The sequence below is a fragment of the Thalassospira sp. ER-Se-21-Dark genome (assembly GCF_017922435.1).
GTDB lineage: Bacteria > Pseudomonadota > Alphaproteobacteria > Rhodospirillales > Thalassospiraceae > Thalassospira.
Genome location: NZ_VDEZ01000002.1, coordinates 628,556 through 743,898, shown reverse-complemented (window position 1 = coordinate 743,898; position 115,343 = coordinate 628,556). Strand labels below are relative to the sequence as shown.

At 53.6% G+C, this 115,343-nt stretch carries 107 protein-coding genes, 4 tRNA genes and 1 riboswitch (2 of these 112 running past the window's edge); of the genes, 34 read left to right on the top strand and 77 right to left on the bottom strand.

The annotated features are described in order from the left end of the window. From FHI25_RS11110 to FHI25_RS11095, 4 genes are all read left to right on the top strand, one after another. Positions 1-480, top strand: partial view of a sugar ABC transporter ATP-binding protein gene (locus FHI25_RS11110; protein ID WP_210517835.1) — the end only. 1,086 nt of this gene lie to the left of the window's left edge; 480 of the gene's 1,566 nt are visible here — the last part of the coding sequence; its start codon lies beyond the left edge, outside the window; it ends in the stop codon at positions 478-480. Beyond that, a complete protein-coding gene (locus tag FHI25_RS11105; protein WP_083952776.1) occupies positions 477-1,502 on the top strand; it encodes an ABC transporter permease in 1,026 nt (341 codons plus the stop codon). Before FHI25_RS11110 ends, FHI25_RS11105 begins: the two co-directional genes overlap by 4 nt. Positions 1,503-1,511: 9 nt before the next feature. After that, a complete protein-coding gene (locus tag FHI25_RS11100; RefSeq protein ID WP_210517833.1) occupies positions 1,512-2,513 on the top strand; it encodes an ABC transporter permease in 1,002 nt (333 codons plus the stop codon). Between the two features lie 63 nt (positions 2,514-2,576). Further along, positions 2,577-3,524 carry an SMP-30/gluconolactonase/LRE family protein gene (locus FHI25_RS11095; RefSeq protein WP_246879040.1) on the top strand — a complete coding sequence of 316 codons (948 nt, stop codon included), beginning with the start codon at positions 2,577-2,579 and terminating at the stop codon, positions 3,522-3,524. A gap of 38 nt (positions 3,525-3,562) precedes the next feature. Here the strand turns inward: FHI25_RS11095 and FHI25_RS11090 are convergent, their stop codons facing one another. The 17 genes from FHI25_RS11090 to FHI25_RS11010 form a co-directional block, all read right to left on the bottom strand. Beyond that, complete coding sequence (locus FHI25_RS11090) at positions 3,563-4,798, bottom strand: beta-ketoacyl-ACP synthase (RefSeq protein ID WP_210517831.1); 1,236 nt, start codon at positions 4,796-4,798, stop codon at positions 3,563-3,565. After that, complete coding sequence (fabG, locus tag FHI25_RS11085; protein ID WP_210517828.1) at positions 4,795-5,520, bottom strand: 3-oxoacyl-ACP reductase FabG; 726 nt, start codon at positions 5,518-5,520, stop codon at positions 4,795-4,797. Before fabG ends, FHI25_RS11090 begins: the two co-directional genes overlap by 4 nt. Next, the gene (locus FHI25_RS11080) at positions 5,517-6,038 is read right to left on the bottom strand and encodes a hypothetical protein (protein ID WP_210517826.1); all 522 of its coding nucleotides are present in this window, start codon (positions 6,036-6,038) and stop codon (positions 5,517-5,519) included. The genes fabG and FHI25_RS11080 overlap by 4 nt, the downstream gene beginning before the upstream one ends. After that, positions 6,023-7,228 carry a beta-ketoacyl-[acyl-carrier-protein] synthase family protein gene (locus tag FHI25_RS11075; protein WP_210517824.1) on the bottom strand — a complete coding sequence of 402 codons (1,206 nt, stop codon included), beginning with the start codon at positions 7,226-7,228 and terminating at the stop codon, positions 6,023-6,025. Before FHI25_RS11075 ends, FHI25_RS11080 begins: the two co-directional genes overlap by 16 nt. A gap of 2 nt (positions 7,229-7,230) precedes the next feature. Further along, a complete protein-coding gene (locus FHI25_RS11070; protein ID WP_210517822.1) occupies positions 7,231-7,800 on the bottom strand; it encodes a DUF3261 domain-containing protein in 570 nt (189 codons plus the stop codon). A 50-nt stretch (positions 7,801-7,850) separates the two neighbouring features. Next, positions 7,851-9,089 carry an NAD(P)/FAD-dependent oxidoreductase gene (locus FHI25_RS11065; RefSeq protein WP_210517819.1) on the bottom strand — a complete coding sequence of 413 codons (1,239 nt, stop codon included), beginning with the start codon at positions 9,087-9,089 and terminating at the stop codon, positions 7,851-7,853. After that, positions 9,086-11,389 (bottom strand): MMPL family transporter, encoded by a 2,304-nt coding sequence (locus FHI25_RS11060; protein WP_210517817.1) that lies wholly within the window; start codon positions 11,387-11,389, stop codon positions 9,086-9,088. The genes FHI25_RS11065 and FHI25_RS11060 overlap by 4 nt, the downstream gene beginning before the upstream one ends. Then, the gene (locus FHI25_RS11055; protein WP_210517814.1) at positions 11,389-12,027 is read right to left on the bottom strand and encodes an outer membrane lipoprotein carrier protein LolA; all 639 of its coding nucleotides are present in this window, start codon (positions 12,025-12,027) and stop codon (positions 11,389-11,391) included. Before FHI25_RS11055 ends, FHI25_RS11060 begins: the two co-directional genes overlap by 1 nt. Next, a complete protein-coding gene (locus FHI25_RS11050; RefSeq protein WP_210517812.1) occupies positions 12,024-12,431 on the bottom strand; it encodes a thioesterase family protein in 408 nt (135 codons plus the stop codon). The genes FHI25_RS11055 and FHI25_RS11050 overlap by 4 nt, the downstream gene beginning before the upstream one ends. A gap of 39 nt (positions 12,432-12,470) precedes the next feature. Beyond that, on the bottom strand, positions 12,471-14,156 hold the full coding sequence (locus tag FHI25_RS11045) for a glycosyltransferase family 2 protein (RefSeq protein WP_210517810.1): 1,686 nt from the start codon (positions 14,154-14,156) through the stop codon (positions 12,471-12,473). After that, positions 14,153-15,742: an AMP-binding protein gene (locus FHI25_RS11040; RefSeq protein WP_210517808.1), complete on the bottom strand. Its 1,590-nt coding sequence runs from the start codon at positions 15,740-15,742 to the stop codon at positions 14,153-14,155. Before FHI25_RS11040 ends, FHI25_RS11045 begins: the two co-directional genes overlap by 4 nt. An 89-nt stretch (positions 15,743-15,831) precedes the next feature. Then, positions 15,832-16,398 (bottom strand): hypothetical protein, encoded by a 567-nt coding sequence (locus FHI25_RS11035; protein WP_210517806.1) that lies wholly within the window; start codon positions 16,396-16,398, stop codon positions 15,832-15,834. Between the two features lie 7 nt (positions 16,399-16,405). Continuing rightward, a complete protein-coding gene (locus FHI25_RS11030) occupies positions 16,406-16,654 on the bottom strand; it encodes an acyl carrier protein (protein WP_210517804.1) in 249 nt (82 codons plus the stop codon). Positions 16,655-16,656: 2 nt separating this feature from the next. Continuing rightward, entirely contained in the window at positions 16,657-16,920 is a 264-nt protein-coding gene (locus tag FHI25_RS11025; RefSeq protein ID WP_210517801.1) for a phosphopantetheine-binding protein, read from the bottom strand. Next, entirely contained in the window at positions 16,895-17,737 is an 843-nt protein-coding gene (locus FHI25_RS11020) for a lysophospholipid acyltransferase family protein (RefSeq protein ID WP_210517798.1), read from the bottom strand. The genes FHI25_RS11025 and FHI25_RS11020 overlap by 26 nt, the downstream gene beginning before the upstream one ends. Next, positions 17,730-18,473: a beta-ketoacyl synthase chain length factor gene (locus tag FHI25_RS11015; protein ID WP_210517796.1), complete on the bottom strand. Its 744-nt coding sequence runs from the start codon at positions 18,471-18,473 to the stop codon at positions 17,730-17,732. Before FHI25_RS11015 ends, FHI25_RS11020 begins: the two co-directional genes overlap by 8 nt. 11 nt (positions 18,474-18,484) lie before the next feature. Then, on the bottom strand, positions 18,485-18,886 hold the full coding sequence (locus FHI25_RS11010; protein ID WP_210517793.1) for a hypothetical protein: 402 nt from the start codon (positions 18,884-18,886) through the stop codon (positions 18,485-18,487). 93 nt (positions 18,887-18,979) lie between these two features. Here FHI25_RS11010 and FHI25_RS11005 point away from each other — a divergent pair, with 93 nt between their 5' ends. Continuing rightward, a complete protein-coding gene (locus FHI25_RS11005) occupies positions 18,980-19,573 on the top strand; it encodes a hypothetical protein (protein WP_210517791.1) in 594 nt (197 codons plus the stop codon). A gap of 106 nt (positions 19,574-19,679) precedes the next feature. Here FHI25_RS11005 and FHI25_RS11000 read toward each other — a convergent pair whose 3' ends face one another. The 9 genes from FHI25_RS11000 to FHI25_RS20795 form a co-directional block, all read right to left on the bottom strand. Then, on the bottom strand, positions 19,680-20,453 hold the full coding sequence (locus FHI25_RS11000; protein ID WP_210517788.1) for an MBL fold metallo-hydrolase: 774 nt from the start codon (positions 20,451-20,453) through the stop codon (positions 19,680-19,682). A 2-nt stretch (positions 20,454-20,455) separates the two neighbouring features. Next, positions 20,456-21,268 carry a TatD family hydrolase gene (locus FHI25_RS10995; RefSeq protein ID WP_210517786.1) on the bottom strand — a complete coding sequence of 271 codons (813 nt, stop codon included), beginning with the start codon at positions 21,266-21,268 and terminating at the stop codon, positions 20,456-20,458. Next, positions 21,265-22,830, bottom strand: coding sequence for a methionine--tRNA ligase (gene metG / locus FHI25_RS10990; protein WP_210517784.1), 1,566 nt, complete (start codon positions 22,828-22,830; stop codon positions 21,265-21,267). The genes FHI25_RS10995 and metG overlap by 4 nt, the downstream gene beginning before the upstream one ends. 86 nt (positions 22,831-22,916) lie before the next feature. After that, positions 22,917-24,026 (bottom strand): DNA polymerase III subunit delta', encoded by a 1,110-nt coding sequence (locus tag FHI25_RS10985; protein ID WP_210517782.1) that lies wholly within the window; start codon positions 24,024-24,026, stop codon positions 22,917-22,919. Positions 24,027-24,028: 2 nt separating this feature from the next. Next, positions 24,029-24,685 carry a dTMP kinase gene (gene tmk / locus FHI25_RS10980; protein WP_210517780.1) on the bottom strand — a complete coding sequence of 219 codons (657 nt, stop codon included), beginning with the start codon at positions 24,683-24,685 and terminating at the stop codon, positions 24,029-24,031. Further along, positions 24,682-25,860, bottom strand: a complete 1,179-nt coding sequence (locus FHI25_RS10975) for a D-alanyl-D-alanine carboxypeptidase family protein (protein WP_210517778.1) — start codon at positions 25,858-25,860, stop codon at positions 24,682-24,684. The genes tmk and FHI25_RS10975 overlap by 4 nt, the downstream gene beginning before the upstream one ends. Before the next feature lie 143 nt (positions 25,861-26,003). Then, complete coding sequence (locus tag FHI25_RS20735; protein ID WP_210517776.1) at positions 26,004-27,050, bottom strand: septal ring lytic transglycosylase RlpA family protein; 1,047 nt, start codon at positions 27,048-27,050, stop codon at positions 26,004-26,006. Between the two features lie 72 nt (positions 27,051-27,122). Further along, positions 27,123-28,127, bottom strand: coding sequence for a lytic murein transglycosylase (locus tag FHI25_RS10965; protein WP_210517775.1), 1,005 nt, complete (start codon positions 28,125-28,127; stop codon positions 27,123-27,125). Between the two features lie 23 nt (positions 28,128-28,150). Continuing rightward, complete coding sequence (locus FHI25_RS20795) at positions 28,151-28,975, bottom strand: YdcF family protein (protein ID WP_210517773.1); 825 nt, start codon at positions 28,973-28,975, stop codon at positions 28,151-28,153. A 161-nt stretch (positions 28,976-29,136) separates the two neighbouring features. On the opposite strand from FHI25_RS20795, the gene FHI25_RS10955 reads away from it, so the two are divergent. After that, positions 29,137-29,226 (top strand) — tRNA-Ser (locus FHI25_RS10955). Positions 29,227-29,335: 109 nt separating this feature from the next. After that, complete coding sequence (locus FHI25_RS10950) at positions 29,336-29,674, top strand: zinc ribbon domain-containing protein YjdM (protein WP_064789224.1); 339 nt, start codon at positions 29,336-29,338, stop codon at positions 29,672-29,674. A gap of 87 nt (positions 29,675-29,761) precedes the next feature. Here the strand turns inward: FHI25_RS10950 and FHI25_RS10945 are convergent, their stop codons facing one another. After that, a complete protein-coding gene (locus tag FHI25_RS10945; protein ID WP_210517771.1) occupies positions 29,762-32,002 on the bottom strand; it encodes a TRAP transporter fused permease subunit in 2,241 nt (746 codons plus the stop codon). Between the two features lie 113 nt (positions 32,003-32,115). Then, entirely contained in the window at positions 32,116-33,090 is a 975-nt protein-coding gene (locus FHI25_RS10940) for a TAXI family TRAP transporter solute-binding subunit (RefSeq protein WP_063089580.1), read from the bottom strand. Between the two features lie 291 nt (positions 33,091-33,381). On the opposite strand from FHI25_RS10940, the gene FHI25_RS10935 reads away from it, so the two are divergent. The 9 genes from FHI25_RS10935 (at position 33,382) to FHI25_RS10895 (ending at position 43,142) form a co-directional block, all read left to right on the top strand. Beyond that, positions 33,382-35,328 (top strand): methyl-accepting chemotaxis protein, encoded by a 1,947-nt coding sequence (locus tag FHI25_RS10935; protein WP_210517769.1) that lies wholly within the window; start codon positions 33,382-33,384, stop codon positions 35,326-35,328. A gap of 363 nt (positions 35,329-35,691) precedes the next feature. Further along, positions 35,692-36,453 carry an ATP-binding cassette domain-containing protein gene (locus tag FHI25_RS10930; protein WP_343834339.1) on the top strand — a complete coding sequence of 254 codons (762 nt, stop codon included), beginning with the start codon at positions 35,692-35,694 and terminating at the stop codon, positions 36,451-36,453. A gap of 88 nt (positions 36,454-36,541) precedes the next feature. Then, positions 36,542-37,339 carry a transporter substrate-binding domain-containing protein gene (locus FHI25_RS10925; RefSeq protein ID WP_210517767.1) on the top strand — a complete coding sequence of 266 codons (798 nt, stop codon included), beginning with the start codon at positions 36,542-36,544 and terminating at the stop codon, positions 37,337-37,339. A 114-nt stretch (positions 37,340-37,453) separates the two neighbouring features. Beyond that, positions 37,454-38,146, top strand: a complete 693-nt coding sequence (locus FHI25_RS10920) for an ABC transporter permease (RefSeq protein ID WP_008891030.1) — start codon at positions 37,454-37,456, stop codon at positions 38,144-38,146. 3 nt (positions 38,147-38,149) lie between these two features. Further along, positions 38,150-38,896, top strand: a complete 747-nt coding sequence (locus tag FHI25_RS10915; protein WP_008891029.1) for an ABC transporter permease subunit — start codon at positions 38,150-38,152, stop codon at positions 38,894-38,896. Positions 38,897-39,011: 115 nt separating this feature from the next. Next, entirely contained in the window at positions 39,012-40,151 is a 1,140-nt protein-coding gene (locus tag FHI25_RS10910; protein ID WP_210517765.1) for a succinylglutamate desuccinylase/aspartoacylase family protein, read from the top strand. A 181-nt stretch (positions 40,152-40,332) separates the two neighbouring features. Then, on the top strand, positions 40,333-41,166 hold the full coding sequence (gene deoC, locus FHI25_RS10905) for a deoxyribose-phosphate aldolase (RefSeq protein WP_246879039.1): 834 nt from the start codon (positions 40,333-40,335) through the stop codon (positions 41,164-41,166). Between the two features lie 59 nt (positions 41,167-41,225). Then, the gene (locus FHI25_RS10900; RefSeq protein ID WP_210517754.1) at positions 41,226-42,449 is read left to right on the top strand and encodes a phosphopentomutase; all 1,224 of its coding nucleotides are present in this window, start codon (positions 41,226-41,228) and stop codon (positions 42,447-42,449) included. Positions 42,450-42,455: 6 nt separating this feature from the next. Then, positions 42,456-43,142 (top strand): DsbA family oxidoreductase, encoded by a 687-nt coding sequence (locus FHI25_RS10895; RefSeq protein ID WP_210517752.1) that lies wholly within the window; start codon positions 42,456-42,458, stop codon positions 43,140-43,142. A 58-nt stretch (positions 43,143-43,200) separates the two neighbouring features. Here the strand turns inward: FHI25_RS10895 and mfd are convergent, their stop codons facing one another. Together mfd and FHI25_RS10885 are read right to left on the bottom strand one after the other, a co-directional pair. Further along, positions 43,201-46,698 (bottom strand): transcription-repair coupling factor, encoded by a 3,498-nt coding sequence (gene mfd, locus FHI25_RS10890; protein ID WP_210517750.1) that lies wholly within the window; start codon positions 46,696-46,698, stop codon positions 43,201-43,203. Positions 46,699-46,705: 7 nt separating this feature from the next. Next, complete coding sequence (locus FHI25_RS10885; RefSeq protein WP_210517748.1) at positions 46,706-46,978, bottom strand: succinate dehydrogenase assembly factor 2; 273 nt, start codon at positions 46,976-46,978, stop codon at positions 46,706-46,708. A 226-nt stretch (positions 46,979-47,204) separates the two neighbouring features. Between FHI25_RS10885 and recG the strand changes: the two genes are divergently transcribed. Next, complete coding sequence (recG, locus tag FHI25_RS10880; protein WP_210517746.1) at positions 47,205-49,292, top strand: ATP-dependent DNA helicase RecG; 2,088 nt, start codon at positions 47,205-47,207, stop codon at positions 49,290-49,292. Positions 49,293-49,358: 66 nt separating this feature from the next. Here the strand turns inward: recG and FHI25_RS10875 are convergent, their stop codons facing one another. After that, on the bottom strand, positions 49,359-50,231 hold the full coding sequence (locus tag FHI25_RS10875; protein ID WP_008891021.1) for a DUF502 domain-containing protein: 873 nt from the start codon (positions 50,229-50,231) through the stop codon (positions 49,359-49,361). A 201-nt stretch (positions 50,232-50,432) separates the two neighbouring features. Between FHI25_RS10875 and FHI25_RS10870 the strand changes: the two genes are divergently transcribed. Both FHI25_RS10870 and FHI25_RS10865 read left to right on the top strand, forming a co-directional pair. Next, positions 50,433-50,702: a hypothetical protein gene (locus FHI25_RS10870; RefSeq protein WP_210517744.1), complete on the top strand. Its 270-nt coding sequence runs from the start codon at positions 50,433-50,435 to the stop codon at positions 50,700-50,702. Next, positions 50,689-51,141 (top strand): NUDIX hydrolase, encoded by a 453-nt coding sequence (locus FHI25_RS10865; protein WP_210517742.1) that lies wholly within the window; start codon positions 50,689-50,691, stop codon positions 51,139-51,141. Before FHI25_RS10870 ends, FHI25_RS10865 begins: the two co-directional genes overlap by 14 nt. Before the next feature lie 90 nt (positions 51,142-51,231). On the opposite strand, the gene rpoH is transcribed toward FHI25_RS10865, so the two are convergent. Then, positions 51,232-52,101, bottom strand: coding sequence for an RNA polymerase sigma factor RpoH (gene rpoH, locus FHI25_RS10860; RefSeq protein ID WP_008891018.1), 870 nt, complete (start codon positions 52,099-52,101; stop codon positions 51,232-51,234). Positions 52,102-52,682: 581 nt separating this feature from the next. Here rpoH and FHI25_RS10855 point away from each other — a divergent pair. Then, a complete protein-coding gene (locus FHI25_RS10855; protein WP_210517740.1) occupies positions 52,683-53,180 on the top strand; it encodes a YchJ family protein in 498 nt (165 codons plus the stop codon). Here the strand turns inward: FHI25_RS10855 and FHI25_RS10850 are convergent. From FHI25_RS10850 to FHI25_RS10820, 7 genes are all read right to left on the bottom strand, one after another. After that, positions 53,177-53,605 (bottom strand): NUDIX domain-containing protein, encoded by a 429-nt coding sequence (locus FHI25_RS10850; protein WP_210517738.1) that lies wholly within the window; start codon positions 53,603-53,605, stop codon positions 53,177-53,179. The two genes, FHI25_RS10855 and FHI25_RS10850, sit on opposite strands and share 4 nt — an antisense overlap. A gap of 202 nt (positions 53,606-53,807) precedes the next feature. Further along, on the bottom strand, positions 53,808-54,335 hold the full coding sequence (gene ssb / locus FHI25_RS10845) for a single-stranded DNA-binding protein (RefSeq protein WP_008891015.1): 528 nt from the start codon (positions 54,333-54,335) through the stop codon (positions 53,808-53,810). Positions 54,336-54,394: 59 nt separating this feature from the next. Then, positions 54,395-54,868 (bottom strand): GAF domain-containing protein, encoded by a 474-nt coding sequence (locus FHI25_RS10840; protein ID WP_008891014.1) that lies wholly within the window; start codon positions 54,866-54,868, stop codon positions 54,395-54,397. Positions 54,869-55,012: 144 nt separating this feature from the next. Next, entirely contained in the window at positions 55,013-56,083 is a 1,071-nt protein-coding gene (locus FHI25_RS10835) for a sn-glycerol-3-phosphate import ATP-binding protein UgpC (RefSeq protein WP_210517736.1), read from the bottom strand. A gap of 58 nt (positions 56,084-56,141) precedes the next feature. Beyond that, complete coding sequence (ugpE, locus tag FHI25_RS10830) at positions 56,142-56,996, bottom strand: sn-glycerol-3-phosphate ABC transporter permease UgpE (RefSeq protein ID WP_210517734.1); 855 nt, start codon at positions 56,994-56,996, stop codon at positions 56,142-56,144. 13 nt (positions 56,997-57,009) lie between these two features. Continuing rightward, complete coding sequence (locus FHI25_RS10825) at positions 57,010-57,888, bottom strand: ABC transporter permease subunit (protein ID WP_210517732.1); 879 nt, start codon at positions 57,886-57,888, stop codon at positions 57,010-57,012. Positions 57,889-57,972: 84 nt separating this feature from the next. After that, positions 57,973-59,271, bottom strand: a complete 1,299-nt coding sequence (locus FHI25_RS10820; protein ID WP_210517730.1) for an extracellular solute-binding protein — start codon at positions 59,269-59,271, stop codon at positions 57,973-57,975. Positions 59,272-59,845: 574 nt separating this feature from the next. On the opposite strand from FHI25_RS10820, the gene nagA reads away from it, so the two are divergent. The 3 genes from nagA to uvrA all read left to right on the top strand — a co-directional run bounded on the left by nagA (position 59,846) and on the right by uvrA (position 65,270). Then, the gene (gene nagA, locus FHI25_RS10815; protein WP_210517728.1) at positions 59,846-60,994 is read left to right on the top strand and encodes an N-acetylglucosamine-6-phosphate deacetylase; all 1,149 of its coding nucleotides are present in this window, start codon (positions 59,846-59,848) and stop codon (positions 60,992-60,994) included. A 156-nt stretch (positions 60,995-61,150) separates the two neighbouring features. Continuing rightward, the gene (gene fbaA, locus FHI25_RS10810; protein ID WP_064781343.1) at positions 61,151-62,230 is read left to right on the top strand and encodes a class II fructose-bisphosphate aldolase; all 1,080 of its coding nucleotides are present in this window, start codon (positions 61,151-61,153) and stop codon (positions 62,228-62,230) included. A gap of 211 nt (positions 62,231-62,441) precedes the next feature. Then, positions 62,442-65,270, top strand: coding sequence for an excinuclease ABC subunit UvrA (gene uvrA / locus FHI25_RS10805; RefSeq protein ID WP_210517725.1), 2,829 nt, complete (start codon positions 62,442-62,444; stop codon positions 65,268-65,270). Between the two features lie 39 nt (positions 65,271-65,309). Here uvrA and FHI25_RS10800 read toward each other — a convergent pair whose 3' ends face one another. Then, positions 65,310-66,290 (bottom strand): hypothetical protein, encoded by a 981-nt coding sequence (locus FHI25_RS10800; protein ID WP_210517723.1) that lies wholly within the window; start codon positions 66,288-66,290, stop codon positions 65,310-65,312. A 203-nt stretch (positions 66,291-66,493) separates the two neighbouring features. Between FHI25_RS10800 and trmFO the strand changes: the two genes are divergently transcribed. Then, positions 66,494-67,840 (top strand): methylenetetrahydrofolate--tRNA-(uracil(54)-C(5))-methyltransferase (FADH(2)-oxidizing) TrmFO, encoded by a 1,347-nt coding sequence (gene trmFO / locus FHI25_RS10795; RefSeq protein WP_210517721.1) that lies wholly within the window; start codon positions 66,494-66,496, stop codon positions 67,838-67,840. Positions 67,841-67,900: 60 nt separating this feature from the next. On the opposite strand, the gene FHI25_RS10790 is transcribed toward trmFO, so the two are convergent. The 3 genes from FHI25_RS10790 to FHI25_RS10780 all read right to left on the bottom strand — a co-directional run bounded on the left by FHI25_RS10790 (position 67,901) and on the right by FHI25_RS10780 (position 70,652). Next, the gene (locus FHI25_RS10790) at positions 67,901-68,482 is read right to left on the bottom strand and encodes a hypothetical protein (RefSeq protein ID WP_246879038.1); all 582 of its coding nucleotides are present in this window, start codon (positions 68,480-68,482) and stop codon (positions 67,901-67,903) included. 146 nt (positions 68,483-68,628) lie between these two features. Continuing rightward, complete coding sequence (locus FHI25_RS10785; RefSeq protein WP_210517716.1) at positions 68,629-69,474, bottom strand: phytoene/squalene synthase family protein; 846 nt, start codon at positions 69,472-69,474, stop codon at positions 68,629-68,631. A gap of 5 nt (positions 69,475-69,479) precedes the next feature. Continuing rightward, complete coding sequence (locus tag FHI25_RS10780; protein WP_210517713.1) at positions 69,480-70,652, bottom strand: mechanosensitive ion channel family protein; 1,173 nt, start codon at positions 70,650-70,652, stop codon at positions 69,480-69,482. Between the two features lie 108 nt (positions 70,653-70,760). Here FHI25_RS10780 and FHI25_RS10775 point away from each other — a divergent pair, with 108 nt between their 5' ends. Continuing rightward, positions 70,761-72,110: an NAD(P)-binding protein gene (locus FHI25_RS10775; RefSeq protein WP_210517710.1), complete on the top strand. Its 1,350-nt coding sequence runs from the start codon at positions 70,761-70,763 to the stop codon at positions 72,108-72,110. Positions 72,111-72,121: 11 nt separating this feature from the next. Here the strand turns inward: FHI25_RS10775 and FHI25_RS10770 are convergent, their stop codons facing one another. The 5 genes from FHI25_RS10770 to yajC all read right to left on the bottom strand — a co-directional run bounded on the left by FHI25_RS10770 (position 72,122) and on the right by yajC (position 76,654). Continuing rightward, positions 72,122-72,502 carry an Mth938-like domain-containing protein gene (locus FHI25_RS10770; protein ID WP_210517707.1) on the bottom strand — a complete coding sequence of 127 codons (381 nt, stop codon included), beginning with the start codon at positions 72,500-72,502 and terminating at the stop codon, positions 72,122-72,124. Positions 72,503-72,555: 53 nt separating this feature from the next. After that, the gene (locus FHI25_RS10765; protein WP_210517703.1) at positions 72,556-73,467 is read right to left on the bottom strand and encodes a DMT family transporter; all 912 of its coding nucleotides are present in this window, start codon (positions 73,465-73,467) and stop codon (positions 72,556-72,558) included. Between the two features lie 152 nt (positions 73,468-73,619). Further along, on the bottom strand, positions 73,620-74,549 hold the full coding sequence (gene secF / locus FHI25_RS10760; RefSeq protein WP_210517700.1) for a protein translocase subunit SecF: 930 nt from the start codon (positions 74,547-74,549) through the stop codon (positions 73,620-73,622). 19 nt (positions 74,550-74,568) lie between these two features. Further along, complete coding sequence (gene secD, locus FHI25_RS10755) at positions 74,569-76,134, bottom strand: protein translocase subunit SecD (RefSeq protein WP_210517697.1); 1,566 nt, start codon at positions 76,132-76,134, stop codon at positions 74,569-74,571. A gap of 142 nt (positions 76,135-76,276) precedes the next feature. Then, on the bottom strand, positions 76,277-76,654 hold the full coding sequence (gene yajC / locus FHI25_RS10750) for a preprotein translocase subunit YajC (protein WP_008890996.1): 378 nt from the start codon (positions 76,652-76,654) through the stop codon (positions 76,277-76,279). Between the two features lie 235 nt (positions 76,655-76,889). Here yajC and FHI25_RS10745 point away from each other — a divergent pair, with 235 nt between their 5' ends. After that, on the top strand, positions 76,890-77,753 hold the full coding sequence (locus FHI25_RS10745; protein ID WP_210517694.1) for an ATP-binding protein: 864 nt from the start codon (positions 76,890-76,892) through the stop codon (positions 77,751-77,753). Positions 77,754-77,812: 59 nt separating this feature from the next. On the opposite strand, the gene FHI25_RS10740 is transcribed toward FHI25_RS10745, so the two are convergent. The 14 genes from FHI25_RS10740 to argS all read right to left on the bottom strand — a co-directional run bounded on the left by FHI25_RS10740 (position 77,813) and on the right by argS (position 90,884). Beyond that, on the bottom strand, positions 77,813-78,868 hold the full coding sequence (locus FHI25_RS10740) for a peptidoglycan DD-metalloendopeptidase family protein (protein WP_246879037.1): 1,056 nt from the start codon (positions 78,866-78,868) through the stop codon (positions 77,813-77,815). Positions 78,869-78,949: 81 nt separating this feature from the next. Continuing rightward, on the bottom strand, positions 78,950-79,603 hold the full coding sequence (locus FHI25_RS10735) for a protein-L-isoaspartate(D-aspartate) O-methyltransferase (RefSeq protein WP_008890993.1): 654 nt from the start codon (positions 79,601-79,603) through the stop codon (positions 78,950-78,952). Further along, complete coding sequence (gene surE / locus FHI25_RS10730) at positions 79,600-80,367, bottom strand: 5'/3'-nucleotidase SurE (protein WP_210517691.1); 768 nt, start codon at positions 80,365-80,367, stop codon at positions 79,600-79,602. Before surE ends, FHI25_RS10735 begins: the two co-directional genes overlap by 4 nt. Positions 80,368-80,379: 12 nt before the next feature. Next, the gene (gene serS / locus FHI25_RS10725; RefSeq protein ID WP_120224752.1) at positions 80,380-81,654 is read right to left on the bottom strand and encodes a serine--tRNA ligase; all 1,275 of its coding nucleotides are present in this window, start codon (positions 81,652-81,654) and stop codon (positions 80,380-80,382) included. Between the two features lie 100 nt (positions 81,655-81,754). Further along, positions 81,755-82,753, bottom strand: a complete 999-nt coding sequence (gene tatC, locus FHI25_RS10720) for a twin-arginine translocase subunit TatC (protein ID WP_246879082.1) — start codon at positions 82,751-82,753, stop codon at positions 81,755-81,757. Between the two features lie 2 nt (positions 82,754-82,755). Further along, positions 82,756-83,154: a Sec-independent protein translocase protein TatB gene (gene tatB, locus FHI25_RS10715; protein ID WP_210517685.1), complete on the bottom strand. Its 399-nt coding sequence runs from the start codon at positions 83,152-83,154 to the stop codon at positions 82,756-82,758. Positions 83,155-83,189: 35 nt separating this feature from the next. Further along, positions 83,190-83,426, bottom strand: coding sequence for a twin-arginine translocase TatA/TatE family subunit (gene tatA, locus FHI25_RS10710; protein WP_044829067.1), 237 nt, complete (start codon positions 83,424-83,426; stop codon positions 83,190-83,192). Positions 83,427-83,600: 174 nt separating this feature from the next. Beyond that, positions 83,601-84,644, bottom strand: a complete 1,044-nt coding sequence (locus tag FHI25_RS10705; protein ID WP_210517682.1) for an ABC transporter ATP-binding protein — start codon at positions 84,642-84,644, stop codon at positions 83,601-83,603. Between the two features lie 105 nt (positions 84,645-84,749). Beyond that, positions 84,750-85,586 (bottom strand): SMC-Scp complex subunit ScpB, encoded by an 837-nt coding sequence (gene scpB, locus FHI25_RS10700; protein WP_210517679.1) that lies wholly within the window; start codon positions 85,584-85,586, stop codon positions 84,750-84,752. An 18-nt stretch (positions 85,587-85,604) separates the two neighbouring features. Continuing rightward, positions 85,605-86,474 carry a ScpA family protein gene (locus tag FHI25_RS10695; RefSeq protein WP_120224757.1) on the bottom strand — a complete coding sequence of 290 codons (870 nt, stop codon included), beginning with the start codon at positions 86,472-86,474 and terminating at the stop codon, positions 85,605-85,607. 33 nt (positions 86,475-86,507) lie between these two features. Continuing rightward, the gene (locus FHI25_RS10690; RefSeq protein ID WP_008890984.1) at positions 86,508-87,191 is read right to left on the bottom strand and encodes a site-2 protease family protein; all 684 of its coding nucleotides are present in this window, start codon (positions 87,189-87,191) and stop codon (positions 86,508-86,510) included. Then, complete coding sequence (gene nagZ, locus FHI25_RS10685; protein ID WP_246879036.1) at positions 87,188-88,258, bottom strand: beta-N-acetylhexosaminidase; 1,071 nt, start codon at positions 88,256-88,258, stop codon at positions 87,188-87,190. The genes FHI25_RS10690 and nagZ overlap by 4 nt, the downstream gene beginning before the upstream one ends. Further along, entirely contained in the window at positions 88,245-89,129 is an 885-nt protein-coding gene (locus FHI25_RS10680) for an SPOR domain-containing protein (RefSeq protein WP_210517674.1), read from the bottom strand. Before FHI25_RS10680 ends, nagZ begins: the two co-directional genes overlap by 14 nt. A 3-nt stretch (positions 89,130-89,132) precedes the next feature. After that, entirely contained in the window at positions 89,133-90,884 is a 1,752-nt protein-coding gene (gene argS, locus FHI25_RS10675; protein ID WP_210517671.1) for an arginine--tRNA ligase, read from the bottom strand. Between the two features lie 233 nt (positions 90,885-91,117). On the opposite strand from argS, the gene erpA reads away from it, so the two are divergent. Both erpA and xth read left to right on the top strand, forming a co-directional pair. After that, on the top strand, positions 91,118-91,459 hold the full coding sequence (erpA, locus tag FHI25_RS10670; protein ID WP_008890980.1) for an iron-sulfur cluster insertion protein ErpA: 342 nt from the start codon (positions 91,118-91,120) through the stop codon (positions 91,457-91,459). Between the two features lie 89 nt (positions 91,460-91,548). Next, the gene (gene xth / locus FHI25_RS10665; RefSeq protein WP_210517668.1) at positions 91,549-92,328 is read left to right on the top strand and encodes an exodeoxyribonuclease III; all 780 of its coding nucleotides are present in this window, start codon (positions 91,549-91,551) and stop codon (positions 92,326-92,328) included. Positions 92,329-92,411: 83 nt separating this feature from the next. Here the strand turns inward: xth and ribB are convergent, their stop codons facing one another. The 10 genes from ribB to FHI25_RS10615 all read right to left on the bottom strand — a co-directional run bounded on the left by ribB (position 92,412) and on the right by FHI25_RS10615 (position 103,840). Beyond that, the gene (gene ribB, locus FHI25_RS10660) at positions 92,412-93,080 is read right to left on the bottom strand and encodes a 3,4-dihydroxy-2-butanone-4-phosphate synthase (RefSeq protein ID WP_210517666.1); all 669 of its coding nucleotides are present in this window, start codon (positions 93,078-93,080) and stop codon (positions 92,412-92,414) included. A 132-nt stretch (positions 93,081-93,212) separates the two neighbouring features. Beyond that, positions 93,213-93,363: riboswitch (FMN riboswitch) on the bottom strand. Positions 93,364-93,467: 104 nt separating this feature from the next. Next, complete coding sequence (locus FHI25_RS10655; RefSeq protein ID WP_210517662.1) at positions 93,468-94,745, bottom strand: EAL domain-containing protein; 1,278 nt, start codon at positions 94,743-94,745, stop codon at positions 93,468-93,470. 56 nt (positions 94,746-94,801) lie between these two features. Then, positions 94,802-95,659, bottom strand: coding sequence for an aminotransferase class IV (locus tag FHI25_RS10650; RefSeq protein ID WP_210517659.1), 858 nt, complete (start codon positions 95,657-95,659; stop codon positions 94,802-94,804). A gap of 13 nt (positions 95,660-95,672) precedes the next feature. Further along, the gene (locus FHI25_RS10645; protein WP_210517656.1) at positions 95,673-96,260 is read right to left on the bottom strand and encodes an aminodeoxychorismate/anthranilate synthase component II; all 588 of its coding nucleotides are present in this window, start codon (positions 96,258-96,260) and stop codon (positions 95,673-95,675) included. Then, positions 96,257-97,657: an aminodeoxychorismate synthase component I gene (pabB, locus tag FHI25_RS10640; RefSeq protein ID WP_210517653.1), complete on the bottom strand. Its 1,401-nt coding sequence runs from the start codon at positions 97,655-97,657 to the stop codon at positions 96,257-96,259. The genes FHI25_RS10645 and pabB overlap by 4 nt, the downstream gene beginning before the upstream one ends. 207 nt (positions 97,658-97,864) lie before the next feature. Then, positions 97,865-100,531 (bottom strand): valine--tRNA ligase, encoded by a 2,667-nt coding sequence (locus FHI25_RS10635; RefSeq protein ID WP_210517650.1) that lies wholly within the window; start codon positions 100,529-100,531, stop codon positions 97,865-97,867. Between the two features lie 90 nt (positions 100,532-100,621). Continuing rightward, positions 100,622-101,236, bottom strand: coding sequence for a DUF2497 domain-containing protein (locus FHI25_RS10630; protein WP_063089660.1), 615 nt, complete (start codon positions 101,234-101,236; stop codon positions 100,622-100,624). 119 nt (positions 101,237-101,355) lie between these two features. Further along, positions 101,356-102,708 (bottom strand): TolC family outer membrane protein, encoded by a 1,353-nt coding sequence (locus tag FHI25_RS10625; RefSeq protein ID WP_210517636.1) that lies wholly within the window; start codon positions 102,706-102,708, stop codon positions 101,356-101,358. Between the two features lie 144 nt (positions 102,709-102,852). Continuing rightward, positions 102,853-103,173 carry a rhodanese-like domain-containing protein gene (locus FHI25_RS10620; protein ID WP_349238003.1) on the bottom strand — a complete coding sequence of 107 codons (321 nt, stop codon included), beginning with the start codon at positions 103,171-103,173 and terminating at the stop codon, positions 102,853-102,855. A gap of 13 nt (positions 103,174-103,186) precedes the next feature. Further along, the gene (locus FHI25_RS10615; RefSeq protein WP_210517632.1) at positions 103,187-103,840 is read right to left on the bottom strand and encodes a protein-L-isoaspartate O-methyltransferase; all 654 of its coding nucleotides are present in this window, start codon (positions 103,838-103,840) and stop codon (positions 103,187-103,189) included. A 396-nt stretch (positions 103,841-104,236) separates the two neighbouring features. Here FHI25_RS10615 and FHI25_RS10610 point away from each other — a divergent pair, with 396 nt between their 5' ends. From FHI25_RS10610 to FHI25_RS10585, 6 genes are all read left to right on the top strand, one after another. Next, positions 104,237-106,678, top strand: a complete 2,442-nt coding sequence (locus FHI25_RS10610) for a methyl-accepting chemotaxis protein (RefSeq protein WP_064789271.1) — start codon at positions 104,237-104,239, stop codon at positions 106,676-106,678. Positions 106,679-106,854: 176 nt separating this feature from the next. Then, a tRNA-Cys gene (locus FHI25_RS10605) sits at positions 106,855-106,928 on the top strand. 4 nt (positions 106,929-106,932) lie between these two features. Further along, a tRNA-Asn gene (locus tag FHI25_RS10600) sits at positions 106,933-107,008 on the top strand. A gap of 292 nt (positions 107,009-107,300) precedes the next feature. Next, positions 107,301-107,376, top strand: a tRNA-Asn gene (locus tag FHI25_RS10595). A 70-nt stretch (positions 107,377-107,446) separates the two neighbouring features. Next, the gene (locus FHI25_RS10590) at positions 107,447-107,761 is read left to right on the top strand and encodes a hypothetical protein (RefSeq protein WP_210517629.1); all 315 of its coding nucleotides are present in this window, start codon (positions 107,447-107,449) and stop codon (positions 107,759-107,761) included. A 235-nt stretch (positions 107,762-107,996) separates the two neighbouring features. Continuing rightward, the gene (locus tag FHI25_RS10585) at positions 107,997-110,687 is read left to right on the top strand and encodes a bifunctional acetate--CoA ligase family protein/GNAT family N-acetyltransferase (RefSeq protein WP_210517627.1); all 2,691 of its coding nucleotides are present in this window, start codon (positions 107,997-107,999) and stop codon (positions 110,685-110,687) included. Positions 110,688-110,765: 78 nt separating this feature from the next. On the opposite strand, the gene FHI25_RS10580 is transcribed toward FHI25_RS10585, so the two are convergent. From FHI25_RS10580 to cbiQ, 5 genes are all read right to left on the bottom strand, one after another. Beyond that, positions 110,766-111,203, bottom strand: coding sequence for a MerR family DNA-binding transcriptional regulator (locus FHI25_RS10580; RefSeq protein ID WP_210517624.1), 438 nt, complete (start codon positions 111,201-111,203; stop codon positions 110,766-110,768). Positions 111,204-111,323: 120 nt separating this feature from the next. After that, positions 111,324-112,817, bottom strand: a complete 1,494-nt coding sequence (locus FHI25_RS10575; RefSeq protein ID WP_210517621.1) for a hypothetical protein — start codon at positions 112,815-112,817, stop codon at positions 111,324-111,326. Between the two features lie 183 nt (positions 112,818-113,000). Further along, positions 113,001-114,416: an MFS transporter gene (locus FHI25_RS10570; protein WP_210517619.1), complete on the bottom strand. Its 1,416-nt coding sequence runs from the start codon at positions 114,414-114,416 to the stop codon at positions 113,001-113,003. Positions 114,417-114,452: 36 nt separating this feature from the next. Continuing rightward, positions 114,453-115,160, bottom strand: a complete 708-nt coding sequence (locus FHI25_RS10565; RefSeq protein ID WP_210517616.1) for an ABC transporter ATP-binding protein — start codon at positions 115,158-115,160, stop codon at positions 114,453-114,455. After that, positions 115,144-115,343: the end of a cobalt ECF transporter T component CbiQ gene (cbiQ, locus tag FHI25_RS10560; RefSeq protein WP_246879035.1), read on the bottom strand. 598 nt of this gene lie beyond the right edge of the window; the window shows 200 of its 798 coding nt (coding positions 599-798); its start codon lies beyond the right edge, outside the window; its stop codon occupies positions 115,144-115,146. Before cbiQ ends, FHI25_RS10565 begins: the two co-directional genes overlap by 17 nt.

Sequence of the window (115,343 nt, the reverse complement as noted above, 5' to 3'; positions counted from 1 at the left end):
TTTGCCGCGGTCGAAAAAATGAGCCGGATGGGCGTTGTTGATAAGCGCGCAGAAGAGGCCGCGATTGACGAGATGATCGCGCTACTCAAGATCAAGGCAGATGGCATTGATGGCCCGGTCGGGGCGCTATCCGGCGGCAACCAGCAGAAGGTCGTTATCGGCAAGTGGTTGATGACCAAGCCACGCATCATTCTGTTGAACGATCCGACGCGTGGAATTGATGTCGGCACCAAGCAGGAAATCTATCAACTGTTGCAAAAATTGGCGGCAGAGGGATGTGCAATCCTTTTGTATTCCACCGATTACGACGAACTGATTGGCTGCTGTGACCGTGTGCTGGTGATGTATGACGGCAGGATCGTTCGAACGCTTGCCGGCGATGATCTTAATGAAACAAATCTGGTGTCAGCTGCGCTTAACCTGCCGGAACAGGCAGCGAACCGACCTGAACCAAAAAAGCTACAGGGAGCGTCGCTATGACTGTGAGCTCAGAACCAGCAGATCTGGTTTCACGCCAAAAATACTTCGGCTGGGTGGGCCGCCTGTCGGCAGCACAGCGCGGTATTCTGATCGCAATGCTTATCTTTGCCACCATGTTCATCGTTTATGGCTGGAAGCAGGCAGCGGGCCTGACGCCCAACATGATAAATACCGCGGCCAACAAGGGCGCATTGCTCGCACTTGTCGCCATGGCGCAAACACTGCCGGTTATTACCCGCGGGCTTGACCTGTCGGTGGGGGCGACCTTTGTTCTGGCCAACTGCCTTGCTTCGACAATTGTCGTTGATGGGCCGATTGCAACCACGTTCGGCATTTTTGGTGTGCTGTTGCTTGGGCTGGCTTGCGGGGCCGTAAATGGCTTGATTATCGTCTATGGACGGTTGCAGCCGCTGATCGCGACACTGGCCACCAGTGCGGTTTATTTCGGTATTGCGCTTGCCGTTCGACCCCAGCCGGGCGGATCGGTCAATTTTGAACTTGCCGACTTCATGACGCGATCATCTTTTGCCGTTCCGCATAGCGTTTTGCTGTTGCTGGCGGTCGTTGTGTTCATCTGGATACCGTATCGCCGATCAGTTTTGGGTAGAGCCGCCTTTGCCATCGGCTCATCCGAACAGGCAGCGTATATGTCCGGAATTCCGATCAATCGCGCAAAGATGCTGGCCTACACCCTAAGCGGTTTGTTGGCATCTATTGGCGGGATCCTTTTGACAGCATTGACCTATTCCGGCGCAGCGAAGATGTCGATTGCCAATGAGTACACGCTTAATTCCATCGGCGCAGTTGTCATTGGCGGCACGTCTTTGTTTGGCGGTGTCGGCAGCGCGGTTGGCTCGATTTTCGGGGCCTTCGTCATGCGGACTGTTGGTGATCTGTTGATCGTGTTTGACATCAACCCAGTCTTGCAGCCGCTTTTTGTGGGCGTCGTACTGCTTGTTGCGGTCAGCCTCGGGTCGCTGCGTGTGCTCCGAATCAAGAACAGACTAGATATTTATCGGTAAGGCGGAAAAATGAGTGTTTCAGGCGTAATCGCAAGGCAATTTGATCGGGCAACCCTTATTGCATTTGCATGTGTGATTGTTCTGCTTCTGATCGGAGCAATGGTTGAACCTGCCTTTCTGTCACCGAAATATTTGATCCAGCAGCTCCATACCGCATCCTTCCTGGGTGTGGTGGCAAGCGGGGTGATGCTTGTCATTCTGCTGGGGCATATTGATCTGTCCATTCCCTGGACAATCGGCGTCGGCGGCATGATGGCAACTGGTGCCACAGGTTTTCTGGGACCGGAGTGGGGCGTTACACTTGCCGTTCCATTCGGTGTTCTATGTGGTGCATTGATCGGGACGGTAAATGGACTTGGCGTGGCATATTTGCGTGCGCCAGCCATGATCTTCACGCTCGGTATGAATGCCGTGGCGCAAGGCCTTATGGTTTATCACACCGGCGGTTTTGCCCCGCAGGATCGGGCGACCGAATTCATGCGCGAATTGGCGGTCGGGCATTTCATTCCGGGCATTCCCAATCCGCTTCTGATCTGGATCATTTTGGGGGCAGCGATCGTCTTCATGCTGAACCGATCCGTTCTTGGTCGACGGATCTATGCCGTCGGAAATCAGGAACGCTCGGTTTTTCTGAGTGGTGTTGATACACGCAAGGTCATTTTGGCTTGTTTTATCTTTTCCGGCGCGTGTGCGTCGTTGACGGGCGTTTTGTTGGCGGGGTGGGCCAATAGGTCTTATCAGGCGATGGGTGATCCATACCTGTTGCCGACGATTGCGGCGATTATTCTTGGCGGGACAAATGTGCTGGGTGGTCGCGGTAAGTATGTTGGGACGGTTGCCGGCGTGATTTTGATTACCATCCTGCAATCGATGCTCTCGGTGGTTCAGCCGCAGCGGTATTTTGCCCAACTTGGTGTCGATATTCCTGCTGATACCTTCCGACAGGTGGTGTTCGGGGTCGTGATCATCGGGATGTTGCTGATTTATGGGCGGCAACAGTTGGTGCGTTAACGGCCTTTGCGCCTAGGCGCGTAAGCTTTCGGACATCAGATACATTTAGCAAAGGACGTTCAATTGGCTAACTGTGCCGCAGACAAGCATCAAGATGCATTCGGTATGGCGGAACCCTATCAGGTTCTGGACCGTCGGTTCCGCGACCTTGTGTTGCCAAATGTCAGACTAAGAAAAATTTCTGGCGGGCATTTGTGGACAGAGGGACCTGTTTGGTTTCCAGCGCATCAGTGCCTGTTGTTTTCTGACATTCCAAATCAGAAGATTTTCCGTTGGATGTGTGACGGTTCGGTCAACGTGTTCCGCGATCATTCCGACTTTGCCAACGGCAATACGATCGATGTTAACGGTCGGCTGATTACTTGTCAGCACGGCACGCGAGCGGTGACACGAACCGAACATAACGGCGCAATCACGACGCTTGCTGATGGATTTGAGGGCAGGCGGCTTAATTCGCCAAACGACGTTGTCGTCAAATCCGATGGGTCCATCTGGTTTACGGACCCGACCTACGGAATATTGTCGAACTATGAGGGCTACAAAGCCACACCGGAACAGACATACAACAATGTATTTCGTCTTGATCCTGAAACGGGCACTTTAGCCAGCGTGACGCCCGAATTTCATAAGCCAAACGGACTGGCATTCTCGAACGATGAGACGCTGCTTTATATCGCGGAATCAGGCAGCAGCCACAACGAGGAAGTTCCCTCCGTCATTCGGGTTTACAACGTTGTTGACGGAAATAGACTTGAGAACGGTCGTGACTTTGCCGAGATCGATAACGGTTTGCCTGACGGGATCAGAGTTGATTGCTATGGCAATGTCTGGAGTTCTGCAGCCGACGGCGTGCACTGCTTTGATCCGACAGGTGTGTTGCTCGGCAAGATACTGGTGCCCGAAACGGTATCGAATTTAACCTTCGGTGGTGTACGGGCGAACGAGCTTTTGATTACGGCAACGACAAGCGTCTACGCCATACATGTCAACAGCGAAGCATTGGTTCGATAGGCTAAGTTGTTGGCGGATTTTAGATCCGGCGCAGTTGCTTAGTAGCCGTCGAACCTGAAAATAAGCGAGGTGTTAATCCCGCCAAATGCGAAATTGTTGCTCATCAAATGTTCGGCTTGGATGTTTCTGGAACTGCCTGAGATGTAGTCCAGCTCGGCGCAGGCGGGATCGACCTCTGAAAGGTTTGCAGTCGCCACGAAATTGCTTTCACGCATCATTTCCAGCCCCAGCCAGGCTTCAATCGCGCCGCACGCACCAAGGCTGTGGCCAAAGTGCCCCTTGAGGGTGTGGATCGGGACCGCACGACCAAAAACAGCACGAGTAGCTTCACTTTCGGCAATGTCTCCGTGGTCAGTTGCCGTGCCATGTCCACTGACAATGTCGATATCGTTGCCACATAGACCAGCATCATCAAGAGCCCCCTGAAGGGTGCGGGCCATTGTTTTGCTTGCTGGGTGCGTTATGTGGGAGCCATCCGAGTTGGTCGCAAACCCGACAATCTCGCCCAGAATTTTTGCTCCGCGTGCCTTGGCATGCTCATATTCTTCAAGGATCAGAGTGCCGGCACCTTCGCCGATCACCAAGCCATCGCGTTTGACGTCATAGGGACGGGGTGTTGCTTCTGGCGCATCATTGCTGACGCTGGTTGCAAACAGCGTATCAAACACTGCCACCATTGTCGGGCATAGTTCTTCAGCACCACCGGCGATCATGACATCTTGCTTGCCATATTTGATTGTCTCATACGCATATCCGATCCCCATGCTGCCAGATGTGCAGGCGGTCGAGGTGGGAATGATCCGCCCGGTGATCCCGTAAAGAACACCGATATTTACCGCTGCTGTATGGCTCATCATCTGAATGTAGCTGGTCGCGGTGATGGCGTTGCTATCGCCGTGTTCCATCAGGCGGGTAAAGCCAAGGACAGGCGGTGTGCTGCCAAATGACGATCCATATGCGATGCCAAGCCGCCCGCCTTCGAACAATGCGGTATCATTCCGCAAACCCGCCATTTCAAGCGCGTCGTCGGTTGCCGCGACAGCCATCTTCGCGACGCGCCCCATACTGCGTAACTGTTTCCGGTTAAACCGAGTTTTGAGCGAAAAGTCCGGCACAGGTGCGGCAAGACGGGTACGCAGATCGTATTTGTCATCCCACTCCGACATTCGAGCGATGCCTGTCTCGCCTGCTTGCATGCGGGCTTTGATGGTTGGCCAATCGTTTCCAAGTGCTGTAATGCCGGACATTCCGGTGACGACAACGCGGCGGGTCATAGCATGCCCCCATTCACACTAATGACCTGACGGGTAACATATGATGCATCGTCACTGCACAAGAATGAAATGGTCGCAGCGACTTCGTCGGCTGTTCCATAACGGCGCATCGGGATCATGGCCTTGACCTCATCTTCGGGGAGGTCTTTGGTCATCTGTGTTTCGATGATCCCGGGGGCCACCGCATTGACAGTGATTTTACGTTTCGCGAGTTCAAGGGCGAGGGACTTGACCGCGCCGATGATTCCGGCCTTGGACGCCGAATAGTTCACCTGGCCGCGGTTGCCAGCAATTCCTGCAATTGATGTCAGGGCAACGATGCGCCCACCTTTGCGCTGCTGAATAATCGGCATCAATAGCGGCTTGATAACGTTGTAAAACCCGTCAAGGTTGGTGTGAATGACGCTGTCCCAGTCGTCGTCTTCAAGGGCGGGAAATGGACCATCCCGTGTGACACCTGCATTCAGAATGATGCCATATGGTGCGCCATGTTCGGCGATATCGTTTTCCAAGGCTTCGCGTGTCGCGTCCCGATCGGATATATCAAACTGAACCAGCCGGGCCTGAACCCCGGATGCCAGAACATCTTTTGCGACAGATTCAGCGCCATCACGATCAGAGTTATAATGAAGAACGATGTCAAAGCCATCCCGTGCAAGACGTCGTGCTGCTGCGGCCCCTATGCCCTTGCTGGCGCCTGTTACCAATATGGTCCTGGTCATTGGTCTGTTGTTTCTTGGTTGTTGTCCGAAGGTGATGTCAAAGAAGTTTCATTGTCTTTGGGCTGATATACATTGATGCGTGCGGCGACAAGTATTTCCTCGCCCAAACGGATCTCCCCGTCAAACACACCCATTTCGCCATCTTCAAAGACGTTGCTTATGTGAACCGACAGGGTGCGGCCAATCGGGAGCCAATTGGCTGACAACGTGACCTTGCGCGATCCCAAAAGGTATCCGACACGTGGTGTCGCGTCAGGATCAGTGTTTTTTGCGCGCCAGCCGCTATAGGCGGCAACAGTCTGCGCTATATATTCAATGCCCACGTAGCTTGGTACACCTTTCGTGGGAATGCAGAACATGCTGTTGGCCGTGATGTCGACTTGAGCGGTCAGTGAGGTTTCGTCAGCGGACATGACCCGATCAATCAACAGCATCGGCTTGGCATGCATGACCAGTTCACTGATCGGGGGCAGGGCATGATTATGGCGCTGTGACATGTTGGTCATGAGGTCGTCCATCCTTTTCCAAGGATGACAGAGACATTGCTGCCGCCAAAGGCAAATGAGTTGCTCATCATTGCCAAGCGATCAGCCGGCGCCAGGGATTGCTGTGCAGCAACAAGGTTCAACTCCGGAATGTCATCATCCCGTTCGCCATCCCAGCGATGCTGCGGGAGCGGTGCACCAGTCTTGTTTTCGCTCAGAGAAAGCCAAAGAATTGCAGCTTCGATTGCGCCAGCTGCCCCCAAGCTATGCCCGGTCAGGGGTTTGGTCGAACTGGCCGGTACGTTTGAACCCAGAACTTCTGTAACGGCCTTGGCCTCCATAACATCATTAAGTGGCGTTGCCGTGCCATGAAGGTTGATATAGGCGATGTCGTGTGCTGTCAGGCCTGCATGCGCCAAGGCGGTGCGCATGGCACGCGCCGCGCCAACACCTTCCGGGTGCGGGGCATTGGGGTGATAGGCGTCCGAGCTTTCACCAACACCAAGCAATTCGATATCGCCTGCATCCTTGCGCAGAATAAAGAGGGCGGCACCTTCACCGATATTGATGCCATCGCGGTTCCGGCTCATCGGGTTGCAAATCGACATGGACAGCGATTGCAACGTATCAAACCCGCCAACGGTCAACCGACACAGACTGTCAACGCCCCCAACAAGAACGGCATCGCAAATATCCGCCTTTAACAATCGCATACCCGACGCAAAAGCCTTTGCACTTGATGAGCAGGCCGTAGAAACGGAGTAGGCAGGGCCCCCAAGCTTAAAGGCATCCCTTAAAAATGCCGATGGGGATCCTATTTCCTGATGTTCATAGCAGAAGGTATCAGGAAATTCGCCGGCTTCGATGCGATGCTGATAGTAATTGGTGCCTTCTTCAATCCCGGAGGTGCTGGTCCCGATCAGAACGCCAATCCGTTGCTGGCCATAGGTTCCAACCAAATCTTCAATCTCATCACTGATCTGGCTTGCTGCAGCCCAAAGTAGACGGTTATTGCGGGTATTATGTCTTGATAATTGCGGCGGCAGTGCAGGCAGGTCTGCCGTGACGGAGCCAAGAATTGCGTCACGGTCCGGTAAAAAAACGCTGCGCCGTATCATGTCTGCCGGTCTGCGTCCGGCAAGTGTCTCCGCGGTCTCTGCCTTACCACTTCCCAACGCGGAAATGATGCCGAGCGATGACAGATAAAATGGATGCCGGGTCATACTTAATTCCCGGTCCGTATTGAATTGATCTTGATACGATAGTTCAATTGTTGGTTTTGGAGAATGGCCTGACCTTGCCAGACGTCTTTGATCGGGTGTTCGATGGTGGCGTATTTACGGCCCGTATCGTCAAGCCGAATGGTTCGTTCACCAAATCCCTCATGAACCGACATATTATCGGGCAGGGCATCTTCAACAGCATCAAGTGGCCAATAGGTCATGACAATGTCAGCAAGAAGTCTTTTGGTATCAAATTCTTGCGGTAGCCAGTTGGCATTCTGGATTATGATTTCCTGAGCGGTCCATTCGATTTCAACAGCACGACGGCCAAGATCATCAATCAGGACAATTCGCGCGCGATCGGGCTGAATATTGATGCGCCCCTGAAAGGTTGCGGTTCCCGAATGGGCTTGATTGTTCCAGGTTGCTTCAACCTGTTGGACAACATCAATTGTCTCGTCTTCATCCCAAGGGGCAGCAGGCAGCGTAAATTCAAGCCCGTCAGCCAAGGCAACCTTATGCCCGGCATTGCCTGAAAACACTTCCGGCAGGGTTACCTGAGGCAGGTTCATTGTCTCGCACGCCGACAGGCCGACCATGCAGGCTAAGATCATTGCGGATTTCAGGATGCGGGAGTGCATAGGTCGTGCAACATCTCAAGATAACGGTCGGTTTTGGCAACCAGCGGATTTTCCATGTTCCATGCATAACCTGCCAGGATGGAAACGACCATACGTTTCAGTTGGGAATCATCATCTGGTTGTTCAAAAATAATTGTCTGCAAGCGGCCGTCATACCATGCATCGACATACGATCTGAAGGTTTCCACGCCTTTGATCAATGGCGTGGCAAAGCCCGTTTCCCAGTCGATGTCCGTGCGTCCCTGATGGCGCGCGATCAACATATCCGCGGCCAATTCAGCGGAATGAAGGGCAATTGTAACACCTGACGAGAATACCGGATCAAGGAAACCGGCAGCATTGCCAAGCAATACATACCCATCGCCGCACAGCTTTTCAGATTCCGCACTGTAGCCGGCGATTGATTGCAATTGTCGGGTTTGTTTCGCATTGGCCAGCAAATGACCAAGACGGGTTTCAGATATCAACCGGTCAAAGATATCCTGTTCACCCATACCGGCAAATTGAGGGTCACCATCCGGATAAATAACCCCAACGGATGCGGTGCCATCTGAAAACGGAATCAGCCAATACCAGATATCGCGACGATCGGGATGAACAGTGATCAGGATTTTGTCACGGTCATAGCCAGGGTTGTCAATGCGGTCGTTTACATGTGTAAACAATGCACGCCGGGCAATTGATTGCGGTGCACGGGCAAGTCCCAGAAGCTTTGGTAAAACACGGCCATAGCCGCTGGCGTCGACAATAAAACCAGCCCGCAATTGGGATGTTGCGCCCGCTTTATCCTGATAGGTGATGAGACAATCGCCATCTGACGTCTGTACTGCTGTGACCGTATGACCAAATCGAAGGTCAACACCGGCGCGTGCGGCCTCGTTGGCAAGGATATGATCAAATTCGGCACGCTTTACCTGATAGGTTGTCCCCCATCCAGTGGTCTCGAAATTCTGGCGGAAATCAATAGTGTGATGTTTTTTGCCGCACTCAAAGACAGCGCCGTTTTTGTGCTGGAAACCTGCTTTTTCAAGGGCGGGCACGAAACCGGCACGTTCAAGCACATTCATGCAATTGGGCAGCAGACTCTCGCCGATGACGAAGCGTGGAAATTCCTGTGCCTCAAGCACTGTGACATGAAGTCCTGCATCGTGAAGCAGTTTGGCCACTGTACTGCCAGCGGGACCGGCGCCAATGACGGCGATATCGCAATCCTGTCTCAATTTGCCCGTCCTGTTGTTGTCGTGAACTTGGTTGGTGCTGTCATCCAGAAGGCAAGGAACCAGGCGCCAACCAATCCGATTGCTATCACAGTGCCGATATCGCTAACCAACGGGACTGAACTGGTCGCCAAAAGGCCGAATGCAAGAACGCTGCTAATCAGCGACAGAAAGACCGCAAGCTGGGTATTTGATGTGTATTCTCCGTCACTTCCTTCACTGAGGAAAAGCACGTAATCCGCGCCAATCGCAAAGACGAGGAACATCGCCATTGTTGTAAAGAAACTGATCGAAACACCCAACACAGTCCCGCCAAGGAGCGCAAACAAGATCGCGCCGGCAGGGGCGGAAAAAATACGGATACCTTTTTGAACGCCATAGCGCAGCGAGGCAAGAAACAGCGCAATCAGCAGAACCGAGCCAAGTGCGACATAGGCCCAATAGCGGTAGTCCGCGAATTGAGCGCTGATCGTTTCCGTCGGGCTGATCAGGCGGGATTCCTCAAAAGGCTCAAGAACCGTGGCGACTGCAGCGCCATCTGAAACACCTCGGAGCCGGATGATATCGGATGCGCCAGCTTGAAGACTTGTCACCTCAGGCAAGGTCTTGCCTACCTTATCCGGACTAAGGTACGGCGTGTCCAAATCCGGGGTGTTGATGGAAATTTGCAGAACTTCAGTCAATGCCGGGGCGAATGGCAGGTATAGGTTGTCCCGAACCAGTTCTCGGTTGGCTTTCTGGCGCGCAATGGAGGGGACAACATCTGATAATGCGATAGCGCCCTGAATTTTCCCTTCGGCGATCAACGGCGAGATGATTTGGCGAACTGCCTCGGATGTCTCAAGACGTTTCTGCGCGTTGTCACCGTCAATCCGGATAAAGGCCGGACTTCCGCCCAAGCCAAGGGTTTCTGATATGGTCCGGGCGTCTGAAACCAGGGTCGGATTGCTTTGGCCAAGTGCGCGTATGTCATCATGTCCGGGAACGAGATAGGCCGTAACTGGGAGGGCGGCGATCAGGAGGACGGCCACAATCAATCTCAGCCGTGCTGAAACAACAAGGTAGGACAATGCGACCATAAGGTTGTTGTGTATGACCGTTATCGGCGAGTTAGTCCGAACTTCACGAGCCGGGAAAAGCGGCAGAAGGAATTTCACTGAACAATAGGCCGAAAGCAGTCCGGCAATCGAATAGATGGCGATTTGCAGCAACAAACTGGTGGGGCTCAGTGCCAGCGCGATAAAGCCGATCACCGAGGTTAAAAGCCCCAAACCAAGGCCGCCTCGGATTGCGTTAAAACGATCATCGGACCCCGCTTTACCCGTCGGCACCACGAGAAAATGCAGGGCATAGTCAATTGAGATTCCGATCATTGTCGCGCCGAAGACCAAGGCAATTGCATGAATGGTGCCGAAAAATGCCGTCAGGGCTGTGGCACCCGCAATCAGGCCACTTCCGACAACCACAATCGCGCCGATAAGCGGTAACGGCGAAAAGAAGGTCAAGCCGATCATGATTGCGATCCCAAGTGTCGCAATCAAAGCAATGGTTTGAACGTCACTTTTGGCCGTGGCGGCTTCGTTCACGGCGAAGAATATCTGACCGGTTTTAACGATCGTAAGTTCGGGGGCGTTTCGGTGCGCGTCGCTGATAATCCGATTGATCTCATCAACCCATTTTTGAGCGTGGCTGCCAGACTGGTCACTTTGCAGCGAGACCATCAACGGAAGATGAACGCGATCATTTTTGGTGACGATATCATTCCCGGGGCCGAGTTTTGTCGCCAACCCAGTCAGAAATTCCGGCATCAGCAGGAACGGATCCTGTTTTAGTGTCGTGCTGGTAAAGGATGATGCAGGCGAATAGAGCTGTTGAAGTGTACGTTGATACAGCAGATCTGCTTGCCCGTTGGCAAGTGCAGTCCGGTCGTTGTCAGACAGCAACCCGCTGGCATAGGGGCCATAGAGGCTGCGCACGTCTTCAAGGCGTCCGGTGTTTTGTCCGGGCAGCGTGACGTTTTCGGTTCCCTCGATTTGCGAGATTTCTGTTTTGAGCTTTTCGGCAAGGGATGTCAGCTGATCCCGGTCAGTGTGCGACAGCATCAAAATCGCCTGTCGACCATTTTCCCTTAGCAGGGCGCGTACCACATCAATATCGCTGATGCCATCCTGATTGCGTTCCTGTTCCTGACCAATCAATGACAGAAAGTCAGCATCCAATTGGGTCCGGTCTGTCGCAAGCTGCCAGACAGTGAAGCTGGCCATCACGACGAGACAAATGATCCAAATGAATGCGCTGCGCATTATTCGGGTATCCCGTCTGTAAAGAGTTTGGCGAATTCAGGGGGAAGAGGAAGCATTCCGACCACCTGATCATCAAACGTAATGACATCCTGATCTGACGATGGTTTTTCGATCGTCACCGTTTTCACAAAGATATCGCCTGACGCCGCGATCCGGTTCACCTGGGTCGCGACAGCACCGTTAGTTTTCGGCGTTAGGATGGCTTCCCATGTATTTGATTTTTTGGTGTTTTCGGCAATATTAAACTGGCTTTGCAAGGTTTCCCAATTACCTGACAAAACCGAAGATATCATGCTGACGAACTGTCTTGTCTCTGACCCGCTTGCCATGGCATTTCGATCACCATTTGGGGTAATCGTAAAAATTCCATCACCCTCAAGGACGGTTATTCCGGGAAACGGGAAAGTTGTTTTCCAGATCAAACCATTTTGAGGCGATATAACAAATTCACCACGCGAAAGCAGTGGTTTTTCAAATCCGTCCAGATGACGGGCAAGCTCAAACTTGCCGTGAAGGTACTCGTTCTCATCAAGTGGGGTGGGCTTGGCTGTCTCCGCGTGCAATGCCCGCTGTCCTGCCGACAGACCGACAATGACGATTGCACACAGTTTGATCAGAACAAGAAAACGGCGGGTCACAGGAGGGTCTCCATCTTTTCGATGAAGAAATCCGGGCTGCGATACAGCATTTCGCCGCTGTCTTTTTCAACCGCGACCTGAATGGTAAATCCCTTGGTTAGTTTTTGGCCCGTTTTCGCATCCGTAACCAGATAGTCGATCTTCAGGCGGTTTTCGTATTCCCGTAGGGTTGCCGTGATCGTGATTTCCTGACCAAAGCGACAGGGGGCAACATATTTGACGCGCATATCGACGATTGGCCAGACAAAGCCGGACTCATCCATCTGCGGGTAATTATAGTCAATCTTATCGAGCAGGGCACAACGGGCATTCTCGAAGAACTGAACGTAGTTGCCGTGCCAGACCACATTCATCGGGTCGAGATGATAAAACTGTACGATTTCTGTGACTGATGCGCTGATCATCAAACGCCCTCATTGCAACATCTGGCGTTTTCCTGGTGGTTATTCATTTTTATCCTTCTTGTCTGCCCAGAAATCGTAAAAATTGAACCATTGCAGCGGTTGTTTCACAACAAGCTTTTCCAGCCAGCTTGCATAAGTTTTTGCATATTTCGTGATTGTGGCTGTGCGTGTCTTGCGCGGCAAGTCTATGCGCTCAGCCAGTTTTTCCCAAGAAATGTTGAAACGTTTGCCATCTCGCCAGGCCGCGACCATGTAGACCGGGCACTGCAGAAGGTGGGCAAGGATAAATGGCCCCTGCGGAAATGGGGCATTCTGGCCGATAAAGGGTACAGAAACCGTTTTATCCCGGGCGCCGATAGCCACACGGTCAGCAGCAATCACAATCCATTCACCACGTTCCGCCTTTTCACGAAGAAGCATCGCGGTATCCGGGCCGATATCGGTAACCTCGATCAGGTCGACCTGACTTTCCGGGGCAAGCTGTTGAAGCACGCGGCCGAACCGGGCAGCGTTTTTCTGATGAAGCAGCACATTGACCCGAAAGTTACGATCGCGGCTGGCGATGGCACGAACGAGCTCGATATTGCCAAAGTGCGAGACAAAGAGGATTACCGCCTGATCCCGGGGAATATAGGAAAACAAACTGTCCGCATCTTCGGGCAGGTCAAGATCATCGATGTTCATTTCGCCGCACCAGGCAGCGATTTTATCAAGGGCAGATTCCCCGAACTTCATGAAATGGCCAAAGCTGTCACGCCAAGTCGGCTTGGGATCGCCATTATGCTTTGCTACGCGTTCTAGGAAGTCTTGCGATGCGGCCCGTGCCGTGCGCCCAGTCACGAAGAAATAGGCAATAATCGGCGACATCACTGCCAGACAGAGCTTTCGCCCACCAAAACGATAAACCTGTCCCAGAAAACGCATGCCCCAATAAATGCCGCGTTCATCGATTTCAGACCAATGGCTCCCACTGTCTGCGTTTGTGGATGACGCAAACTTTCCGCCCTTGGCAACGAAGCATGGAAGCCGTGCAAGCATGCCGCACACCAGTCGGGTATGCATCCAACTGATCAGAACGTTATCGCGCCACATGCGAAAGTTCGACGTATTTCCAACCGGGTAGGTGACCTTGATGGGCATATGGATTACGGGTACGCCCTGCCAGAAAAGGCGAACCATGATCTCAGTGTCGAAGTCCATCCTGTGGCCGATGCCATGGTGTTTCCAGATATCAAGGCTAGGGCCAATGGGATAGATGCGAAACCCGCACATGCTGTCGCGGATCTGAAGCGACAGTGTTTCAATCCACACCCAGACATGGGTCACCCAGCGGCCGATCTTGCGCCCGGTGGGGATGCTATCATCATATATCGGAAGTCCGGTAACAAGGGCTCCGGGCGATTGTTGCGCAAGTTTGACCATATCATCGATGCGATCAAGGTCATGCTGACCATCAGCATCAATCTGAAAGGCATGGCTGAAACCATGACGCTTGGCCGCGGCCATGCCCGTCATCACGGCAACGCCTTTACCGGCATTTTCATCAAGCCGTTGGCAGAAAATACCGCTATCAGGTGCATGTAACCTGCTTACGGTGTTGCGGGTTTCGGTGTCTGAACCATCATCGATGATAAAGACCGGGATATCGTGGTCACGAATGCGCGTTACGACACTTTCCAGCGTGGCACTATGGTTATGGGTGGGGACGATGGCACAAAGTTTCATGCAGCGTCACCATACTTCAATATGCCTGAACTCAGATTGCCATCACTGTCCGAGAAGTAACGGAATTTTACTTTCTGACGATTTGCGTCAAGGCGCATTTCCAAGTTCACAACATGACCCGGGAGGATCGGTTTTCGGAACTTAAGCTGTGAAACTTCAGAGGTTGTTTCAGGCGTTCCGAACATGGATGACGCATAGGACGTTGCCCAATGCAGTTGGGTAACGCCAGGTAAAATTGGCATGTCCGGGAAATGACCGGCAAAGTAAATCAGGTCTTCACGCAGTCTCAATTTGAGGGCGACCTGATCATCGGTTTGAACAGTGTCGAGAATATCGGGTTCTGTTGGCCTTTGCGTGAAAACAGCGCGCAACAGATGAAGCGGGCGCTTGCCCTGGCTGTCTGTCGGGATCTGGTCAACAAACCGCCAGCGCTGCGGCAGGGCGGCGTCTTCTTCAAATTCGGCGATCTGCCGGCGTAACAAACGCCCCATCCGAAAAGTGCCCAATTCTTTGTGCCGGGCATCGCCCGCATCGCTAAGGACAACAACCGCACCAAGTCGGCGATCATTCTCGTCGGGAACTAAAACAACCGCCTCTGAAACCAGATCAGAGGCCATCAAATGTTGTTCCACCGAACTCAGTGAAACACGTTTTCCTTCAACCTTTACAATCCGGTCGGCACGCCCCAGCAAGCGAAACTTCCCGGAAGTTTGGTCAATATCTGCTTTGTCTTCGGTTTGATACCAGTCTGCCTTGGCAATATGCGGTGCCTGCACCACAAGGCATCCCTTATCATTCAGACGCGGTGTTACGCCGGGCAGGGGCGTCCAGTCGGTTTCAGTAGATGTTTGGCGTCGATAAGCAATGCCGCCGGTTTCCGTGCTGCCGTATATTTCGATAGGGCAAGTCCCGAACATGTCCCGCGTCGCTTGTGCATGTTCGTAATCAAGCGGTCCGCCGGACGAGAAAATCAGAGATGGTCGCGCTATATCGGCCAGACCCGGATACAGGTTCTTGAGATGTGCGGGACTGGTGATCAGGACATCCCCCTGTTTAAGGTCACCTTGCATCATTTCCCAGAATGGCGCAGGGTCAGCGGTGAATATCCGGCCAGACATAACCGGCCAGATCACACGAAAGATCAGGCCGTAAATATGCTGGTGTGAAACCAGCCCGACAACCCGCGCGCTTGCTGAAATCATCGGCGACCATAACGGGTCCTGAATGGTGACTTCTTGCTCAATCTGTTCAAGTGTTTTCGTGATGGGCTTCGGAAGGCCTGTGCTGCCGGATGTAAAAAACACGGCAAAACAACGTGCTGGGTCCGGTGTTTGGTCTGGTTTCTGAGGACAGGTTGCTTGACCAGCTTTCACCAGATCTTCGATTGCTTCGTCATCAAGGAAAAGATCAAACTGATCTTCGAGTGTACCGAGATAGGCAGGTTTGTCGGTCGCAGGCAGGATTACCGTTGAGCCACGCTGCCATATTGCCATCAGGGCAATCGTGAACAGATGTGCAGATTGACAGTGAACTGCGATGCGTTTTTCACCCGGAAGGCTTGCCGCAAGTGTGATGGCATCCTTCATCAACTCTTCGCGCGTAATTAGCCGTTCACCAACAATGCATTGGGGCCTATTGCGGCTTTCTGTCTGGTAAAGGGCTGTCAAAAATCCGGTCATACTCGATGATCATTGATGTGATGTTGGTGGCGGGCTTTGATGATGCGACGAACAGGCCATTCCCCGACGAACAAAACCGCAATCAAAATATATGAAATAAACCCGTTATATAGGGTCCACATTTCAAGTGTTGCGTAAAGTGCGGTCCACAAGGCAACCAGACCATTCGCAATAAAAAACGCGATCCATACTTTGGTCAATCTGCGGGTGTAAATCACCCCGAATGTATCCAATTCCGGTGTTTTCAGGCGGGCGAACCGCTCAATAATCGGCATTCCAGAGAACAGCGACAGCGTAAACACCAGGGCAAGCGTCGCGCTGATAATGACCGGGTAGAAACGCAAAGCCAAGATCTCGCTGGCAAAACCTGCTGCGCCGAGGATGACAGCAACAATGCCGACAATCAGTCCCGCACCATATTTGTTGGCGATGAAGAACATAACAGCGCGTGCAATGACAAAGATGATGGCCGCGATCAGGATAATACGTGGGGAAACCGCGCCCAAACCGAAATAGACGATAACCGGATAGGCAATACCCAACAGGGCAATAACGATGGTCAAAATCCGTTTAGGAACTGACCAGGTCATGAATTTTCTCTACCACATCATTGACCGTGCGCACCGACCGGAATTCCATCGCAGGGATTTTCTTGCCGGTAATTTCCTGAAACTTCACAATAAGATCAACCGCGTCAATACTGTCGAGATCAAGGTCCTCCATCAAGCGGGCATCAGGCTGGATGTCCTCGGCCGGGACTTCGAACATATCGACAAGATAATCGTGGAGCTGCTGATAAACGTCTTCACGGCTATGCATGATTACCCCTCCTTGCCGGACTGTTCGATGAAGAGCGCAAGGTTGCGGACCGAAGCGAAGTGGGTTTTGACATCTTCGTTCTTGGCATCAATACGGACGTCGTATTTCTTCTGAATGGCGACCCCGAGTTCGAGCGCATCAATGGAATCAAGTCCAAGCCCCTCGACAAAAAGCGGTTCTTCGCTGTCAATTTCTTCGACTGTGACGTCTTCAAGGTTAAGCGTCTCGATAATAAAGGCTTTAAGTTCGTTTTCCAGCGCGGTCATTCTTCAGTCTGTCCACAAAATAATCCCTGATGAACCGGGTAACATACCGGGCCTGTTTGGCACGGCTGAGCTCCGGATCATGCAAATCCCCAAATGCAAGCGGCTTATCCACCACGATACGATAGCGTATTTTCGATGGTGCGATCCTATACCACCGTACCCCTTTTTTCAGAGTATCGTGATTACAGTGCACAACCACCGGAATCAAGTCGGCTTGTGTTTCTATCGCGATGTTGGCAACGCCACGTTGGAATTTCCCCAATGTTTGGTTGCTTGGCGTGCGCGTTCCCTCCGGAAAAATCAGGATGCACGCACCATCACTCAGATGATGTTTCGCCTGTTTAATCAAATGTTCCGGGTTATCATCATTGCGAATAAAGCCGGCAGCCCGCACAACACCGAACAAAAATGGATTCCGAAACAGCTGGTGCTTTACGACACATTGGCACTTATCAAGCTGTGCCAGGATCATCACAACATCAAGCAGAGTAGGGTGGTTGGCGATGATGATCGACCCGTTTGCTGTACGAAGCTGAGCCATATTCTCGGTTTCGACTGAGGCGACGCCAATTACATCAAGCATTCCGGCAAAAAGTCGGAAACCGCGACAAATTACGAGCTGCGCATAGCGCCTACGTTTTTCGCGGTCCTGAAGTACCAGCATCATGGCGGGAAAAATCGTAAGCGCCATAAAAAGCCCGCCGAGCCCGAAACTGGCAAAGGCAAAGCCCGTGGCGAAAAGGCGCCAGTACCAGTTAAAGCCTTTTTGGGTGCCTTTGCGCGGAGGTATTGGCCGCTGAGCTATCTTGTCAGGCATTTTTGCTAACGGTCCAACAACCGTTGGTACCGAAAAGCGTGTGTTTGCCTAGGCCGCTTTCCAAAAATTTGGCAAACCGTTCTGCCTCGAGAGGTGCAGATATCCTGGTCGTTTCCGAAGTCGTACCGAATTCGACCGCGTAGCTGTTGGATTGGCTGGCATGCGATAAAGGTTCGAACCGCACGGCTAGTGCGGTTCCAGTTTGGTCACCTTGTTCAAGATGTCTGTAAACAGCAGGCAGCGGCAGGTCGATATAGCACAATATGACGGGCAGGTTGGTGTCATTGATCTGACAAATGGCCTCTGTCATACCAGCGATAAGGCTATCTGGCCCGGCGGCAACGGCAGTATGGCTTTCAGTTATTGACCAATTAATCGATGCGATGCCGACAAATGCATTGTGAACCGACATGCCAAAGTCGGCCGGGGAGAGTGCTTCGTTCGTTATGACCTGGTGCAGAAGCTTTACGGTGCGTTCGATATTTCCATGTCGTGATGCAAACACGATGTATGGATTGTCGTCTGTGCGCAAGGTTGTGGCCAAAACCTCTGCTGCGGCACGGCCATACAAATCCAGTCGGCGTTTCCATGCCGGTTTCAATCCGCCAGCCAAGTCAGCCTTGCCGATTCCGGTTTTGCTGGATTGAAGCAGCCCGGGCGTTCCGTATTTCAGATCTGCGTGATCGTTAGACCCGCACCAGAACGCCCAGTTTGTAACGCCGACTTGCACTGCCATAAGTGGCGCGGTCAGTTGGCAAGTGCGGCTTTGGCCGACACTTCACGCAAGATATCCTGACGCAGATTATTGACCCAACGATTGTAATTGTAATGGATCGAGGTGCCGTCATAGTTCAGGTTTGTGCTATCGGCATAGACGATGGAGAATTCGGTTTTGTCAAAGCCGATTCTAACTTTTGCCATGTGCGAGCGTGGCGAGTAGGTGGCGAACAATACGCCGTCCGCCTGACGGGTGATGATCCAGTCACGGTCAGACGCGGCTTTGATGATGCTCTCTTCAATTTGCGCAAGGCTCAGCTTTTCAGTACCGGCCGGGAATGCATGATGAGTGACATTTTCGACAGGTGCCGTACGGCAGGCCGCGACAAGAAGTGTCAATAAACCGACGACGGCAAACTTAAAAGGGCGCATATCCAACCTACCAATTTTCGATATTATGTTGTGCATCCGGTGCGGATGATTGTTGCATGTTACAACAATACTTAATTGTGTAATGAAACCATGATGAACCATTCAACCAAAACTTGGCCTTCAGACGAAAATTTCCCATCAGTTCCTGTTCATGTTGCGGGAAATGGAAGTGTTTTATGGTCCATTTTGCGACTGGAGCATGGCGCGAACGAAAGCCGTCGCGCACAGCGCCTGCGGTCATCAAACACCGCTCAATCAATGCTCCGTAACCTCGCGCAGGTGCATTTAGGACCGTCGCAGGCATTTGAGGTTTCAAAAGAGCCGTCGGGCAGGCCGGTAGTCAGGCTTTCAGATAAAGCCTTGATGGCAAGTATCAGCCATAGCCGATATCTGGTCTGCGTTGCGCTCGGATGCGATGAACAAATCGCGGTTGGCATCGATGTTGAGTTTCACGAACCCGGCAGAAATATTGAGAGCATGATCCAGTCGCTTGGTTGGGCCGATGTGGGGCTGTCGCCAGAGGCATTTTATAATGCGTGGTGTCTCTATGAGGCACGGTTTAAAGCGACCGGCATTGTTGCTCGAAACGAGCAGCCTGAGATGTGCATTTCTGCCTTGGCGGTAGCGGCGCAATATAGCGGAATGTTGGTGTGGGCGTCAAAAACCATTGATAGTTTAATCAGTTAGCTTGCCTAGATACACAATCAATAATTTGTCATAATATATATTATAGAACTATTCGGTGCTGTGTCGCGTTAGGACATTTCGACCTCACCTCTGAAGTCTTTGGTGCCTAGTTCACCTCAATAACCAAGCCATCATAAGCTGGTTCAACATGGTTTGGCGTGTCTGCCATCGCCTGTGCGTAGTCAAACTGGATGCTCATGTGCGTCATATAGACTTGCTTGGGTTTGAACTCTTCCACCCAGCCAAGAAGTTTCTCTAGATGTGCGTGCGTGTTGTGCGGACGATGCCGCAAGCAATCCACGACCCAGACATCAAGATCATAGAGATGTTCTTTGGATTCTTCGGGGAATTCAACCACATCCGTGGAATAAGCAAACTTGCCTACTTTGAAGCCAAGGGTCTCGCCATAGCCGTGGTCTTGGCTGAAAACCGTGATTGGGACCCCTGCTGGCTTGATTGGCCCTGTGATGACATGCGGGATCAATACCGGCTTGAAATAGAACTCAACGCCTTCTGGCAGCGGCGTGAAGACATAATTGAAGCGATGATCAATGTCCGAGATTGTCTGTGCATTCGCATAGATATCAATCGGACTTTCCATGGCGACATTCAGCCAGCGAACATCATCAATGCCATGCACATGATCGGCATGTGAATGGGTGAACAGGATGGCATCGACGTGGTCGATCCCGTGCGTCAGCGCCTGCTGGCGAAAATCCGGTGTCACGTCGACAAGGATCTTTTTCCCGGCTTCCTCGATCAGGATCGAGCTGCGTAAACGTTGGTTTTTCGGATTGTTCGGGTCGCACTTTCCCCATCCAAGGCCAACCGATGGCACACCATTTGAGGAGCCGCAGCCAAGGATGGTTACCTTCGTCACTGTTATTCGGCTCCCAGCGCAAGCAGGTTGTTCCGATCCGCTTTTGTGAACAGTTTGAAGAAGTTATCCGTCGTTATTCGCGTGATTTCTTCGATGTCAACACCCTTGATTTCGGCCAGCTTCGCCGCTGTATGGGCAACGTAGCTCGGCTCGTTCGGTTTGCCGCGCTTGGGGACTGGTGCCAGATACGGCGCATCGGTTTCCACCAGCAGCCGATCAAGCGGCACATCTTCAACAGCGGCACGAATTTCCTTGGCGGAATTAAAGGTGATGATACCCGAACAAGAAATATAAAACCCGATCTTCAACGCACGCTGCGCCAGAGTGGCGGAGCTCGAAAAGCAGTGAATAACGCCGGTAAACGGCCCCTTCTGATACTCTTCTTCCAGAATATCCATCGTGTCATCGTCCGCATCGCGTGTATGCACGATCAAGGGCAAGCCGGTTTCACGGCAGGCCGCGATATGGGCGCGGAAGCTTTGTTGTTGCGCATCGCGCGGGGCATTGTCATAGAAGTAATCCAGACCGCTTTCGCCGATCCCGATGACTTTCGGGTCGGATGCCTTTTCGATCAGGGCATCGGGGCTTGAAAGCCCCTCCTCGCCAGCTTCATGTGGATGAACGCCAATCGTGCAATAGATATGATCGGATTGTTCGGCAACCGCGCGGACCTTGTCAAAGGTTGTCAGTTTCACGCCGATGCTGACCATCATGCCAACGCCGGCATTTTTGGCACGTGCAAGGGTTCCGCTCAGATCATCGGAAAATTGCGGGTAGTCCAGATGGCAGTGGCTGTCGACAAGGGCGACATTCATGCCTTCTCTCCTTCATCCTCGGTCTCGACATAGCGTGGGAAAACGCCCGCCGGTTTCGGAATTTCCGATCCCGGTTTCAGGGCGTTGTCCGGTCCAAGCGCATCAAACCCACGCTGATCATCGGCCAGCACCAGCTGGTCAAGGATTTTGGCGGCGGAGTCCGGCATGATTGGTTGGACAAGGATGCCGACGTGGCGAATGACCTCGGCCAGGACATACAAAACCGTCTCCATACGCGCAGGATCAGTCTTTTTCAGGCCCCAAGGCGCCATTTCATCGACATAACGGTTGGCATCACCCACAAGGCTCCAGATCGCTTCCAGTCCCTTGTTGAACGCCTGCTCGTCAAACAGCGGGCGCATGGTATCAAGCATGCCGTGTGCCTTTGTGAAGATTTCCTTGTCCGCGTCGGTGAACTCGCCCGGGGTCGGGATCGCGGCGTTGCAGTTCTTGTGGATCATCGACAGAACGCGCTGGCACATATTGCCAAGATCGTTGGCCAGTTCGCTGTTCATGCGGTTGACCATGGAACGATGAGAAAAGTCGCCATCATTGCCAAACGGAACTTCACGCATAAGGAAATATCGCGTCTGATCCAGACCGTATTTATCGGTCAGGTCATACGGATCAATCACATTACCGATCGATTTCGAGATCTTCTGGCCTTCGTTGGTCCACCAGCCATGGGCAAAGACGCGCTTCGGCGGTGTGATCCCCGCAGCCAGAAGGAATGCCGGCCAGTAAACAGCATGGAATCGCAGGATATCCTTGCCGACCATATGCAGGTCAGCAGGCCAATATTTTTCAAGTTTGGCCGTATCTGCATCCGGGTAACCGATCGCGGTCAGATAGTTGGTCAGTGCATCGAGCCAGACATACATGACGTGGTCTTCGTCACCTGGCACCGGAACGCCCCATTTGAAGCTGGTACGCGATACGGAAAGATCATGCATGCCACCCTTCACAAAGCTGATCACTTCGTTGCGGCGTGATTGCGGTGCGATGAAGTCCGGATTCTGTTCGTAGAATTCCAGCAGGCGATCACCCCAAACAGACAGCTTGAAGAAATAACTTGGTTCAGACACCCACTCTACCGGTGCGCCGGTTGGCGCGAGTTTTTCGCCGTCTTTTTCGATCAGTTCCTTCTCGCCGTAGAACGCCTCGTCACGGACCGAATACCAGCCATCATAGGAGCCAAGATAGATCTCGCCCTTTTCAAGCAACGTATTCCAAAGCGCCTGACAGGCCTTTTTGTGACGTTCTTCCGTGGTGCGGATGAAGTCATCGTTGGAATAGTTCATGTGAACGGCAAGATCGCGGAAGTTTTGCGAAACCTGGTCCGTAAACACCTGCGGGGCAATGCCCTTGGCCGCGGCCGATTTATCGACCTTTTGACCGTGTTCATCGGTTCCGGTCAGGAACATCACGTCATAACCGTCCAGGCGCTTGAAGCGGGCCAGAACGTCACAGGCAAGCGTGGTATAGGCATGGCCGATATGGGGCTTGTCGTTGACGTAATAGATCGGTGTCGTGATGTAGTAGGGCTGTTTGTGCCCGGTCATGGTCGCAAATCCTTCGCGCAAGTCGTGAAACAAAACGGCCCGAAATGGGCCGTGATGGTCAAAATTTCGGTATGTGGGCAGTGATGTCAGGTTCGCATGGTTTCTTCAAGCATGAAGAATGCATTCAGCAAGGCCTGCTTGCGATCAAGATGCAAACCGCGGGTCGCGCCCATCAATTCGTTGATCTTTTCCCATACCTCCAGCCATTGATCAAGCGGTTGCGCGGCTGCCATGCGCTGCATGGCGGGCAATTCACCGTCTACGACTTCGCGGGGTGCCTGCCCCGTGGCGGCAAACCGGATCATTCGCGCCAGCCACCAATGCATCAATTCGGTGATTGTTGCAAAGGCCGCGTCCTTGTCTGCGGGTGAAAATCGCTCTGCAAACTTGTGTTGGGCTGCGACATCGGCATTGGGGAGTGCGGCAATGATATCGACAAGTTCTGTATAAAGCTCAAGCCCGCCCACTTCATGGAGTTGAAGTGCCCGACCGATGCTGCCTTCCGCGAGACCCGATAGTGCGTCACGTGCGCCAATATCCATATCCGGGCAATAGCGCCCCAGAAGATCGACAACCTGATGATCTTGCAGCGGGCCAAGATTAAGGCGTCGACAGCGCGACCGAATTGTCGGCAACAACCGTCCCGGATGATGGGCAACCAGGATCATCATGGCGTTGGCTGGCGGTTCTTCGAGAACCTTGAGGATCGCGTTGGCAGCGTTGCGGTTCAGCTCATCGGCGGCATCAACAATAACGATCCGCCATCCGCCCTCTGCCGATGTCTTCGACATGAAATTGCCAACCGTCCGCACGCTGGCAACGGTGATTTCGCCCTGAAGGCGCTTCTTCTTGTCGTCGTACTGACGCTCGATAACCTTCAGATCACCATGACCGCCGCCAGCAATCCGTCGTGCTACCGGGTCTTCCGGATCGACATAAAGACCACCGTCATTCTGGTCGCCAAACAGCCCTGCACCGGCATTGTTTCCGCCACCGGATAGGATGAAACGTGCCATACGATAGGCAAGCGTGGCCTTGCCGACGCCCTTGGGGCCACAGAGCAGCCAAGCGTGATGCATGCGTTTGCTGTTCCAGGCATCAAGAATGACTTTCTCGGCCTCTTCGTGGCCAAGAAGGGCATCATTGCGTCGCGGCTCAAAGGGGTTTTCTTCTTCGGGAAGATCGTCCTTGGCCATGTTCAGGTCCCCTGCCCGGCAATGCGCCCCTGAACAGCGGCGATGACACGTTCACCTACGCTTTCGATGTCTCCACTGGCGTCAATGACGACACAACGGTCTTTTTCAGTTGCTGCAATTTCGCGGTAACCGTCACGTATGCGCTCGTGAAATGCAAGTCCCATGCGTTCATAGCGGTCCTCAGCGGCACTGACATTGGCAAAGCGTGCTCCAGCTCGGTCAAGACCAACTTCAAGCGGCAGATCAAAAATTACGGTCAGATCAGGTTTGAAGTCTCCGATCGCCAGTTTCCAAAGATTGCGGATATAGTCTGCACCAAGGCCATGGCCGTAGCCCTGATAGACAACCGATGAGTCCGCGAACCGGTCACAAAGAACGACTTTTCCCTCGGCAAGGGCCGGGCGAATAGTGCGTTCAACATGATCACGACGCGACGCAAACATCAGAAGGGCTTCGGTTACGGCGTCCCAGCGACCGGGATCGCCTGTCAGAATAAGGTTGCGGATTTCCTCGGCACCCGGCGAGCCGCCAGGTTCGCGCGTGACAACAACTTCTTGGCCCTGCTCACGGAACCAGGCTGCCAAATGGTGGATCTGGGTGGACTTTCCGCTGCCTTCACCGCCTTCGAAACTGATGAACAAACCGGGCTTCGACTTCACCCGTTTGCCCCCCAGAGAAGATATTTGAAGGCTGCTCCAATACGGCCTACAAATCCCAGGCGTCCGACATCATGGGCAGCATAAAGCGGGAACTCGATGGTGTCCCGGTCCGGGACTTCGACCTTAAGTGTTGCGATCTGATCGCCCTGGCTGATCGGGGCCGGCACCGGACCATCATAGACGACGGTGACCTTCATATCGCGGCTCGCACTGCGCGGCAGTGTCAAAAGGATTTCCTTGTCAGCGACGAGATCAACCTTGGTTTCCGAACCCAACCAAACATTGGCGGAACTCACGGTTTCGCCCTCTGCGAACAGATCGTAGTTGTCAAACTCGCGGAAGCCCCAATCCAGAAGCTTCTGGGACTCCGTGCGACGTTCACGTACAGAATCCAGACCGTTAACCACAAGGATCAACCGACGTCCGTCACGCTCGGCCGAGGCCGTAAGACCGTATCCCGCCGCTTCTGTGTGACCGGTTTTGAGGCCGTCAACACCGGCACTCGTTCCCAGCAGCGGGTTACGGTTGGGCTGACGGATACCGTTATAGGTGAATTCCTTGACGGAATAGAGCTCGTAAAGATCCGGGAAATTGCGAATGGTGTCGCGCGCAAGGATGGCAAGATCATGAACCGTGACAAGGTGGCCGTCCGCCGGCCAGCCTGTGGCGTTCTTAAAGACCGACTTGGTCATGCCGATCGCGCGGGCTTCTTCGGTCATTGCCTCGGCAAAGGCTTCTTCGGACCCGCCAATGCCTTCTGCGACGACGATTGCCGCGTCATTTCCCGACTGAACGATAATGCCATGCAGCAGATCCGAGACCGAAACGTTGGAGTTTACCTCGACAAACATTTTCGATCCGCCCTTACGCCAGGCTTTCTCGCTGACGTGGAAGGTGTCGTCCATCGAAACGCGACCGTCCTTGATATACTTGAACAGCATATGAACGGTCATCATCTTGGTCATCGATGCCGGCTCAGTCAGGGTGTCCCCTTCTTTATCAAGCAGCACAGCGCCGGTATCGAAGTCCATAATGAAAGCTTCACGTGCGCTGGTCTCTATTGCCTGCGCACTTGCAAAGCTCATCGACATTGCCATGACTGAGCCAAAAATAAAGGCTCCGGCCACTACCCGGTTCAGAGTGTTTTTGAACGGAACTGGCGGCATCAAAGTCATGGCATTCTAACCCTGTAAAATAATTTCTCTATGCACCGGGAAACGGTGTATCCGCTGATTTGCTTATGTCGCAAATTCGGCAGAATTGTGCAACACCAACAAACCCGGCATTTTAAAGCGGTAGCATATCCGGCTTTTTTCAATCAACAGACTGATGTCGCCGAGCCGCCATCAGCACACTCAACGACAACTTTTGCCCCGTTTTGGCCGGTTGCAATCACCCGTTCAAGCAGGATGTCCGCTTCCGGGACTGTTTCCAACGGACCAAGCCGCACTCGGTAAAAGGTCGTCCCCTTGACGTCGATCGACTCAATCTTGCTGGGGGCCAGATCATAAAGGCGATTGCGCAGGTTTAAGGCATTGTCATATATGGAAAAGGCACCTGCCTGGACATAGATCGAAGAAGATGCGACAGGCGCAACTTCAACCACAGCGGCCTCTTCGACCACGCCATCAAGCGGCGCAGATTGAACACTGGCGCTGGAAGACGGTGGTGTCAGTTTGATACTCGAAGTGGTCGGTTCGCCTGCATCCGTTATTGGCCCGTCATCAAGACGGACTGTTTCAACAACATCGCGCGGTGCCGCTGTAACGGTGCTTTGTTCGGCCGAGGTAACTTGCGGGGCGGCTTTACCTTGCGCGATTGCTGCGATCTGACGGCTTTCGGCTTCAACCACTTCGACGAGAACCTTCGCCGTACCTTTTCGCTCGAACCCAAGAAGCTGGGCTGCGCGGCGCGACATATCGATGATCCGCCCATGCGCGAATGGTCCACGATCATTGACCCGTACCTTGATCGACTTGCCGTTTTCAAGGTTTGTCACTCGAACGATGCTCGGCAGTGGCAAAGTCCGATGGGCGGCCGAAACTTCATACTGATCAAAAATCTCGCCGTTGGCGGTCTTCTTGCCGTGGAACTTGGGGCCATACCAGGATGCAATGCCGGTTTCGGTGTATTCATAATCTACGGCCGGATAATACCACTGGCCGGCAATCTCATATGGATTACCGATCTTGTAGTTTCCAATTTGGGCAGGTTGTTGTGACTGACCGCCAAGCCGTTTGACGCCATGGACGGCCAGTTGCGTTTCAGCACAGCCCGACAGCAATACGCCGAATGCTGCAACCGCAAGGGTGATGCGGCATTTGGCTCGCAGGTGTGCGAAGGCACTTTTTCGTGGTTTGGGCATCAAGGTGTCCCCGCTTGTAGATGCTCTGTCCATGCTCGTTCAGACAAGATGTCCGTTTCCCGGACGTTGTTTTTAACGACCGGCAATCGCATCGGCCAATGTGCCAACCGCAATCGCAAAGTAAGTCGAACGGTTCCAATGCATGATGGTATGGAAGTTGTTATAAACCATATATGCGGGACCTTCACCGTCATTTACGATGACAATTGATGCTTCCATATCCGCCGCAGGCAAATCTGCACCGGTTGGCATGCGAACGCCAAGTTCTTGCCATTCAGAAATTGGTTTGCGGATATCGCGACCTTCAAACTCGGTATTGAAGTCTTCCGGCAGCGAAATCTTGCGGCCCCAGCGCTCGTCTGCATGCCATCCGACCGAGGAAAGATAGTTTGCAGCAGAGGCAAAGACGTCTTCCTTGGCCCCCCAAAGATCAATCTTGCCATCACCGTTGCCGTCGCGTGCGTAATTCAGGAAGGTAGATGGCATAAACTGCGCCTGCCCCATGGCCCCTGCCCAGGAACCCGACATCTTTTCCGGCGCGATATGACCAGCATCAATGATGGTCAGCGCGTTCATCAATTCCTTGCGGAAATATTCGGCGCGTCGTCCCTCAAATGCTAGGGTCGCAAGTGAATCAACAACCGAATAACCGCCGGTGAAACGACCAAATCCGGTTTCAATGCCCCAGAAGGCTGTCAGGTAATGACCCGGAACACCGTATTTCTTGGCCGCGGCGTCAATGATTTCACGGTTTTCGGCGTACTTCTTACGACCTTCATTGATGCGGGATTGCGGCACAACCCGATCAAGATATTGTTCAAAGGTCAGTTTGAATTCCGGCTGGCTGCGATCATATTCGATCACTTTGGGGATCGGTTTGGTATTGGCAAAGGCAACGTCGAGTGTGGCATCGGAAATGCCTTTGCTTGCGGCTTCCTTTTTGAATTCAACGAGCCATTCGTCAAATCCTTCGGTGGTGAATTCTGGAAGTTTCTCATCGGTCTGTGCAAAGGCCGGTGCATTTGCCGCCATCACAGCAACGACGGAGGCGGCAGTCAGTAGTTTCCAGAATTTCATCTAAGCCTCATCCAATCATGTAATCAGTTTTCCGCCCCAGGATTTTGTGGCCCGGGGAACCATGCATCTGTGCGGCCGGTCCAGTAGTAGGCGGTCAAACCAACCCATTCCCGCAAAGCACGGCCCAACGATTTGATACCGTCAGAGACGTTAAGACTTGCTAAATGGATGTCATTTGAGGTGGATCTGTCGACCGGATACGGGATCACATTCCAGCCGGCCTGACGGAATACACCTACCGCCCTTGGCATATGCTGCGCCGAAGTGATTAGTACCCAAGGCTTTTTGGCAAGTTCAGGCCACTCGCGATAGACCATCTCCAGAGATTTCGTCGCGTTCTCGTGCGTGTTCCGCGATTTTTTTTCAAAATACATGTTCGACGTCTTCAGGCCCGATTCGTCCAACCAGTTTTCAAGGACGACTGCTTCACTAAATCCGCGCTCTGTCAGATTGCCATCCCCACCAGTGAACAAGACAGGTTTATCAGGATACAGGCTGGCAACTCGCAGCATCGCGAATATCCGGTCGGCTGACTGTCCTACATTCATTTCGCCGCGCTCTAGGTAACTGTCAGGGTCAAGGCTCCCAGCCAATGTGACGGTACCAGCAAACTCGATCTGTGAGAGTTTTGGTTTCTCGAAACGGGTTTCAAGAGGATGCGAGAGCGCGTCTCCAACCGGGATAACCGTGATTAGCAACGACGCTCCGCTCACAATAATCAATCCAACAACTGCAAATTTGCGAGTTCTCCTGAGGAACATGAACACCAACAGAACCGTGAGGAGGAAACCGTGCATGAATACAGCGTCGCTCAGGATGCTTATCGTTTTGGACAGGAAGTAGAACACGTGCGAAAATTCCGAAAAGAATTGGTTTGTATAACGTTATTACCATACTGAAATCAGGATAAATCACCAGCATTCGCTGCAATATTGGATTGCCCTATTGACAGGTCATTCTCCCCAATTTATTGAAAGCGCCCAGAGCGAAACGCTCCAACCAGTTTTGCGGAGAGGTGGCAGAGCGGTTGAATGCAGCGGTCTTGAAAACCGCCGTGCCTTTACGGGTACCGTGGGTTCGAATCCCACCCTCTCCGCCATTTACTCCAAGACAGTGCAAACGCCAGTTCAGTAATCGCACGGTGATGTTCTCTGTGTGCTGCCAAGCCGTATCTGTCAGGACGTCATAATCGTCGAAAGGTCGCTGATATGAGCGAACTGCCACCCTGCCCCAAATGTGAATCCCCTTACACCTACGAAGACGGTGACTTGTTGATCTGCCCTGAATGCGCCCATGAATGGTCGCTTGCAACGGGTCAGGCGGATGCAAATGTTGTTCGCGATTCCAATGGCACCCCACTTGCCGATGGCGATACGGTTTCAGTAATCAAGGACCTCAAGGTCAAAGGTTCGTCATCTGTCGTCAAAGTCGGGACCAAGGTTAAGGGCATTCGCCTTGTCGATGGTGACCATGACATCGACTGCAAGATCCCGGGCATCGGTCAGATGGGGCTGAAATCGGAGTTCGTAAAGAAGGTTGTTGAATAGGCAACTGAATACAAGTTCGACCAAAAGCAAAAAAGCGCACCGAATATGGTGCGCTTTTTCTTTTTATGTGTATTCGCCTCTTAGGGCTTAGTCAGCCCCGCCTATCCGGAATGTCGTTCCTGGTTTTGGCTTCAAAATACGCTGGATGAGGAGCGTGCCGATTGCCATACCCACCCCGATCAGATCGGTAATCAGTCCGCCGGAGATCATGAACAATGCTGCGATAACAAGCAGAATGCGCAGGAACCAAACCGCTGAACGGCCAAGGAACCAGCCCTGAACGCCAGACGACAGAAGGAATACTCCCACAACGGCCGTAATCAGTGCCTGACCGATCTGAAGATAGGTGCCGTCCATGAGGATGGCAGAGTTATAGAAGAACATGAACGGTACTATGAAGGCGGCAATACCAATCTTGAATGACGCAACCGAGGTTTCCATTGGGTTGGCCCCGGATATCCCGGCCGCAGCATAGGATGCCAGCGCCACCGGCGGTGTGATCGCCGAAACCACTGCAAAGTAGAACACGAAGAAATGTGCCGTAAGTGGTTCAATTCCAAGCTCAATCAGACCAGGTGCTACCACAGATGCGGCCACCGCATAGGCCGCCGTCGTTGGCATTCCCATGCCGAGCAAAATGGCAATCAGCATGGCAAAGACCAGTGCCAAAAGCTGGGAGGCTTCGGCCAAACCAAGCAGAAGGTTGGAAAAGCGTGCACCAACCCCGGTGAGCGCAATCACACCGACAATGATACCCGCACAGGCACAAACTGCGATGATCTGGATCGACATGCCGCCTGCCAGCTCAAACGCCTTGGCAACCGACCGTGCCCCCACGCGATTTGGCGTTAACCAACTGACAACGACAGCCGCAACGGTGGCAAGGGTCCCTGCCCTGATCACGGAATAGCCGAGGAACAGTGCGATGATCAGAATGATGATCGGAAGGAACAGGAATACCTTTTTGATCATTACATCAAAGCGCGGCAATTCATCTTCGCGCATGCCGCGCATGCCAAGTTTCGCGGCCTCAAAATCGACCATGAAATAGATCGACACGAAGTAAAGAATGGCCGGAATGACGGCTGCAATCGCAATCTCGGTATATGGAATGCCGGTGATCTCGGCCATGATGAAGGCACCTGCCCCCATGATCGGCGGCATGATCTGACCGCCGGTTGAAGCCGCAGCCTCAATCGCACCGGCGGTCTTCTTGTGATAGCCGACCTTTTTCATCAGCGGAATGGTGAGCGAACCAGTCGCCACCACGTTCCCGGCAGACGTACCGTTAATCATGCCCATCAGACCGGATGCAAAGATCGCAACCTTTGCCGGGCCACCACGGGCACGACCAGCGACCGAGAAGGCAAAGTTCACGAAATAGTCGCCAACCTTGGACGCCTGCAGGAAGGCTGCAAAAATGATGAAGAGAATGATATAGGTCGACGAAACAGCGGTCGTCGGGCCGAGTATCCCTGCATCGGTGTAAACCTGGCTAAAGAAACGCTGCCATGTAACGGATGGTGACTGTAGGAACCCTGGCAGGAATTCACCAACGAAAACGTAGATCAGGAAGATGGTCGCAATGACCACCAGTGCCAGACCTGCAACCCTTCGGGTCAGCTCCATGATCAGCAATGTGCCAGCAACAGCAGCGATCGAAATCCCGATTGGCGCAAAGGGGGTACCCGTCGAGTTGCGCATCAATGTGCCATAGATCGTGATCAGATAAACAGCGACCGCGAAGGCACAGACGCAGAGCACGAAGTCGGGGGCAGAATATTTTTCGCGTGATGTTTTGTGGAACCAGGACAAAACAATACCGCCTACTGTCGCCACCAGAAGCGGTGTTCCGAAAAGCCAGGTTTCATTAAACTTGATTGTCGCATCAATGCCGTTCCACATCACACCGTTCTGGATGTCGAGCGCGAAGCTAAACGCCATACCGGTGGCCATGAATGCCGGCACGAGAAGAACATACGACAGATACCCCAAAAGCGGTGTACCTGTGCCCGGGCTGTTATTGAAACTGTTGGCCGAGTACCACAGAAAACCAAGCGCAAGCGCACCCGCAACGTGAACGATACGGAAGTTCCATGTTTCAAGCGGAAAGTCGGGGAGAAATGGCAGATTAACAATCCCGCCCGTCATACCCGAGAGCGAAACACCATTCAGTGCAAGCATGTGGAAGGCTGCATAGATTGCAGCGGAAATGGTGATAAAGGTCAGGCCACTGCCTTCGAAAAGACGTCGATTATGTTCGACCGGCTCTTCGTCAACACCATCGGCAATAAGGTGTTCGTCTTCCACCTGGCTTTTGTTTGTCATCTGTTCCCCCGCTCTCACGCAAGTTTGTTTTTGGCCACAGGCAAGCTGATAATTGAAAGATGGCGGACCGTCCGCCCGGACAGTCCGCCTTCAAGATGTGTAACAGACAGAAATTAGTAGATCATGTCTGCCGGAATGGATGCACCATTCTCATTGAACCACTTGGCAGCACCCGGGTGCCACTTCATGACTTTGTTCTTGTCCCAGTTTGCCGGAACAGTCGAACGGGCCGCACGGTGGATCGATACCATCCGCTCGTTGTCAGACATCACAACGTCGGTTGCGGCATAAACAAAGCTCTCCGGAAGCTCGCAGTTGGCGATCGCGAAGTTCCACATCGAAACCGAACGGGCCGGTTCGGTCAGCGTGGTGTAAGTGTCTGCGGCAATGTCGAACTCGGATACGGGGAAGGCATCCATGATCTGTTTCTGTTCAGCTTCGGTGAATTCGATGATGTTCACGTCAGTCTGTACTTCAAGCTGGCTGACAGCCGGAACCGGAACACCTGCGGCGAACGCAATCACGTCAAGCAGGCCATCCTGCAGCTGGCCGCCAAGGTCGGCCCAGCCACCATTACGACGTTCGAAGTCAACACCGAGTTCCTCAAGCATACGCGGGAAATATGTATCCGAGGTTGAACCTGCCGGACCAAAGCCGATTTTGGCGCCAGCCGGAATGTCAGCAACCGAGGTAATTCCCGAGGAAGAGAGCGCCGTGATCGAGAACGGTGTCTGATACATCGGGAACATTGCACAGGCGTTGGTCATCTGAAGACCCGGTGCGATCGGGTTCGTACCTGCGAGTGATTCCGCTGCCGGCCCCATCGTTGTCATTCCAAAGGCCGCTTCACCGGTATGGACAAGGGCCATGTTCTGCATCGGGCCGCCGGTGACTTCACCGCCACCCGAGATGCCGAGTTCTTCTGCCACAAGGTTCGCCCAGCCAGAACCATACGCGAAATAGGTTCCGCCCTGTGAAGCTGTACCAACGGTAAAGCTCTCCGGCCAGTCAGAACGATCCTGCGCTACGGCAGCAGTGCTCCCGAACGCGAACGCGACCGCCATCCCTGCAAATAATGCGCGTTTCATTAATTTCCTCCGTTTATCGGTATTTTGTGAGAGTTCGCTACAAGTCATTTCCTCATATGGGGAAACTCAAAGTTGATAGCAATGTGGTTCTTAATCAATACCGAAAACAAAGAGATTTCATAGTGATGTCGATCTCTTGTCGGGTGCTACTTTAGTTGCATCCCGCAATGAGAAGACATTCTGATGGTTCCGTTTTTCGAAAGCCTGACTCTTCGCGGCACCAAGTGCTTGTAATCGGGTCAGGCAACCACATTTGTTTAATGTAATGTACTTCTTCCGGAGGGTTGCTGCATGTCGCTCAATATTGGTAGCCGGATATTGCTTGCTGCGGCAATGATCGTTGTTGCGACATTCACGGCATTCATCCTTTATTTTGACTATCAGCAACGAACATACATCCAGAATGCGCTTGTGGCTAAATTGACCGAGAGTGGTTCGTTGGCCACTGCCGGTATTTCAAACTGGCTTGATGGCCGGCGCCTGTTGGTTGAGAGCCTTGCTAACAATATTGCCCGTGACAGTTCCCCCACCAATGTCTCTGAAGTTGCAAGCGGTGAGGCATTTGCCGAGTCATTTATCTTTTCATATTTCGGCAGTGCTGACGGTGTGATGACTATGTATCCGCCCGATGATCTGCCACCCGACTACGACCCGCGCCAACGCCCATGGTACGCAGATGCAGTTTCTGTCGGTGACAGTACGCTTACCGAACCCTACACCGATGCATCCACCGGTCAGCTCATTGTTACGGCGACTACATCTGTTTTTGATGGATCAAACCTTCTTGGGGTTGTTGGCGGCGATATCGATATTGGTATCCTTGGTGATCTGGTTCGCAGCATCGATTTGGGCGGGATCGGATATGGCTTTCTGGTTAATGATCAGGGAACGGTCCTGATCCATCCGAGTGCGGAATTCACCCTTAAACCCCTGCCTGAAGTGTTTCCTGACGACACACCAACGGTAAAGGAAGGCATGGAGAACATCATTGATGGCACAGGCGATCAGTTGTTCACCTTTTTCCGCGTCAATGGCTTGCCTTCTGTAAACTGGTATCTCGGCTTTGCACTTGATCGCGATGCCGCATATGCGTCGCTTACCGAGTTTCGCTACACTGCGATTATTACCGCCATCATTGCCATTCTGGCCATAATGGGCCTGATGGGGCTGCTAGTTCGAATTTGGGTTTCACGGCCGGTTATGAGTATGACGTCGGCCATGACCCGCCTCGCCAATGGTCAAAGGGATGTCGATGTCCCGGGAACGGAACTCAAGGACGAAATTGGCGCGATGGCCGCGGCTGTTCTGGTGTTTAAGAACAACGCTGCAGAAGTGGATCGTCTGGCGAGCGAGAACGAGGCCGCGACCAGACATGCGGCTGAGGCGCGCAGGCGCGCCATGGAACAAATGGCAGACAATTTCGAGAAGAGTGTTCTTTCCATTGTAGAAACAGTGGCTGACGCGGCCGAAAAAACGCAGTCGGTCGCAACCCAGTTATCTGCCAATGCAGAGGAATCGACGGCCCGTGCCGCCGCTGTTTCGAGTGCAGCGAACATAACGACGGAAAATGTCCAGGCGGTGGCGTCCGCAACCGAGGAGCTTTCTGCTGCCATTCGCGAAATTGGTGCACAGGTTACGCAATCAATCGAAGTGGCGACCGAGGCAGTTTCTGGCGTCAACAGTACCTCTGCAACGGTCACGGAGCTTGCCGAGGCCGCTGAGCGGATCGGAAAAGTCGTTGGTCTCATTCAAGATATTGCCGGGCAAACAAACCTTCTGGCGCTGAACGCAACCATCGAAGCAGCACGTGCAGGTGATGCTGGTAAGGGCTTTGCCGTCGTTGCCGGTGAGGTGAAATCGCTTGCCAATCAAACAGACAAGGCTACTGGCGATATTCAGGTTCAGGTAGATGGTATTCAAGGATCGTCGAACCGTTCAGTTTCCGAAATCAGGTCTATTTCCGGAACGATCGAGCGGATCAACGAATTCTGCAATGCCATTGCAGCCGCGGTTGAGCAACAAGGGGCTGCCACACAAGAGATTGCAGACAGCGTTCAACGTGCAGCATCAGGCACGCAGGAAGTCTCGCAAAATGTGTCGGCCGTCTCTGATACCGCTAACATGGTAAGTGAGGAAGCCAACTCGCTCCTCTCGTCTTCCCAGGAATTGCGAAAACTTGCCCAGCGTCTCAGGGAAGAAGTTATCGGCTTCCTGAAATCTGTGCGCGACAACGACTAGGTTATAAACGGTCATTGGTTTGCATGGTTTGAGACCGTGGTCTTTGCCAACCATCGGCCGGATTCCGTCGTGGGCGCATCTTCTCCCTAAAATCCATGTAGTTTTTTATTGCGTAAAATCCCTTACTGCTGCACGATTTGTGCAATGCGGTCGTTAATGATGATGTGTAACCGTCTGAAACCGCAGTTTTCTTCATAAAACTGCAAAATATCAGTGGAAATGCTCTCGTTGGACAGGCAATTATTGACGGAATGAGAGGCGCTTTGGCGTGTCTTGTGGGGGAGCATCCGATTTCGGATGCTAAGACGAACGAAGAATGAAGACTCTCAACAGGGATAATTTAAACTCGTTATGAGCAAAGACATACCCGCCCTACAGGTCGAAGGGATGTTCAAAAGCTTTGGGGACCATGAAGTTCTTAAAGGAATTGATCTTACGGCCAATACCGGGGACGTGATTTCGATTATTGGCTCGTCCGGTTCGGGCAAAAGTACGTTTCTGAGATGTATCAACCTGCTTGAAACGCCCAATGCCGGCGCTGTTCACGTCAAAGGTGAACTTATCCGCATGAAGAGGCTCAAGGATGGCTCACAGGAAGCCGCCGATAAAAAGCAGCTTCAGCGTATTCGTACCAAGCTTGCGATGGTGTTTCAAAGCTTCAATCTCTGGAGCCACCTGACCATTCTTGAGAATGTCATTGAAGCACCGATCCACGTGCTTGGTGTTCCGAGAAAAGAAGCAATTGAGAACGCAGACGCGTTGCTGCAAAAGGTCGGGATGTATGAACGTCGGGATTATTATCCCGGTCATGTCTCTGGCGGCCAGCAACAGCGCGCAGCCATTGCGCGCGCACTTGCGATTTCACCTGACGTCTTGCTGTTTGACGAACCGACATCGGCACTTGATCCGGAACTCGTCGGTGAAGTTCTCAGGGTTATGACCGATCTTGCCGAAGAAGGCCGCACGATGCTTGTCGTGACCCACGAGATGGGCTTTGCGCGCGGTGTATCAAGTCATGTGATGTATTTGCATCAGGGACGGGTTGAGGAATTCGGCAATCCGACCGATGTATTCGAGAATCCAAAATCTGAACGCATGAAGCAGTTTCTTCAGCGCGATTTCTGATTTGGGCAGACCAGGGCCTGGTTGGCTCTGGCCGCAAGAATGGGAGCACGTCGTTGCGCGCCATTCCAATCAACAAGGGAGACTATGAATGAAAAACTGGATCAAGGTTGCATCTGCCGCAGCAATTGGCATTGCACTGAGTGCTTCGGCAGCAAGTGCTGCCTGGGAAAAAGTCGTTATCGCGACCGAGGGTGCCTACCCTCCGTTCAACATGATGGACGACAATGGCAACCTCATCGGTTTCGACGTTGATTTCGCCACCAAGCTTTGCGAAACCGCAAAGATCGAATGCGAAATCGTTGCTCAGGACTGGGATGGCATGATCCCGGGTCTTTTGGCCAAGAAATATGACGCGATCATCGCTCAGATGTCGATCACCGAAGAGCGCAAGCGCTCCATCGATTTCTCCGACTATTACAGCAACACTCCGGCAGTGTTCGTTGGTAAGGACGGCATGAGCATCACCGCATACAAAGACGGCGAAGTCATCGAAGACGCGCTTGATGGAATGGTGATCGGTGTTCAGCGTTCGACCACGCACGCAAACTTCCTTGAAGACAACTTCCCGGGTATCGAAATCCGCATGTACGGCACCCAGGACGAAGCCCTGCTTGACCTGACCGCTGGCCGCGTAGATGCGACCCTTGCTGACTCCGGCACCCTCGAAGCATGGGTAAACTCCGAAGAAGGCAACGGTTACGGCTTCGTTTCCAACCAGTTCGCACCGAGCGAATGGTTTGGCGAAGGTGCCGGTATCGGTATTCGCAAGGAAGACCAGGACCTGAAGGAAATCTTCAACAAAGCCCTGGCTGAAATGCTTGAAAACGGTTCTTACGAAGAACTGAACAAGAAATACTTCCCGGCGATTGATCTGCATCCGAATTGATCTGCCTGATCTATCCGGGGCGGCGAATTGTTCGCCGCCCCTCCCTTATTGTTGGGTGTTGCTTTTAATCAGGGGTGAAAAGCACGTTCGGCATCAAGGAAAGCTGGAGATACCATGCTTGATTTATACGGCCGCGGCTGGCAGATGCTTGAAGGGGGACTGGTCACAGTTCAGCTTTGCCTAACCGTTTTGCCATTCATGATTGTTATTGGTTTATTGGGCGCCTCAGCAAAGCTGTCGCGCTATCGCACACTGCGTGTGATCGGGGAAAGCTATACCGTTCTTATTCGCGGCATTCCCGAGCTGCTTGTTATTTTGTTGATTTATTTCGGCGGCACCATTGCTGTCCAAAGCCTTGCCGAAGCGATTTCCGGCGAGGAAACCCGCGTGGATATCCCCGCATTCTGGTCAGGTGTTGCTGCCTTGGCCCTGGTTCAGGGCGCATTCGCATCCGAAGTTTTCCGGGCTGCCATGCAATCGATCCCCATTGGTCAGATCGAGGCCGCGACAGCGTGCGGCATGACACCGATGCAGATTTTCATGCGCATCAAGCTACCGCAACTTTGGCGTTTCGCCCTGCCCGGGCTTAACAACCTGTTTCAGGTCCTGATCAAGGACACCGCGCTTATTTCGGTTGTTGGTGTCGAGGAAATCATGCGAAAGGCTGCCATTGGCGCCGGTACAGAGAAGGCACCGTTCACTTTCTATCTGGTGGCGATGCTTATGTTCCTTTCATTTACAACGGTTTCGCTGCTGGTCTTCAACTATCTTGAAAAGCGGGCTGCCCGCGGTGTGGCGAGGGCGTAGCAGATGTTTGAAGATTTCATATACGTTCTTGGCAAGTACGATACCTGGCTATGGCGCGGCTTTTTGCTGACCATCGAGTTGCTGGTGATTTCGGTGACGCTTGGCACGCTTTTGGCCATTCCGTTGGCTGTGGCGCGTGTTTCGAAAAAGGTATGGATACAGGCCCTGCCCTTTGCCTTCATCTATGTGTTCCGTGGAACGCCGCTGATCGGGCAGTTGTTCATGATGTATTATGGCGTCGGGCAGCTGATTGCCAACATCGACGGCATTCAGGATCACTGGACCTGGACTTATCTGCGCGACCCGTATTGGTATTGTCTGCTGACCTTCGTTCTGAACACGGCGGCCTATGTTGCCGAAATCATGCGCGGCGGCATCCAGAATGTGCCCAATGGTGAACTCGAAGCCGCCCGTGCATGCGGCATGTCGCCGTGGATTACCTATCGGCGCATTATCTTTCCCCGCATGTGGCAGATGATCTGGCCTGCCTACACCAACGATGTGATCTTTACCCTCAAGGCGACGTCGCTGGCATCGACCGTGACCATGATGGAACTCACCGGTGCTGCCCGTAAGATCGTTGCGCGTACCGCCCTTCCCTATGAGGCGTTCATATCGGCCGGTGTGATCTATTTGATTATCGTTTACTCGCTGACTTTTGGCTTCAAGGGGATCGAACGCTATCTGCGTCGCAGTGAGCAGCGCAACGAACCCAAAACAGGCAGAGCAAAAGCAGCAACCTCGGCCTAAAAAATACCCGATCAAACCCGGTATTCGGAGATTGGCACCTGTCGGCGTGGCGTCGAAGGTGCTTTGATGCGGCCGGGTTGATTCGCCCCACGCCACCACCTTTCAGGATATCGAAATGCAAGAAGAACGCATTGAACTCGTCCGCCCGCAAATGGGCACCTCACGCGCTTTGACCGTGCGGCGCTTTGGCAAACCGGGCCAAGGTCCTAAGGCCTATTTCCAGGCTGCCCTGCATGCAGATGAATTGCCCGGCGTCATTACGTTGCACCATCTTGAGGCACTTCTGAAGGAAGCAGACGCCAAGGGCGACATCACCGGTGAAATCGTTATTGTTCCCTTCGCCAATCCGATCGGTTTTACCCAGTATGTCGATATGAAGCCGCTTGGCCGCTTCGAAATGCGCAGTGGTCAAAACTTTAACCGTCACTATCCGGATCTGAGTGCGGCACTTATTGATGCCATTGACGGCAAACTGGAGCAGAATGCCGAGGCCAACGTTGCATTGATCCGGACCGAGTTGCGCCGCCTTATCAAGGAACACCGCAAGGATGTCAGCCCGCTGACAGACCTGCAGGATTTGCGTCTGACACTGGCGGAGCTTGCGATTGATGCCGATTACGTCATGGACTTGCATTGCGACTGGGAAGCGCCGATGCATCTATACATCAGCGACCATAACTGGCCGGATGCCGCGGATCTTTCGGCACAGATCGGGTCGGAATGCAGCCTGATCGCAGAAATCAGTGGCGACAACCCGTTTGACGAGGCATTCAGCCGCCCCTGGGTCGAACTTCGCCGTGCCTATGGCGACAAATTCCCGATCCCGATGGCGACACTGGCCACCACGATCGAGCTGCGTGGTGATCGCGATGTCTATGATGAGTACGCAATCGCCGATGCCGCCAATCTGTTCAAGTTCCTGCAGCGCCGTGGTCTGATTGCTGGCGACCCGGGCCCCCTGCCGGACGCCAAATGTGATGCCACCCCGCTTGCCGGTGTGGATCGCGTGATGGCGTCACATGGTGGCATGGTTGTTTTCGCGGCTGAGGCTGGCGCGAAAGTCAAAGCCGGTCAGGAGCTTGGTTATGTTCTTGATTGTGAAACCGGCGAGAAAACCCCGTTCTCCAGCCGAACCGACGGGGTGCTGTATTCCCGCATCGGTATTCGGCTTATTGTTCCGGGCGGATATCTGTGCTCGGTCGCGGGTGAAAAACCGCTTGAAGGACGTGAAGGTCAGCTTCTGCTGTCGAAATAGCGCGCCTTTGACGTTTCCGCGTTCTGATTGAAACTGTATTTTGAGACGGATCGATTGATTGCCGAATGAAGGTTGGATACCCTTCAGGCCGTCGTTGATCCGTTTTTCTCATTCGGGCCAGATGGTCACCGATTTTGCCGAATTTGACGAACCGCGCATAGCGCGTTGCAAGGAATATTTGATGTTCGATCCGAAAACTGTTTCAGAAGTCATTTCAGTAGCCAAGAACAAGGCCGTGGCAGACGCCGAGACGGCACGCCGCGCGATTTGTGTTCTGGATTTGACCAGCCTGAATGATGATGACAATGAACAGGTCATCGAAGCCCTGTGCAAACGCGCGCAAACGCCTGAGGGAAACACAGCAGCTGTTTGCGTCTATGCCTCGTTTATCGAAACCTCTTGGCGGGCACTGGGCCAGTCAGGTGTGAAAACCGCAACCGTGGTAAACTTCCCCGAAGGCGGCACCAATGCCCAGCGTGTAGCCGACGAGACCGCAAATTGTGTTTCCAAGGGCGCAGACGAGATCGATCTTGTCTTCCCCTACAAGGCATTTCTTGAGGGCGATGTCGCGACCGCAACGGATGTTGTCGATGCCACGCGCACGGCCTGCGGAACGATGACTACCATGAAGGTCATCCTTGAAAGCGGCGAATTTGATGACCTTGGCAAACTTTACGACGCCGCCCGGCTTGCCATCAAGCACGGGGCGAATTTCGTGAAGACATCGACCGGCAAGGTGTCTGTCGGCGCAACGCCCGAAGCCGCGGTTGCAATGCTGACTGCCATTCGCGATGCCCGCAACGAGGATGGTATTGATGCCGGCTTCAAGGCATCCGGCGGAGTTAAATCAACCGAGGACGCCGCCCTTTATCTTGCGATAGCCGATCACATAATGGGCGATGGCTGGGCAAAGCCGGAAACCTTCCGTTTCGGGGCAAGTGGCGTTTTGACCGCGTTGCTTGAAACCTGTGGTTCCAAACCGGGTGATGCACCGGCTGCGACTGGCAACTACTAGAATTTATGACTATCTGCTGGGCATCGCATTGCCCGGATAAGGTTTGAAGGAAGACATCAATGGCACGTGCCATCATTATCGTGGCGGACAGCTTCGGGATCGGCTCGGCACCGGACGCGGCAAAATTCGGTGATCAGGGCTCTGATACCCTTGGCCACATCGCAGAACAATGTGCCAAAGGCCTTGCCGATAGCGACAAGCGCAGTGGTCCCCTGAATGTGCCGAACATGGTGGCACTTGGTCTTGGCGAGGCTGCCAAGGATGCCACAGGTCGTGTCCCGCCCGGGCTTGATCATGGCGGTGCAATGATCGGCGCATTTGGCCATGCCAAGGAACTATCGCGCGGCAAGGATACGCCAAGCGGCCATTGGGAAATTGCCGGTGTGCCGGTGGATTTCGATTGGGGTTATTTTCCCCTGACCGTCCCGACCTTCCCGGCGGAACTGACCGATGCCCTGATCGAGCAGGCCAAATTGCCGGGCATTCTTGGCAACTGCCATGCATCGGGCACGACCATCATCGCAGAGCTTGGCGAAGAGCATACCAAAACCGGCAAGCCGATTTGCTATACCTCGGCCGACAGTGTGTTTCAGATTGCCGCCCACGAGGAACATTTTGGTCTGGAACGCCTGTATGAAGTCTGTGAAATCGCCTTCAAACTGGTTGAACCATACAATATCGGCCGTGTGATCGCCCGCCCGTTTGTTGGTGAAACTCCTGCTGATTTCAAGCGGACCTCAAACCGTCGTGATCTTGCCGTTCCGCCCCATAAACCAACGCTGCTTGATCTGTTCAGCAAATCTGGTGGCAAGGTGATTTCAGTTGGTAAAATCGCCGATATCTATGCCCATCGCGGGATTGCCAAAAAGGTCAAGGCGTCGGGGAATATGGCGCTGTTTGATGCCATGATGAAAGAAATCGCCGAAGCCCCGGACAACAGCATTGTGTTCACCAACCTGGTGGACTTCGACATGGAATTCGGTCACCGTCGTGATGTCGCCGGGTATGCAAACGCGCTTGAGGAATTTGATCAACGAATTCCGGAACTACGTGCCGCGTTACAGCCCGGTGATATGGTGATCATTACCGCCGATCACGGGTGCGACCCGACCTGGCGCGGCAATGACCATACACGCGAATTTGTGCCGATCCTTGCCTTTGGACCGGCAATTGCCCCCGGGCCGTTCGGGATGCGCGAAACCTTTGCCGATATCGGGCAAACGGTTGCCGACCATCTTGGGATTGCGCCGCTGGCGACGGGAACGTCTTTCTTGAATGGATAAAGTGGAATGAATTGGCAGTTCGGACAAAGTGAAGCATCAAATTCGCCGATCAGGATCGAGGCGATTGTCGATACGATTTGTCCGTGGTGCTATATCGGCAAGAAGCGCCTTGAAAAAGCGTTGTCAAGCGAAAAGCTTGATAACCTGATCATTCACTGGCGCCCTTTCCTGCTTAACCCGGATATGCCGAGTGGCGGCATTGATCGCAAACTTTATCTATCCGCAAAGTTCGGCGGAAGCGAAAGTGCTGAGCGGGTTTACAAGGCGATCGAGGATGCCGGGGCTGCGGTCGGTATCCCGTTCAGGTTTGATCTAATCAACGTAACGCCGGATTCAACGGACTCTCATCGCCTGATCTACAAGGTGTGTGCAGAACGGCCAGCGGTTGGCAATGATTTGGTCGAAGATCTGTTTGTGGCCTATTTCCTTGAAGGTCAGGATATCGGCAATCATGAACTCCTGGCCGATATCGCAGTTCGCCATGGCGAAGACAGAAACGAAATTCTGGAATATCTTGCCGGTGACATGGATCGGGAATTTGTCAGTCAGGAAAACCGGGTCGCGCATCAGATGGGCGTGACCGGTGTACCGTGCTTCTTGTTTAACAGCCGCCATGCCCTGTCCGGCGCACAGGAACCCGACATCCTTCAACGCATGATCCGACTGGCGCGACAGGAAGAAATTCCGGTCTAAACAAGAGCCCATTGAGAATTAAAAAAGGCGGGATAACAATCTGTTACCCGCCTTTTCTTTATGCGTTTCCTGCAATATCCGAAAGCCGTTTCATCAATCGTTTGAGGCCTTCAAGCCGGTCAGTTGGTCCATCCCAGCCAGCGGAATAGACGATCTTGTGATCCGGGCGCAGGCGGGCGACGCCAACCTGTTGCTGGATAAAGCCGATCAAACCGGCCGGGTTCGGAAACTCGTTGTTTCGTAGCGTGATGAGTGCCCCTTTCGGGCCTGCATCAAGCTTCTCGATATTGGCAACCCGACACCATTGTTTGATGGTCACAACATCCAGAAGGTTTTCGACTTCCTTGGGCAATTTGCCAAACCGGTCAATCATTTCGGCGGCAAACTGGTCGACCTCTTCACGCGATCGCAATTCGGAAATACGGCGATAAAGACCAAGCCGCACACCAAGATCCGGCACGTAGCGATCCGGGATCAGAACCGGCATACCGATATTGATCTGCGGGACGAAGCTTGCCTCTTCGGATGCATCGATCTCGCCCTTGGCTTCTGCCACGGCTTCTTCGATCATCTGCTGATAAAGCTCGATCCCGACTTCCTTGATATGGCCGGATTGTTCTTCGCCAAGCAGGTTCCCTGCCCCGCGAATGTCAAGATCGTGGCTCGCCAGATTGAACCCGGCACCAAGACTATCAAGGGTCTGCATGACTTCCAGTCGCTTGAGTGCTGTTGCGGTAAGTTTCTTGCTATTTGGCAAGGTCAGATAGGCATAGGCACGCTGTTTGGAACGACCAATACGGCCACGCAACTGATAAAGCTGCGCCAAGCCGAACATATCAGATCGGTGAATGATCATCGTGTTGGCGTTTGGAACATCAATGCCCGACTCAATAATGTTGGTCGCGAGCAACAGATCAAACTTACGGTCGGTGAAATCGGTCATGACCTGTTCAAGGTCACGTGCCCCCATCTGGCCGTGTGCCACGTCAAACTTGATTTCCGGCACAAGGTTTTGAAGTTCCTTGGCAACCCGGTCGAGCTCATTGACCCGTGGGCAAACATAGAAAATCTGGCCGCCACGGTGGCGTTCGCGCAAGATGGCCTCGCGCACGACAACCGGGTCATATGGCGTGATATAGGTCCGGACCGCCAGACGGTCGACCGGCGGTGTGGCAATGATCGACAGTTCCTTCACCCCGGTCAGGGCCAGCTGCAAGGTGCGCGGGATCGGCGTCGCGGTCAGGGTCAGGACATGCACATCGGATTTCAGTTCCTTGAGGCGTTCCTTGTGTTTGACGCCGAAATGCTGTTCCTCGTCGACGATCAGAAGGCCAAGGTCCTTGAAATGCACGCCCGTACCCAAAAGCGCATGGGTGCCACAGACGATATCGACATGGCCGCTTTCTAGGTTCTCCTTGACCAGTTTGGCGTTCTTGCCGGTGACAAGGCGCGACAGCTGTTCAACCCGCACTGGCAGGCCTTCAAAGCGCTCCTTGAAATTCAGGTAATGCTGCCGGCAAAGAAGTGTCGTCGGCGCAACCACAGCCACCTGTTTGCCCGACATCACCGCGGCAAACGCCGCGCGCATGGCGACCTCAGTCTTGCCAAACCCAACATCGCCGCAAACGAGACGATCCATCGGCTTGCCAGCCGACAGGTCATCAAGGGTATCGCGGATGGCGCGTGCCTGATCCTCGGTCTCGGCAAACGGGAAGCCGGCGCAGAATTCGTCATAGGCGCCCTCAGGTGCCTGAAGCATGGTGCCCTTGCGCAGATGACGTTCGGCGGCAACCTTGATCAGCTTGCCTGCCATGTCGCGGATGCGTTCGCGCAGCTTGGCCTTACGGGCCTGCCAGGCAACACCACCCAGCTTATCAAGGATCGAGATACCTTCGTCCGATCCATAACGCGACAGGACCTCAATATTCTCGACCGGAACAAACAGTTTGTCGCCGCCGTCGTATTCAAGCTCGAGACAATCATGCGGTGCGCCGCCAGCCGTCACGGTCTTCAGGCCCAGATAGCGCCCGATACCGTGTTCAAGGTGGACAACAAGATCACCTTCGGAAATCTCGGACGCTTCACGCAGGAAATTGTCGGCCTTGCGACGGCGCCCACCCGGGCGGCTCATGCGGTCGCCAAGGATATCCTGCTCGGTAACAAACCAAAGACCCTTGCGCCGGAATCCGCGTTCAATATCAAGGATCACCACGCCGACATGTTCAAAGGTCAGATCGTCGGTAACGTCTTCCCAGCATTCGCAGGTAACGACTTTGCCCACGCCATGCTCGCGCAGCAATGACACGATGCGATCACGCGACCCATCAGAATAGGCCGCGATAACAACCTGATTTTCCTTGCCGCGCTGTGTGGTGATGAAATCACGCAGTTCGTCATAAAGATTGACGTCCGCACGCGCACGCACATCGCCAAAATCACGCCCTGCCCGCGCACCAAGATCGTAAATACCGCGTTCCGGATTTTCATCATCGTAATAAGGCGAGAATTCCAGAACCGGACGGTCGGACAGCATGCGGTCAAACTCTGCCTGATCAAGATACAGCCGTTCTGGCGGCACGGGTTTATAGACGTTGTCACCCGATAGCCCGCCGCCCTTGATACTAAGGCGCGCCTGATAATAATCATCGATCATTTCAAGCCGGTTTTCGATGACCTCGCCATATTGATAATCAAGGCTGACGATGGTTTCGGGCACATAGGCGAATATCGTATCCAACCCGTCATGAAACAGCGGCAGCCAATGTTCCATCCCGCCATATTTCAGACCGTTGGAAATTGATTCATAAAGTGGATCGGTCTGTGACACCGCGCCAAACAGCTCGCGATAGCTGCTTCGGAACCGCGAAATGCTATCCGGGTCTAGATAGACCTCGCCCACGGGCAACAGGGAAATTTCCTTGACCTTGCCGACGGTGCGCTGGGTTTCGACATCAAAGCGACGGATGCTTTCGATCTCATCGCCAAAGAAATCAAGCCGAACCGGCTCCTTCATGCCCGGCGCAAAGATATCGACAATATCACCACGGACGGCGTAGTCGCCCGGTTCCATCACCTGTTCTGCGCGGTTATAGCCCATGCGCTCGAAATAGGCGGTCAGCTCGGCGCGGTCGTATTCACTGCCAGCCTTGAACGCCAGCTTTCCTGTGCGCATGACCTCAACGGTCGGGACACGCTGCATTGCCGCGGCGGCGGTTGTCAGGACGATACGGCCATTGCCAGCTGCGGACTCCTTGCTGTCGGCAAGGGTTGTCAGCGTTTCGACGCGCCGTGCGGTGACTTCCGAAATCGGTGAAACACGGTCATAAGGCAGGCAATCCCACGCCGGCAGCGTCAGGACTTCGATCTCACCGGCGAAGAATTGCAATGCCTCCGCCAGTTGGGCCATGCGCTTGTCATCGCGCGCCACATGCAAAACGGTCTTGTTCTTGCCCGCACTATCAAGCAGTTCACGCAGGATCAGGGCGTCTGCGCCTTCCGGCACACCACCTACCCGTTTGCGACCGTTGGTCGATATAATTTCTTTGAGCTTGTTCAATGTCTTGTCAGGCGTTGCTCAGGTCCCGGATCATGCGCAGGACATCCGTGTCATACTGTGCAGGTGCCGCTTCCTTGCCGGTTGCCCATTTGAAGAAATCGGCATCCGGTACTTCGTTGATCAGGATTTCAAATCTATCAAGTTGTTCTGCCGTCAGGGTCGCCAGATGCCTGTCCATGAAACGCCCCATCAGGATATCGTTCTCCTTGGTGCCACGATGGCTCCCACGGAACAGCAGCTTTCTACGGCGCATTTCAAGGTCCGATACGGTGTCGGTCATTCTTCGATCTCCTGACTTCCTGTGCAGCGCCTTGCGGGAGGCCACTGCAGCCTGTTCTGTGGCATGGTTTGTACGGCAAAATCTCCTACGGGTCCATGCCGTGATCGGGTCATTTTGTATCAAATGATGACTTGATGGTTGTGGCGGGATAGTTTTGTTGTATACCCGTGCCATAAACACAATTGTTCTATTAACGTTCTCATCGAAAGTTTCAACGAAAACCGACATGCGCCCGGAAATTCTGTTCCCGCTTTTTGCTGAAATTGACACGCTGGCCGGTATCGGTCCGCGCTTAAAGCCGTTGGTAGCGCGCCTGATTGGCGGGGAACATGTCGCAGATCTGCTTTGGCATTTGCCATCGGGCATTATTGATCGCCGGTTTTCGCCCGACCTTTCCGACACCATTGACGGGTCGGTCGTCACCATGGATGTCTGGGTCGAACGCCACGAGCCCGCGCCCAATCGTCGTCGCCCCTATCGGGTGATCTGCAAAACGCAAAGCGGTACGCTTGTTTTGGCGTTTTTTAACGCGCGGGCCAAATACCTCAACGACGTTTTGCCGGTTGGTGAGAAGCGAATTGTTTCGGGTAAGATTGATCATTATCGCGGGGAATATCAGATCACCCATCCCGACCGGATTGGTACAGAGGCAGAACGTGCTGAAATCCAGACGGTCGAGCCGATCTATCCGATGTCGGCCGGGGTTACGGGCAAGACGCTGACCAAGGCTGTGCGCGGTGCACTTGAAACGCTTCCCGATTTACCAGAATGGCATGACCCGGCACTGATAGCGCGCCATAAATGGCCCGATTTGAAAGCGGCCCTTTACACAATACACAATCCGCAAGATGAAACTGACCTGTCACCCGATCATCCCGCCCGCAAACGGCTTGCCTATGATGAGTTGCTGGCCAATCAACTGGCCCTGACATTGATCCGAGCAAAGATGCGCAAGCTTGGCGGTCGTGTGACCAAGGGGGATGGTCGCCTGCGTGCAGAACTCGGTGACCACCTGCCCTTTGCCATGACCGGTGCGCAGCAACGCGCGCTTGGTGACATCTATGACGATATGGCAAGCGAAGGCCGCATGCTGCGTTTGTTGCAAGGGGACGTGGGATCGGGCAAGACTGTGGTCGCCTTGATGGCGATGCTTAATGCGGTTGAATGCGGACGTCAGGCCGCCCTGATGGCACCAACCGAGATTCTGGCGCGCCAGCATTTTGAAACGATTTCGCCGCTTCTGGAGAAAATCGGCATCAAATGCGCCATCCTGACCGGGCGCGATAAGGGCAAGTCACGAAAAACCGCGCTTGAAGGCTTTGCCAATGGCGAAGTCCAGATTGCGGTCGGAACGCACGCCTTGTTTCAGGATGACGTGATGTTCCACGATCTTGCCTTTGCGGTTGTCGATGAACAGCATCGCTTTGGCGTGCACCAACGCCTTATGCTGGCTGGCAAAGGCCAGGCGGTTGATGTGTTGGTCATGACAGCGACACCTATTCCACGCACGCTGACCCTGACGGCCTTTGGCGATATGGAAGTTTCGCGGCTTGATGAAAAGCCGCCGGGGCGCAAACCGGTCGACACCCGCGTTTTGCCGATCGACAAGGTAGATGATGTCATTTCCGGCATCGGGCGTGCGATGCGCAGCGGAACCAAGATTTATTGGGTCTGTCCATTGGTCGAGGATTCCGTGGTTCTTGACCTGCAAGCCGCCGATGAACGGTACCGGGTGCTGGCAGAGCTATTTGGTCGGGATCGTGTTGGCCTTGTTCATGGCAAGATGAAGGGCAAGGAAAAGGACGAAGTGATGGAAAAGTTCGCCCATGGCGATACGTCCATCCTTGTCGCAACCACTGTGATCGAGGTCGGAGTCAACGTGCCCGAAGCAACGATCATGGTGATTGAACATGCCGAACGCTTTGGCCTTGCCCAGCTTCATCAGCTTCGCGGGCGAATTGGCCGTGGGGATGCGGCATCGACCTGTTTGTTGCTGTATGGTAGCCCGCTTGGACAGGTTTCCAAGTCGCGACTCAAAATCATGCGTGAAACCGAGGACGGGTTCATCATCGCCGAAGAAGACCTGAAACTCCGCGGCGCTGGCGAAGTTCTTGGCACCCGTCAAAGCGGCCTTCAGGAATACCGGCTGGCCAATCTTGAGCTACATGGTGATTTGCTGGCGATTGCGCGCGATGATGCACGCCTGATCGTCGAACGCGACCCCGACCTGCAGAAGGCGCGCGGCGATGCATTGCGTCTGTTGTTGTATCTGTTTGAACGCGACGAAGCGGTTCGATATTTCCGATCAGGATAACAAAGAACAAAGGGCGCACCGGTTGGATGCGCCCTTTTAAATTTCAAGCCATTAGAGGCAATGTTATCACGCGTCTTCGGGCGTTTTGCCATCTTTGGATTTCGGCTCAGACGTTTTGGATGTTTCCATCCGTGCCGGAATGTCGCGCGATACCAGAATCGGAACGTTTTCCTTTTCACGCAACGTATCGACATCCTCGTAGGTTTTGGCAGCGACCTGCGGATGATTGCGTTGTTCGGCCGGGCGACGATCCGGCGGGGTTACGATACCGCCTGACATCACCATTTTAATGGCCTCTTCGACCGTCATATCAAGAATGACGACATCCCGGCGCGGAACGAACAGCAAAAAGCCCGATGTCGGGTTTGGCGTGGTCGGCAGGAAGATGTTGATGACCTTGTCTTCGGTCAGGTTTTGCACCTCACCTGTGGTCTCGCCAGTGATAAAGCCAATCGCCCACATCCCGCGGCGCGGATATTCCAGAAGAACCGCTTGGCGAAAAGCATTCGACTGGTTGGCCAAAACCGTTTCGAGGATCTGCTTAACGGCACCATAAATGCTCCGTACCGCCGGAATACGGCCAAGAATCCGTTCGTAAAGCTTAATTAACGCCCGACCGGCAAAGTTGGTCGTGAACCAGCCAACCACGGTGATGAAAACGATAATAACCAACAGGCCAAATCCGGGGATCCCGTATTCCTGATAACCGACAGGAAGATAGGATTCCGGATTGTAATGCGCCGGGATCAGCGGGATGACTTTGCTGTCGACGAATTCGATAAACCACCAGGCAAGCCCGAAGGTAATCGCAAGAGGCGCGCTGACCAGCACACCAGTAAGGAAATAGGCTCTTATCCGGGCAAACATACCTGGGCTTGGGAGGACGTGCTCCGAACCTTTGTTTTCCGGATCATCGTTGTCGTCGCGCTTGGCGTTCATTGAGCACCTGTGCAGAAGAGCCAAATGTCAAAAGCCGAAACTTGAGATTAGTCTTTGGCTTTTGGTCATTGTACGTGAGAATATGGCAAAGCTGGGACTTAAAGCCGGGTTATTCCCGCTTATTAAAGTGATAGCAGTATTCAAGTTTGCGGTGCAACCAACAAACCGTAATTTGCAGATCAGAATTGTTGTGGAGACGTTTTGCAGGTCTGGATTGTTGAATATATTTACGATGATGACGGTTCGGTCGGGATAAAGACGGCCAAGGTACGTGCTCCTGATTACGACGCCGCGCGGCAGTTCGCCATCGGTGACGCGCCATCGAAAGATTTTGTGATGTCACTCCATCCGGAATCCGAAGAACAGTTTCTTGGCACACCCGGTATTCGGGCCCGAGAACTGACCGGCAAGGTCGTGCATGAGGTCCCTGACCCGGACGATGATTTGGAAGAAGACGATGACGATTACTGAACTTGATCAGCGAACCTTTCTGCCGCGTCCTCTTGTCGGTGTTGGTGCCGTTGTCTGGCACAAGGACCATGTTCTTTTGATCCAGCGTGGCAAGGAACCACATGCCGGCACATGGAGCCTTCCGGGCGGCGCGCAGGAACTGGGCGAAACGGTGCGCGATGCTGTTTGCCGCGAAGTGCTGGAAGAAACCGGCGTTAAAATCTCAAGCCCGATCCTGGTCGATGCGGTGGACATGATTTCTACCAATGACGATGACAAGGTCGAATATCACTACACGTTGATTGATTTTGTCGCGGTGGCGCTTAATCCCGATATCACGCTTGGCGGTGATGCGGCTGATGCCAAGTGGGTCAGCGTCAAGGAAGTGGCCAAATACGCACTTTGGAACAAGACCATCGAAGTTATTGCAAAATCACGTGATGTGCTCTCATCCGGATGACCCGCTGACAAGCAGAGCAAGACGAATGGAATGAGAAAAAGGCGGCACCCACTAGGATGCCGCCTTTTGATTTGGTCTATTTAAGCTTTGTTACGCTGCTGAATGCTGCGTCAGGACGCTTTCCTGAATTTTCTTGAAGGCGCGTGCTTCAAGCTGACGGACGCGTTCACGGCTGACGCCAAAACGTTCACCAAGTTTTTCAAGCGTGATCGGATCATCGCTGAGGAAGCGGGCCTTGATGATTTCCTGTTCACGTTCAGGCAATTCGCCAAGTGCGTTTTTCAGCATGCCGTTATGAAGAACACGTTCTTCGGCATCAGCCACCAGTGCTTCCGGGCTCGGTGCGTCAGACGACAGCGTATCGAGATATTCCATCCCCTCGTCTTTCGGCATCGGCGTGTTAAGCGAGAAATCGCGCGCCGCAAGACGGCGGTTCATTTCAAGCGCTTCACGGCCGGTCACACCAAGTTTTTCGGCAACCTGATCAGCTTCCTCTGGCGAAAGTTCACCATTGTCATAAATGTTAAGCTGACGCTTGGCTTTACGCAGGCTGAAGAACAGTTTCTTTTGCGCTGCCATGGTGCCGAGTTTGACCATAGACCAGCTTTGCAGGATGTATTCAGTCACCGCAGCACGGATCCACCACATCGCATAGGTCGACAGGCGGAAACCACGTTCCGGATCGAACTTCTGCACGGCGCGCATCAGGCCTGTATTGCCCTCTGCAACGAGGTCTGCCATCGGCAGGCCATAGCCGCGATAACCAAACGCGATCTTGGCGACAAGACGCAAGTGACTGGTAACAAGTTTGTGGGCGGCCTCGGTGTCATCATGGTCCTGATAACGGTGGGCCAGCATGTATTCTTCGTCCGCCGTAAGCATCGGGAATTTCCAGACTTCACGGAGATAGCCCGAGAAACCCTCTTCCTGGGAAACAGCAGGTAATTTAATGGCGCTCATTCTACGTCCTCCTGAGAGGTTTACAAGTCGGCATCTATTCTTAGTACGGAGGCCGTCAGAAGCTAGATGACGTGCAAACACTATCGGTTGTGAATTAATTCACGTGGACGACCGGATTTTGTCAGAAAAGAAGCGTGGTCCGGTCGTAACTCATTCCAAGGTCACCTATGGAAGAGGACAGTAGACGCAAATAAGAAGTTCATTCATCGTGTCTCATCCTTACTCGAAGCAAATCGACAATTTACATGTCCGCCAATTGGCCGGACGTTGATCCGGCGGTGCCTATGGGCCCCCACCCGCATTTATTAATATATCTAAACCCGACCAAATTCGTCAAGAACTTCTGACCAGTGTTTCAGTTATATTAATCACTCAATATCAGCATCCTAGCAATTATAACCGACAAAAACAGTCGGGTAAGTAAAATGCCGATCCTTCACGCTAGGATCGATATACGGCGAAACAAAGGCAATTTGTGCATGTGTGAAGGTTCAAGGCGAAATTCCGGGGCTTGGCAAAGTGGCGTGCCAGTGGCCCCTGCTGTATGGTGACTTCAAAATGCCATTTGACCGGAGTTCATCATGCCAGCCTTGCCAGCAGACACTTTATGCCCCTGTGGCAGCCTGAAAGATTACGGCGTCTGCTGTGGGAAGTATCATTCCGGGACGGCAAGTGCCGAAACGGCCGAAAAATTGATGCAATCACGCTACTCTGCCTTCGTGCTGCGCAATGGGGACTACCTATTATCAACGCTGGCAGAGGAAAATCGTTCCGGCTTTGATGCAGAAAGTATTGTGCAGGACACAACGCGTTGGACTGGCTTGGACATCATTGAATGCGTTGCTGGCGGTATTCTTGATCAAACCGGGATTGTTGAATTCGTTGCCCATTTTGATGAGAACGGAAAACCACACCAACTGCACGAGCGATCCAATTTCGAACGCCGTGACGGCAAGTGGTTCTATGTTGACGGGATATTCCCGGGCGTGAGCCGAATCAACGCGTCACCTGTCAAAGTCGGTCGAAATGATCCCTGCCCATGTGGTTCCGGCAAAAAATTCAAGAAATGCTGTGGTTAACCCACAAATTCCAGTGCCCATTGATGAAATGGCCGAAGTAAGCTCTCATGAGCTTCTTTGTATGGCATCCAGACCAGTTCGTGATCCTGATCCACAGGCGGGCCAAGCTTTTCAGTCAATTCGCACAGGAAAAAGGTAGCGCGCTTAAGGCGGTATCGATCCTTGGTCGGGTTATTGACATACTGTGATGCAAAACCGAGCCGCGAGATGATACGCGCCCGATAACCCGATTCTTCATAAGCCTCACGACAAAGCGCGTCCTGTTCGCTTTCACCGTTTTCAACACCGCCGCCAAGAAGAACAATACCCTTGGGGGTGCGCGCAACGGCAACGTCGCCGTTTTCGCGTTTGATCACGGCATAGACACAGTCCTGGACGTTATAGCTTTGCCCCACACGCGGGGTTCCAAATATTGGACCGGTCAACAGGTCTTCCTTGTTTCACGATTGGCTGAATTCTCGTTCTTAAATCAGATTGTATCGCTTGTTTATAGTCTTGTAGGCCAACTTCAGGTGATTTTGTGACAGACGCTTCTGGATGGTTGCACGAAGAACCTCACAAAAACAAATCCCTCCAAAACAACCAGCGTTTCGGAGGGATTCTAAAGCACTATCATTAAGCGATTGCTTAGAACGGGATCTCGTCATCGAGGTCCGGGGCACCAGCCGGTGCGGATCCACCACCGGAAGAACCACCATTACCCCAACCAGCGTCAGAACCGCCGCCATAGCCGCCACCACTATCCTGGCCGCCGCCATAGCCACCACCAGAGGATGAACCACCACCCATGCCGCCGCCTTCACCGCGGTTATCAAGCATGGTCAGGTTGGAGTTGAAGCCTTCAAGAACAACTTCAGTGGTGTAGTTGTCTTTGCCATCCTGCCCCTGCCATTTGCGGGTGCGGAGCTGGCCTTCGATATAAAGCTTGCTGCCTTTTTTCACAAAGCGCTCAACGACATCAGCAAGGCCTTCGTTGAAAACAACGATGCGATGCCATTCGGTGCGCTCGCGGCGCTCACCGGACTGACGGTCACGCCACTGTTCGGAGGTTGCGATGCTGAAATTGGCGATCTTTTTGCCAGCCTGGGTAAACCGGATTTCAGGATCGCGGCCAAGGTTCCCGACGAGAATGACTTTATTGACACTGCCAGCCATGGGTTATCTTCCAAAGTTTGTGTTGTCCGCTGTCCCGATTGGTCGGGACTTGTGGGTTATCATTGCGCAAAAATGCGCTGCATTAAAGTTTCAAGTGCAATGCGATCCGTTTCATCGAACGAATTGTGCTCGACACTATCGACGTCAAGCACGGCGATCAACTGTCCATCCGCATTGATCACCGGCACGACGATCTCGGAATTTGTCCGGCTGTCGCATGCGATATGACCAGGAAAAGCGTGAACGTCCGCGACCACCTGCGTTTCGCGGGTTGATGCGGCTGCACCACAAACACCGCGACCAAACGGGATACGAAGACAGCCAAGCGTGCCCTGATATGGCCCGACGACAAGTTCATTTTCCTTTTCCGGATCAACATTATAGAAGCCGGTCCAGAAGTAATAGTCGAACTTTTGCGATAAGACGCACGATACGGTCGCCATCAGGGCGGGCACGTTGGTTTCGCCTTCAGTGATGCTGATCAGCTCTTTTTGCGCTTCTTCGTAAAGCGCCTTTTTCTGGTCGGTCTGCACATCAAACTCCCTTAACTTTCGCGCATAGGAACTACCCCGTTCACCATGTGCGAGACAAGGGTAAAGTGCCCCAATCCGAAAACAAAAACGCCTCTGACAGTCTGAATTTGTCAGAGGCGTTCGATGTTAGCTGATCTGGTTTAATCAGATGCGCTGACCGCTTTTGATATCAAACAGATGGATTTTCGAAGCCGGAACCGAAAGGCTTAATTTCTCGCCTTTTTCGAATGTGTGCGTTCCCTGCAACCGCAACGTGACATTGTCGGCATTGGCCCCGAAATCGAGGTAAGCCAGCGTTTCTGCGCCAAGAGACTCCACCATGCGCACACCGGCATTAATCCGACCTTCCCCGTCTTTGAGAAGTTCCAGATGTTCGGGGCGAATACCGACCGTGACGTCGCGGCCAGCCTCGACGTCGTGATCAAGATCAAGCATCACGCCGTCCCCCACTGTGACGTGTTTTTTGTCATCAGACACTTTGCCCTTCAGGAAATTCATCGCGGGCGAGCCGATGAAACCTGCGACAAACTGGCTGGCCGGCTTTTCGTAGATATCAATCGGGGTTCCGATCTGCTCCGCAACGCCGCCATTCATGACGATCAGACGATCGGCAAGGGTCATGGCTTCGACCTGGTCGTGGGTGACATAGACCGACGTGATGCCAAGACGCTGTTGCAGGTTCTTGATTTCAAGGCGCATATCGACACGCAGTTTGGCATCAAGGTTTGAAAGCGGCTCGTCAAACAGGAAGACTTTGGGTTGGCGGACGATCGCACGGCCCATGGCGACGCGCTGGCGCTGACCGCCAGATAATTGGCGCGGTTTGCGTTCAAGGTGATCTTCAAGCTGAAGAATGCGGGCGGCTTCGCGGACCTTGGCATCAATTTCCGCCTTGCTGTATCCGCGGTTTTTCAGGCCATAGGCCATGTTGTCGTAGTTGTTCATGTGCGGATAAAGCGCGTAGTTCTGGAACACCATGGCGATGTCGCGATCTGCGGGGGCCACGGTGTTGACGACCTTGTCATCAATGATGATTTCGCCATCCGAAATCCCTTCCAGACCAGCGATCATGCGCAGCAATGTCGATTTGCCACAGCCAGACGGCCCGACAAGAACCGTGAACTCGCCATGCTCGATTTTAAGGTCAATGCCGTGAATGGCCTTGAAACCGTTCGGGTAGGTTTTCTGGGCCTGATTAAGCGTAACAGTTGCCATCTTGGTTATCCTGTATTCGGATCAATTATTTTCAATGCAGGGATCAGGGAAGACCGGGTTATTTTTCCGTCTCAACCAGCCCCTTGACGAACATGCGCTGGAAGATGACCACCACCATTACGGGCGGAACAGATGCCATGATTGTCAGTGCGAATGCCTTGGGGAACTGAGGTATCTGTCCGCCCTCATAGAGCGAATTGTAGACCTGCTTGATCCCGATCACGATGGTGTAGAGCTGATCATCGGTGGTCATCAGGAGCGGCCAAAGGTACTGGTTCCAGCCGACCACAAACATGATGATGAAGATCGCAGCAATCATGGTCACCGACAGGGGAACCAGAATGTCGATGAAGAACCGGATCGGCCCAGCCCCGTCCAGCCTCGCTGCTTCAAGAAGTTCGTCCGGGACTGACCGGTAAAACTGCCGGAAGAAGAAGGTTCCTGTGGCAGACGCAATCAGCGGCAGGATCAGGCCGGTATAGGTGTTGAGCAAGCCAAGGTTTGCCACGACCTCATAGGACGGCACGATGCGCACTTCGAGCGGCAACAGAAGTGTCGAGAAAATGATCCAGAACAGCGGCACAGCCAGCTTGAAGCGGAAATAGACAATGGCATAGGCCGCCATCATCGAAATGATGACCTTTCCGATCGCAAAGCCAAGACCAAGCACCATGCTGTTAAACAGCATCTCAAGCGCAGTCACCCTGCCCTTTGTCGCCTCTGCATCAAACAGGATCGCGCCGTAATTGGTGAAGAACTCCCCGCCGGGCAAGAATTGCAGGCCATTCTGGAAGATATACTCGCGGGTGTGAGTTGATGACGCAAAGGCGATCCAGACCGGAAGGATCATGAAAAGTGAGCCAAGCACCAGAATGGTGTGGTTCGTAAAAATACGCCATTTGGACTGATACATGATGACGTTCCCCTTAATAATGCACTTTGCGTTCGATGAAGCGGAACTGGAACACGGTCAGGACACTGACCATGATCATCAGCAATACTGACTGTGCAGCACTGCCGCCCATATCCGCACCAAGGAAGCCATCGACATACACCTTGTAGACAAGGGTCGCGGTCGAACCACCCGGGGCACCTTTGGTCGAAACATCGATAATGCCGAACGTCTCGAAAAAGGCGTAAGTCAGGTTGATCACCAGCAGGAAGAAGGTTGTCGGTGCCAATAGCGGGAATGTGATGGTCCAGAAGCGACGCTCAGGACTCTTGCAGTCAAGGGTCGCTGCTTCCTGAACCGACTTCGGAATTCCCTGAAGGCCTGAGAGGAAGAAGATGAAGTTCACACTGACCTGTTTCCAGACCGCAATCAGAATGACGATGAAGGCCGCGTCATTGGCGTTTTCGATGTGGTTGAACTCAAACCCGAAACTGTTGAAGGCCTTATAGAGGTCCCCCATTAGCGGGTTGAACATCATGATGCCAAGAAGGCCTGCCACCGGCGGCGCAATGGCATAGCCCCACATCAGAAGCGTTTTATAGGATTTTGCCCCACGGATTACTTCGTCGGCGCGAACCGCGAGAAACAGTGAAATCGCGATCGAAAGCACGGAGACCAAAACGGAAAATACGACGGTAAAGATGGCAGATCGTGTCCACGAGCTGCTTGAAAGCACATCTTCAAAATTGCGGAACCAGACGAACTGGGAAGACATGCCAAAGGCGTCTTCAAGCAGGAAGGACTGGTACAGCGCCTGGACCGCAGGCCACAGGAAAAATATGCAAATAATCAGAATTTGGGGTGCGATAAACAGGTATGGCACCGCGCTGTGTTCAAATTGTACGCGCTTCATCGGGAACGCAACCTCAGAGCAAAATCAGAAAATGCAAAACAGGGCGGCCAAATCATCGGCCGCCCCGCTTTGGCGAAAAGCAGATTAGTTCGAGTAGGTATCGTTGAAGCGCTTCAGCAGGCCGTTTGCTTCTTCTTCGATGGTCGCAAAGGCAGCATCAACGGTTTCTTCGCCGTTCATGATCTTGTCGACTTCACGATAAATCACTTCGCGGATCTGAACATAGAAGCCAAGACGATAACCTTTGGTCCACTCGCCACCTTCCTCGGAAAGCTGGGTAATGCCGACTTCGGCATCCGGGCTTTCGTTGTAGTAGCCTTCTTTTTTGGCCAGATCATAAGCAGCATTGGTGATCGGGACATAACCGGTTTCTTTGTGCCAGTAGTACTGGGTTTCCGGTTTGGTCAGGAATTTGAAGAATTCGGCAACACCGGCATCCTGTGCGGCATCGTGACCGGAGAATGCGAACAGTGCTGCACCACCGATAAAGGTCGATTTCGGTGCATCGCCGGTACCTTCCCAATACGGGAGGGTCGATGCGCCAAAGTCAAACTGTGCGGACTTGCGAAGGCCACCAAACGAACCGGAAGAACCGATCCACATTGCGACCTGCTGCTGCACGAATGCGTCCTGGTTCGCACCCCATGCGCGGCCATAATAGCCATAGTAACCCGCGTCTTTCCAATCCTTGACGTGCTGCCAGTGATCTTTCAGAGCGTCGTTGTTATAAAGGATTTCAACGTCGGTGCTGTCATAGCCGTTATTGGCGGTTGCCATCTGCAGGTTGTGACGCGACATGAAGTTTTCGAAGAAGATCCACGGGCTGTGCGACTGCGCAAGCGCGGTGTAACCAGCTTCTTTGAGCTTCGGAGCAGCAGCTTCGAATTCCTGCCAGGTTTTGGGAACGTCTACACCGGCTTTGTCCAGCGCTTCTTTGTTATAATACAGAAGCGGGGTCGAGCTGTTGAACGGCATGCCGATCATCTTGCCGTCTGAATCGGCATAGAAGTAACGAACACCCGGGATGTAATCATTGATGTCGAAATTGACGTTGTTTGCTTCAAGCAAATCCTGAACCGGCTTAACAGCGCCTTTGGCGTTGATGATGGTTGCAGCACCTGCGTCGAAGATCTGGATGATGTTCGGCTGGTTTTTCGCGCGGAACGCTGCGATGCCGGCCGTCATGGTGTCTTCGTAGCCGCCCTTGTTGATGGATACGAGTTTGTATTCATCCTGGCTTGCATTGAAGTCTTCGGTGATCTGGTTGACAACGTCGCCAAGTGCGCCGTCCATTGCATGCCACCAGGTGATCTCGGTTGCAGCCTGTGCGGTGTTGCCAATGGCAAACACGGCAGCAGCAGCCATCAGTGTTTTGCGGAACATGGTCAAGTAACTCCCTATTGAAAACTTGGCACGGTACGCCGCCCGTAATTCGGCGACCGGCTAGGCGTTCGTTTTGTTCTTGAGGGCCGTTTTGCTCAAGTGACAGTTTTCGGAAACTTACTTTTGATGTGCGAATGGGCGGCGAAATGACACAAAACTCGCCAATAAATGATCAAGTGAACATCCAATAAGTTCACTATGAAGCTCCTCGCGGGCGCAGTTTTGAAAGGATCAAAGATCCAGTGTTTGCCTTGTGTTCCGGCAATCAGGTAGCAGAAGTGCCGTGAAATGGAGAGAAGCGGCAGATGCCAAGTGTTGCAAGCAAGTGAAAGTTTTGCGACCAAAACATGAAGATCGTCCCGCGACGTGTATGGTTAACCTTGTTGTATGGAATGTTCGTGTTCGAATATTTCGCCTGTCCGCGAAAATGGGCGGTGCAGACGACTTCTTCACAATTGTTCGTTAAGGTCGTTGCCGCTATCAAATCATCCAATTACGATGCCCAACCGTCCACGACCGCAGGGTTGATCCTGCGACCACCGTACTTGGATACGCAGTAATCGGAGACCCAGGCGTGAGCGATTTTGCCATATCAAATGCCCGACTCTTTGACGGAACACGCTTCCTGTCCGGGCATTCTGTTTTGGTCACGGATGGCAAGATCGACGCCGTTGTTGCGGATAAGGATCTACCATCTGGTATTAAGCCAGTAGACGGTGGATGCCAAACCCTCGCCCCCGGTCTGATTGATGTGCAGGTCAATGGTGGCGGCGGCGTCTTGCTGAATGATGCGCCTGTTCTTGAGACCATTAAAACCATGGTCGCTGCGCATCGCCGGTTTGGCACGACATCGATGCTGCCAACCCTGATTACCGATTCTCGTGACAAGATGGAGGCCGCGATTGCCGCCGTTCAGGACGCGCTGGATAACGGTGTTGCTGGTGTCGTCGGCATTCACCTTGAGGGACCGTATCTTAATCTCAAGCGCCGTGGCGTGCATCCAGCGGACCAGATCAGGCCGATGGAGCCTGATGCAATAGAACTCGTCTCCCGGCTTCGCAACGGCTGTACTTTGGTCACCCTTGCGCCGGAACTGCTTGATAAAGGCGTGATCACAAAGCTCGTTGCCCGCGATGTTCGTGTTTGCGCCGGGCACACAGCGGCCACCTACGACGATATCATTTCGGCAATCGATGAAGGCATGCAGGGCTTTACGCATCTGTTTAATGCCATGAGCCCCCTGACCCATCGGGAGCCGGGCGTTGTTGGTGCGGCGCTTTCTGATGATCGTACATGGTGTGGCCTGATTGCGGATGGGTTTCACGTCCATCCTGCAGTGATCAAAACCGCCGTCCGCGCCAAGGCCGCGGGCAAGATAATGTTGGTCACCGACGCCATGCCAACGGTTGGTGCCGCCGATAAACGGTTTAAGCTGGGTGATGAGGAAATCATCGCGGTTGATGGGCGGTGCGCGCTTGCGGATGGCACGTTGGCGGGTTCGGACCTGGATATGATTTCAGCTGTGCGCAATTGCATGGAAATGGCGGAAATCGGACTTGATGAAGCGCTTCGCATGGCGTCGCTTTATCCAGCGGAGTTCCTGGGACTTGGTCATGTTCTGGGGCGCTTGGCACCGGGATATCAGGCCGATATGATTTTGTTTGATGATCAGTTCAATGTGACGCGAAGCTGGATCAAGGGCGTGCAAGAGATTTACGCCTGAGCAAACGCAATATTTTCCGAAAGTCTATGACGGAAAGCCTTGACCTGAGACAGCATTTCGAAGATGCATTGGGCTCTGTAACAGTTTGTATGCAGGGTCTTCAGGTGATTTTGCTGCTGATCTGTTTTTACTCTGACCCCCAGGAGGAGTACCCACATGCCTTCCGTTAAACCCGGTGTTGTTACCGGTGCCGCCTATCGCGAACTCGTTTCTGCCTGCAAGCAGGACGGTTACGCCCTTCCCGCCGTCAATATTACGTCTTCAAGCACGATGAACGCTGCCCTTGAGGCTGCAGCAAATGCCGGATCTGACATTATCATTCAGCTTTCGAATGGTGGTGCACAGTTCTTTGCCGGCAAGGGCATCAAGGACGCTGCTGCGGCCCGTGTTCTTGGCGCTGTATCTGCTGCGCGTCATGCACAGCTTCTGGCTGAACATTACGGTGTTGCTGTTGTCATGCATACCGACCACGCAAACCGCAAGTTTGTGCCATGGGTCGATGAAATGCTGAAATGGAGCGAAAAGGCCTATGCCGAAACCGGTAAGGCGCTTTACAGCTCCCACATGCTGGATCTGTCCGAAGAATCCGTTGAAGACAACCTCGCGACCTGCGAAACCTTCCTGAAACGGATGTCCGCCATCGAGATGAGCCTTGAGATCGAACTGGGCGTCACCGGTGGTGAAGAAGACGGTATCGGTCATGAGCTTGATACCTCGGTTGAGGAAATCGATCCGCGCCTTTACACCCGCCCGGAAGAAGTCGAAGAAGCTTATCGTCGTCTCTCGCCGCTTGGTCACTTCTCGGTCGCGGCGGCGTTTGGCAACGTGCACGGCGTTTACAAGCCCGGCAACGTGAAGCTTCGCCCGGAGATCCTTCTGGAAAGCCAGAAATACGTGGCTGAGAAGCACGGTCTGGGTGATCGCCCGCTCGACTTCGTGTTCCATGGCGGTTCCGGTTCGGAAAAAGAGAAAATCGAAGAAGCTGTCAGCTATGGCTGCTTTAAGATGAATATCGATACCGATACCCAGTTCGCCTATGCCCGCCCGGTTGGCGAGTATGTCGAAGCCAACGCACGTGCGTTCAAGTATCAGGTCGATCCGGAAACCGATCAGCCATACAAAAAGCAGTATGACCCGCGCGTCTGGATCCGCGAAGCTGAGCTGTCGATGGCCGCACGCCTCGAAGAAGCTTTCAAGGACCTTGGCGCAACCGGTCGCACGGTTACCAAAGGCTAAGTCTGATCAAAAAAACCTGACCGTTCCGGTCACGGGATTTATGAAGCCCGCCGGTCTTGTTCGGCGGGCTTTTTCGTGGCTCTGTCATGCGTCGGGTTGTTAATTGCGGATCTCCTGACAAATACCGACAGGAACTGTCAGGGGTGCGCTTGCGTATAGCTTACGGCTCCTCTATACACTTTCCGAACAATTCAGGAACAAAAGGCCCGACATGCTGACGAAAATCTCGGTTCGCGGTGCGAAAGAACACAACCTTCAGAACATTGATGTTGAACTGCCGCGCGATTCCCTTGTGGTGATTACCGGTCTGTCGGGATCAGGCAAAAGTTCTCTGGCGTTTGATACCATCTATGCCGAAGGTCAGCGCCGCTATGTAGAAAGCCTGTCGGCCTATGCCCGCCAGTTCCTGGAACTGATGCAAAAGCCCGATGTCGAATATATCGACGGGCTGTCACCAGCCATTTCCATCGAACAAAAGACGACCTCGAAGAACCCGCGTTCGACCGTTGGCACCGTCACCGAAATTTATGACTATATGCGTCTGTTGTGGGCGCGTGTTGGCATCCCCTATTCGCCTGCCACTGGACTTCCGATTGTAAGTCAGACCGTTTCGCAAATGGTCGACCGCGTGATGGAGATGGAAGAAGGTACGCGTCTTTACCTTCTGGCACCGATCGTGCGTGGCCGTAAAGGTGAATACAAAAAAGAACTGCGTGAACTTCGCGCGCGCGGCTTCCAGCGTGTCAAGATCGATGGCGAAATGTATGACATCGACGAAGCACCTGAACTGAACAAGAAGCTCAAACACGATATTTCAGTCGTGGTTGATCGCCTGATCGTCAAGGATGGCATTTCAACCCGTCTGGCGGACAGTTTTGAAACCGCGCTTGAACTTACCGACGGCATCGTTTTGACCGAAGATGCCAAAACCAGCGAAACCACTGTGTTTTCGGCAAAGTTCGCCTGCCCGGTTTCCGGCTTCACCATCGAGGAAATCGAACCGCGCCTGTTTTCATTCAACAACCCGTTTGGCGCCTGCCCGGCCTGTGATGGTCTCGGAACCCAAATGGAATTCGACCCGATGCTGGTCGTCCCGGATGAAAGCAAAACACTTGAAGGCGGTGCCGTCGCGCCCTGGGCTAGCACAACATCGAAATACTATCTCCAGACCCTGAAATCGGTCGCCAAGCACTTTGACTTCAAAACCAATGTCCCGTGGGAAAAACTGCCCAAGAAAGCGCAGGACATCATCCTGCATGGATCTAGCGACGAAGAAGTCACGGTGACCTATGATGACGGATCACGCAGCTATAAGGTTTCGCGTCCGTTTGAAGGTGTCATTCCCAACATGGCGCGCCGCTGGCGTGAAACCGACAGTCAGTGGGCCCGTGATGAACTGTCCAAATACCAGATGGTATCGCACTGCCCGACCTGTGCGGGCAAACGCCTGAAACCCGAAGCACTGGCAGTAAAGGTTGACGGCTGCGACATTTCCCAGGTCACGGATCTTTCGATTGCCAAGGCCGCCGACTGGTTCCTGGCACTGGAAGATAAGCTGAACGCAAAAGAAACCGAGATTGCGCGTCGTATCCTTCGCGAAATCAATGATCGTCTGCGATTCCTGCGCGATGTCGGCCTGGATTACTTATCGATGTCGCGCACATCCGGCACCCTTTCCGGCGGCGAAAGCCAGCGTATCCGGCTGGCGTCCCAGATCGGTTCGGGCCTGACAGGTGTTTTGTATGTGCTTGATGAGCCCTCAATCGGTCTGCATCAGCGCGACAACGACCGCCTGCTTGAAACGCTAAAACGCTTGCGTGACCTTGGCAACACGGTCCTTGTCGTTGAACATGACGAGGATGCCATTCGCGCGGCCGACTATGTTGTGGATATGGGCCCGGGTGCGGGTATTCATGGCGGCCGCATCGTTGCCGAAGGTACCCCTGAACAGATCCAGCAAAACCCAAACAGCCTGACGGGTAAATACCTTGTCGGGGTTGAACAGATTGCAGTTCCAAAGGAACGCCGCAAGGGCAATGGCAAGGCGATTACCATCAAAGGGGCAACTGCCAACAACCTGCAAGGCATTGATGTCGATTTTCCACTGGGCAAGTTCATCTGTGTGACCGGGGTCTCGGGCGGCGGCAAATCAAGTCTTGTGATTGAGACGCTATATAAGGCGCTGGCCAAGCGGATGCACAATGCCCGCCATCACCCCGGCGCACATGACGAGATCACGGGTGTCGAGCTGATCGACAAGATCATTGATATCGACCAAAGCCCGATTGGCCGAACCCCGCGCTCCAACCCGGTCACCTATACCGGCGCCTTTACGCCCATCCGTGAATGGTTCGCCCAATTGCCAGAGGCAAAAACACGCGGCTACAAGCCCGGTCGTTTTTCCTTCAACGTCAAGGGTGGACGCTGCGAAGCATGCCAGGGCGATGGCGTCATCAAAATTGAAATGCACTTCCTGCCCGACGTTTATGTCGAATGTGACCAGTGCAAAGGCCATCGCTATAATCGTGAGACACTGGAAATATCGTTTAAAGGCAAATCGATATCCGACGTCCTTGATATGACAGTCGAAGAAGGTGCCGATTTCTTCAAGGCTGTTCCGTCCATCCGCGACAAGATGGAAACCCTTAAACAGGTCGGGCTTTCCTACATCCATCTGGGGCAGCAGGCTACCACCCTGTCGGGTGGTGAAGCCCAACGTGTGAAGCTTGCCAAGGAACTGTCCAAACGCGCGACTGGCCGGACGATCTATATCCTTGATGAGCCGACAACAGGGCTTCATTTCCACGATATCCGCAAACTTCTGGAAGTGCTGCATACGCTTGTCGATCAGGGCAATACGGTTGTCGTGATCGAACATAACCTTGATGTTATCAAAACGGCAGACTGGATTATTGATATCGGCCCCGAGGGCGGTGATGGCGGCGGCCAACTGGTCGGTGCCGGCACACCGGAGGACATCATGGGCAATGAATGCAGTTACACAGGGCGCTATCTGAAACGCCATCTTGGACTGGAATAAGACATAAGGGCAGCATGGAGCTGCCCTTTTTGTTTTGGTTTAGCCCGAATTCGTGACCCTGTCTTCAACCCGCTTGACCAGCGCGGTACTTAGCCGTTCGCTAAATCCGGACAGGAATGCGAAGACAAGCACAATGGAGATCTGCTGACCTGCGGCGGCTGATTGGCTGATTTGGTCGAGGTCATCGATCTTGTGCAGCTCATCAAGGGGGATTGGCAACATCCCGGCCCTGAGAGCCAATAGGACGATGATCGCAAAGCAGAACCCCATGCACGGCCGGAACAAGAAATTAAAGAATACGGAGGCCGGTTCCATCTCCCCCCACGGCACATCCTTGCCAAGTCGCATCATCATGCTGGTCAGGGCGCCGATGGCACCAAAACTGCCGACCACGAACAACAGGTCGTAGCTGAAACCAAACACTTTGCCATTACCGGTGCTGATAAGGTTGTCGACCTGCACAAAAAACAGGACCGCGAAGACAAGGACAATCGGCGAAAGTGCCAAGGCAAGGGCGGCGATACGCAGACTTTTGTTAAAGGCCACCTCAACCGGATTTGCCGGTGGCACCAACCTGGGCCGATCAAGCTGTTCGTTTTTGAGATCGTTTAGATATCCCTGCACAAAACCATCTCGGCCCTGGTTCAATGCCAGAAGCATGATGATGGCATCTGATTGCTTTCGGTCCTGAGCGGCCTTGGTATCGGCATCATCATCTTCGCGCCACCAACGCAGGAAAGACCGGATCACCATCGAGGATCGCCATCCCTGACGGGTGGCAACCACATATTCGATCATGCCTTCGATGTCGGCGGGACCAAATGCGCCCTCGCCCGCGCCGCCGAATGGAAATCCAAGACGTCTTTCCGTGTGGTCGCTTTGTGCGTCACCATCGCTGCTCTCGGGCTCTTTTGTGCCCTCGACAAACTCTGCATCCATGACGTGCCGTCGACGCGGCACAAGGCCGATCACCGGACAATGGGTGGGTTCGTAGCCATAGGGATGATGCGGGTAGCTCATGGAATGCCATCTTCACTTTATCGGGACAGAACGGCTCTGTCCTGTAAGACGGTTGGGATGTGGTGGTGTGAAAATTTCGGTTATGCAAGACAATGTGAACAGGTTTGCTCTGCCAGCGGTGCAATTGACTTGAAATCTGCCCCCATGCACCGCTATGTGTGTGCCACGTTATCAAAACCCACTCTGGCAAGGAGTTCGCACACGTGAATACGGTCAAGCCTGTTCATATTATTGGCGCCGGTCTGGCGGGCAGCGAAGCCGCCTGGCAATTGGCAGAAGCCGGTGTGCCCGTCATCCTGCATGAAATGCGCCCGACGCGCCCGACCGATGCACACCATACCGACAAATGTGCTGAGCTGGTCTGTTCGAATTCATTTCGGTCCGATGACAAGGAATACAATGCTGTCGGCCTGATCCATGATGAAATGCGCCGTGCAGGGTCAATCATCATGCGGTGCGCTGATCAGCATAAGGTACCTGCCGGGGGCGCGCTGGCCGTTGACCGCGAAGGTTTTTCCGAGGCCGTCACAAACGCGCTTGAAAACCATCCTTTGATCACGATGGAGCGCGGTGAAATTGATGGACTGCCGCCAGAAGAATGGGAACATACCATCATTGCGACCGGGCCGTTGACATCCGGTGCTCTTGCCGATGCCATTCGCAAGGCAACTGGCGAGGAAAGCCTTGCCTTCTTCGATGCGATCGCACCGATTGTCTATAAGGACAGCATTGATTTCGATAAGGCATGGTTCCAGTCGCGTTACGACAAGGGCGACGGCAAGGATTACATCAACTGCCCGATGTATGAAGATGAGTATAACCGCTTCATCGACGCCCTGATCGAAGGCGAAAAAACCGAATTCAAGGACTGGGAAAAAGACACCCCCTATTTCGACGGATGCCTTCCGATCGAAGTCATGGCCGAACGTGGGCGCGAAACGCTGCGCCACGGTCCGATGAAACCGGTTGGCCTGACCAACCCGCATAATCCAAAAGAAAAGCCACGCGCGATTGTTCAGCTGCGTCAGGACAACGCGCTTGGCACGCTTTACAATATGGTTGGTTTCCAGACCAAACTGAAATACGGCGCGCAGGTCGAAGTCTTCCGCACCATTCCGGGGCTCGAAAATGCCGAATTCGCCCGTCTTGGCGGCATTCACCGCAATACCTTCCTGAACTCGCCACGACTTTTGGATGGGAATCTGCGCCTTAAATCACGTCCTGATCTCCGCTTTGCCGGTCAGATTGCAGGCTGTGAAGGATATGTTGAAAGTGCCGCCGTCGGTCTGATGGTTGGACGGTTTACCGCAGCCGAAAAAGCCGGAAAAACCATCCCGACGCCGCCGCTTGCAACCGCCATGGGTGCCCTATTGAACCACATCACCGGCGGTGCCGATGAAAGTACCTTCCAGCCGATGAATGTGAATTTCGGTCTGTTCCCGGATCTTGACCTCAAGAAACGGGTCAAGGGCCGTGATCGCAAAAAGCTTTATAGCGATCGTGCCATTCCGCTGTTTGATGAGTGGCTCAGCACCGTGAACGCAGCCTGAAAAATCAAAAGCCGCATCGAAAGTGATGCGGCTTTTTTCTTTGACCTGACAGGCGCGCGATCAATAGCGATCAGGTTGGCGCGTCAGCTTGCCCGTAACATCGCGAATTTGTTCCCCGTCGCGGAACCGGCGAAAGATCAGATCAAGATTGCCGTCATCGTCGAGCGTGCGCTTGTAGACCTGCATTTCATACCCGCCTTCATCATTGATATAAAGCGCGTGAATGGTCAGGGTCTTGTCCACAATCCGTGCCCAGAAAAATGGTTCGCCTTTGAGCGGGTCATTGGGAATACGTTTCCCGAACAGCCCAGAACGCATGGCGCTGCCATAGATGTCCGCACGCTCTGTTGCGTAAAACTCGACATCCAGAGAAACGGTTTTTTCACGTCCGTCTGGCTTGTGGATGACCGTTGACCAATCGACGATAAAGCCGCGCTCGGTCTCCTTGATGACCACATCAAGATCACGGGCTTGAAGCTCGTTTTCGGCATGCTCGATGGTCGTGCCATGATAGGAACCCACGAACGGCTCGATGCTTGCGGCACGGGCCTGCGCAACAGTCATGACAGACAGGCACAGCATCCCGACAAACATCAGGCCGCTAAACCACCGTTTCCGGGTCTTTTTTATCAAATGTGCCATCTTGGTCCTCATGTCGGGCATGCCCGCATCTTGCGCCAGATATCAAAGGGTTACCAACGCTACCACGTACAGTTCAGTGCTGTCCTGACCTTTGTTGTCACTCTAAGAGATATTTATACAATGGTCATGTGACAAGCGATATCGGATCAATATCTCTTGAGCATGCCGTTAAGGGTCAACCGCAGACTGGCCGGTCGCGCCAAACCGAATTCGGCGGAAAACGGATCATATCCGGACTTGGCAAGCTTGCGGAGGTACCCGTCGGCGAGAACAACCGGCAATGCAGCCGCGTGGGCCTGTTTTGGCAACGCGCGGCGATATTTGCGGGCTTCGGCAATGCGGGCACGCGCCAATTCAGCCAGTTCACGAATGAATTCGCGGATTTCCTGCTTTTTGCGGAACTCGAAAACGTCGCCTTGTGCGACTTCGTGATGTTCCATCCGATCTTTTGGCAGATAAAGGCGTTTTGACCGCCCATGGAACACGATGGCCCGCATGATGCCGACCAGGCCATACGCATTGCCTGCAAGCCGTGCCGCATAGTCTGCATCGTCGCCACCTGCCCCAAGCAGCCTTGACGCCAGAACGCTGATCTGCCCGGACGTTTGATCAATATAGCGATCAAGTTCCTGCTGGGTGGCAGGTTGGCGGTCTTCAAGATCAAACTCACGCGCGGCAACAATCGCCTCAAGGTCGGCAATCTCAAGTTGCCGGTCGTTGATCAGGTAGGCCAGTGGCTCGACAACTTCGTGTTTGCGAACCTGCCCCGCGCCCAGTTCGGTCAGGGTGTCACGCCACCATTGCAAGCGGATATGGCCCAGCATGACTTCACTGACCATCTCGCGCGTTTTGGAAACTTCCTGATTAAATGCGTACAGGGTGAACAGAGATTCACGTTTTTCCGGTGCCGCAAACAGAGCACAGAGGAAACGGTCCCGGTCATGGCGCCTAACATAGTCGGCACAGTGGGAAAGCTTTGGCGTATCGGGCATTTATCCTATCCGATCTTACGTTCTGAACGTTGATCGTCTTTTGGGCTGTTGATGATTTCCGGCATGCTTTCGACATATAGCGATTGCGACGGGAATGCGAAAGCAGCGTCCTCTTCCTCGACAATACGTTTGAACGCAATGATGTGACGGTTGCGAATATCGCGCCACGTCACCCAGTCAGTGGTTTTGGTGAAGTAATAAAGATCAATATTGATCGAACTGGCACCAAAGTCGGACAAATGCACCATTTGGGCGACATCGGTCTGTGCAACATCTTCATCATTCTTCAGAAAATCGCGCAACTTGTCGACGATCGCTTCCATTTGTTTAGCAGTCGTTCGATATTCCAGACCAATCACCATCTTGATCCGACGATGTGTCATGCGCGACCAGTTGATCACGGGCGAATCAACGATCTGGGCGTTCGGCATCGTAACCAGCGCCTTGGCAAAGGTACGTACCTTGGTCGCCCGCAGGCCCACGACCTCAACCGTTCCTTCGAAGTGCGGTGTTTCTATCCAGTCGCCGCGCTTATACAGGTTGTCGGCGAAAATCGTCAGGCCGCCAAAGATATTGGCAACAGAATCCTTTGCCGCCAACGCAACCGCCATCCCGGCAAGGCCAAGACCACCAAGGAACGCTGAAACATCAATGCCCCAGTTTTCCAAAATGATAACGCCGCCAATTACGACGATCAGGGTCTTTACCCCACGAATGAAGAATTGGCGCAGATCATCGCCAAGCCCGGCACCAAACCGGCCGACCAGCCGATTTAACGATACGCCCAACGGCTCCACAGCGCGAAACAGCGCCCAAAAGACACAGAAACCGGCGGCGACTGAAATAGCCTCAACAGCAAAGGCATCAATTTCTTCGGGGAGTGTCAGCACCTCGGTTGCGAAATAAACGCCAAGCAGCATGAACAAAGCCTGCAACGGCAAGGCAAAGGCATCAAGCACATTGCCCATCATGCTTTCTGAACGCTGCTGTGCAATCCGACGCAAGATAGCAAGCGCACCACGCACCAGAACCCGCTTGAAGATAAAGAAAACAAGCAGCACCAAGGCAGCACCAACAAGCCTTCCGATCTCCCCGCCGCCAAGCATATCGACCCACGAATTCATGTGGCCGATCACCTCTTCGTTCAGGTTGTCCAGTTCGGTCGTGATTTCATCCATGGCTTGTAAGCTGTTCTGATGTTAAGGTTATTACGACTTCTGACTTGGTACGACTATGTAGCACATCGTTCTCTGGCCTCTGTATAACAACTAAATTGGCTCAGGCATATGGCATCATTTGCGTCCGGAAGCTTACACATTATTGGCGGCGGTCTGGCCGGTTCGGCACTTGCCACCTGCATGGCCGAGGACGGCTTTGACGTGACGCTATATGACGAGGCCGAGCCATTTGAAAGCCGCTGGACGCGCGGCATGCATACAGCACCCGAAAGCCACAAAACAGCAGAGCCAGAGATATTTTATGATCCGTCGGGACTGGTTGCCGATTTCTTTGCCGGCTACCCGGAAATCCCAACAAAACTGATCAGACCGGCCCATTGTGTGATGGGATTGAAACGGGGGCGTCGCAAACCCGCCATTGTATCGCTTGATCAGGGTATATCGCGGGCACTGATTTCCCGGCGGATAAGCATTGCGGCGCGTGCCTATACCGCACTGACACTTTGGCAACAAAGATCAGCCAGTGAAGAAAACCGGCTCGACAGCACGTTCTCATCGGGTGCATTTGACTCTGACGACAAAGCCCATCAGCCCGGCACCTATCATCGTGATGCGCTTACTGTTCTGGCTGAAGTTCTGTTTTCCATGCCTGCCCATCGATGTTCCAAGTCCCTGTTGGCGCGGGTCCTGGTCCCAAAATTACGCGGGATGCTGGCGCGCCATCATGAACCGGTGTTTGCGGCGGTTGATCCGATTATCCTCAACGATATCGCCCTGCCTGCTCTGCGTGAACGGTTCGTTGCTGCGGGCGGGACTATCAAAAGTCGAACAAAACTCGGCGATATCGACAGCACTTCGGACTACGCGACCGATTTGCTGTTCGAAGATGACAGTCAGATTGTTCTGAACCCTGATGATGCCGTTGTTCTGGCCCTGCACCCCAAACCATTATGCGATGCGGTACCCGATATCGGGATTTCACCCGCACCTGCACATCGGCGCTGCATGACGTTTGAAATGCGCAAACCATTTGCGGAACCACAAGCCCTGCTGGTCGGTGATGATATCGTGCGTGCGATCTACTGTAATCGTCGTCATCTTCAGGTAAGCCTGAACAGCAGCTTGCAATTGCAAGATACCCAGAACGCCGATCAATTTGCGCAGCTTGTCTGGCAACGTTGTGTCTGGCTCTGTGACCAGTACCTTAATCTTGATTTGCAAACGCGATCGGACAATGCGGAAAATGCACTGCATCCCAACCACTTGTTCATCAACGCCGAAGCTCCGTTTCCTGAAATGACGCCGGGAATGGCCGCCAGCCGACAGCAACTGCGGGCACCATGGAGAAACGTATTTCTGTGTGGGGATGTCTTCCCGATCGATCAGGCCCCGGGACCGGCGGCACTTTTTTCAAGCGTGCTTGATATCCGCCATGAACTGCAGAAGTTCTTTGCCTAGTGTTTTATCGTTTAGACAGCAATCATCGCCGCGGCGACGCGACGCGCCTCGGACACCAGCACATTGTAGGTCCGGCAAGCAGCACCGGTATCCATTGGCTCGATGACAATACCGTGTGGCTTGAGCGCCTGGCGCCACTCAAGCGGGACAGGTGTTAGACGTGTCCCCATTCCAAGCAACAGGATCTCGATTTCGTCGGCCTTTTCGATCACCCGTGAAAAAGAGTCCGGCGTGATGTCGTCTTTTGTCGCAACGTTCCATGAATAGACGGCTTCAGGAAACAGCAGGATCGATCCCGTAACCGTTTCTTCGCCAAATCGAAAAATGCCGTCGCCATAGCTGGTGACCATTTTACTGCCTTCGGCGACCAAGGTACTTACTTCAAGAGACATGCTGGCCCCATTTGCGGTTGTTCGATTAATCTGAATTGGACTTAGTCTGGAATTCACGGAGTGTCGAGGTGCTCTTCGGTAATTTTTCTGCGCCAAAGAATGAACAGCCCGGATAAAACGACGACACCGCAACCGACCATCATCAACATGTCGGGCTCCTCGCCAAACAGGATCATGCCCAATGCAATACCAAACAACAAGCGGGTGTACCTGAATGGTGTAACTGCGGAAACATCGCCACTGCGCATCGCTTTCATTAAGGCGGCGTAGGCAAACGCCCCCATCAGGATTGCGCCAACGAAATACGAAAAGCTTTGCGTATTCATCCACGTGAACGCTTTTCCATCCCACAATGAAAACACGATACCCGCCAAAATAATGGCCACAAAGCCGTAAAAACCGAGGATAGACGTACTTAGTGATACCGGCGCGGCACGGCTGGCAAGATCACGCCCGGCAAAGCCAATCGTACCGATGACGGCAAGCAGGGATAACGCAGAAAAGCTGTCAGCGGTCGGACGCAAAATAATCAAAACGCCAAACAATCCGACGATGATTGCCGTCCATCTTCTCCAGCCTACCTTTTCGCCAAACAGGACGGCGGCTCCAAGAACGACAATAATCGGCGTTGCCTGAAGAATGGCGGTCGTCGATGAAAGCGGCGTCAGTGCCAATGCGAGGACATAAAACAACCGGCCAATAACTTCAAAAATGATCCGTATGCCCATCGCACGCGACAGCACATCAGGATTAAGCAAGCGCTGTTTGTTGATCCGCGCGACACCTGCAAACAGGAGAGCCCCACCGACCCCAAACACAACCAGGACCTGACCGACGGCATGGGTTTCTGAGACAGCCTTAACAAACGCATCCTCGAAAGAAAACGCGATCATCGCAGCCATCATCCAGATGCTGCCGATCAGATTTGCGCGATGTTCGGGATTCGATGCGATATGGGATTTCATCGGTTGCAGCCAGTTTTTAATGGACTTTTTATCGGCTCTCTAGGCACGGAAACCAAAGACCGCAAACGATCAAATCCCGCAAAGAAATGGCCGGGTCTGTTTTCTCACAAACCCGGCCATAGTGTAAATGTCTATAAATCCAACCCGGTGGATCAGGCGCCAGCTTCCTGGCCTTCCTCTGCCTCGGGAATTTTACGTTTGAGGCGAAGGACAATCAGTAGCGGTGACGCGACACAGATCGAGGAATAGGTCCCGATCACGATGCCAAAGATCAACGCCATGGTGAAACCACGGATTGCTTCGCCGCCGAACACGAACAAGGCAATGAGTGCCAGCAACGTCGTAAACGACGTCATGGTCGTGCGTGAAAGCGTCGAGTTGATCGACAGGTCCAGCAAATCCGGGATTTCCATCTTGCGGAACTTGCGCAGATATTCACGGATACGGTCAAACACAACAACCGTATCGTTGATCGAATAACCCGCAACCGTCAGAACCGCTGCCAAGGTCGCCAGATCGAACTGAACACCGGTGATTACAAAGAAACCGATGGTGATCAAGACGTCATGCAGCAAGGCTGCAACCGACGCGACAGCGAACTGCCATTCGAACCGAACCCAGATATAGACCATGATCAGGAACAACGAGATCACGACCGAATAGAATCCGGCTTCCTTGAGCTCGCCCCCGACTTTCGGACCCACAAGTTCACTACGGCGAATGGTGACGTCATCACCAAGTGCGTCGGTGACAGCCGCAAGGGCCGCCATCTGGGCTTCTTCATCCCCATCCTGACGCTGCAACTGGATCAGGACATCATCGGGCTCGCCGAATTCCTGAATGGAAACATCGCCAAGGCCGAGGCTGCCAAGATTGTCACGCAGCGCATTGATATCGGCCGGACCGTTGGTCTTGATTTCAACCAGAATGCCGCCCCGGAAATCGATCCCGAAGTTAAGACCTTTGGTGAAGAACAAACCGACCGACGCCAGCACCATCAGCAAAGACGCGATATAGAATATCTTCCGGAATTTAAGGAACGGGATATTCACGTCATCCGGGATAAGATGTAAAGGTTTCATATCTTCCCTGTTCCCTTCCTTAAATGACCAACTCGGTCGGACGGCTGCGTTTTACCCATGCTGCAATGAGCAGCCGGGTCAGCCAGATCGCCGAGAACATTGAGGTGATAATGCCGATGGCCAGTGTCACGGCAAAGCCCTTGATCGGACCAGACCCGAAGCTAAACAGCACAAGGGCTGCAATCAGGGTCGTGATATTGGCGTCAAGAATGGTCGACATGGCGCTGCGATAACCGGCATCAATCGCATTGATGATTGTACGGCCGTTGCGGCGTTCCTCGCGGATGCGTTCAAAGATCAGCACGTTGGCATCAACCGCCATACCGACGGTCAGAACGATACCCGCAATTCCCGGCAAGGTCAGGGTCGCCTGAAGAACAGACATCACCGCCAGAACAAGGATCAGGTTCATCATAAGCGCAATGTCGGCATAGACGCCAAACCGGCCATAGCTGATCACCATGAAGGCAATCACAAACACCAGACCAAGAACGGCAGCAAATTCGCCGGCCTCGACTGAATCCTGACCAAGGCCCGGACCAACCGAGCGTTCTTCAAGGATCTGCATCGGTGCGGGCAATGCACCCGCACGCAGAAGCAGCGAAAGATCGTTGGCTTCCTGAACGCTGAATTGGCCGGTAATGATACCATTACCGCCAAGGATCGGTTCGTTGATGCGTGGTGCGGAAATCACTTCACCATCAAGAACGATGGCAAGACCACGACCGGCATTTTTGCTGGTGATATCGCCAAATCGTGCTCCACCTGCCGCATCAAAGCGGAAGGAAACAACCGGACGACCGTCACTGAAGGTTGGCTGAGAGTCGACAAGGTTGTCACCTGAGACAACGATACGACGATCAACCAGATATTCGCGGATGCCGTCGCCTTCATCCGCCGACGGCAGAATCATGGTTCCCGGCGGAAGGCCGGTTGCACGTGCATCGGCGGCCGTTTTTTCGTTATTCACAAGATGGAAGTTCATCTTTGCCGTACGGCCCAGGATGTCACGCAGGCGCGACGGATCATCAAGACCCGGAACCTGAACAACGATGCGGTTTTCGCCCTGGCGCTGGATGGATGGTTCAGTGGTGCCCAGTTCGTCAACACGACGACGGACAACTTCCAGCGACTGTGCAATCGCACGGTCAATCAGTTCGCGATAAGCGACTTCGTTATAGGTCACAACGATGTTGTTCCCCTCGCCGCTCAGTTCGGTATTCGGTTCCGCGGTGCGCGCGATTTCACGCGCCTTTTCAACGTCATCGGCCCGCAGAATGGTAATCTCGGCACCGTTGGCCGTGGCTTCACGCGGACGGTTACGGATTTGTTCCTGACGCAGTTCAGTGCGGATCGCATCGGCAAGCGCGTCATAACGTTCGCGCAGGACACTGTCGGTGTCGACTTCAAGCAGCATGTGCGAGCCGCCACGAAGATCGAGGCCGAGATTGATCTGTTTGCCCGGCAGGTAACTGGACTCAGTCGCCAGAGTGCCCGACGGCAGGAAGTTTGGCGCAGCGTAGATTACGCCCAAAGCACACACCAGAAGGACCAGTGCTGCTTTCCATTTGGTAAAATAAAGCATGTGTTTGTGACCGGATCTGTCAGGGTCAACCTTGGTCTGGTTCCAAGGTTCTTGGAACAACGGGTATTTGGTACCGCTTCAGGCCACCGGCAAAATGCAAGAAGGCGGAGCCAACTGCCCCGCCTCACTTGATACGAAGAGATTAGTCTTTCTTGGTCTCTTCTGCTTTTTCTTCTTTTTCGTCTTTGGCATCGCCTTTGGCCGGTTCGGTTTTTGAAAGAACCGTTGAAACCATGCCACGTGCGACTTTGACTTTCACACCTTCGGCGATCTCGACCGACAGTTCATCGTCGCCAACAACCTTGGCAACGGTACCAATCAGGCCACCAGCGGTGACGATCTTGTCGCCACGACGGATCGCCTCAAGCATTGCCTTATGTTCTTTCTGCTTTTTCTGCTGAGGACGAATAAGCAGGAAATAGAAAACAACAAAAATCAGGATCAGCGGCGCAAACTGCATCAGTGCACCAGCACCGTCTGCACCACCAGCGGCCTGAGCGTAAGCCGTCGAAATAAACATTAGGAACTCCTAATTCCTCAGAACAAAAAATATCAACTGCCGGAATATAACGGGGTGTTACGCCAAAGCAAGGGAGAACCGGTTTCAAAGCGGTAAAATCGGCACTTGTGTGCTTTTGTTCACCTTGTGTTGCACGAAGGCCCTTAGAACAAACACTTCCATTGGCATCCTAATGTGCTAGCTTTCCGGCCAACAAAAAACGTCACCGGAAAAAAGAAACACCCAAGAGGCCCCGATGAGTAGCGATTTCGATAAACTTTTGCCCACACTCGAACGAATTGCCACAGCGCTTGAACGCATGGCACCGCCCGCGCGCGCCAAAAATGATCTGACCGCCGCCGATGCCTTTGTCTGGCAGGCACGAACAAGCTACTTGCAACCGGTTCGGAACGTGAACCGCGTCGATATCGGGCTTCTTCAGGGTATCGGACAGCAAAAGGAAATCCTTTATAACAACACCAAGCGCTTTGCCGATGGCCTGCCGGCCAACAACGCATTGCTTTGGGGTGCGCGTGGAACCGGTAAAAGCTCCATCGTCAAGGCGATGCATGCCAAGATCAATGCTGAAAGCCCGGCATCGCTGGCATTGGTCGAAATTCATCGTGAAGATATTCCGACCCTGCCCGACCTTTTGCACATCCTGCAAGAAGGTGGTCGCCGCACTATTTTGTTCTGCGATGACTTGTCTTTTGACATGCATGACGAAAGCTACAAGTCGCTGAAGGCGGTTCTTGATGGCGGCATTGAAGGCCGCCCGAAAAATGTGATCTTCTATGCAACGTCAAACCGCCGCCACCTGATGGCGCGTGACATGATTGAAAATGAACGCTCCACGGCGATCAACCCGTCCGAAGCGGTTGAGGAAAAAGTATCCCTATCGGACAGGTTCGGTCTTTGGCTTGGCTTCCACAATATCTCGCAAGACGTCTATTTCGAGATCATCGAAGGTTATGCCAAGGAATTCGGGATCGATATCCCAACTGAAGAGTTGCATGCCCGTGCCAAGGAATGGACCGTTACACGCGGCAGCCGTTCGGGCCGTGTTGCCTGGCAGTTTATTCAGGAAGTCGCCGGCGAACTTGGCAAATCGATCGATTAGCCAAGGCGGAAATAGCGGAAAAACGGAAAACACCCGGGCCGATTGTCCGGGTGTTTTTGTTAGCGCGACACCATCACGCTTGGCAGGAACTTGATCGGGTCTGATGATTTGCGACCCTGGCGGACTTCGAAGTGAAGCTGCGGGAAGGTCACGGCCCCGGTCGTACCAACCGTCGAGATCTTTTGACCTCGCGTCACAACATCACCGCGGGCGACCAGCGGGCTTTCGGTGTGTGCATAGGCGGTCACAAAGTTATCTGCATGCTTGATCAGGATCAGGTTGCCAAAACCGCGTAACTCGTTGCCGACATAGGTCACAACACCGTTGTCGGCGGCAAGAATGGGCGTGCCGCGATTGGCCTGAATATTGATACCGTCATTAAACAACCCACCTGTCCCAGCACCGTATTTCAGAACAACCTTGCCCTGAACCGGCCAGATGAACCCTTTACGTGCAGATGGATCGGCCAAGGTGACATTCTGACGCACAGAGCTGCCCTGCCCAGCAATCGGTGTCGATTTGCTGTCCGTCTGCCAGCTGCGGGCGGAGGCCATCTGACGTTCGGCAGCGGCGGCATAGTCCTGTGGTTTCAGTCCTGGCGTCGGAATGCTTCCGCCGTTGCGTGGTGATACGCGTGCGACGGTCGTCGTCGGCCGCGCGGTCTGTGCTGGCGCACTGGTTGCTTTCGCCGGAACGCTTACGACCTGACGTCTGCCGCCAATCGTGACGGTTTTGGTCGGGGTGCTCGATCTGGACGCAACCGCTGTATCTGGTGGCAGGCTGTCGTAATTTGGTGTCCACGGCGGCAGGACAAGGCGCTGCCCCGGGTAGATTACATACGGTTCGCGAAGGTCATTGCGGCGGGTGAACTGCATAAAGTCCATGTGATAGCGCACGGCAAGCTGCGAAACTGTGTCGCCCGGCTCGACCGTGATGACCCGTTCCCCGTTCTTGAGCTTTGGCATGCTATAGGGGCTGTAGCTCGCCCCATCGCCATAAACCACCGGTACCGGCACGGAATTGAGCAAACAGCCGCCAAGCGCCGCACTTGCTGCACAAACAAGCAACAGGCGTTTTCCGTGATAAACAGCGCTTTTGACACAATTTTCCATCATGCTTCTGATTGTCTCCGATCAGCGGTTAACAATCAGTAAGCATCAAGGTGTTCAGGATGGATTTAAATGGCCTGACAGGTGTCAGAATTCCTCGGTGCCCGGAAGCATGGGAACGAACCGGACAGGCATCAGTTCGGTAACATCGACCCCACTGGGCGTCCGCAAAACGCGAAGTAAAAGCTGTGTGTGGGATACTTCCCCCACTGGCACGACCATGATGCCACCGACTGCAAGCTGATCGACAAGCACCGGCGGAACGTCCTGTGCTGCCGCCGTAACAATAATGCGATCAAACGGTGCCTGTGCTTTCCACCCAAGTCCGCCATCGGCATGCAATGTCGAAATGGTGTGCAGGCCCAACTCGCGAAACTTGTCCTCGGCCTCGCGCAGGAGTGGCTTGTGACGCTCAAGGGTATAAACACGCCGGGCGAGCTTGGCCAGGATCGCTGCCTGATAACCAGAACCGGTGCCGACCTCCAGCACCTTCATACGATCATTAAGCTCAAGCGCCTGTGTCATCAGAGCCACGATATAGGGCTGTGAAATCGTTTGGCCCTTGCTGATCGGCAACGCGACGTTTTCCCAGGCCCGGCTGACGAATGGGTCGGCGACAAAAATCTCACGCGGGATATCGGCCAGTGCAGACAGCACGGCTTCATCGTGAATGCCATCATCACGAAGGATCTGCAACAAATTGGCTATGGCGGTTTCGCGCGTAATCACCGGCTCGTTCACGGAAAGGCCTTCGTCAGTTTTTCAAACGTATCGTAGTGGGTAAAATCAAGGCTGATCGGGGTGACAGAAACATTGCCCTGCTCGATCACGCGCAGATCAGACTTTTTATCTTCTGGCAGTTCAGACTGAATAGCGCCGATCCAGTAATAGGGCTCGCCGCGCGGATCAAGGCGTTCGGCGATGTGATCACCGATCTTGCGCTGCCCTTGTCTTGAGATTTTTATCTCTGCACCGCCATTGGCTTCGTGATCCGGGAAGTTGACGTTGATCAGAACGCCTTTGGGCCAAGTTGTCGTGACCAAAGTTGCCAGAACATCCTTGAGGTACTTTTCGGCAATCGTCCAGTCGATCATGTCACCAGAAAAATACTGTGAAAACGCGACCGCAGGCACATTAAGCAATGTTGCCTCCATGGCGGCGGCAACCGTCCCCGAGTAAGTCACGTCTTCACCAAGGTTTCCACCCCGGTTTATCCCCGAAAGCACGATATCTGGCGGGGTGTCGCGCATAACCTGCTGTAAGCCAAGCAGAATGCAATCGGTTGGCGTGCCATCCACAGCAAAATGCCGTTCATCGCGTTTATGAATACGCAATGGACGGCGCAGGGTCAGGGAATGCCCCGCCCCGCTTTGTTCCATTGACGGTGCAATCACCCACACATCATCGGAAAACTCGCGTGCGAGCTGTTCCAATATCTTGATCCCGGGCGCGTCAATGCCATCATCATTACTGATCAGGATGCGTGCTTTGGTGAGATCCATCATGTCGGTATCGTCCTAGCCCGCCGAGATTACCTCTAACCCGCCCATATAAGGTTTGAGCGCATCAGGAACACGGATCGAGCCATCCGCCTGCTGATAGTTTTCCATCACGGCAATCAGGCAACGACCAACGGCAAGGCCAGACCCGTTCAGGGTATGAACAAACTGAGTCTTTTTGTCACCGGCAGCACGATAACGTGCATTCATGCGACGCGCCTGGAAATCACGCGTGTTTGAGCAAGACGAGATTTCGCGGTACTTGCCCTGTCCCGGCAACCAGACTTCTATGTCATAGGTTTTTGCCGCCGAGAACCCAATGTCACCGGTGCAAAGAATAACCGTGCGATACGGCAGACCAAGACGTTCAAGGACTGTTTCGGCACAGCGCGTCTTGCGGGTCAGTTCCTCGTCAGATTTCTCTGCTTCGACAACCGAAACCATTTCCACCTTGGAAAACTGGTGCTGGCGGATCATGCCGCGTGTATCACGCCCTGCCGACCCCGCTTCGGAGCGGAAACACTGGGTCAGTGCGGTATAGCGCAGCGGCAGTTTTGCCTGATCGATAATGTCACCGGCAACCTGGTTGGTCAGGGTCACTTCTGACGTCGGGATCAGCCAGTAATCATTGGTAGTTTTAAACGAATCCTCGGCGAATTTCGGCAACTGGCCGGTACCAAACATGGCGTCATCGCGCACCAGCATCGGCGTGATGGTTTCCTGATAACCATGTTCGCCGGTGTGCAGATCCAGCATGAACTGAGCAAGCGCACGTTCGAGTTTGGCCAGACCGCCACGCAGAATGACGAACCGGGAACCAGACAGTTTGGCTGCAGTTTCGAAATCCATCATGCCGAGTTTCTCGCCGATCTCGAAATGTTCGAGCGGCTGGAAATCAAACTCACCCGGGGTCCCCCAACGATTGACTTCGACATTGTCGTTTTCGTCTTCGCCAACCGGGACTTCGGGATCAAGAATGTTCGGGAAAGACGACAGCAAAAGATCAAGCTGGTCATTCAGGGATGCCTGACCGTCCTCGGCTTCCTTTATCTTGTCCTTGAGCGTGCCCATTTCGGCCATCAGGTCGTCGGCATTCTCGCCATTCTTGCGCAATTTGCCGATTTCACCTGAGATCGTCTTGCGGCGGGCCAGCATTTCCTGATGTTCGGTCATCAGTTTACGGCGTTCAACGTCGATATCGATCAGACGCTGTGCGGTAACGTCCTGTTTGCGCGCAGTCATTGCTGCGTCAAAAGCCTCGGGATTGTCCCGAATCCATTTAATGTCGTGCATCGAAGAGCACCCTGTCAGTCTATCTGTTTGTGGCTTTATACGATGGGGTGGACACGAGGTCCACCCCGTCAAATCGGACGGTTCAGGCGGGGGATTTCAATCAACGGGCGTTGTTGAAATCATCCTCGCCGTCATCATTGTTCGACGGTCCGGACAGCTTTGGCGCATCCCCCTCGTCGTCAGAGGATCGGGTCAAGGAAGTCTGACCGTCATCATAGGATGCAGCCGCCTCACCTTGTGCGTCGACACCGTCTTGCGCCGTTGCGACCGCGGTTCCGGTTGCGACCTCTGCCTCTCCGTCATCATCTGAGTCCGTCTCGTCATCCTCATCCGCGTCATCGTCCGCGGCGGCTTTCGCACGCTTGCGCTCGGAAATGCGCGCCATGATGATCGAGATTTCATAAAGAATGATAATCGGAATGCCCAACCCGATCTGGGAAATCAGATCCGGCGGGGTCAGAACGGCGGCAAACCCGAATGCAATGACGATTGCGTATTTCCGGCGACGTGCAAGACCATCCGCGGTGACGATGCCGGCACGCGCCATCAACGTCAACAGCACCGGCAACTGGAAGCAAAGCCCGAACGCGAAGATCAGCTTCATGACCAGCGACAGGTATTCGCCCACCTTGGCTTCAAGCTGGATCGCAAGGTTTGACGCACCACCCGCCTGTTCGAAACTGAGGAAGAACTTCCAGGCCAACGGCATGATCAGGTAATAGACCAGTGCACCGCCCATCAGGAACAGGATCGGGGTCGCAAAGATGAACGGCATGAATGCTGAACGTTCATTCTTGTAAAGACCCGGCGCGACAAACGCCCAAAACTGTCCGAGGAATACTGGTGCAGAGACAAAACAGGCCGCGAAGAACGAAACCTTGACGTAAGTGAAGAACACTTCGGTCAGGGCGGTATAAATCATGCGCCTGTCGGGCCCCATGATTTCTGCAAGCGGCTGGACGAGGAACCCGTAGATATCCTCGACAAAGTAATAGCAGACACCAAAGGTAATAAACAAAGCAAGAACCGCCCAAGTCAGGCGGTTTCTCAGCTCGATCAGATGCTCCATGATCGGCATCTGTTTGTCATGCGATTGCATGTTCACGCCTGGCTCTCCGGCTGATCTTTTTTCTTGCTGTCATCTGCGGGCGCACCCGTTGTCGTTGCCGATTTTGCAGCAGGAGCATCAGCCTTTTCGGCCGGTTTCTCTGCTTTCGGCTTGGACTCGGTCTTTTTGCCGTCGCTTTTTGGGCTTGAGATTTTGTTTTCCAGAAAATCGGTCGGATTGCTATGCGAACTGTTGACCTGCTTGCGCAGATCATCAAGTTCCGCTTCACGGATGATGTCATCAATTCCGCTCTGGAATTCACGCGCCATACCGCGCACTTTTTTCCAGTAGCCCGCCAATTTGTACAGCAAATGCGGTAACTCTTTGGGGCCGACGACAAACAGTGCGACGACGGCCACAAGAGCCATTTCGGTCCAGCCGATATCAAACATATGACACGCCTATCTGAAGGAAATCCGACAGACGATCAGGATTTCACAGAATCCTTTTCATTGTCCTTGCTCTCGGATGAAACCGAAGCAGAGGTCGTGTTTTCGATGGTCTTGGCCGAAGCGCCCGCATCTTCTTCTTTTTCGTTGATGCCCGCTTTGAAGCTCTTGATGCCTTTGCCCATGTCACCCATCACTTTCGGAAGCTTGCCTGCGCCGAAGATGATCAGGACAATCGCAAGAATCAGAACGATTTGCCAAACGCCAATACCCATAACTTAAATCTCCAAAGATCCATTCTGCCTGCCGGCGACTTGCCCGGATAATGGCAGAAAGCCCCCCACTGTGCAATGCGACGGTTGGTTAATAACCATGCAGTGCAAAATACCTGTTTAATGTGCGTCTTTCCGTCTGTCGAAACAGGCCAAAACCCGGTCCGCGACGACGCATCAGGTCATAGGAAACACGAAGGCCATGTCGGGATCAAGCGTAATAGCGACAGATGGCTGATTAATCGGTGAAAAGCGTCGCGGGACACGCGCGTGAATGTGGGCTCCGGCCTCAAGTGTCAGGTGAACCAGATTGACTTCACCAAGGACACGCACCGCATCGACATGCGCCAGAACGTCATGCCCGTTCAGCGCTTCGCCGATATGCAGGCCTTCTGGCCTGATCAGGACTTCCACTTCAGTGCCGTTTTCGATGCCTTGGCTATCGACATCACCAAACGGTGTTGCAACCTTGCCATCCACAACTGTTCCCGGAAAACGGTTTACCTCGCCAAAGAACGAAGCAACAAACCGATTTTCAGGCCGGAAATACAGTGTTTCCGGCGATCCGTCCTGCATGATCTGCCCTTCATTCATAATGATGATCCGGTCGGCCATATACATGGCTTCCTGCGGATCGTGGGTGACCATCACAGTGGCGATCCCGGCATCCTTAAGAACGTGCAAGGTGGTATCGCGCAAATCCGCACGTCGTGCGACATCAAGACCGGAAAACGGTTCATCAAGCAGCATAATTCGCGGCTTCGGCGCAAGCGCGCGCGCCAAGGCAATACGCTGCTGCTGACCACCAGAAAGCTCGTGCGGATAGGCATTAAGATATTCGGACATGCCGACCTGTTCGAGTGCTGCCTTGATTGCACTCATGCGATCGGTTTCGCTGAAATGACGCAGGCCAAAGCCGATATTCTTCGCCACATTCAAATGCGGGAACAGCGCATAGTCCTGAAAGACCATTCCGACACCGCGCTTTTCGGGCTCTACATAGCCACCCGGCTGGGCGACAATCTGATCATCGACGGAAATCGCGCCAACCTGAAGCTTTTCAAGGCCTGCCGCCAGGCGAAGTGCTGTGGTCTTGCCACACCCCGACGGGCCAAGCAGACACACCAACTCGCCGGGGGCAACATCAAAGCTGATATCGCGCAAAACGCGGTTCTCGCCGAAAAGGTGAGAAACATGCGACATCTTCAGGCCGTCGGTCATCGAAAACTCTTCTTACAACAGGGATCGGGCACCCGCAGGTGCAATTGATTTGCGAAATCTTTCGTGGAACTTAAGGTCAGCGCCCATGTGATGCAAGAAGATGGATCAATTGGTTTCGGGATCGTGATCGCTCACTGGGGCGTCTTCGTCGTCCTCGAAGTCCTCAGCGTCGCTTTCACGTGCCCTGCCCGGTACCTGTTCATCATCGTCATACAGGTTCGGATTGTCTGAATAGATGGTTTCATCCAGATCTTCGAGATTGCGGGTCGTCAGGGCCTCTTCGACGACAGAATCGGTGACCTCACCATCGTCGATCAGATCCGGCAAGGCTTCATCATCCGAACTCGCACCATAGCGGCCCATACCCGGTCGACTGTCAAGCAGCCCTGCTGCTTTCAGATCCGCCAGTCCCGGCAGATCATCACGGCTTTCAAGCCCAAAGTGATCAAGGAAGTTATCTGTTGTCGCCCAAAGAACCGGGCGGCCTGGCACCCGTTTGCGCCCGCGCGGACGGATCCATTTGGATTCAAGCAGGATATCAAGTGTCCCCTTGGACAGCGCCACGCCACGGATTTCCTCGATCTCCGATCTTGTGACCGGCTCGTGATAGGCAATGATGGCAAGGGTTTCCAATGTCGCACGCGTCAGCTTCTTGGCCTTTTCGACCTCGATATGAAGGTCCCCGGCCAGGTCCATCGCGGTACGAAATGCCCACTTATCGCCAATCTGTTTCAGGTTCACGCCACGCGGCTCATAGGTCTCGGCAAGCGCGTGCATGATGGCGGTGACATCAGTGCCCTCGGGCAAGCGTGCAGCAATCACCCGCTCACTGACCGGTTCGGCAGAGGCGAACAAAACGGCCTCAACAATGCGAATATGTTGAAAGTCAATTTCCGGACCGGATTCGACGCCTTCGATTTCAAGCTGCGTTTCTTCGCTCATTGAGTGCCCCTGCCCAACTTATTTCTTAAACGTGTCTGCGTCGTAGTCATAATTGCGCGGCAGATCCCCTTCCCGCACAGTCTGTGGTGATCGCAGCAGAATCGGCCCAAAGGTCTCTTCTTGTGAGATTTCCAGTTCGCCATCGCGGCACATTTCAAGACTGGCAACAAAATGCGCCGCCAATGCCGAGCGCGCCTTAAGCGGCGTTCCGAGTCCGCGCGGCATGAATTCAAGCAGCCTTGTCCATGTCGGCACCACACGACGACCAAACAAATCGCGCAACCGTTGGATGGCATCATCCATCGCGTATAGATCAAATGCCTCGATCTCAAGCGTTTTGCTTTCCGATGTCAGCATGATCCGCGCATAAGCCTTCAGCAGGTCATAAAGCGATGCATCATAGACAGACGCCGTTGTAACCCGGACTTCCTCAGGATCGCCGCGACCAAAGAAATCACGTCCCAAGTTGGGGCGTTCCAGAAGTTTCTCACCGGCCGCTTTCATCGCCTCAAGGCGCTTCAGCTGGAAGGCAAGAAGTTCTGCCATTTCCTCGGCACTGAGTTCTTCCTCGTCACTTTCCTGTTTTGGAAGCAGCAGGCGCGATTTCAGGTAGGCAAGCCAGGCGGCCATCACCAGATAATCAGCCGCCAGTTCAAGGCGCAAACCCTGTGCGGTATTGATGAATTCAAGATATTGTTCGGCAAGATCGAGAATGGAAATCTTGATGATATCGACCTTTTGGTCGCGTGCCAGTTCAAGCAACACATCAAGCGGCCCCTCGAACCCGTCCAGATCAAGAATCAGGCGTTCGGCAAGGCTCGGTTCGTCATCGACCGGTTTCTTGTCAAACACATCATCTGGAATTTCGAATTCGAACTGGTCTGCCATCTATCCCCGACTATCCCCCGCGTCTGTCGGCGTTCAGGCAAAGATATCTGCCAGAAGCCTGACCAGTGCATTGGCCGGTTCAAGTACCAACCACTGGAACACCGGCAGGTCTATACCAAGTTGCGTCGTGACATAGGGCAACAGAAAGACCAATCCGATCAATATGATCATGCCGGTTTTTTCCATACGCGCCAAGACCCGTGCAATCGGCATCGGTGAAATTGCGGTCAGAACCCGGCCACCGTCAAGTGGCGGGATCGGCAACATGTTAAACACCGCCAGAATGCAATTCAGCCAAAGTGACTGATTAAGCATGGTCGCAAGCCAGTCATTTACCGCTGGCGAGAAGCTTGGCAGCCACACCAGAAGCAGGATTGATACAATGGCAAGTGCCACGTTGGTCGCCGGACCTGCAATCGCAACGCCAATCACGCCCAAACGCTGCGGATGCAGGCGATGAAACGCCACCGGTACCGGCTTGGCATAGCCAAACAGGAACGGTGCGGCTGTTATCAAAAGCAAACCCGGGATCAGGATGGTGCCAACCGGATCAATATGGCGGATCGGGTTAAGGCTTAGCCGACCCATGCGTTGGGCCGTATCATCACCAAACAGCTTGGCGGCGAAACCGTGTGCTGCCTCGTGCAACGTAACGGCCAGCAAAACCGGAATGATCCAGGTTGTCGCCGAAACGATCAGGTCAATGGTGTCATTCACTTCTGATCATCTCCTGCGGACCACACCGGCGCCAGAAGATCGGCAAGTCGGGCCTGCCAATCGGTAATCTGGGTGCTGCTTGGCGCGTCGTGTTTGAACGTGGCAATTTGGTTGGTAAAGGTCTGTGCGCGCTGCAAGGACGTACCGGTCAAAAGCGGTGCCATTGACACCACTTCTTCCATCTCGGTGCGTTTGCCATTGCAATGAAGCGCAATATCACACCCGGCACGCAGACATTCATGCGTCCGACTGGCGATGGAGCCACCGAGCGCCTCCATGGACAGATCATCACTGATCAGCAGGTTGTCAAAGCCGATCTCGCCGCGAATGATGTCCTGAATAACAGTTGCGGAGACTGTGCCGGGGCGTTGATCATCAATGGCGGTAAACAGCAGGTGGGCCGACATCGCCGCCAGCACGTCCTTCATGTGCGCGAAGGGCGCAAAATCGAACTCGGACAGTGTCTCGTGCGATACGGTGACAATCGGCAGGTCCTTGTGACTGTCTACCGTCGCACGGCCATGCCCAGGGATATGTTTGATGATCGGCGCAATGCCACCATCCAGAAGGCCTGCCGCCACGGCACTGGCCAGCATCACGACCTTGCCGACCTCTGCGCCGTATGACCGGTCACCGATCACGTCACTCATACCCGGCAGACGAAGATCAAGAACAGGTGCGCAGGTTGTATTAAAACCGGCTTCGCGCAGTTCCATCGCCATCAGCCGCGCACTGGTATAGGCCGCCTCGCGAGCATCATCCGGATTGCGATCAAACAGATCACCAAACGCGCCGGCGGGTGCAATTCTGCGCCAATGTGGCGGTTTTAACCGCATGACGCGGCCGCCTTCCTGATCGACGAGAATCGGTACGTTGGTATTACCAACGGTTTCTCGCAGCGCGTTGGTCAGGGCACGGACCTGATTACGGTTTTCGATGTTGCGGGCAAACAGGATAAACCCGAACGGATCGGCCTCACGCAAGAAGCCCTTTTCCCAATTGCTAAGCTCCGTTCCCGAAACACCAAGAATGCAGGCACGTGGCTTTTTGACTTCAAGGCCGGACAATGAGGCACCCCACATTGCGTTCTTTCAAATCCGCACAAAGCTTTTCTGCAGCCCCGGTATCGCCAAGCGGGCCTGCCTGCAACCGATAGAAGACACCTTTGCCTTCGATCTCAATACGTTGCACAAACATCTCAAGATTACCAAGCAAGTCTTTGTTTTTCGAAGACAACCGTTTCCATTCAGCAGTCGCCCCGCTTTCTTCGCGGACCGAAGCCAGCTGGACACGGAATGCGCCCGACGCAGGAGCCGCGGCCGTTGTCTTCGGTGCTGGTGCCGGTTCTGTTGATGCTTGCTCCTTGGCCGGGGCTTCGGTCGTGCGGTTTTCAGCAGCGGCAACAGCCTTCTCGGCGTCAGTCAATTCAGGAGCTGCAATTTCCGGCGCTTTAACAGCAGGCTCAGCATTGCCGTCGGCTTCGGTCGCTTGCGGTGCATCCGCTGTTTCGGTTGCGCCCGCATCTGCCGGTGCCTCGTCCGTTGGATTTGGCTGGGCTGCCTTGGGCGTTGCCGAGACTTCCGGTGCGCGCGGCATATCGGGAAGTTCCTGCAACACGACATTTGCATCCGGATCAACGTCGCTTAGCTGGTCGTAGACTGTCGTTTCACGGTGGGGAACTTCCATTCCCCCCGGATCTTCCGGTCGAATTTTGATCGGTGATGGATCAGGAAGCAGGATCGGCAAATTGCCATCGTCCTGAATGGGTTGGCCCTGATTATAAAACCAGTAACCTGCCCCGCCCAGCGCGCCACCAACCACGACAACGCCAAGAAACACGGTAGCCAGCCCTTTGATCATGCTCTTGCTGGCGGGCTTTTCTGATCCGTAATGATCTGCGCGCTCTGCATGAAGGTCGGCACCGTGTTCTTCGCTCATCTCTTACATCTCCTCAACAGGCGTAACGCCCACAACCTCAAGACCGGAAGCAATGACCGTGGCAACGGCACGGATCATCGCAAGACGTGCCAGAGTCGCTGGCAAATCATCGGCAATGATGAAGCGCAGCGCGGTGTTGTCACGTCCCTTGTTCCACAATGCATGGAATTCTGCGGCAATTTCTGTCAGGAAAAAGGCAATGCGATGCGGTTCATGGGCAACGGCCGCCTGTTCGATAATCCGCGGCCATTCAGCCATGCGGCGCACCAGAAGCTTTTCATCTTCTGAACTCAGCAGTGACAGGTCCGCGGTCGCCAGCGTCTTCTCCGACAGGTCTTGTCCCGGGAAGGCTTCTGCCGCCTGACGGAAGACCGAATTCACACGTGCATGCGCATACTGAACATAGAAAACCGGGTTGTCCTTGGACTGTTCGGTCACCTTGGCAAAATCGAATTCAAGTGCGGCATCATTCTTGCGGGTCAGCATGATGAAACGCACGACATCCTTGCCAACGCGCTCAACCACGTCACGCAGGGTGACGAACGTTCCGGCACGTTTCGACATTTTGACCGGCTCGCCATTGTCAAACAGGCTGACAAGTTGGCAAAGCTTGACATCAAGGTCGCCCTCGCCGTGTGTGATCGCCTTGGTGGCCGCCTTCATCCGCTTGACATACCCGCCATGGTCGGCACCAAAGATGTCGATCATCAGGTTAAAGCCGCGCTCGTACTTATCAAAGTGATAGGCGATGTCGGACGCAAAATAGGTCCAACTGCCATCGGACTTTTTCAAAGGCCGATCGACATCATCGCCAAATTCTGTTGCACGGAACAAGGTTTGCGGGCGCGGTTCCCAGTCATCCGGCTTCTTGCCTTTTGGCGGTTCCAGAACACCGACATAGATGTCACCTTTTTTCTCAAGATGTTCAAAGGCCGACTGGACCTTGCCCGCCTTCACCAAGCCGTCTTCGGATGTGAAAACATCATGGGAAACACCAAGAAGACGAAGGTCTTCCTTGATCAGGGCCATCATCTCGACGATGGCGAAAGCACGAAACTCTTCAAGCCATTCATCTTCCGGGGCATTCTGCCACTTGTCACCATCGCGTTCCGCCAGCTTTTTGCCCGGCGCGACAAGATAATCCCCCGGATACAGGCCTTGCGGAATTTCACTGATCTCTTCGCCAAGGGCTTCGCGATAGCGTAAATGAAGCGACCGTGCGAGAACATCCACCTGCGCACCGGCATCATTGGTGTAATATTCCTTGGTAACGGCGTAGCCCGCCTTTGCAAGCAAGTTGGCAAGCACGTCACCAACAACCGCCCCACGGCAATGGCCGACATGCATCGGGCCGGTCGGGTTTGCCGAAACATATTCGACGTTGATCTTTTCGCCTTTGCCAAGGTCGCTATTGCCATAGGCAGTGCCGACTTCAAGAATCTGGCTGATCTGTGAAAGCCAGAACCGCTCGGCCATCCGCAAATTGATGAAACCCGGGCCAGCAATCTCGACTTCTTCGATGTGATCAAGGCCACGCAGTTTTTCAGCCAGCTTTTCCGCCAGATCACGCGGCTTCATGCCAGCAGCCTTTGAAAGCAACATCGCCGCATTTGTTGCGGCATCCCCATGAGACGCATCGCGCGGCGGCTCCACCGTGACACGTGAAGTGTCGGTTCCCGCAGGGAGAACACCGTCTTTTTCAAGGGCGAGAATCTGATTCTCGATGTCGCTTTTCAACAGGCTGAAAACATTCATGACTTGGAACTTTGTAATTTCTGGTTCTGACCGGACCGGCCAATTGACTGGCGCCTGTTTTGAGCCATTTCACCTCAAAACGCAAGTCACCCTTGTTTGGAGTGATTACAGGTTTTGACATTTCAGCCATGCGCGCTAAATACTGACTCAAATACTGCGTTCGGATCATGCTATGATGTGATCAAGGATCGCAAACACACCTGCCCCGGCAGGACAAGACCAAGGAGTGTTGAATGACCGATTCTTCTCGGCAAGTTCAAATGACTGAAAGTGCTGCAAAACGCATTCAGGAACTGATTGCCAGCGAAGGTGCTGCGAACACCATGCTGCGTTTGCAGGTGTCTGGCGGCGGTTGCAGTGGGTTCCAGTATGAGTTCTCGCTCGATTCAGACACCACTGACGAAGATCGTATCTTCGAAAACCACGGAGCGAAAATGGTGATCGACGAAGTATCGCTGGATCTTCTCGGCGGTGCAGAGATTGATTTCGTGCGTGAGCTGGTTGGCTCTGCTTTTCGTGTGAACAATCCGAATGCCACCTCTTCATGCGGCTGCGGATCAAGTTTCTCGATTTGATCCGGATCGACAAACCGATTTATAAAACGGGGTTCGTTATTGGCGAACCCCGTTTTGTTTGACCAAACACCCAAAAAGCCGAGGCCCGAATGAAAATCGCCACCTGGAATGTCAACTCGATCAAGGCACGCCTGCCAAACATTCTTGACTGGCTGCAGGACGGGAAACCCGATGTGGTCCTGTTACAGGAAACCAAGACGGTTGATGACGCGTTTCCCGCGATGGAGATCGAGGACCTTGGTTACAACATCGCCATTCACGGTCAAAAGACCTATAACGGCGTTGCGATCCTTTCCAAATTCCCGATCGAAGATGTCGAACGCGGCCTGCCCGGCAACGATGATGACGAACAGGCCCGCTATATCGAGGCAACCATCGGATCCAATCGGCCGGTCCGGGTTGCGTCGATCTATGTTCCAATGGGAACGGCCGTTGGCGACGAAAAGTTTGATTACAAACTGAACTTCCTAGATCGCCTGATCACCCGGTTTGAGAAAATTCGTGCCAGTGGTGACGCCGCTGTCATGGGCGGCGATTACAACATCGCGCCCGATGACATGGACGTCTATGACCCGGTGAAACTGCGCGAAAGGGTGCTGTGCACAACGGTTGAACGCAAACGCCTGCGCACCATGATGAATATGGGCTTTACCGACGCGTTCCGGACCTTCAACCCGAAAGGTCATCAATATAGCTGGTGGGACTATCGCGCCGGTGCCTGGAACAAGGATAACGGTCTTCGTATTGACCACCTCCTTCTGACCCCGGCGGCGGCAGACCGTCTGAGCGCATCGGACATCGACCGGGAGCCACGCGGCAAGGAAAAGGCATCTGATCACACACCGGTCTGGTGCATGATTGACGACTGATCACGTTCGATCACCAAAACAGCAAAAGGGCCGCACCTATCAGGATGCGGCCCTTTTCTTTTATCAATGGCAACAGATTGGCTTTATTCAGCCGCCTGCTTCATCGCCATGCGATACGCGACGATATCCTCGATGCTGATCACGACCATATCGTGGGTCTTGGCATATTCGATCAGTTCCGGCAGCCGCGCCATGGTGCCATCCGGATTGGTGACTTCACACAGCACGCCAGCCGGCTTGAACCCTGCCAGACGCATCAGATCAACCGTACCCTCGGTATGGCCGCGACGTTCAAGAACACCGCCCGGGCGCGCACGCAGCGGAAAGACATGGCCCGGACGCGCCAGATCACTCGGTTTTGCATCATCAGCGATGGCCGTTTTTACCGTGGTGACACGATCAGCGGCCGATACACCGGTTGTGACACCAACCTTGGCTTCAATGGTGACGGTGAAACCGGTCCCCATGCTGGATGTGTTGTCAGCAACCATGGGCGGCAGTTCAAGTTCTGTGGCCTTCTCGTCGGTCAGGCACAGGCAGACGATACCGCTACAATCGCGGATGAGCATCGCCATTTGTTCATTGGTCAGATTTTCTGCTGAAAAGATCAGATCGCCTTCATTTTCGCGATCTTCATCGTCAACAACCAGAACACCTTTTCCCTGGCGCAGATCATCAAGCGCACGTTCCATGCGCGCATGCGGATCGCCAAAGATCGACAGATCGGATTGTTTTTTAATACTCTGATTCATAACCGTCCTCTACGGATGGGGCTTACGAACCAGGGCAACAAAGAAAGGCCCGCTTTGCGACAAATGTCACAATGCGGTCGCAGGCAGACGGCATACCAGTCACGCCAAAGCGTTCCTGTCACGACCGTCACGCTTTATCCTCTCCCATCCGGACTGTTACCGTCGGCTCCGGAATCTCACCGGATCTGCTGACCCCAAAAATCTTGCGACCTGTGGGCGCTCGCGGGCTTACCAAAACTGGTTTACCGCCGGTCGGGATTTTCACCCTGCCCTGAGAATAAGCGCCGTGTTTCAACGACAAACGTTAACCACAATTGATCAACACGCGCACTTTATGAAAGCGCGCCAGTGTTGTCAAACGCCATAAAACCCTTAAAACCTTGTGGTTTAAATGTCTGAAAGCAATTTGCCTGCACGGAAATGGAAATCGCATCCGTTATTCCGGGCTTCGCGCGGCGCCCATTGGCAAACGGCGCATTTTTTGTCCGATGATCTGCTTTTGGATTTGCATTCCCGATGAAGATAGCTGCCAAGCATCGCGTCAATATAGCTGCCTTCAAAGACATCCACCCCCAGACTGCGGCCCATGCGAAGCGCCGTTCGGCTGTCGCACCGTGTAAGGATCAGGCTGCGGTCGGCAAACAAAACAGCAAACTCTCGCAGTCTTTCGGCGACTTCTGCGCGACGCGATCCGACAATGTTCTGATCCCATATGACCTTGATGAAATCGACATTCATCTTGCGCGGCGACAGAAATTCGAGTGCGGGCAACGTGATACGGTCAAGACCAACCTGTATTCCCAAGGAATGAAGGAGCTCGCACGCGTCTTCAAATTCCCACCAGTTTGCGATCGCGTTCTCCATGGAAAATTCGATGGCCATGTTTTCGATCAGTTTACCGTCATGTTCGGCGATGAAATCGGTAAACTTGTCGCTGTGAACGGTCTGGATTTGCATGTTCAAATGCAGTCGGTCTGGCAAAATGGACGGTGCCAGTGCTGCCGTCACATCCATGACTTTTTCATCCAAAACACGCGACAGGATTTCAATCTCTCCCGGCCCTTCCAACAGGAAACTGGCAAGATGGTTTTGGCGCAGGTAATCAAGCGAACAATAGATCTCGTGGCCTAACACCTCGCGTCGGGTGTCATCAAAACAGACGATGGCTTGGCGTCGGCAAGAGTCAAATACAGCCTCTGTCGTGATCGCGCCACGCAGCATATCAGCCATATCAAAGCGCACGGAAACGTCACTGCTTGGTCTTTCTGCAAGTGTGATGCCGAGTAAATCTGCCAACTTCTCCTGATCTTTGGGCCATTCAAAGCGGTTCCAGAGATTGGAAGGAATATGGCCAAGACCCTGACGGTCCAGCACGTCGGTCAAAATTTCCCGGATATGCTCGACAAAGGTGTTGTCGTCGTTGGTCCACGATCCTGCATGCACAAAAGCCACCATGGCGTTTTCCAGGCGATGGACCTTGGTGTTCTCGGGGAGATTGTGGAAAGCATCCCGGGTAATGGCCTGATAGTCATCAGTACCAAGACGCAAGTCGGCCGGAATATTCAGGATTCCAAACGAAATCGCTTTGCCTTTGGCCGCGTTTTTACGCAGGCTTTCGACAAAGCGATTGATTGTGACAGGTGGTTTGGTGGTGTGCGCGTTCATATGCATTCCAGTTTGAATTGCAGCTGAACATACGTCACTAAAGTGGTGAACTCAACCTAAATTACTATACCATCGCATAGCTCCGCTTCCACCCTTAGTGCAAGGTCGGTAAAGAAGGTTTTCGCCGGTACACCGACAACATAGCCATCAACTCGGTCAACAACGCGCAGCCCCTGCAGTGCATTGGCGGTAAACACGGCATCGAACTCTTTGAGCTCTTCTGGTGCCTTCGGTTCGAAAGTCACTTCAATCTCGGATTCTTCGGCAACTTGCAGCACGTAATCGCGGGCAAGTCCACAAAGGATCCCGGTATCCTCATCCGGCGTCCAAAGGGCTTCGCCGATAATCCCGAACAGATTGGCGACCGTCGTTTCTGCCACATGGCCATCAGCCGACAGAATAAGCGCGTCTTGTGCACCGTATCTCTGTACTTCCTGTTTGGCCGCGATGTTATCCATATAGTTGGTGCTTTTGATGCTGCCCGCGACCGAATGCGGGTTTCGGCGCACCTTCTGTGACGTCGCCAGGGTCAGCCCGATATTCGGGTCAAGCGGATCAAAGGGCTCGGCGGTAATCAGGATGGTCGGGTCCGGCGACCCCGGTGGCAGCAATCCACGTTCGCCCGGGCCGCGTGACACTGTCATACGAACAACCGCATCCTTGCGGTGAATTTGCTCAAACAGCTTGGCAACGATTTCTGCGACTTCTTCTGTCTCGGGCAACAGGTCAAGGGGGAACTCAATCAGCTCGGCATGATGGTCAAGCCGTCCCATATGGGCTTCTAGCCAGGCAATTTTCCCTTCGTGCGCACGCATGGTTTCAAAGAAACCATCACCCAGCAGGAAGCCACGATCCGTTACCGGAATGGACGCTTCATCAAGATCACGAAAACTGCCATTCATCCAAACCTGCATAGCCTGGTCCCTTTTAATCGTTATCGGCTCCCTGCCCGGAAGCACGTTTCAGAAAATTCGCCAACAGCGCGTGGCCCTGTTCCGTAAGCACGGCCTCGGGATGGAACTGAACACCGTAAATCGGCAAGGTCGCATGGGCAAATGCCATGACTTCTCCGTCCGGGCCTGTTGCTGTCTCGATCAAAGTGCCATCATTTGGCAAATCAACGATTAACGAGTGATATCGCGTGACTTGCAAAGGATTGTTTAATCCAACAAACAAATCGTCCCCGCTATGCCGGATCGATGATGTCATCCCGTGGACCGGCCGTTTTGCGCGCTTGACCGTTCCACCGAATGCCTGGGCGATAGACTGATGCCCAAGGCAGACGCCAAGCATCGGAAACTCGGTTTTTAGCGCGTTGATCAGTTCCAGACTGTTTCCCGCCTCATCCGGTCCGCAGGGTCCCGGCGAAAAGACGATCGCCAACGGTTTAAGGGCACGAACGTCTGCCACCGTGATCTCATCATTTCGTACGACCTTGACCGCATGTCCGAGTTCCTCAAGATAGCGGGCAAGATTGAAAACGAACGAATCATAATTATCAATCAGCAGGATCATAGCAGATCCCCGGCACTTATTCCGAACAACTCAAACATCTTGGCGGCTTTAACAAGCGTTTCCTCGTATTCCGCTGCCGGGTCGCTGTCAGCAACGATCCCGCCGCCAACATTGAACGCCATTTTGCCGCCATTTACGCTAAGCGTTCTGATGGCAATGTTTGTGTCCATCGCCCCATCAAATCCGATATAGCCAATGGCACCGCAATACGCACCGCGCGTTGTTTTCTCGAGCTCGGTAATAATCTCCATCGCGCGAATTTTCGGTGCACCAGTGATCGACCCACCGGGGAAACATGCACGCAATGCATCAACAGCCGTTTTGCCTTCTCGCAGTTCGCCTGTCACGGTGGACACCAGATGATGCACATTGGCATAGCTTTCCAACGCGCAGATCACCGGTGTTTTCACACTGTGAGGATTACTCACTTTTGACAGGTCATTACGCAAAAGATCAACGATCATAACGTTTTCTGCGCGATCCTTTGGCGACAACATTAATTCCTGTGCCAGTTCGGCATCGCTTAGCGGTGTCTCGCCACGCGGTCTTGTGCCCTTGATCGGCTTGGTTTCGACCTGCCGGTTTCTGACCCTAAGGAACCGTTCTGGCGAATTTGACAGCACCGTAACATCCCCGAAATTCAGGAATGCGCCGAAGGGCGCGGAACTGATGTTACGCAAACGACGATAAAGGTCGAACCGCTTTGGGATGGCATCACTTGCGTATTCTGCGCGGAAGCTTTGCGACAGGTTGGCCTGAAAGATGTCACCGGCAAAGATGTAATCAATTACCCGCTGCACGGCGGCCTTGTAGCTGGCGCGATCAAAGTTTGACTGCCAGTTCGAAACGTTTGGTACATGCGGCACAGCGGGCGTATCAATCAGCGGCCGTGCAAGTCTTAGATACTTTCGGATCAACGCCATACGATCATTTGCACGCTGATCGCGCTTTGGACCTTCGGTCTCTGGAATGCCGGTGGAAATAAGCCACATCCGCCGGTCAATCTGGTCAAATGCGATCACCAGATCATAAATCCCGACGGCCATGTCCGGCATTGAAAGCCAGTCGTCGGGTGCTGTGGGCAACAACTCTGTCTGATGCACCAACTCATAGCCAAAATAGCCAACAGCACCGCCCTGAAACGGCGGCAGGTCTTGCGTCGCTTCAATCTGATAGCGCGCCAACAGATCGCCAAGGACGTCAAACGGGTTTCCCGGAACTTCAAAGCCATCCAGCACCGCCTGCCCGTTCTTCGCCGTCAATTTATGCAGCGGCGACACGACAATGTAGGAGAACCGGTCACGGTCACCTGAATCCAAAAAATGGCTATCGGCAAATGGCGCAAACGCGCCATAGGCATCAACGGGCTCGATATAGGGGCATTCTTCAATCAGCATTGGGCCGGCGCATTCTTATCGACTGGACGCGACGAAAATCGTCATTCCATGGGGGTTCTGTTCGCTCACAGGAACGGGCGACGCCAATCTAAGCGATTCTGCATGATCGGGTGAAGATTTTTGCGACATCACGACAGTTCAATTGAACCCAGAACAAAAAAGGCCAACCAAAGATGGCTGGCCTTTCTCGCAGATTGGTCCGAAACCCTACATCGCTGCAATACGCGCGAAAGCTTCGTTGAGCTTGGCAAGGGTATCACGTGCTTCTTCAAGCTTGGCTTTTTCGGCCGTGACGATGTGCTCAGGTGCGCGACTGACGAACTTCTCGTTCGAAAGCTTGCCTTCCTGGGCCTTGATGTATTTCGTCTTGTCCTGAATTTCCTTTTCAAGACGCGCTTTTTCAGCCGCAACATCAATGAAATCGGCAACCGAAACGAAGACCGTCACACCATCAACCACGGTCTGGATCGCACCTTTGGCAATCGCCTCGACATCGCCCTGTCCCTTAAAGGCAACATCTGCAACGCGCGCAAGGCGTTTGACCTGTGCTTCTTGTGCCGTGACAGCCGCCTTCATCGCGTCGGTGGCATCAACCAGATAGATCGGAACTTCGGCCGCCGGCGGCACATTCATTTCAGAACGGACACCACGGATGTCACCAATCAGGCGGATGGCCAGATCGACCTCGGCCTCGGCTTCACGATCAATCAGGGCTTCGTCAAACTGCGGATACCCTTCGGCAATCAGCATTTTGGCACGACTATCGGCGGTCTTTTCCCAAAGCTCTTCGGTGATGAACGGCATCACCGGATGCAAGATCAAAAGGATCTGATCAAGAACCCACGCGGTAACCGCGCGAATTTCCGCCTTGGCTTCCTCGTCATTGCCCATCAGAACCGGTTTCGCCAGTTCCAGATACCAGTCACAGAAAGAACCCCAAACAAACTGATAGGCACTGCTGGCGGCATCGTTGAACCGATAAGTCTCAATGCCGGTGCCAACTGCCTTGGCAGCTTCAACCGTTTTGCCAACGATCCAGCGACCAAGGGTCGATTTCACACCCGCCGGGTCAAAGCCATCAACCGGTTTGCATTCATTCATTTCGGCAAAGCGGGCCGCATTCCAAAGCTTGGTCGCGAAGTTGCGATAACCCTCAACACGGGACGCGGCAAGCTTGATGTCGCGGCCTTGTGCAGCCAATGCCGTCAGGGTAAAGCGCAGCGCATCACAGCCATATTCGTCAATGATCTCAAGCGGATCGATGACGTTGCCCTTTGATTTGGACATCTTTTGGCCGTGCTCATCACGCACCAGCGCATGAATGTAAACGTCACGGAACGGGACTTTGCCGTCCATGAAATACATGCTCATCATGATCATCCGGGCAACCCAGAAGAAGATGATGTCAAACCCGGTAACCAGAACATCGCCCGGATAATATTTGGCAAGTTCCGGGGTCTTTTCCGGCCAGCCCAGCGTCGAATACGGCCACAGACCAGATGAGAACCAAGTATCAAGAACGTCGGTTTCCTGGGTCAGTTCGACATCCTTGCCGTAATGCGCCTTGGCGGCGGCCATGGCTTCTTCCTCGGTTTCTTCAACGAAGAATTCGCCGTCGTCGCCAAACCATGCCGGAATACGGTGCCCCCACCAAAGCTGACGGGAAATGCACCATGGCTGGATGTTACGCATCCATTCGAAATAGGTATTTTCCCAGTTCTTCGGCACAAAACGAATGCGGCCATCTTCAACCGCTTCAGTGGCGGGCTTGGCAAGAACCTCGGCATTTACAAACCACTGATCGGTCAGATACGGCTCGATCACGACGTTCGAACGGTCACCGTATGGAACCATGTGAACGGTATCCTCGATCTTTTCAAGCAGACCGAGCTCGTCCATCTTTGCAACGATCAGTTTGCGGGCTTCAAAACGATCAAGGCCGCGGTATTCCTCGGGTGCTTCATCATTGATGCGCGCATAATCATCAAGGATATTGATCTTTTCCAGACCAGCGCGTTTGCCGACTTCAAAGTCATTGAAATCATGCGCCGGTGTGATCTTAACAGCCCCCGACCCTTTTTCCGGATCGGCATATTCGTCGGCGACGATCTTGATGCGGCGTCCAACAATCGGAAGAATGCAGTATTTCCCGATCAGGTCCTGATAGCGTTCGTCATCCGGATGGACGGCAACGCCGGTATCGCCCAGCATCGTCTCCGGACGAGTAGTTGCAACGGTGATGAACTCGCCGTCACGGCCCTCAATCGGATATTTGAAGTGCCAGTAATGGCCTTTGACTTCTTTCTGAACGACTTCAAGGTCGGAAATCGCGGTCAGAAGTTTCGGATCCCAGTTCACCAGACGTTTGTCACGGTAAATCAGGCCATCCTTGTGCAGTTTGACGAACACCTTGCGGACCGCAGCCGACAGGCCATCATCCATGGTGAACCGTTCACGCGGCCAATCGGGCGACGCGCCCAGACGGCGCAGCTGATTGGTGATGGTGCCACCGGATTTTTCTTTCCACTCCCAGACCTTCTCGACAAACTTTTCACGGCCAAGGTCATGGCGCGTGACATTTTGTTGGCCAAGCTGGCGTTCAACGACCATCTGGGTCGCGATGCCTGCATGGTCGGTACCCGGTTGCCAAAGGGTATCCTTGCCCTTCATCCGGTTATAGCGGACCAGGATGTCCTGAAGCGTAAATGTCAGTGCATGCCCCATGTGGAGGCTACCGGTCACGTTGGGCGGCGGCATCATGATGACATAGGGATCGGCACTGGATGCCGGATCAGCGGCAAATGCCCCTGCTTTTTCCCATTTATCGTAAAGTCTGCCTTCAACATCGGCCGGGTTGTAGGTCTTCTCCAACATGGTCTTTTGATCCGCTGCGGGTTTAATTGTTTATCCAAAGAAAAAGCGGCGCACCGTTGGCGCGCCGCTCGAATGTCAAAATCGGCTCGCCTACAGGTCTTCGGCGCGGTTCACAATCCGCTCGATTTCCTTTTTCACAAGGCGTTCGATCATATAGGGAAGGTTTTCGTCAAGCCATTCCTTAAGCAACGGACGCAGCATATCACGCACCAGATCCTCAAGGGTTGCGTGGCCCGCGTTGATGCCAAGGGCAACTGCGCGTTTCTTTGCAACAGCTTGCGCCAGTTCCGAGATAGTTCCGGTGGCCGTCGATTCCGTCAAATTCGAAATCAGCGGTTCGTCGTCTTCATCATCGTAAAGGGCTGGCATTGCCGGTTCGGGCTCTGGTTCCGGTTCCGGCTCGTCGAATTCTTCTTCCAGAGGCGTTTCATCGAAATCGAGCATATCGTCGAGTTCGAGTTCTTCCTCTTCTTCCGGCTCGTCAAGCTCCAGTTCCTCGGGTTCTTCCTCGAACTCAAGTTCCTCAGGCTCTTCGTCAAGCACAAGTTCGTCGATTTCTTCTTCAGGCTCGGGTTCTGGTTCCGGCTCGGGCTCAGGTTCTGGCTCCGGTTCCGGCGTCGGTTCGGGTTCAGGAGCAGCTTCCTGTTTTTCTTCATCCCCCTCATCGGCAAGAATCTTGCGGATGGACTGGAGGATATCCTCCATGGAAGGTTCTTGTTGCCCGTCACTCATAATTAAACTTCCGCACTAGTGTCATTTAACCAGACCGATCCGACCCAAGTTCGAAGGCAGGATGTCGCCACCCCGCCCCGACCATCAACCAATCAATCAGTTCCCCACCACTGGTCCTTGACCTTGTTATAGTTGGACTCAGTGTCATAAATTTCGACCGGCAGACCAAGGACCTGCGCATTAAGCGCCCCCATGGCAGCCTTAACCTGAAACTCGGCAACCGCAGCGTCACGGCGCGAACCCACAAGATCCACACGTGCCTGCAACAGTTCCTGTTCCTGATCAAGAACATCAAGAACGGTACGCGAACCAACCGATGCTTCACGCTGAACGCCATCAAGGGCGACTTCGGCCGATGATACCTGTGCCTGCTGCGATTCGATGCTTGCACGTGCAGTGACAAGCGTCTCCCAGGCACTGGTTGCGTTTTCGATTACTGAACGGCGCGCTTCATCAATCTGGATCCGGGCCTGACCGGCGGTCTGCTTTGCCGAACGCACGTTCGAAAAAACAGCACCCTGCTGGTACAGCGGTATCGAGACTGACGCGATAATGTCCGCCGTATCAGACGTGAAATCATCGTTTGACGCTTCATGCTGGCGCTCAACACCGGCAGCAAGGCTTACTTCCGGATAAAGCGAACCTTCGCTCAGACGAATGTCAGACTGAGCAGCTTCTTCGCTGTAAATTGCCTGCAAGACATCAGGGTGCTGACCCTGTGCAATCGTCAGAACATCGGAAATGCTTGTAGGAAGTCCCGAGAGCGCATTGGGAATTTCAAGATCGCTTGGCGGATTCCCGACAAGGCGCTCATATTGCGCCCGGGTATTGGCCAAGGCACCCTGCGCCGAGATCAAATTGGCCTTTGCACCTGCAAGGCGTGCTTCTGCCTGGGACACGTCCGTACGGGTCACCTCGCCAACATCAAAACGATCACGGGTTGCTTCAAGCTGACGCTCCAGAACGCGAACGTTGTTCTGATTAAGCTCAACAACCGCAGTATCACGCAAAACGTTGAAATACGCCGTTGCCACCTGCAGCATGACATCTTGCTCGGTCGAACGCAGCGACGCGCGGGCAGCCTTGATACGGGCCTCTGCACGTTCGGTTTCTGCCGTGGTACGGCCGCCACGATAAAGCGGCTGCGTAACGTTGAGGCCAACCGTATAGGGCGTCAGATTGTTATCTGTTTTCGTACCGTTGACTTCTGTTTCGGTATCACGAACGCCTGCGCTACCAGAAAGGCTTACACTCGGCCGCCAGTTTGACAATGCCGAGGAAATTTCTTCATCGGTCGAACGAAGTGCTGCACGACCGGCTTCGAGTGTCGGGTTGCTCTGGTACGCCTTGATAAGTGCGTCTTCCAGGCTTTCTGCAGAAGCGCCGCTCGCAACAATGCCGCCGGTCGCCAGAATACTGCAGGTCAGCAAGAACCGTTTGATCATTTATCTACCCTTGTAAAATCCTACACCAAGTCCCGACCCCGGCGCAGTTTCACGTATGGTAACGACGGAAGGAAAATTTTCCAAGAAAAGAGGCATTTGCATCAAAAAAAAGTAATTTGCCCCGTTTCTCCGTCATCGCCGTTTTCAATCGTAGCGGCTCATATCGCGCTCAACTTCAAGCGCCCATGCATCTATACCGCCGCGAACATTAAAAAGCTCTTTAAATCCATGATCCTCAAGCAACAGGCCCGCATGGCGACTGCGAACGCCATGATGACAAATGATCGCCAAAGGTATATCAGGCGCCAGTTCATCCAACCTTCCCGATAGTTGGGAAAGAGGAATATGGAGCGCCTGATCTATCGCGCAGATTTCAAGTTCCCAATCTTCGCGGACATCAAGCAAGGCAATCGGTACATTCGCATCAAGCCGTGACGCAAGTTCAGCACAACTGATGTCGAGCACCGTCAAACCTCAATCAGAATACAAAGCTTTCTGCCGGCTCAAATCCCGGAAGATACGGAATGTTCGCATCAAACAGATCGCGATGCCCGATGACACCGTTTTCGCGCTCGTAAAGCCGTGCAACGCCTACCTTGTCCGGTTCACGCACCACGGCGAGCAAACGACCACCTTCGGAAACCTGTTCAAGGATACCCGCCGGAACTTCTGCAACAGCACCATCGAAGACGATGACGTTATAAGGAGCCTGTTTGGCATACCCTGATGCCAGATCACCTTCGACAACAATGACATTGTCGTAGTTGAGCTTCTGGAAGGTCGCCTCGGCTGCAGCAGCCATATCCTTGTCGCTTTCGACAGACACCACGGTTTCTGCCACGCGCGAGATCAGCGCGCTGGAATAGCCGTACCCGGCACCAATCACCAGGGCAACATCCGTTTCAGCGATCTCGGCATTTTGCATAAGGCGCGCAATCACCATCGGCTCCATGGCAAAACGCCCGGCACCCACGGCGATATCCTCGTCGATATAGGCAACGCCGCGCTTGCCTTCCGGCAGGAACAGTTCGCGCGGAACCCCTTCCATCGCTGCAATGACCAGCGGATCGGTAACCTTGTTGGTCCGAACCTGATTTTCCACCATGTTATGGCGCGCGATTTGGTAATCCATGATTATCTGACCTGAAAATTCTCGCGAGAAACAGACCACAGTCCTCTTGTTGTCCCCAAAGACGGCTGCGGCAATTGCCCTGTTTATAGTCAGCACTTAAGCACCTGACAACCATGGATCAAGCGCAAACCCCTCTTTGGTCGTGGATTTTCTGTTCTTTTGGCCTGCACGCGATGACGTCGCAAAGCAATTTCACCCGGTTTGCAGCAGATCAATGACAATATTCCGCAAACGAAGCATTGAAAATGTCTTTGAGCACAATAATGCATCTCTAAACAAGAATGCTATACCTATGTATATTTTCATATTCTAACTGTAAGCATTGCTTGCAAAAATACCTTTCGATAGCAGCGCGCAGCGTGACGTGACACGCTCCAATCTAGGGGAACTTCTAACATGCGTGATAATGGTCCTGTTACCAATCGCGAAATTCAAATGAAAGACGAGGATATCCTCGTCTCGAAGACAGATACCGGGGGACGTATCCAGTTTTCGAACCAGGCCTTCGTTGATATCAGTGGTTTTAGTGAAGAAGAGCTTTCTGGCTCCGCCCATAACATTGTCCGTCACTCGGACATGCCAAAGGAAGCCTTCGCAAACTTGTGGGAGACCATCAAGGCGGGGTTGCCATGGCAGGGACTTGTTAAAAACCGCACAAAGAATGGTGATCACTATTGGGTGCGTGCCAATGTCACCCCGACCATCGAAAACGGCGAAGTGAACGGATTTATTTCTATCCGCACAAAACCGACCGAGGCCGAAAAGAACACCGCAGAACGAGTCTATTATGACATTCGCAGCGGTGCGGCAAAAAACGTCGGGCTGGAATATGGTGACATCATCGATACCAGCCCGATGGCGAAATTTAAAAACTTCCTTGCCAGCATCAAGGGTAGCCTCACCCTAGCCTTTGGGACGATGTTTGTTTTGATGTTGGTGATTGGTGGTTATGCTCTTTATGGCGAGCTCCAGATAGAGCGACGACTTGAGAGCGTTTATGAAAACCGTGTCAAACCGCTAAACCTTCTGAAACAGGTTTCCGATGACTATGCTGTCTTTGTCGTGGATGCATCGCACAAGGTCCGCAATGGCAATTTTACATGGCAGGAAGGCATTGAAAGCGTCGATCTTGCGGAAAAGCGCATCAAGGACAACCTTGATATCTATTTCGGGCGCCGCATTGACCCGGAAGAAGCCGATATCGTCCGACAGGTCCAGAATCTTATCCCGCCGGCAGACGAACTGATCAGTCGCCTGCGCGGCATTTTTGTCGCCAAAGATACCGCGGCCCTCGATGCCTTGGTCAAGGATGAGTTGTATCAGACGATTGATCCCCTGACCGAACAGATCGGCAACCTTTCCATTGCTCAGAACAATATCGTTGGCACACTGGTCGAAGACGCACGTACTAACTTCTTTGTCACTGTCGCAATTGTTAGCGCCCTACTCCTGTTGGCTGGCATTCTGACAGTTATTTATGGCGCATGGTTGATCCGTAAATTCCGCAAGCCGCTTGCGGTCATGGAAGGCCATTTCGAAGCCATTTCCAGAAACGACTCCTCCTACCTGATCCCGCTTCCTGAAATGCCGGACTTCAAGTCCCTGACTCAGCAGATTCGCGCCCTCCATGCGAAACTGGCCTATAACCGTCTGGAGCGTGACGAAAACGAAGCTAAAGCCAACACCCAGCGTATCGGCGCCTTGCGCGGATTGGCCGAAACGGTCGAGAAAGAACTGCAAAAGGTTGTTCAGTCGATCATTGACCAAACGCAGCGCCTGAATGAAGCGGCTGGTGACATGGCCGGTTCGTCCGAACGCGTGTCGGAAAACTCTGAAAGTGTTGCGGCTGCCGCCCACGAAGCCTTGGCAAACGCCGAAACCGTTTCTGGTGCGTCCGAAGAACTGGCCGCATCGATCCGCGAAATCAGCCGCCAGATCGAGGAAGCCACGTCCCTTACCGCTGAAGCCAATCAGGCCGGACAGAGTGCCGAACAAACTGTGACGTCGCTTAAAGACAGCGTTGATCGCATTGGTGAAGTCGCAGAACTTATTGGCGACATCGCTGCCCAGACCAACCTTCTGGCCCTGAACGCCACCATCGAGGCGGCCCGTGCCGGTGATGCGGGCAAAGGTTTTGCCGTGGTTGCGCAGGAAGTCAAAAATCTGGCCAACCAGACAGCAAAATCGACCGAGGAAATCACCCGTCAACTTGGTGAAATCCAGAATGTTACAGGATCGGTGGTGTCCGCTGTTCAGCAAATGACAGCAAGCATCCGCAAGGTTGACGAGGTTGCATCAAACGTCGCGGTCAATGTCCGTCAACAGGATGACGCGACACAGGAAATTGCCCGTAACGTTGTCCAGACGGCGGAAGCATCGAACGAAGTGACCGAAAAGATCGGTCATGTTGCCTCCGAAGCGCAAGACAACCTCACCCGCGCGGCCGACATGAACAAGATCGCCGAAGAAGTCGATGCAAGCATTGCTGAACTCCGCACCAGTCTTGTTCGAATCGTTCGCACGGCCACTCCGGAGGTGAACCGCCGCAAAGACCCACGTTTTGATGCACAGTTTGCAGTGACGGTAAAAGTTGGCGGAAAATCGATCCGTGGTCAAACCATCGACATTTCAGCCGGTGGCACCAAAGTGTCGCTCAGCGAGCCAGTGACCAAGGGTGCCAAAGGCGAAGTCACCATTGAAGGGCCAAACACCACCATTCCGTTTGAGGTTGAAAACAGTCTCGGTACCATCGCAAACCTCGATTTTGCACCGAGCAAGGTCCGCGAGGAACGATTGAAACCGTGGCTTGAAAACCGCTTTGGCAAAGCCAAAGGTTAGCCCTGAGACCAACTGTGGGATGACATTCCCAAATGCTTTTACGACCACCCGGGAAGTTTTCCCGGGTGGTTTGTTCTTTTTCTTAGCGCTAATCCCCAAGCCTTCAGAAAAATGTAAAATTGGGTGCTTGACGGGGTGCGTTTGTTGAGGCTATACACCGCTCCAGCCAACGCGAAGGCGCGATGGCGGAGTGGTTACGCAGAGGACTGCAAATCCTTGCACGCCGGTTCGATTCCGGCTCGCGCCTCCACTGATCCGGCATAGCTCAGTTGGTAGAGCAAATGACTGTTAATCATTGGGTCGCAGGTTCGAGTCCTGCTGCCGGAGCCATAAACCCCTGGAACTCAGTTCCGGGGGTTTTTGCTTTCAGGGCCTATATCAATCCGCAACTATTCCAAGTGTGATTTGCTCCTTCCCGACCACAGAACACGATGCGCTTCACGCGATCCAACTCAACCAGTTGGGAAATGGTTTCCATCATTATCGCGCCTGCCGATAACCTGTCGCGACCCTGTTGAAAAAAGACGCAATTTTGGCCGGATTTTCTCAAAAAAGGTCTTGCGGGCTTCGGGCTGTTTGATTATACACCTGCCACGCGCATCGAAAGACGCGCGGCACCTGATCCGGCATAGCTCAGTTGGTAGAGCAAATGACTGTTAATCATTGGGTCGCAGGTTCGAGTCCTGCTGCCGGAGCCAATTAAAAAGGGACCGAACGTAATGTTCGGTCCCTTTTGCTTTTGAACGTCAAAACACGGATGTTTACCCCATGAAAACCATCAAAATCGACCTTCGCGAAGTTGAACTCGCCACCCTGTCCGGACCGACCCGCGGATGGTTGATTACGGGCGAAGGCGGGGTCATTCATGGCTTGGTACACCCGATTGACGGGGATCTGTTCACGATCTCGTCGACGACCGATGCCCGGATACAGGCGTTTGGCTGGTGCCCGATGTTCGACAGCCTGGCCCATGTCCAAGCCGACCTTGAAATCGCGCTCGCCATGAGCTCACAGGATGAAGTGGAAGCCTGGCTTGAAGAGTCCGAACGATTTGACGACGGGCATCATGGTCACGTGCTTTAATCATGACGCCAGATCTCCGCACTTCACGCTTCCCGTAGTCTGCTGCATCGCACTGCCATAAAAACTTCGTGTTGGCAGCGCTTTATTGATGCACAGCAAATCAATATAATTGGCATCGCTCTAAAATATCGCACTGCATCATGATGGTGTGCTGAAAAAACAGCGCATGCATCACCATATAGGGCGAGTTGGCCAAAATCTGGCCTGCCCACACAGGACAAGGCGCAAACTGGCGATGAGTACAATCAACCTCGATCATCTGTTTAAACCGAAATCGGTCGCCGTGATTGGCGCTTCCAATCGGCCGCACTCCGTTGGCAGCGTGATTATGAAGAACCTGCTTGCGGGTGGATTTGACGGGCCGATCATGCCGGTGAACCCACGCAGTCAGTCAATCGGTGGTGTTCTGGCCTACCCCGACGTCAATAGCCTGCCGGTAGTGCCAGAGCTTGCCGTGATCTGTGTTCCGCCCAAAGGTGTCGTTCCGGTTATGGAATGCCTGGCGGAAAAAGGCTGCCTTGCGGCGATTGTCCTGACCGCGGGCCTGAGTGCGGAACAATATGATGACAACCGCACAGTCAAACAGGCGATGCTTGATATCGCGGCCTCCAAGAAAATGCGTCTGCTGGGTCCGAACTGTCTTGGCCTGATGGTGCCGGGCATCGGCCTGAATGCCAGTTTCAGCCATCAAAGCATTGGCAATGGCAAGATAGCCTTTGTTTCGCAATCAGGTGCCCTGTGTACCGCCGTTCTTGACTGGGCTGCTGCACGTGGAATCGGCTTTTCCCACTTTATTTCGCTGGGTGAATGTGATGACGTCGATTTTGGCGATGTCATCGACTATCTGGGTTCTGATCCCGATACCCGGGCGATCATGCTTTATATTGAGTCCATTCACGAACGCCGAAGCTTTATCTCTGCTGCCCGTGCCGCATCGCGTAACAAACCGATCCTGTGCATCAAGTCCGGTCGCTTTGCCGAGGGTGCAGCTGCGGCCGCATCCCACACCGGGGCGCTTGCCGGTGCCGATGACGTTTTCGATGCTGCCATCAAACGTGCCGGTGTTTTGCGCGTGTACACGGTCAGTGAAATGTTCTCTGCTGCTGAAACGCTGTCGCGCATGCGCCCGTTCCGCGGTGACAAGCTTGGCATCGTGACAAACGGTGGCGGGATCGGGGTGCTTGCGGTTGACGCCCTGATCGAAAGACATGGCCAGTTGGCCCACCTTGACGACGAAACCATTGCAGCCCTCGATGAAGTCCTGCCGCCGACCTGGTCGCACGCAAACCCGGTTGACATCATCGGCGATGCACCGGGTGAACGTTATGCCAAGACCATTGACGTTGTCCTGAAGGACAAGAATATCGACAGCTTGCTGGTCATGCATGCCCCGACGGCCATCACCGACCCTGTCGAAGTCGCACAGGGTGTGATCGACACGATCAAGAACAGCAAGAAAAACATTCTGACCAACTGGGTTGGCGAAGCCACCGTGGCCGAGGCGCGTAACATGTTCTATGCGGCTGGTATTCCGACCTACCGTACGCCGGAAAATGCTGTCGCCGCCTTCCAGCACATGGTCAATTTCCGCAAGCTGCAAGAACTTTTGATGGAAACACCGCCTTCGGTGCCGCACGATTACACACCGGATGTCGACAAGGCACGCAGCATCATTCATGCCGCCATTCACGCCGGACGTCACATGCTGACCGAACCGGAAGCAAAGTCGGTTCTGGAATGCTTTGGCATCAATACGGTCAAAACCTATGCCGCCCTTGATGTTGACGACGCGGTTAGTAAGGCAGAGAAGATCGGCCGCCCGGTCGCACTCAAGATCCTGTCGGATGACATCAGCCACAAGTCCGATGTCGGCGGCGTGATCCTGAACCTTGAAAACGGTGAGGAAGTCCGTGCCGCTGCCGAAAAAATGCAGCGCGTTATTGGCAAGAAATTCCCGGAAGCCCGCCTGCGCGGTTTCACCGTTCAGGAGATGGTCAAACGTGACGGTGCGCGTGAATTGATTGTTGGCATGACCACCGACCCGATCTTTGGACCGGTGATCCTGTTCGGGCATGGCGGTGTCGAAGTCGAAGTGGTCCGGGACCGTGCGATGGCCTTGCCGCCGCTCAACATGAAGCTTGCCCGTGAACTGGTTGAAGGCACACGCATTCATAAACTTCTGAAGGGTTACCGTGATGTCCCGGCGGTTAACCTCGAAGAACTTTACATGACCTTAGTAAGGCTTTCGCAGCTGGTTGTGCAGTTGGGCGAAGTTGTCGAACTTGATATGAACCCGCTTCTGGCCGACCGTGAAGGTGTGATTGCGCTTGATGCCCGTATCAAGGTAACCCCGAAGGTTGTAAGCGACGAACAGCGCCTGGCCATTCATCCCTACCCGCGCCATTTGAAGGAAAAGGTGGTGATGGATGATGGGACGACCTATTTGCTACGTCCGATCAAGCCCGAAGATGAACCGGCCCACTACGAATTTATGTCGCGTCTAACCCCGGAAGATATTCACTTTCGGTTCTTTGGATCGGTCCGTGAATTGCCGCATTCGGAAATGGCCCGTCAGACGCAGCTTGATTACGATCGCGACATGGCCTTCCTTGCCATCCTGCCAAACGGTGACCAGGAAGGCGAAATTCACGGTATCGTTCAGGTCGTGATTGATCCGAACAACGAGAAAGCCGAATACGCGATTATGGTACGTTCCGATATCAAGGGGCGCGGGCTTGGCCGCATTCTGATGGAAAAGATGATCGAATTCTGCCGTCGCAAGGGAACAGAAACCTTCATCGGTCAGGTTTTGCCAAATAACCGTCGGATGTTGACCCTTTGCGAAAGCCTTGGCTTCAGCCGCAAATTCATCCCGGATGAAGAGGTGTTTGAAGTCACGCTGCCCTTGCAGCGTGCCCCGGAATAAGCCGCACCACCATCACTAAAGAACAAAAGCCCGGTAAAACACCGGGCTTTTTCGTTTCAGGCAGAAGCGTCAATAATTTCAGGCGGTTTCTGCGACAAGCTTGGCCTTGATATCGGCAACGGCCTTATCCGGGTCAATACCCTTTTCACGAAGCGAATCAATTGCTTCATTCTCAATCGTGCGAAGTTCCTGCAAGGTCGTCTGCACGTCTTCAAGCTGCTGTTCAAGCTCTTCGATCCGGCGACGTCCGACCAGCATCAGATGCGCAAGCTGTTCTGTCCGGCTGCGGTCTGCGTCATAGAGATCGATATATTCCTTGATATCCTCAAGCGAGAAACCAAGACGCTTGCCACGCAGCACCAGCATCAGCCGCGCCCGGTCACGGTAATTATAGACGCGCGTCGCACCGGCACGCTGTGGTGCAAGCAGGTCTTTGGTTTCGTAAAACCGGATCGCACGTGGCGTGATGTCGAATTCTTCGGCCAGCTCGGTAATGCTATAAAGCTTATCGTTCATGTTTTTTCTTGTTTGTTGAATGCGGTGCGTCACCATCGCAACATTCCGACAGCCCAGTCAACTGATTTACGCATACGTAAGCCCATAACACCGGGTGCCGGGCGTTACGATGACGTCCTTTCAATCATTGTAAACAGGCAAACCTCGAACGTAATTCAGATCGACGGGAACATAGTCCGGTCCCTCAAAGACTTCCCCATCTGTCAATGCACCTGGCCAGAATGCACGGTGAGACAACCATGTCCCACCATCTGGCATCGGGATGCTCAGTGTGTCGCAATACCCTTCGCGATGTTGCGCACGAAGATCAAACCGCCCGGACAGCCCATCTTCGAACAACGGGCTATCGGAAACGCGCGGATCACGCAAAACACCATCATAGGGCGCAAACACCACCGGATATGTCGGATGGTTGGCAAGATCGCCTTCAAACGAAACAGGCAATGGACCATCCGCCGACAGAGAAAGCTTGTCGGTCGGGCCAAAGAATGTCTGATCCAGTGGCATCAGGTCTTCAGGGAGTTTTGCCGGATCAGCATGTTCAATCGCATTGCGGGCATTGATCAGACCGCGCGTCGTGCCCTTCTTGATGTATTTCTGGCGCAGGAAAAAACTGTTGTGCAGGCAGGCGGAAATATAATCCGGCTGGGCCACTGAACCGCCCTTGCCCAGTTTGAACACAGCGCCGCCGTTATTTTCGTCCCCTTCTGGGCCCGGTCGGCTGTCAAACCAGCAGATATTGCCAAAATAATACCAGAACCCGCCACGAACACCGTCCTGCGAAAACAGCTTATGGCAATTATAAAACCGGTTGCGGCCGATCCACCAGCCGAGGGCGGTTGCTTCGGGCTCTATCGGGTTATCGCGGATATATCTGAACCGGTTGTCAAAGATCCTGACATCGCGGTTAAAGCTGCCCACGGGGGCATCCAGATTATGCTGGGACACATCCATCCGAACGCCGTTATAACAATCGCAGATATCATTTCGGATGATTTCGACATCCCCGATAATATCATCAGATCCAAAGAACGCCCCGTTGAGGTAGCGATATTCGACCTCGATCACATTACCGTCTTCGTCCTTTCCGTCGTGAATTTCATCCCAGCGAATCTGACGCCAGATATCGGGATTCTGGACCCAACGGCAATCAGTGATCGAGATGCCGCGGGTTTGCTCGCCGTTGGCGTAAAAGGCATAGGTGCCCTCACTGATATCAAGGTCGCGAAACGCCAGATGTTGACTGTTTTCGATATAAACAGCACTTGGCCAAGCCCGCTTGATGGTAAAAAGCTCAAGCCGGATATGGGCGACATCAATCAACTGGAAAACGGCATAACCATCCCGTCCCGGATTGCTTGCCGAAACCGAAGGATCAGGAAGCTTTGCCGCGTCGATTATCGCATCGGGTTCGCCGCGCACAATGATCGGTTGATCAGCCGTCCCACTGCACGGGAAACGCAAGGGTTCATCAAAGCAATAATCCCCCGCAATCATCCGGATCATTTGTCCGGGCCGGCTATGCACAATCGCCTGATCAAGGGTTGATGTCGGGCGGATTTTGGCATCAATCCAGTGTTCTTGCCCGTCTGCTGATACATACACAACTTCCATAACCCGCCCTCCCTGTTTGGATTGCAAAACCATAACGCAAAACAACCTGAGGCCAAGTCTGTTGTTTCAGGCGCGCTTTGGAGTCACCCGAATTCATATCCTCATACTTTTTGAAATGTCACCACGCGCCCGGCAAAACGCAAAAGTGAGTTCTCCTCACATTCCGGTGTTAGCGCGAGTTACCTAGACGCGATCACCGCTTTCCATCGGCCATTTTGTATGATGGCTATCGATCACAAAGCGATGTTTATGGGTTACAGGCGGGTGGAAGTGCCGATGGCGATGCTTGTCTGTTTCGGCCGCATGCTCGTGAACATGGACGTGATGCGGGTCGTTATGGTCGTGCGGATGTTCGTGCCAAAACCCCGGATGACTGTGTTTGATTTCAAGCCTGTCTTCCTTCGGCCAGAGCATCACAGCAACAATTACCGAACCGATTGCCATGCCGCCTGATGCCAGAAAAGCAACTGACAGGTCCGCCAAACTTCCAAGCCAGCCAACGATGCCATAAGCAAACAGCCAACCGCCATGCGATAACGCGAAGTTGGCCGCAAAGAACGCAGAACGATCCCCGTCCCCGGCGGAACGTTGCACAAGCCGTCCGCCGGGGGTCTGGGCAAATGTTGTACCTGCCCCGGCAATCAGCCACAGAATTGCAAACGCGAAGACAGACGCCAAATCTGAGATCATCAAGACACCGCCAAGCAACATCGCGACCGCCGCTGCGACAATACCCGCCAACATCAGATGGCGTTCACCAACACGTTCGATCAACCGCGGGATCAGGAATGCCGCACACATTGACCCGGCGCCGGCACAGGCCAGAAAACTTGTCGTCAGCAACTCTGTCCCACCAAGGATGCCGCGGGTCAGAACCACGGTATTGACGATGATCATTGCCCCAACCGATGACACGGCGAAATATACAGCCAGAAGCCCGCGCAAACGCGGTGTCTTGAGATAAGCCACAATGCCAAACACCGTATTGGCATAAATGCCGCCAGTCCGATCCGTTGGTGCGGCCTGCGGGATCTGCGCGGTCATGATCAGCAGAGCCGAGATTGCAAATGTCAGGCTATTGGCCAAAAACAGACTGTCAAACGACCAGACAACCAAAAGGGCCGCGGCCAAGGCCGGGCTGGCAAGATTTTCAAGGTCATAGGCCAGCCGCGCGTAAGAAAGCCCCTTGGTATATGCCTTTTCATCCGGGAGAATTTCCGGGATGATCGCCTGAAACACGGGGGTAAAGGCGGCTGAGGCCGCGTTTACGACAAACACCAGGACAAAAATCTGCCAGACCTGATCAACAAAGGGCAGACACAGCACAATCCCCGCGCGCAGTACATCCAACCCGACCAGCCACATCCGACGCGGCAACAGATGGGCCATACCCCCAGCCACCGGCGCGATCACGAGATAGGCCACCATTTTCAAAACGAGGATGGAACCGAGCACCCGACCAGCGTCATCCCCGGCAAGGTCATAAGCCAACAACGATAGCGCCACCGTCGTCAGCCCGGTCCCGATCAGGGACGTAATCTGGGCGGAAAACAGATGGCGAAAGGCAGGTTGGGAAAACGGGGATAGGTTTGATGTCATCACCGCCCTTTCATGCTCGTCCAAGGCACATGGTCCTCAGGATGCGGCCTCGGCCTGGTTGGCGCGTTCGCCGGCCGTGCATTTCTTGTCTGGCAATTGAAGCACTTTTCCCGTGCGCAATTCAATAATCCGCGTTGCAAGTTTCCGTCTGAAATGCGGATCGTGCGACACAAGGATCATGGCTTGTGGCAGCCCCAGCAGGATTTCTTCAAGCCGGCGCAGGTTTTCTTCATCAAGCGCGTTTGTCGGCTCATCAAGCAGCAAAACATCGGGCTTCATTGCAAGGACAGCAGCCACAGAAACCAGCCGTTTTTCACCGCCGGAAAGCTCATGCGTAATCCGTTCACGCAGGTGTTTGAGATGCAGTTGATCCAGGACCTCATCCACGATCGCAAGGGCTTCTTCACGACTGGCACCGAGGTTTAGCGGGCCAAAGGCGATGTCCTCGATCACGGTCGGGCAAAACAGCTGGTCATCAGGGTCCTGCACGATAAAACCAACCCGGCAGCGCAAATTGTGAAATTCTGCGTCGGTCACCCGCGGGGTGCCAAAGGCACGGATTTCGCCCGCATGCGGTTTAATCAGGCCGACAAGAATACGCAAAAGCGTGCTTTTGCCAGCCCCATTCGGCCCGGCAAGAAACAGTCGTTCACCCGGATCAAGTGTCAGACTGACATGATCGAGCACATTCTGCCCTGCCCGATAGCCATAGGAAATATCATTCAGTTCAATAAGCGACGACATACATGCGATCCATCAGGACAAGGGCAATAATCAGGGCAACAAAGAAAACGGCAAATGCGCCGTCCCGACGCTTGAATGCCAAATCATCAATCATCGGGAAATGGCCGCTAAATCCGCGGCACTTCATGGCTTCAAGCACACGTTCGGCCCGTTCAAGCGATCGTACCACCAACATGCCAAACA

Coding starts and splice junctions, on each gene's coding strand:
- FHI25_RS11105 (WP_083952776.1), top strand. CDS start 477: ATGACTGTGAGCTCAGAACCAGCAGATCTGGTTTCACGCCAAAAATAC.
- FHI25_RS11100 (WP_210517833.1), top strand. CDS start 1,512: ATGAGTGTTTCAGGCGTAATCGCAAGGCAATTTGATCGGGCAACCCTT.
- FHI25_RS11090 (WP_210517831.1), bottom strand. CDS start 4,798: ATGACCCGCCGCGTTGTCGTCACCGGAATGTCCGGCATTACAGCACTT.
- fabG (WP_210517828.1), bottom strand. CDS start 5,520: ATGACCAGGACCATATTGGTAACAGGCGCCAGCAAGGGCATAGGGGCC.
- FHI25_RS11080 (WP_210517826.1), bottom strand. CDS start 6,038: ATGGACGACCTCATGACCAACATGTCACAGCGCCATAATCATGCCCTG.
- FHI25_RS11075 (WP_210517824.1), bottom strand. CDS start 7,228: ATGACCCGGCATCCATTTTATCTGTCATCGCTCGGCATCATTTCCGCG.
- FHI25_RS11070 (WP_210517822.1), bottom strand. CDS start 7,800: ATGAACCTGCCTCAGGTAACCCTGCCGGAAGTGTTTTCAGGCAATGCC.
- FHI25_RS11060 (WP_210517817.1), bottom strand. CDS start 11,389: ATGCGCAGCGCATTCATTTGGATCATTTGTCTCGTCGTGATGGCCAGC.
- FHI25_RS11050 (WP_210517812.1), bottom strand. CDS start 12,431: ATGATCAGCGCATCAGTCACAGAAATCGTACAGTTTTATCATCTCGAC.
- FHI25_RS11045 (WP_210517810.1), bottom strand. CDS start 14,156: ATGAAACTTTGTGCCATCGTCCCCACCCATAACCATAGTGCCACGCTG.
- FHI25_RS11040 (WP_210517808.1), bottom strand. CDS start 15,742: ATGAAGGATGCCATCACACTTGCGGCAAGCCTTCCGGGTGAAAAACGC.
- FHI25_RS11030 (WP_210517804.1), bottom strand. CDS start 16,654: ATGCATAGCCGTGAAGACGTTTATCAGCAGCTCCACGATTATCTTGTC.
- FHI25_RS11025 (WP_210517801.1), bottom strand. CDS start 16,920: ATGACCGCGCTGGAAAACGAACTTAAAGCCTTTATTATCGAGACGCTT.
- FHI25_RS11020 (WP_210517798.1), bottom strand. CDS start 17,737: ATGCCTGACAAGATAGCTCAGCGGCCAATACCTCCGCGCAAAGGCACC.
- FHI25_RS11015 (WP_210517796.1), bottom strand. CDS start 18,473: ATGGCAGTGCAAGTCGGCGTTACAAACTGGGCGTTCTGGTGCGGGTCT.
- FHI25_RS11010 (WP_210517793.1), bottom strand. CDS start 18,886: ATGCGCCCTTTTAAGTTTGCCGTCGTCGGTTTATTGACACTTCTTGTC.
- FHI25_RS11005 (WP_210517791.1), top strand. CDS start 18,980: ATGAACCATTCAACCAAAACTTGGCCTTCAGACGAAAATTTCCCATCA.
- FHI25_RS10995 (WP_210517786.1), bottom strand. CDS start 21,268: ATGAATGTCGCCCTTGTCGACAGCCACTGCCATCTGGACTACCCGCAA.
- metG (WP_210517784.1), bottom strand. CDS start 22,830: ATGACCGGGCACAAACAGCCCTACTACATCACGACACCGATCTATTAC.
- FHI25_RS10985 (WP_210517782.1), bottom strand. CDS start 24,026: ATGGCCAAGGACGATCTTCCCGAAGAAGAAAACCCCTTTGAGCCGCGA.
- FHI25_RS10975 (WP_210517778.1), bottom strand. CDS start 25,860: ATGACTTTGATGCCGCCAGTTCCGTTCAAAAACACTCTGAACCGGGTA.
- FHI25_RS20735 (WP_210517776.1), bottom strand. CDS start 27,050: ATGCCCAAACCACGAAAAAGTGCCTTCGCACACCTGCGAGCCAAATGC.
- FHI25_RS10965 (WP_210517775.1), bottom strand. CDS start 28,127: ATGAAATTCTGGAAACTACTGACTGCCGCCTCCGTCGTTGCTGTGATG.
- FHI25_RS10950 (WP_064789224.1), top strand. CDS start 29,336: ATGAGCGAACTGCCACCCTGCCCCAAATGTGAATCCCCTTACACCTAC.
- FHI25_RS10945 (WP_210517771.1), bottom strand. CDS start 32,002: ATGACAAACAAAAGCCAGGTGGAAGACGAACACCTTATTGCCGATGGT.
- FHI25_RS10940 (WP_063089580.1), bottom strand. CDS start 33,090: ATGAAACGCGCATTATTTGCAGGGATGGCGGTCGCGTTCGCGTTCGGG.
- FHI25_RS10935 (WP_210517769.1), top strand. CDS start 33,382: ATGTCGCTCAATATTGGTAGCCGGATATTGCTTGCTGCGGCAATGATC.
- FHI25_RS10925 (WP_210517767.1), top strand. CDS start 36,542: ATGAAAAACTGGATCAAGGTTGCATCTGCCGCAGCAATTGGCATTGCA.
- FHI25_RS10920 (WP_008891030.1), top strand. CDS start 37,454: ATGCTTGATTTATACGGCCGCGGCTGGCAGATGCTTGAAGGGGGACTG.
- FHI25_RS10915 (WP_008891029.1), top strand. CDS start 38,150: ATGTTTGAAGATTTCATATACGTTCTTGGCAAGTACGATACCTGGCTA.
- FHI25_RS10910 (WP_210517765.1), top strand. CDS start 39,012: ATGCAAGAAGAACGCATTGAACTCGTCCGCCCGCAAATGGGCACCTCA.
- deoC (WP_246879039.1), top strand. CDS start 40,333: ATGTTCGATCCGAAAACTGTTTCAGAAGTCATTTCAGTAGCCAAGAAC.
- FHI25_RS10900 (WP_210517754.1), top strand. CDS start 41,226: ATGGCACGTGCCATCATTATCGTGGCGGACAGCTTCGGGATCGGCTCG.
- FHI25_RS10895 (WP_210517752.1), top strand. CDS start 42,456: ATGAATTGGCAGTTCGGACAAAGTGAAGCATCAAATTCGCCGATCAGG.
- FHI25_RS10885 (WP_210517748.1), bottom strand. CDS start 46,978: ATGACCGACACCGTATCGGACCTTGAAATGCGCCGTAGAAAGCTGCTG.
- recG (WP_210517746.1), top strand. CDS start 47,205: ATGCGCCCGGAAATTCTGTTCCCGCTTTTTGCTGAAATTGACACGCTG.
- FHI25_RS10875 (WP_008891021.1), bottom strand. CDS start 50,231: ATGAACGCCAAGCGCGACGACAACGATGATCCGGAAAACAAAGGTTCG.
- FHI25_RS10865 (WP_210517742.1), top strand. CDS start 50,689: ATGACGATTACTGAACTTGATCAGCGAACCTTTCTGCCGCGTCCTCTT.
- rpoH (WP_008891018.1), bottom strand. CDS start 52,101: ATGAGCGCCATTAAATTACCTGCTGTTTCCCAGGAAGAGGGTTTCTCG.
- FHI25_RS10855 (WP_210517740.1), top strand. CDS start 52,683: ATGCCAGCCTTGCCAGCAGACACTTTATGCCCCTGTGGCAGCCTGAAA.
- ssb (WP_008891015.1), bottom strand. CDS start 54,335: ATGGCTGGCAGTGTCAATAAAGTCATTCTCGTCGGGAACCTTGGCCGC.
- FHI25_RS10835 (WP_210517736.1), bottom strand. CDS start 56,083: ATGGCAACTGTTACGCTTAATCAGGCCCAGAAAACCTACCCGAACGGT.
- ugpE (WP_210517734.1), bottom strand. CDS start 56,996: ATGTATCAGTCCAAATGGCGTATTTTTACGAACCACACCATTCTGGTG.
- FHI25_RS10825 (WP_210517732.1), bottom strand. CDS start 57,888: ATGAAGCGCGTACAATTTGAACACAGCGCGGTGCCATACCTGTTTATC.
- FHI25_RS10820 (WP_210517730.1), bottom strand. CDS start 59,271: ATGTTCCGCAAAACACTGATGGCTGCTGCTGCCGTGTTTGCCATTGGC.
- fbaA (WP_064781343.1), top strand. CDS start 61,151: ATGCCTTCCGTTAAACCCGGTGTTGTTACCGGTGCCGCCTATCGCGAA.
- uvrA (WP_210517725.1), top strand. CDS start 62,442: ATGCTGACGAAAATCTCGGTTCGCGGTGCGAAAGAACACAACCTTCAG.
- FHI25_RS10800 (WP_210517723.1), bottom strand. CDS start 66,290: ATGAGCTACCCGCATCATCCCTATGGCTACGAACCCACCCATTGTCCG.
- FHI25_RS10790 (WP_246879038.1), bottom strand. CDS start 68,482: ATGGCACATTTGATAAAAAAGACCCGGAAACGGTGGTTTAGCGGCCTG.
- FHI25_RS10785 (WP_210517716.1), bottom strand. CDS start 69,474: ATGCCCGATACGCCAAAGCTTTCCCACTGTGCCGACTATGTTAGGCGC.
- FHI25_RS10780 (WP_210517713.1), bottom strand. CDS start 70,652: ATGGATGAAATCACGACCGAACTGGACAACCTGAACGAAGAGGTGATC.
- FHI25_RS10775 (WP_210517710.1), top strand. CDS start 70,761: ATGGCATCATTTGCGTCCGGAAGCTTACACATTATTGGCGGCGGTCTG.
- FHI25_RS10770 (WP_210517707.1), bottom strand. CDS start 72,502: ATGTCTCTTGAAGTAAGTACCTTGGTCGCCGAAGGCAGTAAAATGGTC.
- FHI25_RS10765 (WP_210517703.1), bottom strand. CDS start 73,467: ATGAAATCCCATATCGCATCGAATCCCGAACATCGCGCAAATCTGATC.
- secF (WP_210517700.1), bottom strand. CDS start 74,549: ATGAAACCTTTACATCTTATCCCGGATGACGTGAATATCCCGTTCCTT.
- secD (WP_210517697.1), bottom strand. CDS start 76,134: ATGCTTTATTTTACCAAATGGAAAGCAGCACTGGTCCTTCTGGTGTGT.
- yajC (WP_008890996.1), bottom strand. CDS start 76,654: ATGTTTATTTCGACGGCTTACGCTCAGGCCGCTGGTGGTGCAGACGGT.
- FHI25_RS10745 (WP_210517694.1), top strand. CDS start 76,890: ATGAGTAGCGATTTCGATAAACTTTTGCCCACACTCGAACGAATTGCC.
- FHI25_RS10740 (WP_246879037.1), bottom strand. CDS start 78,868: ATGATGGAAAATTGTGTCAAAAGCGCTGTTTATCACGGAAAACGCCTG.
- surE (WP_210517691.1), bottom strand. CDS start 80,367: ATGATGGATCTCACCAAAGCACGCATCCTGATCAGTAATGATGATGGC.
- serS (WP_120224752.1), bottom strand. CDS start 81,654: ATGCACGACATTAAATGGATTCGGGACAATCCCGAGGCTTTTGACGCA.
- tatC (WP_246879082.1), bottom strand. CDS start 82,753: ATGCAATCGCATGACAAACAGATGCCGATCATGGAGCATCTGATCGAG.
- tatB (WP_210517685.1), bottom strand. CDS start 83,154: ATGTTTGATATCGGCTGGACCGAAATGGCTCTTGTGGCCGTCGTCGCA.
- tatA (WP_044829067.1), bottom strand. CDS start 83,426: ATGGGTATTGGCGTTTGGCAAATCGTTCTGATTCTTGCGATTGTCCTG.
- FHI25_RS10705 (WP_210517682.1), bottom strand. CDS start 84,644: ATGACCGACGGCCTGAAGATGTCGCATGTTTCTCACCTTTTCGGCGAG.
- scpB (WP_210517679.1), bottom strand. CDS start 85,586: ATGAGCGAAGAAACGCAGCTTGAAATCGAAGGCGTCGAATCCGGTCCG.
- FHI25_RS10695 (WP_120224757.1), bottom strand. CDS start 86,474: ATGGCAGACCAGTTCGAATTCGAAATTCCAGATGATGTGTTTGACAAG.
- FHI25_RS10680 (WP_210517674.1), bottom strand. CDS start 89,129: ATGAGCGAAGAACACGGTGCCGACCTTCATGCAGAGCGCGCAGATCAT.
- argS (WP_210517671.1), bottom strand. CDS start 90,884: ATGAATGTTTTCAGCCTGTTGAAAAGCGACATCGAGAATCAGATTCTC.
- erpA (WP_008890980.1), top strand. CDS start 91,118: ATGACCGATTCTTCTCGGCAAGTTCAAATGACTGAAAGTGCTGCAAAA.
- xth (WP_210517668.1), top strand. CDS start 91,549: ATGAAAATCGCCACCTGGAATGTCAACTCGATCAAGGCACGCCTGCCA.
- ribB (WP_210517666.1), bottom strand. CDS start 93,080: ATGAATCAGAGTATTAAAAAACAATCCGATCTGTCGATCTTTGGCGAT.
- FHI25_RS10655 (WP_210517662.1), bottom strand. CDS start 94,745: ATGAACGCGCACACCACCAAACCACCTGTCACAATCAATCGCTTTGTC.
- FHI25_RS10650 (WP_210517659.1), bottom strand. CDS start 95,659: ATGCAGGTTTGGATGAATGGCAGTTTTCGTGATCTTGATGAAGCGTCC.
- FHI25_RS10645 (WP_210517656.1), bottom strand. CDS start 96,260: ATGATCCTGCTGATTGATAATTATGATTCGTTCGTTTTCAATCTTGCC.
- pabB (WP_210517653.1), bottom strand. CDS start 97,657: ATGCTGATTGAAGAATGCCCCTATATCGAGCCCGTTGATGCCTATGGC.
- FHI25_RS10635 (WP_210517650.1), bottom strand. CDS start 100,531: ATGTTGGAGAAGACCTACAACCCGGCCGATGTTGAAGGCAGACTTTAC.
- FHI25_RS10630 (WP_063089660.1), bottom strand. CDS start 101,236: ATGGAGGATATCCTCCAGTCCATCCGCAAGATTCTTGCCGATGAGGGG.
- FHI25_RS10625 (WP_210517636.1), bottom strand. CDS start 102,708: ATGATCAAACGGTTCTTGCTGACCTGCAGTATTCTGGCGACCGGCGGC.
- FHI25_RS10615 (WP_210517632.1), bottom strand. CDS start 103,840: ATGGATTACCAAATCGCGCGCCATAACATGGTGGAAAATCAGGTTCGG.
- FHI25_RS10610 (WP_064789271.1), top strand. CDS start 104,237: ATGCGTGATAATGGTCCTGTTACCAATCGCGAAATTCAAATGAAAGAC.
- FHI25_RS10590 (WP_210517629.1), top strand. CDS start 107,447: ATGAAAACCATCAAAATCGACCTTCGCGAAGTTGAACTCGCCACCCTG.
- FHI25_RS10585 (WP_210517627.1), top strand. CDS start 107,997: ATGAGTACAATCAACCTCGATCATCTGTTTAAACCGAAATCGGTCGCC.
- FHI25_RS10580 (WP_210517624.1), bottom strand. CDS start 111,203: ATGAACGATAAGCTTTATAGCATTACCGAGCTGGCCGAAGAATTCGAC.
- FHI25_RS10575 (WP_210517621.1), bottom strand. CDS start 112,817: ATGGAAGTTGTGTATGTATCAGCAGACGGGCAAGAACACTGGATTGAT.
- FHI25_RS10570 (WP_210517619.1), bottom strand. CDS start 114,416: ATGACATCAAACCTATCCCCGTTTTCCCAACCTGCCTTTCGCCATCTG.
- FHI25_RS10565 (WP_210517616.1), bottom strand. CDS start 115,160: ATGTCGTCGCTTATTGAACTGAATGATATTTCCTATGGCTATCGGGCA.